This window comes from Paenibacillus sp. UMB7766-LJ446, assembly GCF_030226665.1.
In the GTDB taxonomy this organism is placed as follows: Bacteria; Bacillota; Bacilli; order Paenibacillales; family Paenibacillaceae; genus Paenibacillus; species Paenibacillus vandeheii.
Genome location: NZ_JASOYM010000003.1, coordinates 519,042 through 634,384, shown reverse-complemented (window position 1 = coordinate 634,384; position 115,343 = coordinate 519,042). Strand labels below are relative to the sequence as shown.

105 protein-coding genes, 3 pseudogenes and 1 other annotated feature (2 of these 109 cut by a window edge) are annotated in these 115,343 nt (G+C 45.9%); of the genes and pseudogenes, 76 read left to right on the top strand and 32 right to left on the bottom strand.

Annotation, left to right across the window (positions count from 1 at the left end; all coding sequences use genetic code 11):
• From dnaB to QP794_RS10860, 9 genes are all read left to right on the top strand, one after another.
• On the top strand, window positions 1–454 hold the end of the coding sequence (gene dnaB, locus QP794_RS10900; protein WP_024629551.1) for a replicative DNA helicase. Its footprint begins 908 nt before the window's first position; only the last 454 of its 1,362 coding nucleotides appear in the window; the start codon falls outside the window, past its left edge; it ends in the stop codon at window positions 452–454.
• Between the two features lie 441 nt (window positions 455–895).
• On the top strand, window positions 896–2,182 hold the full coding sequence (locus QP794_RS10895; protein ID WP_024629552.1) for an adenylosuccinate synthase: 1,287 nt from the start codon (window positions 896–898) through the stop codon (window positions 2,180–2,182).
• Between the two features lie 226 nt (window positions 2,183–2,408).
• Entirely contained in the window at window positions 2,409–3,203 is a 795-nt protein-coding gene (locus tag QP794_RS10890) for a hypothetical protein (protein WP_285076376.1), read from the top strand.
• A 592-nt stretch (window positions 3,204–3,795) separates the two neighbouring features.
• The gene (locus QP794_RS10885) at window positions 3,796–5,328 is read left to right on the top strand and encodes a peptidoglycan DD-metalloendopeptidase family protein (RefSeq protein WP_285076374.1); all 1,533 of its coding nucleotides are present in this window, start codon (window positions 3,796–3,798) and stop codon (window positions 5,326–5,328) included.
• A gap of 277 nt (window positions 5,329–5,605) precedes the next feature.
• On the top strand, window positions 5,606–6,328 hold the full coding sequence (gene yycF / locus QP794_RS10880; RefSeq protein ID WP_024629555.1) for a response regulator YycF: 723 nt from the start codon (window positions 5,606–5,608) through the stop codon (window positions 6,326–6,328).
• On the top strand, window positions 6,328–8,178 hold the full coding sequence (walK, locus tag QP794_RS10875) for a cell wall metabolism sensor histidine kinase WalK (protein ID WP_285076371.1): 1,851 nt from the start codon (window positions 6,328–6,330) through the stop codon (window positions 8,176–8,178). The genes yycF and walK overlap by 1 nt, the downstream gene beginning before the upstream one ends.
• Window positions 8,162–9,442: a YycH family regulatory protein gene (locus QP794_RS10870; RefSeq protein ID WP_285076369.1), complete on the top strand. Its 1,281-nt coding sequence runs from the start codon at window positions 8,162–8,164 to the stop codon at window positions 9,440–9,442. The genes walK and QP794_RS10870 overlap by 17 nt, the downstream gene beginning before the upstream one ends.
• Window positions 9,443–9,674: 232 nt before the next feature.
• Window positions 9,675–10,418: a two-component system regulatory protein YycI gene (yycI, locus tag QP794_RS10865; protein WP_024629558.1), complete on the top strand. Its 744-nt coding sequence runs from the start codon at window positions 9,675–9,677 to the stop codon at window positions 10,416–10,418.
• A 6-nt stretch (window positions 10,419–10,424) separates the two neighbouring features.
• The gene (locus tag QP794_RS10860) at window positions 10,425–11,231 is read left to right on the top strand and encodes an MBL fold metallo-hydrolase (RefSeq protein ID WP_053781977.1); all 807 of its coding nucleotides are present in this window, start codon (window positions 10,425–10,427) and stop codon (window positions 11,229–11,231) included.
• Here QP794_RS10860 and QP794_RS10855 read toward each other — a convergent pair.
• The gene (locus QP794_RS10855; protein ID WP_079348410.1) at window positions 11,200–11,412 is read right to left on the bottom strand and encodes a hypothetical protein; all 213 of its coding nucleotides are present in this window, start codon (window positions 11,410–11,412) and stop codon (window positions 11,200–11,202) included. The genes QP794_RS10860 and QP794_RS10855 overlap by 32 nt on opposite strands.
• 731 nt (window positions 11,413–12,143) lie before the next feature.
• On the opposite strand from QP794_RS10855, the gene QP794_RS10850 reads away from it, so the two are divergent.
• The 5 genes and pseudogenes from QP794_RS10850 to QP794_RS10830 all read left to right on the top strand — a co-directional run.
• On the top strand, window positions 12,144–13,421 hold the full coding sequence (locus QP794_RS10850; RefSeq protein WP_285076366.1) for a S1C family serine protease: 1,278 nt from the start codon (window positions 12,144–12,146) through the stop codon (window positions 13,419–13,421).
• Between the two features lie 302 nt (window positions 13,422–13,723).
• Entirely contained in the window at window positions 13,724–14,245 is a 522-nt protein-coding gene (locus QP794_RS10845) for a hypothetical protein (protein WP_285076364.1), read from the top strand.
• A 322-nt stretch (window positions 14,246–14,567) separates the two neighbouring features.
• Window positions 14,568–14,735 carry a CxxH/CxxC protein gene (locus QP794_RS10840; RefSeq protein ID WP_063870633.1) on the top strand — a complete coding sequence of 56 codons (168 nt, stop codon included), beginning with the start codon at window positions 14,568–14,570 and terminating at the stop codon, window positions 14,733–14,735.
• Between the two features lie 296 nt (window positions 14,736–15,031).
• Window positions 15,032–15,511 (top strand): 23S rRNA (pseudouridine(1915)-N(3))-methyltransferase RlmH, encoded by a 480-nt coding sequence (rlmH, locus tag QP794_RS10835; protein WP_285076356.1) that lies wholly within the window; start codon window positions 15,032–15,034, stop codon window positions 15,509–15,511.
• A pseudogene (locus tag QP794_RS10830) lies at window positions 15,512–15,691 on the top strand (aldehyde dehydrogenase family protein); the annotation flags it as partial.
• 225 nt (window positions 15,692–15,916) lie between these two features.
• Here the strand turns inward: QP794_RS10830 and QP794_RS10825 are convergent.
• A complete protein-coding gene (locus tag QP794_RS10825) occupies window positions 15,917–16,369 on the bottom strand; it encodes a HEAT repeat domain-containing protein (protein WP_285076354.1) in 453 nt (150 codons plus the stop codon).
• A gap of 412 nt (window positions 16,370–16,781) precedes the next feature.
• Between QP794_RS10825 and pyrH the strand changes: the two genes are divergently transcribed.
• Entirely contained in the window at window positions 16,782–17,519 is a 738-nt protein-coding gene (pyrH, locus tag QP794_RS10820; RefSeq protein ID WP_285076352.1) for a UMP kinase, read from the top strand.
• Between the two features lie 344 nt (window positions 17,520–17,863).
• On the opposite strand, the gene QP794_RS10815 is transcribed toward pyrH, so the two are convergent.
• Window positions 17,864–18,733 (bottom strand): helix-turn-helix transcriptional regulator, encoded by an 870-nt coding sequence (locus QP794_RS10815; RefSeq protein WP_285076350.1) that lies wholly within the window; start codon window positions 18,731–18,733, stop codon window positions 17,864–17,866.
• A gap of 83 nt (window positions 18,734–18,816) precedes the next feature.
• Between QP794_RS10815 and QP794_RS10810 the strand changes: the two genes are divergently transcribed.
• From QP794_RS10810 to QP794_RS10780, 7 genes and pseudogenes are all read left to right on the top strand, one after another.
• A complete protein-coding gene (locus tag QP794_RS10810; protein WP_285076348.1) occupies window positions 18,817–19,539 on the top strand; it encodes a DUF4386 domain-containing protein in 723 nt (240 codons plus the stop codon).
• 153 nt (window positions 19,540–19,692) lie between these two features.
• Complete coding sequence (locus QP794_RS10805) at window positions 19,693–19,971, top strand: alpha/beta-type small acid-soluble spore protein (protein ID WP_483311898.1); 279 nt, start codon at window positions 19,693–19,695, stop codon at window positions 19,969–19,971.
• Between the two features lie 362 nt (window positions 19,972–20,333).
• Window positions 20,334–20,405: pseudogene (locus QP794_RS10800) on the top strand (23S rRNA (pseudouridine(1915)-N(3))-methyltransferase RlmH); the annotation flags it as partial.
• 46 nt (window positions 20,406–20,451) lie between these two features.
• Window positions 20,452–21,147, top strand: a complete 696-nt coding sequence (locus QP794_RS10795; RefSeq protein WP_285076345.1) for a TetR/AcrR family transcriptional regulator — start codon at window positions 20,452–20,454, stop codon at window positions 21,145–21,147.
• A 214-nt stretch (window positions 21,148–21,361) separates the two neighbouring features.
• A complete protein-coding gene (locus QP794_RS10790; protein ID WP_285076343.1) occupies window positions 21,362–22,522 on the top strand; it encodes an MFS transporter in 1,161 nt (386 codons plus the stop codon).
• A gap of 168 nt (window positions 22,523–22,690) precedes the next feature.
• Window positions 22,691–23,212, top strand: coding sequence for a TetR/AcrR family transcriptional regulator (locus QP794_RS10785; RefSeq protein ID WP_285076341.1), 522 nt, complete (start codon window positions 22,691–22,693; stop codon window positions 23,210–23,212).
• Between the two features lie 112 nt (window positions 23,213–23,324).
• On the top strand, window positions 23,325–23,462 hold the full coding sequence (locus QP794_RS10780) for a hypothetical protein (RefSeq protein WP_285076339.1): 138 nt from the start codon (window positions 23,325–23,327) through the stop codon (window positions 23,460–23,462).
• A gap of 463 nt (window positions 23,463–23,925) precedes the next feature.
• Here the strand turns inward: QP794_RS10780 and QP794_RS10775 are convergent, their stop codons facing one another.
• Window positions 23,926–24,273, bottom strand: coding sequence for a DoxX family protein (locus tag QP794_RS10775; RefSeq protein ID WP_285076337.1), 348 nt, complete (start codon window positions 24,271–24,273; stop codon window positions 23,926–23,928).
• Between the two features lie 143 nt (window positions 24,274–24,416).
• Entirely contained in the window at window positions 24,417–24,863 is a 447-nt protein-coding gene (locus QP794_RS10770; RefSeq protein ID WP_285076335.1) for an RrF2 family transcriptional regulator, read from the bottom strand.
• Between the two features lie 87 nt (window positions 24,864–24,950).
• Between QP794_RS10770 and QP794_RS10765 the strand changes: the two genes are divergently transcribed.
• The 5 genes from QP794_RS10765 (at window position 24,951) to QP794_RS10745 (ending at window position 31,828) form a co-directional block, all read left to right on the top strand.
• Window positions 24,951–25,676, top strand: a complete 726-nt coding sequence (locus QP794_RS10765) for a YceI family protein (protein ID WP_285076333.1) — start codon at window positions 24,951–24,953, stop codon at window positions 25,674–25,676.
• A gap of 231 nt (window positions 25,677–25,907) precedes the next feature.
• Window positions 25,908–27,008 carry a bifunctional glycosyltransferase family 2/GtrA family protein gene (locus QP794_RS10760; RefSeq protein WP_285076331.1) on the top strand — a complete coding sequence of 367 codons (1,101 nt, stop codon included), beginning with the start codon at window positions 25,908–25,910 and terminating at the stop codon, window positions 27,006–27,008.
• Complete coding sequence (locus QP794_RS10755) at window positions 27,008–29,299, top strand: glycosyltransferase family 2 protein (protein ID WP_285076330.1); 2,292 nt, start codon at window positions 27,008–27,010, stop codon at window positions 29,297–29,299. The genes QP794_RS10760 and QP794_RS10755 overlap by 1 nt, the downstream gene beginning before the upstream one ends.
• Window positions 29,300–29,310: 11 nt before the next feature.
• Window positions 29,311–31,164: a hypothetical protein gene (locus tag QP794_RS10750; protein WP_285076328.1), complete on the top strand. Its 1,854-nt coding sequence runs from the start codon at window positions 29,311–29,313 to the stop codon at window positions 31,162–31,164.
• Window positions 31,165–31,297: 133 nt separating this feature from the next.
• Complete coding sequence (locus tag QP794_RS10745) at window positions 31,298–31,828, top strand: GNAT family N-acetyltransferase (RefSeq protein WP_285076326.1); 531 nt, start codon at window positions 31,298–31,300, stop codon at window positions 31,826–31,828.
• A gap of 147 nt (window positions 31,829–31,975) precedes the next feature.
• Here QP794_RS10745 and QP794_RS10740 read toward each other — a convergent pair whose 3' ends face one another.
• Window positions 31,976–32,737 (bottom strand): SDR family oxidoreductase, encoded by a 762-nt coding sequence (locus tag QP794_RS10740; protein WP_285076325.1) that lies wholly within the window; start codon window positions 32,735–32,737, stop codon window positions 31,976–31,978.
• A gap of 16 nt (window positions 32,738–32,753) precedes the next feature.
• Window positions 32,754–33,140: a MerR family transcriptional regulator gene (locus tag QP794_RS10735; protein WP_285076323.1), complete on the bottom strand. Its 387-nt coding sequence runs from the start codon at window positions 33,138–33,140 to the stop codon at window positions 32,754–32,756.
• A gap of 279 nt (window positions 33,141–33,419) precedes the next feature.
• Between QP794_RS10735 and QP794_RS10730 the strand changes: the two genes are divergently transcribed.
• Complete coding sequence (locus tag QP794_RS10730) at window positions 33,420–34,637, top strand: sensor histidine kinase (RefSeq protein ID WP_285076321.1); 1,218 nt, start codon at window positions 33,420–33,422, stop codon at window positions 34,635–34,637.
• Between the two features lie 159 nt (window positions 34,638–34,796).
• Window positions 34,797–35,033 (top strand) — a binding site (T-box leader).
• A 46-nt stretch (window positions 35,034–35,079) separates the two neighbouring features.
• Entirely contained in the window at window positions 35,080–35,889 is an 810-nt protein-coding gene (locus QP794_RS10725) for a GNAT family N-acetyltransferase (RefSeq protein ID WP_285076320.1), read from the top strand.
• A gap of 112 nt (window positions 35,890–36,001) precedes the next feature.
• Here QP794_RS10725 and QP794_RS10720 read toward each other — a convergent pair whose 3' ends face one another.
• Window positions 36,002–36,859, bottom strand: coding sequence for a hypothetical protein (locus tag QP794_RS10720; RefSeq protein WP_285076318.1), 858 nt, complete (start codon window positions 36,857–36,859; stop codon window positions 36,002–36,004).
• Between the two features lie 144 nt (window positions 36,860–37,003).
• A complete protein-coding gene (locus tag QP794_RS10715; RefSeq protein ID WP_285076316.1) occupies window positions 37,004–38,464 on the bottom strand; it encodes a hypothetical protein in 1,461 nt (486 codons plus the stop codon).
• A gap of 313 nt (window positions 38,465–38,777) precedes the next feature.
• Between QP794_RS10715 and QP794_RS10710 the strand changes: the two genes are divergently transcribed.
• Both QP794_RS10710 and QP794_RS10705 read left to right on the top strand, forming a co-directional pair.
• Window positions 38,778–39,227 (top strand): RrF2 family transcriptional regulator, encoded by a 450-nt coding sequence (locus QP794_RS10710; protein WP_079348341.1) that lies wholly within the window; start codon window positions 38,778–38,780, stop codon window positions 39,225–39,227.
• Window positions 39,228–39,342: 115 nt separating this feature from the next.
• Complete coding sequence (locus QP794_RS10705) at window positions 39,343–39,987, top strand: nitroreductase family protein (RefSeq protein ID WP_079348339.1); 645 nt, start codon at window positions 39,343–39,345, stop codon at window positions 39,985–39,987.
• Window positions 39,988–40,057: 70 nt separating this feature from the next.
• Here the strand turns inward: QP794_RS10705 and QP794_RS10700 are convergent, their stop codons facing one another.
• Together QP794_RS10700 and QP794_RS10695 are read right to left on the bottom strand one after the other, a co-directional pair.
• The gene (locus QP794_RS10700) at window positions 40,058–40,201 is read right to left on the bottom strand and encodes a hypothetical protein (protein WP_285076313.1); all 144 of its coding nucleotides are present in this window, start codon (window positions 40,199–40,201) and stop codon (window positions 40,058–40,060) included.
• Between the two features lie 24 nt (window positions 40,202–40,225).
• Window positions 40,226–41,317, bottom strand: coding sequence for a GntR family transcriptional regulator (locus QP794_RS10695; protein ID WP_285076502.1), 1,092 nt, complete (start codon window positions 41,315–41,317; stop codon window positions 40,226–40,228).
• A 395-nt stretch (window positions 41,318–41,712) separates the two neighbouring features.
• Here QP794_RS10695 and QP794_RS10690 point away from each other — a divergent pair, with 395 nt between their 5' ends.
• The 6 genes from QP794_RS10690 to QP794_RS10665 all read left to right on the top strand — a co-directional run bounded on the left by QP794_RS10690 (window position 41,713) and on the right by QP794_RS10665 (window position 49,979).
• Window positions 41,713–43,329 (top strand): xylulokinase, encoded by a 1,617-nt coding sequence (locus QP794_RS10690; protein ID WP_285076311.1) that lies wholly within the window; start codon window positions 41,713–41,715, stop codon window positions 43,327–43,329.
• 3 nt (window positions 43,330–43,332) lie between these two features.
• Window positions 43,333–44,028 carry an L-ribulose-5-phosphate 4-epimerase gene (locus tag QP794_RS10685; RefSeq protein WP_285076309.1) on the top strand — a complete coding sequence of 232 codons (696 nt, stop codon included), beginning with the start codon at window positions 43,333–43,335 and terminating at the stop codon, window positions 44,026–44,028.
• A gap of 215 nt (window positions 44,029–44,243) precedes the next feature.
• Window positions 44,244–45,668 (top strand): L-arabinose isomerase, encoded by a 1,425-nt coding sequence (gene araA / locus QP794_RS10680; RefSeq protein WP_285076307.1) that lies wholly within the window; start codon window positions 44,244–44,246, stop codon window positions 45,666–45,668.
• 193 nt (window positions 45,669–45,861) lie between these two features.
• A complete protein-coding gene (locus tag QP794_RS10675) occupies window positions 45,862–46,632 on the top strand; it encodes an AAC(3) family N-acetyltransferase (RefSeq protein WP_285076500.1) in 771 nt (256 codons plus the stop codon).
• Between the two features lie 340 nt (window positions 46,633–46,972).
• On the top strand, window positions 46,973–48,667 hold the full coding sequence (locus tag QP794_RS10670; RefSeq protein WP_285076305.1) for a histidine kinase N-terminal 7TM domain-containing diguanylate cyclase: 1,695 nt from the start codon (window positions 46,973–46,975) through the stop codon (window positions 48,665–48,667).
• Between the two features lie 79 nt (window positions 48,668–48,746).
• The gene (locus tag QP794_RS10665) at window positions 48,747–49,979 is read left to right on the top strand and encodes a Fic family protein (RefSeq protein ID WP_285076303.1); all 1,233 of its coding nucleotides are present in this window, start codon (window positions 48,747–48,749) and stop codon (window positions 49,977–49,979) included.
• 95 nt (window positions 49,980–50,074) lie between these two features.
• Here the strand turns inward: QP794_RS10665 and QP794_RS10660 are convergent, their stop codons facing one another.
• Window positions 50,075–50,413, bottom strand: coding sequence for a helix-turn-helix domain-containing protein (locus tag QP794_RS10660; RefSeq protein ID WP_285076301.1), 339 nt, complete (start codon window positions 50,411–50,413; stop codon window positions 50,075–50,077).
• A 210-nt stretch (window positions 50,414–50,623) separates the two neighbouring features.
• On the opposite strand from QP794_RS10660, the gene QP794_RS10655 reads away from it, so the two are divergent.
• The 7 genes from QP794_RS10655 to QP794_RS10625 all read left to right on the top strand — a co-directional run bounded on the left by QP794_RS10655 (window position 50,624) and on the right by QP794_RS10625 (window position 58,064).
• Window positions 50,624–51,427 carry a DNA-binding protein gene (locus QP794_RS10655; protein ID WP_285076299.1) on the top strand — a complete coding sequence of 268 codons (804 nt, stop codon included), beginning with the start codon at window positions 50,624–50,626 and terminating at the stop codon, window positions 51,425–51,427.
• Between the two features lie 180 nt (window positions 51,428–51,607).
• Window positions 51,608–52,003, top strand: a complete 396-nt coding sequence (locus QP794_RS10650; protein WP_285076298.1) for a WXG100 family type VII secretion target — start codon at window positions 51,608–51,610, stop codon at window positions 52,001–52,003.
• Window positions 52,000–52,794, top strand: a complete 795-nt coding sequence (locus tag QP794_RS10645; protein ID WP_285076296.1) for a hypothetical protein — start codon at window positions 52,000–52,002, stop codon at window positions 52,792–52,794. The genes QP794_RS10650 and QP794_RS10645 overlap by 4 nt, the downstream gene beginning before the upstream one ends.
• A 4-nt stretch (window positions 52,795–52,798) precedes the next feature.
• Window positions 52,799–53,203 carry a hypothetical protein gene (locus QP794_RS10640; protein WP_285076294.1) on the top strand — a complete coding sequence of 135 codons (405 nt, stop codon included), beginning with the start codon at window positions 52,799–52,801 and terminating at the stop codon, window positions 53,201–53,203.
• 129 nt (window positions 53,204–53,332) lie between these two features.
• Complete coding sequence (locus QP794_RS10635) at window positions 53,333–53,737, top strand: Imm7 family immunity protein (protein ID WP_285076292.1); 405 nt, start codon at window positions 53,333–53,335, stop codon at window positions 53,735–53,737.
• 314 nt (window positions 53,738–54,051) lie between these two features.
• The gene (locus tag QP794_RS10630) at window positions 54,052–55,557 is read left to right on the top strand and encodes a malate:quinone oxidoreductase (RefSeq protein WP_024629610.1); all 1,506 of its coding nucleotides are present in this window, start codon (window positions 54,052–54,054) and stop codon (window positions 55,555–55,557) included.
• A 407-nt stretch (window positions 55,558–55,964) separates the two neighbouring features.
• Window positions 55,965–58,064, top strand: coding sequence for a TerD family protein (locus QP794_RS10625; RefSeq protein WP_285076289.1), 2,100 nt, complete (start codon window positions 55,965–55,967; stop codon window positions 58,062–58,064).
• Between the two features lie 124 nt (window positions 58,065–58,188).
• Here the strand turns inward: QP794_RS10625 and QP794_RS10620 are convergent, their stop codons facing one another.
• A complete protein-coding gene (locus QP794_RS10620; RefSeq protein WP_285076287.1) occupies window positions 58,189–59,805 on the bottom strand; it encodes a type 2 periplasmic-binding domain-containing protein in 1,617 nt (538 codons plus the stop codon).
• A gap of 19 nt (window positions 59,806–59,824) precedes the next feature.
• Window positions 59,825–62,164, bottom strand: a complete 2,340-nt coding sequence (locus tag QP794_RS10615; protein ID WP_285076285.1) for an AraC family transcriptional regulator — start codon at window positions 62,162–62,164, stop codon at window positions 59,825–59,827.
• A 240-nt stretch (window positions 62,165–62,404) separates the two neighbouring features.
• Here QP794_RS10615 and QP794_RS10610 point away from each other — a divergent pair, with 240 nt between their 5' ends.
• The 3 genes from QP794_RS10610 (at window position 62,405) to QP794_RS10600 (ending at window position 66,805) form a co-directional block, all read left to right on the top strand.
• Window positions 62,405–64,996 (top strand): S-layer homology domain-containing protein, encoded by a 2,592-nt coding sequence (locus tag QP794_RS10610; protein WP_285076498.1) that lies wholly within the window; start codon window positions 62,405–62,407, stop codon window positions 64,994–64,996.
• Between the two features lie 215 nt (window positions 64,997–65,211).
• Window positions 65,212–65,976, top strand: coding sequence for an SDR family oxidoreductase (locus tag QP794_RS10605; protein WP_285076283.1), 765 nt, complete (start codon window positions 65,212–65,214; stop codon window positions 65,974–65,976).
• 241 nt (window positions 65,977–66,217) lie between these two features.
• Window positions 66,218–66,805, top strand: a complete 588-nt coding sequence (locus tag QP794_RS10600) for a Crp/Fnr family transcriptional regulator (RefSeq protein ID WP_285076282.1) — start codon at window positions 66,218–66,220, stop codon at window positions 66,803–66,805.
• Window positions 66,806–66,833: 28 nt separating this feature from the next.
• On the opposite strand, the pseudogene QP794_RS10595 reads toward QP794_RS10600, so the two are convergent.
• Window positions 66,834–67,545 (bottom strand): annotated as a pseudogene (locus tag QP794_RS10595) (DUF4386 domain-containing protein).
• 131 nt (window positions 67,546–67,676) lie between these two features.
• Between QP794_RS10595 and QP794_RS10590 the strand changes: the two are divergent.
• Entirely contained in the window at window positions 67,677–68,642 is a 966-nt protein-coding gene (locus tag QP794_RS10590; protein ID WP_285076281.1) for an SMI1/KNR4 family protein, read from the top strand.
• Window positions 68,643–68,787: 145 nt separating this feature from the next.
• Here the strand turns inward: QP794_RS10590 and QP794_RS10585 are convergent, their stop codons facing one another.
• On the bottom strand, window positions 68,788–69,147 hold the full coding sequence (locus QP794_RS10585) for a winged helix-turn-helix transcriptional regulator (protein WP_285076279.1): 360 nt from the start codon (window positions 69,145–69,147) through the stop codon (window positions 68,788–68,790).
• A gap of 142 nt (window positions 69,148–69,289) precedes the next feature.
• Between QP794_RS10585 and QP794_RS10580 the strand changes: the two genes are divergently transcribed.
• The 6 genes from QP794_RS10580 to QP794_RS10555 all read left to right on the top strand — a co-directional run bounded on the left by QP794_RS10580 (window position 69,290) and on the right by QP794_RS10555 (window position 74,622).
• Window positions 69,290–69,643 (top strand): DoxX family protein, encoded by a 354-nt coding sequence (locus QP794_RS10580; protein ID WP_285076278.1) that lies wholly within the window; start codon window positions 69,290–69,292, stop codon window positions 69,641–69,643.
• Between the two features lie 426 nt (window positions 69,644–70,069).
• Window positions 70,070–71,695, top strand: coding sequence for a rhamnogalacturonan lyase B N-terminal domain-containing protein (locus QP794_RS10575; RefSeq protein WP_285076276.1), 1,626 nt, complete (start codon window positions 70,070–70,072; stop codon window positions 71,693–71,695).
• 111 nt (window positions 71,696–71,806) lie between these two features.
• A complete protein-coding gene (locus QP794_RS10570; protein ID WP_285076275.1) occupies window positions 71,807–72,286 on the top strand; it encodes a hypothetical protein in 480 nt (159 codons plus the stop codon).
• Between the two features lie 258 nt (window positions 72,287–72,544).
• On the top strand, window positions 72,545–73,360 hold the full coding sequence (locus QP794_RS10565; protein WP_285076273.1) for an SDR family NAD(P)-dependent oxidoreductase: 816 nt from the start codon (window positions 72,545–72,547) through the stop codon (window positions 73,358–73,360).
• 41 nt (window positions 73,361–73,401) lie between these two features.
• Entirely contained in the window at window positions 73,402–74,136 is a 735-nt protein-coding gene (locus QP794_RS10560) for an SDR family NAD(P)-dependent oxidoreductase (RefSeq protein WP_285076271.1), read from the top strand.
• 66 nt (window positions 74,137–74,202) lie between these two features.
• Window positions 74,203–74,622 (top strand): MarR family winged helix-turn-helix transcriptional regulator, encoded by a 420-nt coding sequence (locus QP794_RS10555; RefSeq protein WP_285076269.1) that lies wholly within the window; start codon window positions 74,203–74,205, stop codon window positions 74,620–74,622.
• An 80-nt stretch (window positions 74,623–74,702) separates the two neighbouring features.
• Here the strand turns inward: QP794_RS10555 and QP794_RS10550 are convergent, their stop codons facing one another.
• The gene (locus QP794_RS10550; protein WP_285076267.1) at window positions 74,703–75,200 is read right to left on the bottom strand and encodes a DinB family protein; all 498 of its coding nucleotides are present in this window, start codon (window positions 75,198–75,200) and stop codon (window positions 74,703–74,705) included.
• Window positions 75,201–75,501: 301 nt separating this feature from the next.
• Between QP794_RS10550 and QP794_RS10545 the strand changes: the two genes are divergently transcribed.
• The 6 genes from QP794_RS10545 to QP794_RS10520 all read left to right on the top strand — a co-directional run bounded on the left by QP794_RS10545 (window position 75,502) and on the right by QP794_RS10520 (window position 83,315).
• Window positions 75,502–78,561, top strand: coding sequence for an ATP-binding response regulator (locus QP794_RS10545; RefSeq protein ID WP_285076496.1), 3,060 nt, complete (start codon window positions 75,502–75,504; stop codon window positions 78,559–78,561).
• Window positions 78,562–78,563: 2 nt separating this feature from the next.
• Entirely contained in the window at window positions 78,564–79,868 is a 1,305-nt protein-coding gene (locus QP794_RS10540) for an ATP-binding protein (protein ID WP_285076265.1), read from the top strand.
• 33 nt (window positions 79,869–79,901) lie between these two features.
• Window positions 79,902–81,101: a response regulator gene (locus QP794_RS10535; protein ID WP_285076263.1), complete on the top strand. Its 1,200-nt coding sequence runs from the start codon at window positions 79,902–79,904 to the stop codon at window positions 81,099–81,101.
• Between the two features lie 112 nt (window positions 81,102–81,213).
• A complete protein-coding gene (locus QP794_RS10530) occupies window positions 81,214–81,582 on the top strand; it encodes a DUF4180 domain-containing protein (RefSeq protein WP_285076261.1) in 369 nt (122 codons plus the stop codon).
• 53 nt (window positions 81,583–81,635) lie between these two features.
• Complete coding sequence (locus tag QP794_RS10525) at window positions 81,636–82,118, top strand: SRPBCC family protein (protein WP_285076259.1); 483 nt, start codon at window positions 81,636–81,638, stop codon at window positions 82,116–82,118.
• Window positions 82,119–82,151: 33 nt separating this feature from the next.
• The gene (locus tag QP794_RS10520) at window positions 82,152–83,315 is read left to right on the top strand and encodes an SGNH/GDSL hydrolase family protein (protein WP_483311890.1); all 1,164 of its coding nucleotides are present in this window, start codon (window positions 82,152–82,154) and stop codon (window positions 83,313–83,315) included.
• A gap of 85 nt (window positions 83,316–83,400) precedes the next feature.
• Here the strand turns inward: QP794_RS10520 and QP794_RS10515 are convergent, their stop codons facing one another.
• On the bottom strand, window positions 83,401–83,934 hold the full coding sequence (locus QP794_RS10515) for a dihydrofolate reductase family protein (protein ID WP_285076255.1): 534 nt from the start codon (window positions 83,932–83,934) through the stop codon (window positions 83,401–83,403).
• A 74-nt stretch (window positions 83,935–84,008) separates the two neighbouring features.
• On the opposite strand from QP794_RS10515, the gene QP794_RS10510 reads away from it, so the two are divergent.
• From QP794_RS10510 to QP794_RS10495, 4 genes are all read left to right on the top strand, one after another.
• Entirely contained in the window at window positions 84,009–84,917 is a 909-nt protein-coding gene (locus QP794_RS10510; protein WP_285076253.1) for a helix-turn-helix transcriptional regulator, read from the top strand.
• Between the two features lie 263 nt (window positions 84,918–85,180).
• Window positions 85,181–85,447 (top strand): CD3324 family protein, encoded by a 267-nt coding sequence (locus tag QP794_RS10505; protein ID WP_285076251.1) that lies wholly within the window; start codon window positions 85,181–85,183, stop codon window positions 85,445–85,447.
• Between the two features lie 159 nt (window positions 85,448–85,606).
• Window positions 85,607–86,152, top strand: a complete 546-nt coding sequence (locus QP794_RS10500) for a GNAT family N-acetyltransferase (RefSeq protein WP_285076249.1) — start codon at window positions 85,607–85,609, stop codon at window positions 86,150–86,152.
• 316 nt (window positions 86,153–86,468) lie between these two features.
• A complete protein-coding gene (locus QP794_RS10495) occupies window positions 86,469–87,038 on the top strand; it encodes a hypothetical protein (RefSeq protein ID WP_285076248.1) in 570 nt (189 codons plus the stop codon).
• On the opposite strand, the gene QP794_RS10490 is transcribed toward QP794_RS10495, so the two are convergent.
• From QP794_RS10490 to QP794_RS10465, 6 genes are all read right to left on the bottom strand, one after another.
• Entirely contained in the window at window positions 87,030–87,281 is a 252-nt protein-coding gene (locus tag QP794_RS10490) for a winged helix-turn-helix transcriptional regulator (protein ID WP_285076494.1), read from the bottom strand. The two genes, QP794_RS10495 and QP794_RS10490, sit on opposite strands and share 9 nt — an antisense overlap.
• Window positions 87,282–87,395: 114 nt before the next feature.
• Window positions 87,396–89,213 (bottom strand): AbfB domain-containing protein, encoded by a 1,818-nt coding sequence (locus QP794_RS10485; protein ID WP_285076491.1) that lies wholly within the window; start codon window positions 89,211–89,213, stop codon window positions 87,396–87,398.
• A gap of 396 nt (window positions 89,214–89,609) precedes the next feature.
• The gene (locus tag QP794_RS10480) at window positions 89,610–91,055 is read right to left on the bottom strand and encodes a DEAD/DEAH box helicase (RefSeq protein WP_285076246.1); all 1,446 of its coding nucleotides are present in this window, start codon (window positions 91,053–91,055) and stop codon (window positions 89,610–89,612) included.
• A gap of 123 nt (window positions 91,056–91,178) precedes the next feature.
• Window positions 91,179–92,132, bottom strand: a complete 954-nt coding sequence (locus QP794_RS10475; RefSeq protein ID WP_285076244.1) for an SDR family NAD(P)-dependent oxidoreductase — start codon at window positions 92,130–92,132, stop codon at window positions 91,179–91,181.
• 98 nt (window positions 92,133–92,230) lie between these two features.
• Window positions 92,231–92,842: a TetR/AcrR family transcriptional regulator gene (locus QP794_RS10470; RefSeq protein WP_285076242.1), complete on the bottom strand. Its 612-nt coding sequence runs from the start codon at window positions 92,840–92,842 to the stop codon at window positions 92,231–92,233.
• Between the two features lie 67 nt (window positions 92,843–92,909).
• Complete coding sequence (locus QP794_RS10465; RefSeq protein WP_285076241.1) at window positions 92,910–93,266, bottom strand: hypothetical protein; 357 nt, start codon at window positions 93,264–93,266, stop codon at window positions 92,910–92,912.
• Between the two features lie 435 nt (window positions 93,267–93,701).
• On the opposite strand from QP794_RS10465, the gene QP794_RS10460 reads away from it, so the two are divergent.
• Both QP794_RS10460 and QP794_RS10455 read left to right on the top strand, forming a co-directional pair.
• Window positions 93,702–94,640, top strand: a complete 939-nt coding sequence (locus QP794_RS10460) for a macrolide 2'-phosphotransferase (RefSeq protein ID WP_285076239.1) — start codon at window positions 93,702–93,704, stop codon at window positions 94,638–94,640.
• A 36-nt stretch (window positions 94,641–94,676) separates the two neighbouring features.
• On the top strand, window positions 94,677–95,363 hold the full coding sequence (locus QP794_RS10455) for a hypothetical protein (RefSeq protein WP_285076237.1): 687 nt from the start codon (window positions 94,677–94,679) through the stop codon (window positions 95,361–95,363).
• 112 nt (window positions 95,364–95,475) lie between these two features.
• Here the strand turns inward: QP794_RS10455 and QP794_RS10450 are convergent, their stop codons facing one another.
• The gene (locus QP794_RS10450) at window positions 95,476–97,764 is read right to left on the bottom strand and encodes a 5'-nucleotidase C-terminal domain-containing protein (RefSeq protein ID WP_285076235.1); all 2,289 of its coding nucleotides are present in this window, start codon (window positions 97,762–97,764) and stop codon (window positions 95,476–95,478) included.
• A 328-nt stretch (window positions 97,765–98,092) separates the two neighbouring features.
• Window positions 98,093–99,277: an MFS transporter gene (locus QP794_RS10445; protein ID WP_285076233.1), complete on the bottom strand. Its 1,185-nt coding sequence runs from the start codon at window positions 99,275–99,277 to the stop codon at window positions 98,093–98,095.
• Between the two features lie 321 nt (window positions 99,278–99,598).
• On the opposite strand from QP794_RS10445, the gene QP794_RS10440 reads away from it, so the two are divergent.
• Window positions 99,599–100,561, top strand: a complete 963-nt coding sequence (locus QP794_RS10440; RefSeq protein ID WP_094938252.1) for an endo-1,4-beta-xylanase — start codon at window positions 99,599–99,601, stop codon at window positions 100,559–100,561.
• Window positions 100,562–100,664: 103 nt separating this feature from the next.
• On the opposite strand, the gene QP794_RS10435 is transcribed toward QP794_RS10440, so the two are convergent.
• Window positions 100,665–102,002, bottom strand: coding sequence for a glycoside hydrolase family 30 protein (locus QP794_RS10435; RefSeq protein WP_285076229.1), 1,338 nt, complete (start codon window positions 102,000–102,002; stop codon window positions 100,665–100,667).
• 124 nt (window positions 102,003–102,126) lie between these two features.
• Here QP794_RS10435 and QP794_RS10430 point away from each other — a divergent pair, with 124 nt between their 5' ends.
• Window positions 102,127–103,041 (top strand): AraC family transcriptional regulator, encoded by a 915-nt coding sequence (locus QP794_RS10430; protein WP_285076227.1) that lies wholly within the window; start codon window positions 102,127–102,129, stop codon window positions 103,039–103,041.
• Between the two features lie 171 nt (window positions 103,042–103,212).
• Here the strand turns inward: QP794_RS10430 and QP794_RS10425 are convergent, their stop codons facing one another.
• Window positions 103,213–104,730 carry a leucine-rich repeat domain-containing protein gene (locus QP794_RS10425; RefSeq protein ID WP_285076225.1) on the bottom strand — a complete coding sequence of 506 codons (1,518 nt, stop codon included), beginning with the start codon at window positions 104,728–104,730 and terminating at the stop codon, window positions 103,213–103,215.
• Between the two features lie 494 nt (window positions 104,731–105,224).
• Here QP794_RS10425 and QP794_RS10420 point away from each other — a divergent pair, with 494 nt between their 5' ends.
• The 7 genes from QP794_RS10420 (at window position 105,225) to QP794_RS10390 (ending at window position 111,324) form a co-directional block, all read left to right on the top strand.
• On the top strand, window positions 105,225–106,115 hold the full coding sequence (locus tag QP794_RS10420; RefSeq protein ID WP_285076223.1) for a diacylglycerol/lipid kinase family protein: 891 nt from the start codon (window positions 105,225–105,227) through the stop codon (window positions 106,113–106,115).
• Window positions 106,116–106,289: 174 nt separating this feature from the next.
• Entirely contained in the window at window positions 106,290–107,207 is a 918-nt protein-coding gene (locus tag QP794_RS10415; protein WP_285076221.1) for an aldo/keto reductase, read from the top strand.
• Window positions 107,208–107,481: 274 nt separating this feature from the next.
• Window positions 107,482–108,864 carry a transcriptional regulator gene (locus tag QP794_RS10410; protein WP_285076219.1) on the top strand — a complete coding sequence of 461 codons (1,383 nt, stop codon included), beginning with the start codon at window positions 107,482–107,484 and terminating at the stop codon, window positions 108,862–108,864.
• A 240-nt stretch (window positions 108,865–109,104) separates the two neighbouring features.
• A complete protein-coding gene (locus QP794_RS10405) occupies window positions 109,105–109,275 on the top strand; it encodes an aspartyl-phosphate phosphatase Spo0E family protein (protein ID WP_076287270.1) in 171 nt (56 codons plus the stop codon).
• A 98-nt stretch (window positions 109,276–109,373) separates the two neighbouring features.
• Window positions 109,374–109,754: a GntR family transcriptional regulator gene (locus QP794_RS10400; RefSeq protein ID WP_079348227.1), complete on the top strand. Its 381-nt coding sequence runs from the start codon at window positions 109,374–109,376 to the stop codon at window positions 109,752–109,754.
• A complete protein-coding gene (locus QP794_RS10395; protein WP_285076213.1) occupies window positions 109,751–110,626 on the top strand; it encodes an ATP-binding cassette domain-containing protein in 876 nt (291 codons plus the stop codon). The genes QP794_RS10400 and QP794_RS10395 overlap by 4 nt, the downstream gene beginning before the upstream one ends.
• Window positions 110,623–111,324, top strand: a complete 702-nt coding sequence (locus tag QP794_RS10390; protein WP_285076212.1) for a hypothetical protein — start codon at window positions 110,623–110,625, stop codon at window positions 111,322–111,324. Before QP794_RS10395 ends, QP794_RS10390 begins: the two co-directional genes overlap by 4 nt.
• A 94-nt stretch (window positions 111,325–111,418) precedes the next feature.
• On the opposite strand, the gene QP794_RS10385 is transcribed toward QP794_RS10390, so the two are convergent.
• From QP794_RS10385 to QP794_RS10370, 4 genes are all read right to left on the bottom strand, one after another.
• Complete coding sequence (locus QP794_RS10385) at window positions 111,419–111,934, bottom strand: hypothetical protein (RefSeq protein ID WP_285076210.1); 516 nt, start codon at window positions 111,932–111,934, stop codon at window positions 111,419–111,421.
• A 32-nt stretch (window positions 111,935–111,966) separates the two neighbouring features.
• Window positions 111,967–112,746 (bottom strand): isocitrate lyase/PEP mutase family protein, encoded by a 780-nt coding sequence (locus QP794_RS10380; protein WP_285076208.1) that lies wholly within the window; start codon window positions 112,744–112,746, stop codon window positions 111,967–111,969.
• A gap of 83 nt (window positions 112,747–112,829) precedes the next feature.
• Window positions 112,830–113,876: a bifunctional transcriptional activator/DNA repair enzyme AdaA gene (locus tag QP794_RS10375; RefSeq protein WP_285076206.1), complete on the bottom strand. Its 1,047-nt coding sequence runs from the start codon at window positions 113,874–113,876 to the stop codon at window positions 112,830–112,832.
• Between the two features lie 114 nt (window positions 113,877–113,990).
• The gene (locus QP794_RS10370; RefSeq protein WP_285076204.1) at window positions 113,991–114,866 is read right to left on the bottom strand and encodes a DMT family transporter; all 876 of its coding nucleotides are present in this window, start codon (window positions 114,864–114,866) and stop codon (window positions 113,991–113,993) included.
• Window positions 114,867–115,100: 234 nt separating this feature from the next.
• On the opposite strand from QP794_RS10370, the gene QP794_RS10365 reads away from it, so the two are divergent.
• Window positions 115,101–115,343, top strand: partial view of a hypothetical protein gene (locus QP794_RS10365; RefSeq protein ID WP_285076202.1) — the 5' end (the start) only. It continues 339 nt past the right edge of the window; only the first 243 of its 582 coding nucleotides appear in the window; it begins with the start codon at window positions 115,101–115,103; its stop codon lies off the right edge, out of view.

Sequence of the window (115,343 nt, the reverse complement as noted above, 5' to 3'; positions counted from 1 at the left end):
TCGTGCCAAATGCCGTCGTCTCAAGAAAGAGAAAGGCCTTGGCATGATTCTGATCGACTACCTTCAACTGATTAGTGGACGCGGTAAAGCCGGGGAGAACCGTCAACAAGAGGTATCCGAGATTTCACGTACACTAAAACAGATTGGCCGGGAATTGGAAGTTCCGGTTATTGCCTTGTCTCAGCTGAGCCGGGGTGTAGAGCAACGTCAGGATAAACGTCCGATGATGAGTGACTTGCGGGAATCAGGATCGATCGAGCAAGATGCTGACATCGTAGCGTTCCTGTACCGGGATGACTACTATAACCAGGAGACCGAGAAGAAAAACATTATCGAGATTATTATCGCCAAACAGCGTAATGGTCCGGTAGGTACGGTAGAACTGGTCTTCCTGAAGAACTTTAATAAATTCGTTAACTACGAGCGGGCACATAATGATGCCTTTGCCATGTAGGGGACAGGCACAGACTGCTTCGATAGGGAAGTGAAATCGTCTGTCCCGACATCAACCATTAGATTCTATGAACTCATAAATACGTGGTGAATACGACATAAGCGTTGGATGGGAATACGTATTGTTAACCGGGGTTAGCCGTCAAGCAAGTTTTGACTGGCTTCGCCGGTTTTTTGTGGCGGAATATCGAGTCAATTCCGAACATTAGGGTGTGACTATATCTAATTGTTCGCCATTTGATTTGACTTTGAAAAAAGGGACTGGTACACTAGTACTGCTGCGTTAAAGCAGCGAAAACCTTCCCTTGGATGTAAATAGAGGGGGATTTTCACTGTCCGTTAGCACGCTTCTCCGCCGGTAATTTCACTTCAAATTCCTGCCGAGATAGAGGACGGACAGACCAATACAAAGGTGCGCAAGGCACCCACGGAGGTATGTACTATGTCAACGGTAGTTGTAGTGGGAACGCAATGGGGAGACGAAGGAAAAGGCAAGATTACGGATTATTTGGCGGAATCCGCAGATGTGGTTGCTCGTTACCAAGGCGGTAACAATGCAGGACACACGATTCTGATCGATAACAAAAAATATAAATTGACGATGATCCCATCGGGTATCTTCTACACGGATAAAGCATGTGTAATTGGTAACGGTATGGTTATCAACCCGAAAGCACTCATTGAAGAAATTAACTATATTCATGACAATGACTTTACTACGAAAAACTTGTCTATCAGCGAACGCGCACACATCATCCTGCCATATCACATGGTATTGGATGCATTGGAAGAAGAGAGCAAAGGCCCGAACAAAATCGGTACAACAGGCAAAGGAATTGGCCCATGTTACATGGACAAATCAGCTCGTATCGGTATTCGTATGGTTGATCTGCTTGATGCGGAAGAGTTCGAGCTGAAACTGCGTCATTTGGTCAAAGAAAAGAACCGCGTAATCGAGCAAGTTTATGGCGGCGAGCCTGTAGATGTAGAAGAAATTTTGAAAGATTACCTCGGATATGCCGAAATTCTGCGTCCTTATGTTCGTGATACATCAGTAGTGCTCAATGAATACATCGATGAGGACAAAAAAGTATTGTTCGAAGGTGCACAAGGCGTTATGTTGGATCTTGATCAAGGAACTTATCCATTTGTTACTTCATCCAATCCGTCTGCAGGCGGGGTATGTATCGGTTCTGGCGTTGGCCCAGCTCGTATTCAGCAAGTTATCGGTGTGGCTAAAGCCTACACAACACGTGTAGGAGATGGTCCTTTCCCTACAGAGCTGCATGATGCAATTGGTGACCAAATCCGTGAGACGGGACATGAGTACGGAACGGTAACGGGACGTCCGCGTCGTGTCGGCTGGTTCGACAGTGTCGTTGTTCGTCACGCACGTCGTGTTAGTGGCATTACAGGTCTTTCCCTGAATTCCCTGGATGTAATGACAGGTCTGGAAACGGTGAAAATCTGCACAGGATACAAATTCCGCGGCGAGGTTATCACTCACTATCCGGCAAGCCTGAAAATGCTGGCAGAATGTGAAGCAGTATACGAAGAGCTTCCAGGCTGGAGTGAAGATATCACTACGGCGAAGAAGCTGGAAGATCTGCCTGTGAACACACAGAACTATGTGAAACGTGTTTCCGAATTGACAGGTATTCCAATTGCGATCTTCTCTGTAGGCCGTAATCGTGAACAAACGAATCAGGTTCTTCCTATCTACGAATAAGCAGTTAGGCTAACCCGGCAACGCTAAGGTAGACATTTATTAATTAATTTGCCTAAACGGGCACCATAGAGCCCCAGTTATCGCTTGATTTTAGCGATGGCTGGGGTTTTTCGCGTGCCTTCCTGATATAATCCCCGAATTTCCGTCAATACTGGGTAACAGTAGACTCATAGATCCTGAATATTAAATGTGATATGGGGTCGGAAAACGGAGGGAGAGAACGGGAATGAAGTTGCTTCAATGGTTTATTAAAGTTGTACTTACCGTGATGCTGGTCAGTTCGTTGACTTTGCTGACAACCGGATTAATTGTTCAGTCTTACGTAAAATCGCTGCTGGCGAGTTTCAATATTCAGTGGGAAGGCCAGTCTATGGGGTTAACGGCTATGTTTCAGGGGGCACTGGGAGGTAAAGCTGTTGAAGAGAAGAAGCCCGGAACGGGCACGACAGACCAGCCGGCAGGAGCGGAAAAGGAACATGTTCCGGAAGATGCGATATCTGTCATGGGCAATGGGACAGGGAGCGGAGAGTCCGGCGCCAGCACAGGCAACAACAGCACAGGACAGGATACAGGCTCAGACGGGGATCAAGGGACAACTTCAGGAACAGACTCTTCCGCTACGGGGTCTAGCTCAGGGGGCGGCACTGGTACGGGAACAGACGCAGATGCAGATGCTGGCACAAACACGGGTACCGATTCAGGAACAGCAGCTGGCAATAGTACAGCATCGGGAAACGGAACAGGTACGAGTTCCGATGGTACGGCTTCTTCAGGGAATGATGAGATTGTAGTATCCCCGGATGACATTACAGGCAAGAAGGATAAGCTCCCGTTGGAGGAAAAAGAAAAGATTTTCAGTCTGCTGATGAACAAGCTGCCTCAGAAAGAAATGCAGCAGATTTCAAGTGCCATGGAAGGTGGCCTGACCGAACAGGAGCTGCGTGATATTGAGCAGGTGATTTCCAAGTATCTGACCAGTGAAGAATACGATAACCTGATGGAAGTCCTTCAGGCGGAATAAATCAAAAGGTTCTAGGAGCAGTTCGGCAATCCCTTGCTAGATATATATTCCATAGAAATCGAACAGATCGAATTCGGGGAATTGAGGCTGAAGCAAGTTTGGTTTCCAGTAATAAAATGCTAAAAAATGGTTAGCATATAATCCTACCAATTCGGGCATCCTATAGCATGACTTTCATGAAATCCCTTACCAGAGATGATCTGGCAAGGGATTTTCCACTTGTATTTTTATGAAAAAGAAAACACATTATAGTGGGTCTTAGAACCTAGTCTTAAAAAAAGATCAAAAGTACATAGTATACCTGAAAAAAGGGCAATATGGGGAGCGAAAGCCATCTTCCATCTTATGGATAATACAGGAAAACCATGCGTGGCGCGGCTTTGCGCTGTGACGAGTACAGTTGAAATGAGTGTAAAACCTGTGTTAAAGTATACGGGTGTGATAAAAGGTTAAAATTTTGACACTTTTATGTGCGCAGCTAAAGTCCTGATTTGCGGACACCCGAATCCAAATATCGACAAGCATGGGACAGACACAATGGGTGATGTCTTGACAGAAATGCGAACTAAGAAGTGCTGAAAAGGAGAGAATCATGAAAGGTTTCAGAGGCATACGCCAACCGGGCAAGAACCGGGAACACGAACAATCCGGGGAACACCGGACGGCCGAAGACAAAAACAACATGAGCATGTCCAACTTCAGTGGTAACAAAAAGCGCGTTCTGGCCTCGCGCAAATGGATCATTACAGCAGCATGCGGTTTATTCATCGCTGCATCGATCGGATTCGCAGGCAAACAATACGTTGCTGCAAACACCGTTCCATATTACAAAGTGATGGTCAAAGGCAATGAGATTGGCACCATCACGGATGAGGCGCAATTACAGAAATTATTTGCAGACAAAACTGAGGAATTCCAAAATAAATATCCAGAAGCGGAAATGGTGCTGAACACAGACGGTATCACGACCGAAACCATTAAAGCATACAAGCCCGTAGTGAACAGCGATGAGACGCTGGACAAGCTCGGTGACATGCTGACTGCCTATGCCAAGGGTGTAGAGCTCAAGGTAGACGGTGAAGTGATCGGCATTGTGAAGGATCAGGCAACAGCTGATGCGATTCTGGAACAAGTGCAGAACAAGTACATATCGGCATCGGCTGTGCGCAGTTCGCTCAAGACGAAGTCGGTATCGGCAAACTCATCGAAGAAAGCAGAAGGGCCAAGCACAACGCTGAAGTCCGTTGGCATCAAGGAAGATGTGGCAACAGATGTGGTGAAGGCTGATCCAAACAAATTATGGGATGTGTCCGAGGCGGTTAAAGCTTTAACCGTTGGTAAAGACGCGCCTGTAACCTATGTCGTGCGTGAAGGAGATACGATCTCTTCCATCGCTGCGAAATACGAAATTACACAAAGCGAGATTCGCCAACATAATCCGGGCATCAAGGAAACGTCGCTGCAAATTGGGGACGAGCTTACGCTGACGGTGCCAAAGCCAGCGGTTACCGTTAAATCGGTGGAGCAGGTTGTTGAACAGATCGAGATTAAACCACAGGTGGAAGTACGCAAAAGTGCTGAGCTCAAAGCAGGCACAACGAAAGTGGTGCGTCCAGGTCAAAGCGGTCTGAAAAGCATGCAATATCGGATAACGAAGGAAAACGGTGAAGTCGTTCAGGAAGAATGGCTTGGCCAGGAAGTCATCAAAGCAGCGGTTACTGAAGTGGTCCTGAGTGGAACCAAAGTAGTCGGTGAAGGTTCAGGCGAATTTGCCTGGCCGGTATCCAACGCTACGATGAGCAGCAGTTTTGGACAACGCTGGGGTCGTCAGCACAAAGGTGTCGATCTGGTTGGTAACCGTGATGTGAAAGCGTCTGATGAAGGCGTGATTACTTTTGCAGGACAGAAGAGTGGCTATGGCAATGTTATTATTATTAACCATCGTAATGGGTACGAAACACTTTATGGACACTTGAACAGCATCGGTGTCAAGGTTGGACAAGTCGTCGAAAAAGGCGAGAGCATCGGCGTAATGGGCAACACGGGCCGTTCGACCGGAACGCATCTGCATTTTGAGATCATCAAGAACGGAACGGTTGAAAATCCGATGACATACTTGAACTAGTTATATCGCAATCCAGAGCAAGGTTGGCAGTTGATGCTGGCCTTGTTTTTTTGCTGCTGTAAAAATTTTTCATTTTGGAGTACACATTGGCCCTGAACGGGATGTGACGGTGCTTCAGGTATGGTAAACTATAGACTATAGGCCACAAGCCATATGATATGGACAATAGTCAAAGAACGAGCTAGTAACAAGTTCAACGAGGCTTTGATACAAGCTAAATATAAGAGAGATAGACCGCTTACGCGGATCAAGCAGGATATAGGGGTGAAGACAGCCAATGCAGGGGAAGATTTTGGTGGTGGACGATGAACAGCCCATTGCGGACATTCTGAAATTTAATTTGGAAAAAGAGGGGTACGAGGTCATCTGCGCTTTTGATGGCATTCGTGCGGTTGAACTGGCGTTATCCGAGAAGCCGGATCTGATGCTGCTGGATCTGATGCTGCCAGGTAAGGACGGTATGGATGTGTGCCGCGAGGTGCGTGCCCATCTGGAGATGCCGATCATTATGCTGACCGCCAAGGATGGCGAGATCGACAAGGTGCTCGGTCTGGAGCTGGGTGCGGATGATTACGTAACAAAACCTTTCAGTACACGCGAGCTGCTCGCACGGGTGAAAGCACAGATGCGCAGACGGCAGAAGCTTGCCATCACGGCTGAGGCGCCGGAAGACGAGGAGAAGCAGGTCATGCGTTTATTTGATCTGGCATTCGATATGGATATGTATACAGCTTACAAAGGTGGAGAACCGCTGGATCTGACCCACCGTGAGTATGAGCTTCTCTATTACATGGCGAAGCATTCGGGTAAGGTCATGACCCGTGAACATCTGCTGCAGGCTGTATGGGGATATGAATATTTCGGGGATGTACGTACCGTGGATGTTACGATTCGTCGTCTGCGTGAGAAGATTGAGGAGAACCCGAGCAAACCGGAAACGATTCTGACTCGCCGCGGGCTGGGTTATCTCGTGCGCAGTCCCAAAAGCGTGGGGATATAATGGGGCGATTCTCGCGATTTTCGTTCTTTCGAACGATTCAGGCGAAACTGATTATTATCTATGTACTGCTGATTCTGATTGCGATGCAATTGATCGGCGTTTATTTTGTCAGTGCGATGAAGAACTCGCTGACCAGCAACTTCACGGAGGATTTGCAGGCGCGGGCCGAGATGCTGTCTGTGCTTGTGGGTGAGACGATGGCTGGTGGAGAAGCCGAGGCTGGCGAGGACAAAACGGAAAATCTGCGTGTGTTGGTAAACAATCTGTTCAACATTAACGGGGCCGAGATTCAGGTGCTGGATGCCAGCGGCAAAGTGCTGACCACTTCGCTAAGTTCCCATTCGGACTATGTTGGGCGCAAAAATACTCAAACCGTTGTCAGCCGTGCGCTGCAAGGCATTCGGGACAATGAGGAATATATCGTAGACGAGGATAATGTTCGCAAAAAGGTCGTTGCCAAGCCAGTGCTATCCGGCGGCAAGATTATCGGCGCGGTGTACATCGCCGCCTCGATGAATGAGTTATATGCCACAATGGAGGGCATTAACAAGATTTTTATTTCCGGCATTTTGATCGCCTTGGTATTAACCGCAGTGCTTGGTGTTATTCTGTCACATACGATTACGCAGCCCATCAAGGAAGTCACCCGAAGGGCAACGGCGGTCGCGGAAGGCAACTTCGATCAGCAGACCCCTGTATTCGGAACGGATGAGATTGGACAGCTCAGTCGGGCGTTCAACTATATGACCAGCAGGCTCCGGGATGCACTCTCCCAGAACGAAGAGGAGAAGGAGAAGCTGACGTCCATTCTGACGAATATGAGTGATGGCGTGGTCGCAACGGATGAATATGGCAAAGTCATTCTGGTGAATCGGCGTGCCAGCAGCATTCTGGGCATGCGTCCGGCGGACATTGAGGGACGACACTTTGCCGTACTGCTCGGCATTGATCCGGAAGATGCTGAAGCGTTAGCCAGTGGCTTCACGGGTTCGACGCTTCTCCAGATTGCGCCTGCTGGACAGGAAGATCCCGTTGTCATCCGTATGACGTTTACACCGGTTCATCGCCGTGAGCTGGGCATTACGGGTACAATTGCTGTGCTTCAGGACGTTACGGAGCAGGAAGAACTGGAAGCATCGCGGCGTGAATTCGTGGCGAATGTATCCCATGAGCTGCGTACACCGCTGACTACCATTAAGAGCTACGCGGAAGCGCTGGATGATGGCGCTCTGGAAGATCCGCAGCTCGCGGGACGATTCGTTGGGGTCATTCAGAATGAGACGGAGCGCATGATTCGATTGGTTACGGATCTGCTGCACTTGTCACGTCTGGATTCCAAGGAAGCTTTGCTGCGTAAACAGCCAACGGACATCATGGAGATGCTGGAAGAAGTGTCAGACCGTTTTTCATTCCAGATGCATCAGAAGGATATTCAACCAGTGCTTTCTGTGGAGAACGGGATTCCAGCGGTTCCGCTGGATCGGGACCAAATTGATCAGGTACTTGATAATGTCGTGTCCAACGCGCTGAAATACACGCTCGAAGGTGGCACGATTACCATTGCAGCCAGACGCAATGAAGATCATACTCTCGCTATATCGGTGACCGATACGGGGATGGGGATTCCACAGCGGGATCTGGATCGCATTTTTGAACGGTTTTATCGGGTAGACAAGGCACGTTCCCGCAGTATGGGCGGTACAGGACTTGGTTTGTCCATTGCCCGGGAAATTGTGAAGGCTCATGATGGTCATATCTCACTGGAGTCCGAGGTGGACGTGGGGACAACGGTAACGTTCACACTTCCGATGCGCGAGGAAGGGGGTGAGCACCTTGAAAGAGCGGATTAAATCTCTGGTGCTTGCTTCCCTCGTCGTTGCCAGCTTGGTACAAAGTTACTTCCTGATCTATCGTTTGCCCGGTGGGGGAGATTCGATTGTCACGTCAGAGACGAACTATGTGAAGACCGAGAATATGGGTCAGGAGCGCAATATTGAAGAGTTAATTTTTCCTGATCAGATGGTTATTCATCTGGGAGAGGACAAACATACGGTGTTTTATCCGGGCAATACGTTCTACCAGTTGATTTACTCACGGTTGCAGGGTCGTACGTTTGATGATTTCCAGCGTCGCAGCGTACAGTCCATCAACTGGGATCAGATTCGCAAGGAGAATCCTGGCTTTGAGCTGTCGTTCAAGGAAGGCATCCCTGTAGCGTTATTACAGCGCGTGATGCGGCTCGGGACAGACTCTCTCTTCCAGGGGGAAACGATTAACCGGATTTCGATATATACAGCAAAAAATGAGACGAAGGCTCACGCACTGTTCTTTAGCGCCAAAGGCGATGTGGTCTACGAGGCAACGCAGGCGGATTTGACGGTACAGGACGTACAGCAGCACGTCGACTTCGGAAGCAACTGGACACCTTATACGCTGATGGATGGTGGATATTATATCCCGGCGGAGGCACTGGAAACCATTGAGGCCGACGTGCCTACAGGCCAATTCACTGTCGAGCAGATGCAGCGCAGCCTGTTCTTTGATCCAAGCATGACCCGAAACATTCGGGAAAAAGACGGTTCGGAGATCTATACGGATAGCAAACGCAGTCTGCAAGTCAAACAGGAACAACGCTGGATTAGCTACACCGACCCGGCGGCACCGCCTGCGGGACAGATTGATGCAGCGAAGGATGCGTTGTCCGCGGTTGATTTTGTCAATCAGCATGGCGGCTGGAAAGGTCGATCACGCATGATGCTGGATACGACCGATACGAAGACAAAGCTCCAATTCCAGCAATATTACAGCAGCTTCCCGATTATGGACTCGATGCAGTTCCGGTTCGGCACGATCAGCATGGAAATGCAGCAGGAGACGGTATCTAGCTATGAACGTTCACTCGAATATCTGAACGAAGGTGCGGAGTCGAAGAAATCGGTCAAGCTGCCCGGTGGGGACAAGCTGAAGGCTCTCATCCAAAAGGTGGCGGGTGCCAACCGTAAGGTTGTAGACGTGTATCCAGCGTATCGTCCATCCAGCATTGAGGACGGGCTGAAGCTGATCCCGGTATGGGTAATCCGTTTCGGAAGCGGGGAGGAAACCACCGTTTCTTGATGGGTTATAGGATATGAAGCCATTTGATATTCGGGCGAGGTTTAAGATCACACGTTAACGGAGGGGGCAGAAAAAACCTGAAGAAGCGAAGCGCTCGCCTTTATCACCGGATTTCTCCCTTAGGAAAAGGGAATCAAGAAATCTGGGGATAACAGCGATCGGAAGGTTGTTCTGACTGCGGAGTGAAAAGTGTGATAATAGTCGTTTTTATCAAATGGAGGAGGTGAATGTTTTGGATTGGGGACGGGCGAAAAATGTATTGATCTATGCCTTCCTGCTGCTTAATCTGGTGCTGGGATACCAGATCTGGATGGATGCGCGGGAGACGGCCGGAGCCAATCTGGACTTCACCTCGCTGGCGGATAATACACAGCAGGCGATGGAGGAGAAGGGCATTCAGGTATTGGCTCCTATTCCAAATGAAACACCGAAGCTGCCGAAGCTGTCGTATGAGTTTATCGAAGATAACAAGGCAGGCATTGAGGTTGGGCTGGAAAAACCTGTGGACAGCAAGCTGATCTTCTCGCAAAGCGAGCTGGAGGATGCACTGCAGGACGAAATTCCCCAGATCGGTACGTACCGATGGGATCAGCTGATGGCAGAGGATGGGGCATTTGTGCTTCATCCGTTGGTGGATGGCAAATGGCCGCTCTTCAATGTCAGTCTGGAGCTATTCTACAGCGACCAGAAAATTACGGGTTACCGTCAGACTCCGGTGCGGATTACGACAGCGGAGGAGAGCGATCAGCAGGTGCTTCCGGCGTCGAAGGCGCTGGGTACGCTGATCGAGAACTTTTTGCCGAATGATGCGATTGTCAAAGATATTCAGTTGGGCTATTACGGCCAATTGTTCAATTCAGATATGCAGGTAGCGATGCCGGCATGGCGGTTCGTGCTGGAAAGTGGCGAAGTGTTGTATGTGCAGGGCATCAGCGGGGATGTATTCAGTCCCAAGACAGACAAACCAGGGGAGTAATGCGTTATGGGGATTTATTTTACCGTGTTATCCAGCGGTTCGACAGGGAATGCCACGGTTATACAGCATGGGGGCACGTCCCTCATGATTGATGCAGGTCTCAGTGCGAAGCGGCTGGAGGCCTTGTTCCTGGAACGGGAGATTTCGGGAACGGAGCTGGACGGGATTCTGGTTACACATGAACATTCCGATCACATTAAAGGACTAGGCGCGATGTCTCGGAAATATAATTTACCAATCTATGCAAATACGAGTACGTGGGCGGCACTCGAGAAGTCCGTTGGGGCGATTCCAGAGGAAAACCGAAGGGTATTTGAGACGGGTGAAAAGCATGATTTTGGCTCCCTGCGCGTGGAATCCTTCGGCATCTCCCATGATGCGGCGGAACCGGTAGGGTACACGTTCGATGATGGTAGTGAGAAGCTGTCCGTTGCGACGGATCTCGGGTATATGAGTGACAAGGTTCGCGATGCGATCTCGGATTCGGATGTTCTCGTGCTGGAGGCGAATCATGATGTCGAATTACTGCGTATGGGGCGGTATCCATGGAACACCAAGCGCCGCATTCTGAGCGACATCGGCCATTTGTCGAACGAAGCGGCGGGAGCTGCACTGAGTGAATTGATGAACGGACGCATCAAGCGCACGTATCTGGCACATTTGAGTCGGGATCATAATATGATGGATTTGGCAAAAATGACCGTGCGTGATGCGATGGAGAGCCGTGGATGCTTTTATCGGGATCATGAGTTCAAGCTCTGTGATACGTATTACGACCGGCCTACGCCATGGGATAGGGTGGGTGAGCCATAAAGCTGTCGAGTTCGGTGGCTTTGCGCTCCACTTCCTCACGAGTCAGAATGCCTTTGTCGATGAGCAGTTCAATAATCGTGCTTAGTGCAAGGGTGTTGCGGTAGTGTTCTTCCTTGAGATCGGCCAGCTTGGCCGCCATATGAACTTCATCCATGGCTGTGAGTGTACGCGTGCGATCCATAGTGTGAATCCTCCTTCTATGAAGCTTCGAATTGTCTTTTACTATTATTGTAGTCAGGCTGAGTGGAAAACATTCCTCTTTTTGCCGCTATAATTACACGTAAGGGACGTGTATGCTGAACCAGGGGCCGCATTTTGCTTGAGAAGATGAAAAAGTTCACGGAAATAGGCAAAATTGCGCTTAGCGAACCGGATTTTGTGGTGATAGATACTAGAGACCTTTATTGTTAAGCGCGTTATAGCGGAAATTTCCGTTAATCTTCGTAATTATGCAACTTTTTGGGATTTGACGTGTTTAGTATATAGGGAGCTTTATAAAAAGAGGCTGATTTGCGCGCAAAAAAGCATGTCGTAGAATGCGAGAGCATTTCTGATAGAGTCACAGACAGGATGAGATGTTCGTTCTGTTGTACATAGACGCTTCATTTCGAGTTAGCAGGGATGGCAGCGATATGCAAAAAGATTTTAAAAATTTGCAAGAAAGCATGGAAAACCGTTGGGGTCTTCACGTAACGGAGACGGCAGAAGGAACCTGAAGAAACGGAGTGCTCGCCTTTATGAACAAATTTTTACCTTATTAGAGGGTGATCAAGAAAATTTGTGAGTAACAGCGATCGGAAGGTTCGTCTGCCGGCGGAGTGGGCTATGTGAGAACACCATCGTTGGCCATGCGACAACGATTAGGCGGCAGTCAGGGTCTTGATGCGTGACAACGAAGGGGAGAGGATCACGATGGGATTGTTTGGAGACGATTTTTATTCAACCAAAGTATCAAGACGCGCCGAACCTGAACAGAAAGGCAAACTTCAGATCATTCGCCCTGGTGGCAGGGGCAGGGGACGTGACCGCTGGCAGAATCCACGCAAGTCTCGCTCGGGCTTTAGTTCCACGGTCAAGGTAGCCGTGATCAGTTCGGTAGTTAGCTCCATCGTGACCGTTACGCTGTTCAGCTTCATCATGCAGCCCTCAGCGTTACCTCTGGCGAACGCTGCAGGCAGCGGCGGAGGAGGTACACAGACAGCGCAGGCTGCAGATCCGTACGATCGGATTATTCAAGCTGCGGCGAAGGTTCGACCTTCCGTGGTGAGCATCGTGAACCATAAAACGGGCAGCAGTCTGTCGATGGAAGACTCCGCACTGGGATCAGGGGTCATTTTCAAGAAGGAAGATGGCAAAGCCTACATCATGACCAACCATCACGTCGTGGAAGGTGCGAGTGATCTGGAGATTGTGACAGTAGACGGGGAAACGCACAAGGCGAAGCTGGTGGGCAAAGACCGGGTGAGTGACATTGCCGTATTGTCCGTACAAGATGATAAGGGCATCGGTCCAGCCGCAGAGCTTGGCGATTCCAGCAAGCTTCAGCGAGGTCAAACGGTACTGGCGATCGGAAATCCGCTCGGCCTGGGCGGTACGTTGACATCCGGTATTGTCAGTTATACAGATCGGATCCTTCCGGTATCCATTAATCAGGACGGTGTGTACGACTGGGAACAAAACGTAATTCAGACGGATGCAGCGATTAATGAAGGCAACAGTGGCGGTGCACTGGCCGATCTGAACGGCAAATTGGTCGGCATCAATACGATGAAGATCTCGGATACAGGTGTTGAAGGCCTCGGCTTTGCGATTCCGATGAACGAAGTGATGAAAACAGTCGATTCCCTGCTGCTGAACGGCAAAGTGTCACGTCCATATCTGGGCGTGTATACTGTCGATCTCAGCAATCCGTATGCCCCACTGGATGATGAGCAGCGTAAGGATCTGAAGCTTCCATCCCACGTAGATAGCGGTGTGGTTGTTCTGGAAGCGTCCGGTCCGGCATCTGATGCGGGCATGAAACTGAATGACGTCATTACGGAATTTGATGGGCAAAAAATTACCTCTACGCTTGATCTGCGGAAATATCTGTACGATAAGAAGAAGATCGGCGATACAATAGAGATTACCTTTTACCGGGATGGCAACGCCGAGAAGGTGTCGGTGAAGCTGACGGATAAACCGGAATAAAGAGAATGGCTTTGATGTGCTTGGCACACATAGAAATAGGATAATAAGAGAGAGTCGATCAACTCGTTGGTCAGCTCTTTTTTATTGCACCGATTCTTGAGTTGATTATAAGCTAAATTCATGGGGTTAAATGGGAAGTTTTGTCGTTTCGCAATGACAGGCTAGGACCAGAGCCAAAGTCTCTGTTATAGAGGAATCCGGTTATGATACACTGTTGGGAATGTGTTGGTGATGTCGGGTTATGCGAGTAACATCTGTTTGTCGATCTGCTTTCTCAATCCGGAGTGGAAGGGGTTATTTTAATGAAACGTTTGACGAAAACCATGCTGGGGGGAACCGGTCTAGTATCTGCCCTTTTTGTTTTGTCTGCATGTACTTCCGAAGTGCCTCCATCAGGGTCTGTTGATGTTAATGGTTTACAGGAGAAGATTACAGGTCTGGAGAAGAAGCTTGCGGACCAGAGTGAGAAGAATAGTGAGCAGAACAAGAAGATCGCCGAACTTGAGAAAAAGTTGGAGGAACTGAATACTACCGTGATTGCGGTAAATGAGGCTGGTGGCAAAGCGCCTGCTTCCCCAGGAAGCAACGGATCGGCCGGGAAGGGCGATGGGGTGCTGATTACATTTGCCCAGTATGAAAAGCTTGAGGTTGGCATGTCGGTTGAGGAAGTTATCGAGATCCTTGGCGGAGAAGGTGAGGCATTGAGCGAAGCAGAAAATATGGTGGTCTATAACTATAAGGGCACCGGAAGCACCGGAGCCAATGCAGTCATCGCCATCCAGGGAGGCAAGCTGTTAACGAAGGCTCAGTCGGGGCTGGAGTAAGATTGATATCGGTTGAGGATGGATTCCAATGAGATGGATTTCGTATGTGCAGTAATCTGAATAGATGCAAATGAACGGAATAGGTAAGCTCGGAAATTAGTGAAGTGTTACTTTGGGATCCCCTCGGGGTGTCCGAGAAGTGACGCTTTTTTGGGTTGGATTTTGCTGAAATGAGAGGGTTGGTTGAAGTTGGACACGATAAATGCGGACTAGGGGTTTCTTTTCCGCGGCAGGTGTGATAGAACTGAGAAGTGGCTATCCTGTATGGATAAGCGGTTGTGAATCGGGAGCATAGCTGGATACAGAAAGGATGCTTGAACGGATGTACGTTGTATGCAAAGAACACGTGGACATCGCCATCGACATGTTTGTTGATGAGTATGAGGACGCTCCAGATATCGTTGATCTGAAGGAGACGGAATTTGCCGATTGGGACCCGCCTGCGAAGTGCGCCGAGTGCGAACAAAAGGCCGAGTATCTGGTCGTCTAGCGTACTGTGTAGGCATCCGCAGTTGGTGCGTCTGTCATGGATGCACTCGCTCGCCTGCCATCCGGTATGAACATCACAGGTAAGGAGCAAAGAGAGCGTGTCGGAGCGCTCTTTTTGTGTTTTTGGCGTGTTTTGGCTGTAATAGCGTGTCTCAGATTCTTTAGATTTTAAAGGAGCCGAAATGGGGCTAGCTAAGGTGTGTGGAGTTTGTTAGCTTTAATTATTGGAACAAACGATGTGTTGAAGCATCTTACTTATAGATTATCTCGCAGGACGATTAGGAGGAATGGATCTTCATGTTGATTCAGATTATTGGCGTAGGCAAACTGAAGGAAAAATATTTGACGCTGGGCATTCAGGAATATGCTAAGCGGCTCGCCCCGTACATCAAGTTTCAGATGATCGAGGTCGCAGACGAAAAGGCGCCCGACACCCTGAGCGAAGCTGAGGTGCGGGCGGTGAAGGAGCGCGAGGGCGAACGCATTCTCGCGCATGTGAAGAGCGAGGCGCATGTCGTTGCGCTCGCGTTGGATGGCCAGCTCTGGAGTTCCGAGGAGCTGGCTATGGAGATCGACAAGCTCGGCACCTATGGGACGAGCCATGTCGTATTTGTCATCGGAGGAAGCCATGGGCTCTCCGATGAGGTACTGCGCCGCGCGAAGCAGCGCTTGAGCTTCGGCCGCATGACCCAGCCGCATCAGCTCATGCGGCTGGTGCTGGTGGAGCAGATTTATCGCGCAGTGAAGATAAATAGGAATGAACCTTATCATAAGTAAGCTGGAACGACAATGAACAATACAGCTGCTTTGCAGGGTCTCGATGTTCGGTTCCCTTTCGGTGGCTTCAAGCAATGTGGTATTGGCCGTGAATATGGCGCGGAAGGTATCCGCACTTATACAGAAAAGCATGTCATCAACGTTCCGAAGACACTGGATCTTCCTTATATACCAGAATAAATCTTATAGCACACAACTTCGCATCGTACAGGGAATGTACATGTGAAATTGAATGTAGGCTCTAACTTTACGCTTTGTTTACTGATCTTTAAGAATCAGTAGACAGGGCGTTTTTTGTCAGATAAAAATAACTCATATCTGATGGAGGTGACCCTGAAGAAATAAAGAAGCCACTCCATTTTTTTGGAGTGGCTTTCTACTCAGCTATTATACGGTGAACGGCGGCTATCTTCTACCTAGTGTCTCCCAAATTCCATGGAGCCAGGAGTCGAACTCAGCATCTTTGTCGCCCTCGTAAGTATCATAAATATCCAGACGTGTCTTTTGCAGTTTTTCCTTAAATTGCTCAAATGTGTGACCTTCAGGAAGGCTTTTTTTAATCCGTAGCAAAATTTTGTTAAGACCTTTAAACAGCTCACCTTTGTTTTTGGCAGGCATTTGTACATCTTCATCCAACTGCTTGAGCTTGCGATATGCGGCTTCGCGTACCTGGAACACTTGATCACTTGTCAAAACATGCTGCAGCAACTTAATAGTAGGGGCTGTATCCCAGTTCCCCAATTCGTTCACCGCATTCAGTCTTTCTCTCCAGCTTGCCGACCGATTAGCCGCTCGTTTGAGCTCTTCAAAGTTTTCCGGTAGTTCGTTAACTGCTCCAATATCATGGTTGTTCGTCAAAGTTCAATCTCCTTAATCATCGCCATCTCGGCAGAATGATGAATGTTAATCAGGTAAACACCATTATAGCACGAACCTGGCTAAACTACTTCATTAAAGCCGATTGGTTAGCTTAAAAATCACATTGACCAATTCATGTTTTTGCAAGGGCAACAGGATGAAGGCCGCTTGTTTTTGTATGTAATCACAAGGGTGGCTTCTTTTTCATCATAATAAGCTGTAGGTTACGGTAATTGCAATTTACCTTCACGTAATGTAAAATTATTTGATGGAAAAAACATGAAGGAGTGGGAGCATGAGGTGGAAACGGAAGGCTTACATTCAGTCGACTTGCGTAATTTCATATTTCCATTCCATTAGGACACTAAAGCATTTATTGCTTTAGTGTTTTTATTTTATGGGGGTGTAATAATTGTCAAGGTACAAAAGGGTTCTCGTTAAGCTAAGTGGTGGAGCAGTAGCAGGAAACTCTGAATTTGGTTTTGAGCCAGAAAGGTTAGACCAAATTGCGGATGAAATTATGTCAGTAGTAAACTTAGGCGTTGAAGTATCATTAGTTATAGGTGGGGGTAACATTTTCAGAGGTAATATGGCGGAAAGCTGGGGGATAGAAAGGGCAGAAGCTGATAACATTGGGACGCTTGCGACTGTAGTAAATAGTTTAATGCTTCGTGGAGTTCTTAAAGCTAAGACCAAAAAGGAAGTACGAGTAATGACGGCAATACCTATTACTTCAGTTGCAGAACCATACATCCGCCTAAGAGCAATCCACCATCTAGAAAAAGGCTATATTGTAATTTTTGCAGGGGGGAACGGTCAACCTTACGTTACAACAGACTATCCTTCAGTACAAAGAGCCATCGAGGTTAATTGTGACGCTTTATTAGTTGCAAAGCAAGGTGTTGATGGTGTTCTTAATGCAGACCCCAAATTTGATAAAGATGCAAGGAAATTTCGTTCGCTTCATTACAACGACGTTTTAAAACACAACTTAAAGGTAATGGACCAATCAGCTTTCATTTTAGCAAGAGACTACAATCTGCCAATGCATGTGTTTAACTTCGATAAACCAAGCTCGATGAAAGAAATTTGTGAAGGTAAGAATAACGGTACGATAATTAGTGGCGAATCAGTTTTAGAGTTGGAATGAAATATGTTAGAAATACTACTCTCCCTTGATTTAGCGGAACGATAGTTCCATAAAAGAATAAAGTATAAACACAAACCCACTCCGCCAAAGGAGTGGGTCCGCCCAGGGTCTGAACATACAAACCATTCTGAGTTCCAACGTTTTCAAATTCGTGGCTTAATGCCGAAAGTAATAGATAAGAGCCAAAACAGGGTGCATCTCGAGAGAGATGCATTTTTTCGTTCCGAATTACAGCAAGATGTGGAAAGTCGAGCGAAACCCGTTATGTTATTTTATTTGAAGAAAAGGAATGATCACATTCGAGCAAAGAAAGGAGCAGACAGAATGACAAGTGAGCCGCGATCTTACAAATCAGAATCGGTAGGGAGTCTTTTGATTGGCGCATAGATATGGTAGGTCGAATCCAGATGATGGACGTCCTTAAAAGCTTGAATGAGTTCAATATCTATTTCGTCCGTTTCCTGCCTGGAGATTTTTAAAAAACGAGCATAGTCGCTTTTCAGTACATCCCCAATATCAAGAAGGTCACCGCTATAGTTGAATCTGGAACAAAAAATCTGCGGTACATCAACCGTGAAAAAATAAGGTTTATCAATTTCAATGCTGCTTGGAATCCCAAACAGAACCTTAAACCGAGTTGAATCGGGTTGACAGTTTGAATAAATGACATAACAGGGACCATTTATGGTTTCATCAATATGACTCAACAGCATTTCGGAATGTGCGCGAATCTTCTCCTTGTAATCATCATGGGCTAAATCCACTTCAAAGGCGATCCCACTGATTCGGTTCTCCTTGAACTCGGTCAGGGTGAAATCCGTGACGATATCACCGTTAATGTTTTTTATGGGTCTCTTCACCACTGTAGGTATGGGGACAGGAGAGATGGTTGTAAGTCCTGTTTTTAAGGAACTTGGGGCTACGCCGTATTGTCGTTTGAAAGCACGAGTGAATGAGGCTTGCGTACCGAAGCCCATCTGATAAGCAATATCGGTTAGAGAACTGTTTTTGTTTTGAATAAAGGTCAAAGATGCATTCAATCTTCGGGACAGAATGTATTGGTTTAACGAACAGCTCATCATAGCAGAAAACAGCCGATGAAAATAGTATTTAGACATGTTGAAGGTATTGGCAACGGATTCTACGGTTAAAGACTGTTGTAAATGACCCTCGATATGGATCAAAGCACGTTCAATGACTTCGTTATGGTCCATAATGACTCCTTATATCAAGTTTTGAGGCAAGTATACCATGCGTCCATCAGCAAATATATTTATTGTCTTAGGAGGCACAAAAGATGATGCGAGACCGAAGGAATGCAATGATACTGGGGATTTTTTATATCCTTGCTGCAGTGACGTCAATCATAGCAGTTGTTTTGTATGGGCCAGTTTTGTCAGAACAATGGCAGATGGCCGTGGCAAATGGATCGGAAACAAAGGTTTTAATCGGTGTATTAAATGACCTCTTGCTTATAGTAACGGCTGTTGGTACAGCAGTCATGCTGTTTCCCTACGTTCGACATTGGAATGAGCATCTTGCACTAGGGTATCTTTGTTTCCGGTTTATGGAAGCTGTTTTTATTGCGATTGGTCTTGTAAGTATATTGGGTTTGTTACAACTTAGTTCATATTATGATACAACCAACTTAGCAAGTAAAACCAATTTTGAACCCATAGGGCTGTTGATGCAGTCGATTTATCGCTGGACGGCTATGTTGGGTCCAAATTTCATGTTGGGCATTAATACGAGTCTGTATAGTTATTTGCTTTATCGAACAGGCTATGTGCCTAAACCGTTAGCGATTTTCGGAATGATTACAGCGGTTATGGTATTTTTAGCGGGTTTATTGCAAATGTTTGGGATCATCGGACCCTATTCGGCGGTAAAAGGATTGATGGCGCTTCCTGTGGGCGTTTACGAGATGAGCTTGGCAGTCTGGTTAATTGTGAAGGGATTTCATGGGGAGAACCTGGCTAAATTGAGAGCAAAAACAGATTCTTCGTCTTTAGTAAAATAATCAAAAGTTCTTTAATCGGGAGATTAAGAGGTGATGATGATTCCCATCAGGATTCTCTCCTCTGTGATCGTGAACTCTCACCGAAGAGGAATAGGGATAAAATTTTGTGCTTCCGGGCATGTTAGGGAATAACATCGAGGGGAGTGCTGTATGATGGCAAGAAGAAGGAGAAAATATGTGGTGCCAGGGGTCGAACAGGGAATGCAGGCTTTCAAAGCAGATGTAATGAAGCGCGAAGGATATACCGTAAATCCGAATCAACCAGACGACGTAAAATACGAAGTGGCGAAGGAGCTTGGTATACCTCTGTACCCAGGAAACAATGGTCAATTGACAACGGAATCAGCAGGCCATGTCGGCGGCAAAATTGGCGGTTCCATGGTTAGGGAATTGGTCCGTCTCGCTCAGGAGCAAATAGCGAACAAGGAGTAATCCTGAACTGAAACCTCCTGAGATCGTGGGTGAAAATGCTGAGCACTGACTTGGATAACATCCGGTGGTTTGTATGATAACCCCTTTCCACAAGAAGGGGTTTTTGTCTTGCCTTTTATATTACACTGTCATGGCCAAGTGGATGACTGTTGTGAATTTCGCGAGTTTCTGTTCCGGCTAGGATACGAACGGAACGGAAGGGATTAGACGTTATGAAGGAGCATGGCAGCAGCAGATATGAAAGATGTTAGAGATGTAATCTGATTTAAACTTTGTTGTTGGTGGAGGAGAAAGGGGGAATACATGTATCAAAAGCCCGTTATTACGAATATTGGAAGCTTTGCGACTGGGAAATAGGAGAGATGCGGCTAGTGCTCCTGGAGCAGATTTATCGTGCAGTGAAGATCAATCGGAATGAACCGTATCATAAGTAGGGCGAAATTTTAAGCTGAGAAGGCTACAGAATGAGGATTGGTTGCTTTGAAAGGTATATACGATATAACGATTGATTGTGGTGTCTTATATAAACTTGAGCTTAAGGATACGATTGAAAAAGTCGAATCGTTTATTGACATTGATCGATCGTTCGATTATATTTTGGGTATGAAAACTAAATCCGAAAGCAAAGTGAACCTTATTTATCAGGCTACGATCGAACTTCTCAATGAAAGCGGCCTTTCTGAAATATCCATTTCAAAAATTGCTAAAAGGGCGAAGATCTCTTCCTCGATCATTTATTTTTATTTTGAAAGCAAAGAGGATATGCTGATCAAGTTGTATTTTTTGCTCAAGGATCAAATGCACCAGCTCATGTTTCATGGTGTAACAGAGAGTACACCCGTAAAAGTGGGGTTTGAGAAAATTCTGCGAAATTATTCAAATTACATCTTGAATAATAAGGACAGCTTTTTGTTAATGGAACAGTTTATTGGCTCACCCTTTATACTTAAAAAGTGTAAGGATCAAAATGGCGGTGTGTTTAAACCGATGTACCCTTTGTTCGAAAGGGGAATTGAGGAAGGCTTGTTTAAGGATTTGGAAACGAATCTATTGGTTACATACTCCTGTTTACCTTTTGTCGAAATGGGAAAAGAGTATCTAAATGGGGCGTATGAGTTCAGTCCAACAAATATTGATAAAATGATTCAAATGAGCTGGGATGCTATCAAAGTATAATCAGCTCTTTTTTTACTCTAAATTGATCGATCGTTCAATATATTTTTTTTGAATGTTTTTGATCGATCGTTCGATAAATATACAAGAAGGGGGTGATATTCATTTTTTCCGTCGAATGTTTAAGGCATGGATTCCCATAGGTGAGAAGTGATCCAAAAGAAGAAAGGGTATTATTTCAAACAATAAAACAATAGATTAGGGGACCAATTTTTTCATGAAAAACTACAAATGGATTATTTATTTGCTGGCATTAGGCGCAACCGTGGTCGGTACGGCCGAATCAATTATTACAGGTATTCTAGACATGGTTGCCACGGATATAAATGTCTCTATTGGCTTGGCTGGACAATTGGTGTCCATGTATTCTATAGCCTACGCGGTAGGAACGCCAATACTGATTGCGATCACTTCAAAAACAGATCGAAAAAAGCTGCTGTTCATAGCACTTCTTACGTTCATTATCGGTAATATCACCGCTGTTCTGAGCCCTAACTTTACGATATTGATGATATCCCGTGTTATTTTGGGCGTGAGCGCTGGGGTATTCGCAGTAGTGGCTCTGGGAATTGCAGCACAAATTGCTCCTCCAGAGAAAAGAGGAAGTGCGATTGGCACGATCTTGATGGGTACGAGTCTTGCGCTCGTTGTCGGCCTTCCTTTAGGAACGTTAATCGGTGAATATATGGGGTGGCGCTGGATCTTCGCAATTCTTGGAATTATCACGATCATTCCTATTATTGCGATTGTAAAAGCGATACCTAAAATGTCTGGACAAGAAACGATTCCTTTATCCAAGCAATTGGCTATTCTCAAAGATTTCAAAGTAATCAGCGGTATATTAGCTTCCTTATTCTTTATTACCGGCTACTCTGTTGTTTCCACGTACATTGCGCCGTTACTACGCGAAAACGCTGGCCTCAATAGCAATACAATTAGTCTCGTCTTGCTTGGCATGGGTTTAATGGCTGTTGTTGGGGCGCGTGTTGGAGGCTACGGCGCTGATAAATGGGGGATTGCTCGAACACTGATTGTCAGTCTGTTGATTCATGCTATCGCCTTGTTCTTCCTCCCTTTGGCTGCAGTTACCTTTGGAGGTGCCATGTTTATTCTCGCACTCTGGATGCTTGGAGCTTGGACAACTGCTCCTGCACAACAGTTCTATCTGGTAACTATGGCTCCTAAATCAGCCGAAATTATATTGAGCTTGAACTCATCCGCCTTCCACCTTGGTGTTGCCCTAGGTGCAGGCTTGGGCGGAGTCGTTGTAGAGCGGTTAACCTTGTCGTCGATCGGCTGGGTTGGTGGTTTAATCGTCGTACTTGCGACTGTATTCACAGTGATTTCTATTTTAATGGGAAAGAAAAAAGAGCATTAATTCAGCGACCCGAGGATTTGATTGAAGACTATTAGACACAGCTTTTCCAGATTCCAGATTCCAAGGGAGAAGACATTGTACCGATTCTGGGTATAGGGCTTCCCCTTGCGTCGGGGATAAATGACGGATATAATGTGATTGATCAATTACTAACGAAAGAGGTTTGCTATGATTAGGTCAAAAGGACAGGATCGCAAGCAGGAAATCCTAGAAGCAGGTTTGGAGTTATTTGCCCAACGGGGATACTATAACACCACGACTGCCCACATCGCAGAAAAGGCCGGGATCTCTCAGCCTTATGTGTTTCGTTTCTTTCCGACGAAGGAGGAACTGTTCATCACCGTTTTGAATCGGGCGTTCGACCGGATACTCCAAACGTTTAAAAATGTCGAGTCGAGTCCGGATCAGTTGGACAACGACATGCTCAAAGCTTATGAAGAATTGTCGGCCCAATATCCCAATGAGATTGCTTTACTGGTGATCGGTATTGGCATCACCGAAGAAGCAATTCAGGTGGCAACCAAAGAGGGGTTATCCCGCATCAGAACTTATGTCCTGAAAGAGTTTAAAGCAGCAGGCATGCCCGATGCAGAAAGAAACGCAACGATTTTTATCGCCATGGGCATGATGTGCAACATTTCGTACTTTTTGGATCTTCCCGAGCTATTTGAGTTCAACGAAAATAAATAACCGTCCGAGGTTATTTATTTTTACATCAAAGTAATTGATTAATCAATATCTATCTGTAAGTCTTTTTTAGTCGGCCCCATACGGAGCATACCGCTCGAACGTCACCGGGCCTGTGAGCGCCCACAGTGCAGCGGCTGTGTGCAAGCCGCAAGCCGCCACCCCTCGGCATCAGCGGAGCCGCGCATCCGATACGGCGTTCTGGCAAGAGTGGCATAGTCATTGGGCCGATCGTATCCGTGGCGGAGAATAGCGGCAGCGTCTCGATATGTTCTTGCTGCCCATGCTCTGCTGACCCTCCTTAGCATTCCTCATTGGCAGAGGTCTACTGAAAAGGTAGTCGAACCCAAAGTGGCGAAGGGGATTCCCCGCGGTGTCTTCCGATTGCGCAAGCTTTGCCGAGAAACAGCAAAAACCCCTTGCCACCGCTGGGATGGAAGGGGATGATTCTAACGTCTTAGTGAAATGATCAGTTCATGCTCGCCATACACTACGATGGGGTCATTTCGTTTACAGCTGATCGCGCTATCCGCTCCCTTTTTACTGAGCTTAATTCAAGCACAGTTAACTGTACACCTGGTTTCTGGTACGAGTTGAAGGTTCTAATGAAACTGAACTCTGTACGAGCACAGTATATCGCGGAACTATGTGTATATTAGGCACACCTTAGATAGGTGTAACGCGTTGCTTAAAGACTTTAAATGCCCGATGTGTAATTAACCAATCCAATTAAGCAAAGGCACCGCCAGGGCCAAGACCAAAAAATATACGGGCAGCATCACTTCATTAACATGGCTTTTCGCGCGAATTTGGGTTACAAGAGCACCCAGCATGATGACTGCAATCCATAAACCTGCCAGCGTGCCTGCCAGTTGCGACCAAATGCCGATTAGCATACCGATCCCGCCTAGAATTTCCGAAATACCGACTAGCATGCGAAATCCATCCGAATAGCCGTATTGTTTGAATGATTCCACGGGCTCTTTAGCCCCAAACTTCATAAATCCGACGATCAAATAGCCAATACCCAAAATAATCTCAAGTATAATCGTTACGATGTGCAACAGTTTCACCTCCTTACTGAACCTAATTTAAGCACAGTTAACCTCATACTAGGGCTTCTAATGCGTGTCGCGTTAAACTCTTTTTATACTGAACCCTGTATGAGCACAGTATATCACAAAACTATGCTCTTGTTAAGCACAGTTTATTCTTCGTTTTTAAAAACTTCTGCAGCAATGCGCTCTATAGTATATTGCTTAAAAATGTGAAGTGTACTCTCTTCCACTTGAGAAGACATTTCCTGGAAAAGACCTCTTACTGACGCCCCGCGTTCACAGTCGAGTGTGGAATCAGCCATCCCGGTTCCCAAAGGATTGTGCATTTGCAGAGCCTGGTAAACGTCCGCCACTGTAATCGAGCTTGCAGGTTTGGCCAGCAAGTAGCCGCCATCTCTACCTTCTCTGGCCTCGACAAGATTTGCACGAACCAGTTGACCTATCACCCGGCGCATAAACGTCGTTCCGGAATTCATCATATTCGCAATTTCTTTGCTTGAACGCACGTTATCTGACATCGAAAGAAAGACAAGTCCTTGAATGGCCAAGCCAAATGCCGACGGAGTGACCGTATTTTTTTTTTTGTTCAGATGCAAGACAATTCACCTCAATTCTATTATGAGCAATGTTTACACAGTTTACAAGGTATTCGATCCGTTATTCATAGCGACTCAAAGACTACCTTGCTGGAATTACAAAGCAGAGAAGTGGTACACGCCGAAGAGTTGGCGGCCCTGTTTGAAACCAGTGTTCGTAACGCTACTGACATTACGTTGTCAGTAGCGTTTTTGTATATTAGGAGCATGCGAAGAGCGCAGTGCATTGGAGATAGGGAAACCTTTCTTCAAAATCTTATCATAGAGGTGGAAGTTTTCATGAGCAATGTTAAATGGGAAGTAGATCCGGATCACAGCTCCGTTGAGTTTTCGGTGACGCATTTAATGATTAATCAAATCAAAGGAGTCTTTGAGCAATTCGAAGCGATCTTAAGTTTCGACCCTAACGATGTAACAACCCTGAGTATTCAGGCTTCTATCGACACAAATAGTATCACAACTCGCCAGCGGCAACGAGATGAACATCTGAGGAGCGAAGACTTCTTTCATACTGCCCAGTATCCAGCCATTACATTTCAGAGCATCAGCTGCGCCCATACTGGCGAACGGCAGTATGAACTAATGGGCAATCTAACTCTGCATGGAGTAACAAAACCCGTCATTTTCCATACCGTTTTTGAAGGACTTAACAAAGATCCTCGTGGCCGAGAACGTGTGGGATTTCATTCAACAGCCAGTATCGAACGCAATCAATTTGGTTTGAGCTTCAACTCGCCTCTGGAAGCGGGTGGAATTGTCGTCGGAAATGAAGTAAGCATCGAGCTTTATATCGAGGCCATTAGAATAGATTAACAATCCTATAAGCTTCTTGAACACTCACTCGTCATAACTATGGCGAGTTTTTTCGTTGTGTATACCTCAGTCCTATTTCTAGTGTTTTTCACCTATATTTAGCACAAATGCGAATACAACTTTTTTACCAAAATATATACAAGTTGCTCGTTTACTGTCTACCATTTCGGTGTTATACTCACACTATTCAAAAAGAATTTGTGAAAATATGTCGAATTGAGGCTTAATAGGATGATTATGGATAAACATAAGGACGGCGAAACGATTATCCTCATTCCATCGCTTGAGCCAGATGAGAGACTTCTGTCCTATGTACGACAATTGCGAAAATATGGTTTGACCCATATTGTTATTGTGGACGACGGATCTGGCGAGGCATATCAGTCGATTTTCGATGAGCTGCGTGAGAGCGGGTGTGTCCTGCTGCGCCATACGGAAAATCGGGGGAAGGGAGCCGCACTTAAGACGGGATTTCAATATATCGGACAGCAGTTCGATGCGTCCTTTTCCTTCATTGTCACTGCTGACTCAGATGGACAGCACGCTGCAGAGGATGTATATAGGCTCGCCAAAGAAGCCAGGCGCGATCCTGATGCGTTGTTTCTTGGAGTAAGGAACTTCAGCGAGGGAGGAATACCGCCGAAGTCTTTGCTGGGTAATCGGATGACGTCCTTTATTTTTGCTATGCTTTACGGGAAAAAACTATCAGATACCCAGACCGGGCTTCGTGCCTTTGGCCCCGGGCTGCTTGCGTTTATGCAAAATGTTCGTGGCACCCGGTTCGAATACGAGCTGCAGATGCTCATCTCGTGTATTCAATCCGGTATCCCGATTCATACGGTGCCGATTCAAGTCATTTATGAAAATGGAAATGCCGGAACCCACTTCAAAGCGATTCAAGACAGTGCTCGGGTAATGGGTGTCTTGTTCTCCAACTTCCTGCGATTTATTTCCTCGTCAGTTGTGAGTTCTGTTGTCGATTTGGGAATTGCATGGTTTTTGATCGACTTTTTGCGGCCCATTTTGGGTCAGCAGGATTATCTACGAATTTTGCTCGCAACCGTGATTGCGAGAGTTATTTCCATTGTCGTCAACTATGTACTGAACAGGCACTTTGTATTCCGCAAAGAAGATAGTCAGGGCAGCCTATGGCGCTATTTGACGTTGTGCGGAGTGGTGATTGTGCTTTCCAGTACAGGGGTATATTTGTTCCATACGATTTTCTTCGTGGATGAGAAAATTGCGAAATTTGTCTGTGATGCCTTGCTGTTCCTGCTCAGTTTTCAATTGCAGCGAAGATGGGTATTTGCAGCAAGGAGGAAGCAGCTATAGTGCAAAACGAAAAAAGGCAACATATTTTCTTTGTCATCACCATGATCCTGATGTCGATTTATTTGTTATGGCGGATGTTCTTTACATTGCCATGGGGAGAAGGTGTACTGAATGTTATCTTCGGCATTCTGCTCATTGTGGCTGAGACGGTAACCGTACTAACCACCTTTGAATTGTTCTTCCAGAAGATGCAAAAGGAACGTACGCAGCTCGACTTTCCCATCGTTCCTCCAGAATATTATCCGGATGTGGATGTGTTCATTGCCACGCATAACGAGCCGGTCGATCTGTTGTATAAAACGGTAAATGCCTGTACGTTCATGGATTATCCGGACAAGCAAAAGGTCCATATCTATATATGTGACGATGGCGGAAGACCTGAGGTGGAGGAGCTTGCAAAGCAGTTTGGCGTTGGATATCTGGGGTTCGCCGGCAACAAGGATGCCAAATCAGGTAACCTGAATAATGCCCTGAGTAAAACCTCTTCCCCACTCATTGCAACCTTTGATGCAGATATGATTCCGCAACACACCTTTCTAATGAAAACCGTCCCGTATTTCCTGCTCTCCACATTTATAGAAGAGAACGGGCAATGGCGGCTTCGCCGTGAGGATGAAATGGACAAAAAGTTCAAGTTAGGGCTGGTACAGACCCCTCAGAGCTTCTACAATCCGGATCTATTTCAGTTCAACCTCTATGCAGAGCAAGGAATTCCGAATGAACAGGATTTCTTCTCCAGAGAAGTTAACATCCTGCGTAATGCCTCCAATGCGGTAGCCTATACAGGAAGCAACACGATTATTTCCCGGCAAGGTATGGAAGACATCGGCGGTTTTCCACTGAATACGATCACCGAGGACTTTGAGACAAGTATTCGTTTACAGCAGGAAGGCTATATTACCTATGCGACTCAGGAGGTTCAAGCTGCCGGACAGACAACAACAACAGTTCCGAGCATGATTAAGCAGCGAATTCGCTGGGCAAGGGGTATTATTCAGAGCCTTCAGAATACGCGTGCTCCCCTATCCGAGAAGCTTCCTTTCTGGACGAGGGTGACCTATTTAAGCAGTTTCCTATACTGGTGGTCTTTCTTTAACCGGTTGATTTTCATTTTGGCTCCAATTTTGTTTGCTTTATTCGATTTCAAGATTGTAAACACAACCTTCTGGCAGATCTTAATATTCTGGCTTCCGTCCTATTTCTTCTACAGCGTATCGATGCGTTATCTGTCCAGCAATATTCGGAATCAGCGCTGGAGTCAGGTCATAGACACCATATTTATGCCTTATCTGATCTGGCCGGTTCTCCTCGAAACCCTGGGTATTCGCGAGAAGAAATTCAAGGTTACGAACAAAAGCAGGGCGAGCGGTCGGAAATGGATGTCTGCTCTGTTATATGCACTTCCGCATATCTTCCTGCTCCTGCTGTCGATTGCGGCTGTAATTCGGTATGTTAATGGCAAGTACGGCATCGCGCTGTTCTTCAGCAGTATCATTATTTTCTGGCTCATTCATAATATGATTGCACTGTGTTATGCACTGTTCTTCATGATCGGCCGTCGTGCGTATCGGGAGACTGAGCGGATTCGGGCACAAGAGGATGTTACGATCCATGATCAGGACACGAATCTGCGTTATCAGGCCAAGACGGTAGATGTATCCGAACAAGGTATTGCCTTCTATGTCCCGTATCCCATCTATTTACCTGAAAAGAAGACGATCTCTTTGGTCGTAAAATCCGAGCGATATGAGGCGAATCTCAATGCGGTCATTGTCTATGTAAAGCAGGATGGAGAGGGCTGGCGCTATTCTGCAAAGGTTCAGCCAATCGACGAGACGGATAACCGCCAATATATGCAAATCATCTATGACCGTAAACACTCATTGCCAGAGCAGATGAATCTGTGGGATACCGCTTACGACGATATGCTGCGTAATGTGAAAAAACGTATTGTTCAGCCGAGATCAGATCAGCGAAAAATGCCGCGGCTTTCCTTGCAGCTTCCAGTCCATTTCACCAATCACGCGGGCTGTACACTGCGCAGCTTCAATTATCGTTTCTTTTCCGCCACGGGTCTCCATGGTGATATTGCGGCAGGGGCGATCGTTACTTTTTACACGAAGAGTAATATTGAAGTCATTTTGCAGCATACCGGGAAAACAACAGCCAATCGTCGCGAAGTGCTTCTCTCGGTGGAGAATATTGATGATATCGTGGAGCGCGGTTTGATAGATCAATTGCTGAGTGATTTGACCCATCCACATGCCGATCGTTTCACCAGAGAGGGTTAGGAGAGATAGAGATGCTGTATATGCTTCAACTTGTGATGGGAGTTTTATTGATATTCTCCTTTATTGGTTACATGCAGTTTGTGCGAAAGATACTATCTATACGTTGGGAGTTCATCCCTGTATTTGTGTTTTCCTCCATAGCATGTATTGTCTTTCTTAGCGGCTTGGTAGGGCAGCTCTACGTTGGCAGCCTTGTCCTGCTTCTCGTCGGATTACTATTGTATGGAAGAATGGTGTTTCTCGGAATGCGCCGAGGGGCATCCTTTCGCATTTCTTTTTCCTTATTCCAATTTTCATTTTTGGCAGGGACTTTTATTTTCTTGCTGGTACTCTTCCAGAACCAATTGACGCACTACGATAATTTTTCCCATTGGGCGATTGTCTTGAAGCAGATGCTCAGCACCGATGCTTTTCCGACACCGGATTCGAATCTGATTGATTTTAAAAATTATCCGCTAGGGACCTCGTCATTTATTTATTATGTCTGTCGCTTTATGGGACATTCCCAGTCCGTGATGCTTCTGGCACAAGGTCTGCTGATCTTTTCCTGTTTTTACGCCATGTTCGGCATCGTTTCCGAGAAGAAACGTTTTCTGCTGTACGCGTTTCTCGGACTCGGGTTATCTACACTGTCCTTCTTCAACCTTACGATTCGGATCACCAACCTACTCGTCGATTTCTTGCTCCCTATCTATGCGCTGGCCATCCTGGCAGTGGTCTACCAGTATCGTCATAATATCAAGCGAGCATGTATTGTCGTTCTTCCGCTTGCGGGTTTGCTGACAATCATCAAAAGCACCGGTATTATTTTTGCGGCCGTCGGCCTGATCTTCCTGGTGTACACATGGCTGACTCAAGGACAAAAGTCCGGTTGGAAAAATGTACTCGCTGTGGTGGGAACGATCTGCGGGGTGCTGATTCCTTACTTCGGCTGGAGCTGGCGAATGGCGACCGTATTCCAAGGGGTAGATAACAAGTTCGATGTTGCTGCTTCCGGGATTCAATCCGGCAAAACGGCAGAGCAGATGCATGAGATTCTGTGGCTGTTCATAAAATCGAGTACGGATATTACGACACGGCCGGTCATCGGTATTGTCATTTTCCAGCTTGTAGCAATTGCGGCTTCGGTATTTGCCTATGTAGTGCTTAAGAAGAAATGGAATTTGTGGAAAGCACTGATTGCGCTGGATGTCGTATTGTTGCTGTATTATGCAGGGATTCTGGCGTTGTATCTCTTCTCCATGCCGCTGGATGAGGCCATCAGGTTGGCCGGTTTTGAACGTTATGCGTCGAGTATCGTGGTACTGTTCGCGGGTGGACTGGTGCTGTGCGCTGCGATTGACCTGGAGCGTTCTTTCCACTATCGGATTGGTGAAGTGCCTGATTATCAAGCCTTCAAGACGGTCGAGACGAAGGGTCATTATCAAAAAGGAATTATCGGCTGTATGGCGATTGCGGCGACCATCCTTTTATCGGAATACAATGGGATCGTCTCGATTGCCAAAACCTACGACACGACACTCCCTTATAAGATCCATGCAGTAACCGGTGATCGCTGGTATAAAGGGGGTCAGGAGGACAACAACAGATATCTGTTCTACGCCTCGGACAGGGACCAGCAGGTCACGAATTATTACATGCAATATGTCGGGAAGTATTTCTTGTATGCTCCGCATGTGGACGGAATCGTATTGTTCTATGAGGATAATATGGACAATCTTCTGAGCGGTTACGACTATCTGGTTGTTGTGGAGACGGATCGTAACGCAAAGTGGTTGCTGAAAAAGCACTATGGCGTTGACATGCAGGAAGGGATCTACAAAATTATCCGATCCGGGGAAAAGATCGTTCTTACGCTAACTTGAGATCATTTCAGTGGACTTTGATTCGGTTCATGGCTTATGTATAATGTAACTAGCCTGGAAATGAAGGGACTGAACTATGCGCAGATATCAATATTTTAAACCTAACTATTAAATCTAATGGGAGGAAAAAGTATTGATTACAGAGTTACACACAGAACGTTTACATTTGAGAAAAATGAAGGTATCGGATTCTCCGAGCTTGTTTACGGTTTGGTCTGATCCGGATGTTACTAAATTTATGAATGTTCGTTGTTTTACTGACGTAGAGCAAGCGAAAGATATGATCAACCTTCTGGATGATCTTTCTCGGGATCGTAAGGCTATTCGTTTCACCATAATTAAAAAAGAGTCCAACGAAATTATAGGTTCATGCGGTTATAATGCTTTGGACTTTGACAACTTTAAAGCAGAAATTGGATATGATCTTGCTAAATCATCTTGGGGAAGAGGATATGCTTCAGAGGCGGTCTCTTCTTTGGTGGATCACGCATTCTCATCTTTAAAACTGAACCGAGTCAAAGCCAAGGTTGATCCCGAAAATGTGAGTTCAATAAAGCTCTTAGAAAAGCTCTTTTTCACATTTGAAGGAACACTTAGAGAATATGAACGTGTAGAAGGGACTTTTAACGATCTCCATATGTATTCAAAGTTAATATCAGATTGATGTCATGTTCCAATTGGTATAAGAAAAGGGCTAGATGAGTTTTATATAAGAACTTATTCAAAAAGGCCATTCCATAGTTGGAATGGTCTTTTTGTCAATATACAGCGATATCGATATTGATTTAGCCAGACGTGGCTCGTCAGCGAGTTAATCAATTAGATTTTTCGTTGTGTTATACATCTGCTCTGCATACTTGTCGATTTCATCCCGAGACATGCGTAAGCGATCAACAGAGGTACCGTATCCAATTTCCTTGTGCCCCTCTTCTAATCCCTTGAAAATTCCGTCTGCGAAGGCATCCAAAGGTTCTCCATGCGTATGCAGCCCTGCTCCACCCAGATCTGTACTTACTGCCGGAGGAGCAACTTCAATGACCTCTACAGACGTATCCGAAAGCTGGTGTCTCAGGCTGATTGTAAAGGAGTGAAGGGCCGCCTTGGTAGCTGAATATATCGGAGCAATCGCAAAAGGCGTAAAAGCTAAACCAGAAGTGACATTAATGATCGTGGCCTCTTCTTTGGCTGCAAGATAAGGAGCGAACAGCATGGATAGATGCAAAGGTGCCTCAATATTCGTTGTAATTTCTTTATTGAAGTAACTCCAATCGTTCTTCGAATCTGACTTGAGTACATTAAACCGCTGTTGAATTCCGGCGTTATTGACTAATACATTTACTTCCGGATAGTTCGCGGTTACCCAATCAAATAATGCCACACGCTCAGATTCAATATTCAGATCATTCACATACGTAATAAGGTCCGGGTATGTTTCTTTTGCATGTTGAAGTGCAGCTTCGCGTCGTCCAGTAACAATGACTGTATTCCCGGCTTTTAAGAAGCGCTCTGCAAACGCTAATCCAATGCCAGCACTTCCGCCGGTAATGAGTACTGTATTTCCTGAAAGTTTCATTATGGTTTCGCTCCTCTTAGGTTTCTTTTTCTTCGTTTCTTTCCTGTATCTGATGGGTATAACGATTAATTTTAAAATCAATTCCCTTTAGGGATTCCTGCATTAATGAAATTTCATCCAGCACCGCTTGCTTGTGGTTTTGCATCATTTCAAGCCTGGCCTCAAGCGTACAATTCCCTTCTATGATCCAGTCCATATATTGCTTAATTTGATTAATGGGCATATGCGTGTTTTTTAAGCGAACAAGGGTTTCCAATAAAGCCATCTGATCTTCTGAAAATAATCGTCTGCCAGCATCATCACGCTCAATCATGGGCAGAAGTCCCTTTTTCTCATAAAAACGTAATGTTGAATCTGGAATATTCAATTTGGCTGAAGCTTCACTAATGGAAAAATACTTCATGGTGGAGACCTCCAAATGGATGTTAACTCTGTCGACAGGTATAGCATACGACTTAAACCATGGTTTAAGTCAATAAGGTAAAATCATTTATTTTTTGGATTGGATCAGTCTCACGGGTAAAGGGACTCTTTTATTATCAGATTTTCATATTGTATAGCTACTTAAATGAAATACAATGCTATTATAGGTAAGGGCATCCACTTGGATGCCTTTAAATATAGCAATGAAAAGGGTACATACACACCGAAAGTGTCGACATTAATTTAAAGTGGTGAGTGGATGAAAGAATTGTACAGTCAGGTCAACCGAAAAACCTATTATATTTCCATGTTAACGCTCATTGCTCTTATGCTAGCCGGATTAATACTATCGACGACAGAATTAAACGGGATTACCTTGGGGTATGTGATCCATTTTTCATGTGTGGCCATTCTAGCGGTTTGTTTGTTGATTTACCCCAAGCATGAAACCTATTTTTTCAGAAAGGTCATCATTTTATTTGGCTTTGCTTATTTCTATACCCTGTTTTTCTTATATCCAGAGACATGGACTACCTATATCCTTATTTGTCTGATTCCTTCTCTTGCCATTCTGTTTTTTGAATTAAAATTGTTCTATTTCTCCATCATTGTGAATGGATTTTTAATATTGATTACGTTTGGTTATATCATTCTGATTGATCAAGGGAATGTATATTCATACTTACATCATGATATCTTAGGCAACGTCATTAATATTATTGCTAGCCAGGTATTATTATTTCTCATCTTCCATCTATCCTTTAGTCGTATGAAAAAGCAGCAGCTCTATCATGAGCAATTACAACAATCGGAGCGTCTAAAGATGATAGCCCATTTGACGGCAGCTGTAGCGCATGAGATTAGAAATCCAGTCACCGTTGTTCGAGGTTTTTTGCAGCTATACAGAGAAGATCCTGCATTTGATGATCCAATCAAAAACAAGTTCAAATTAATGATTGATGAGCTAAATACCGTTGAACAGATTACCTCCCAATTTCTAACCCTCTCCAAACCTAATAAAGATCAGAAGCCGGAAAAAGTGGATGTGAAAGATGCTCTACAGAGCGTAACAGGTCTGGTCCGTTCCTATGCGATGTTATCTGACAACCAGATGGATATCGAGGCAGAGGAGGATTGCTTCATTTTTATTAATCCCATTGAGTTTAAGCAGTTGCTGATGAATTTAATTAAAAATGCTTTGGAAGCTTCAAATATGGGAAAACCTGTGACTGTGATTGCCAAAAGAAATCATCATTATATCGAGATCAGGATCATTGATGAAGGGAACGGGATGTCAGAGGATGAGGTGAAGTCGCTGGGGACGCCGTTTTATTCATTAAAAAGTAATGGAACGGGACTAGGATTAATGATTTGTTTTAATATTGTAGAAAAATATGACGGGGAAATTAATTATGAGAGTGTGAAAGGTGTGGGAACAACCGTTACGATTCGCTTCCTGGCGACGGATGGGGAGTGAAGCCATTTCAGATCCGCATTGGGGCTTGCAAGGATAGCCTCCATGTAAGGATATGCTTCTTCATAACCAAGCTAATATGATGGAGAATTGCGGTATTAGGACTTGAAATAATTGACATAATATCCCTTTACCAATATAGTGTATCTAATTACTTTGTAATTAAATGCTACGAAGAGGACAAGTAGATGCGGATAAACCATTCAGAGAACTGGCGGTTGGTGCGAGGCAGTAGGTATCCGAATCCAAAATCACCTCAGAGCAGGCCTTCGAAATAATAGTAGACGGGCCCGGTATTCTACCGTTATATAGAAGCATCGTTGTTGGACGATGACAGAGAGGGTGTATTCATTCATACACCAATCAGGGTGGTAACGCGGAATAGACTCCGTCCCTAATGGGATGGAGTTTTTTGTGTTTTTTTAATGATCGAGGAGGAATGGGTATGTGGCAAAAGTTTGGTGTAAAAGATCGAGTACTGCGTCAGAATATGTTTATGGCTGACGAAGTCCAGTACAATCTTATTCATCGTATTTGCGAGTCAGAGCGTTCAACCTGCCTAAAAGCATCTAATGAAACAATGATCTTTGCCCAGTCAGAAGGGCACAACGCTTGGTTATGGATTTCCAAGGAACTTGCAGCTGAGGAAAAGAACAAGCTCCTGCAAGAACTTTTAGAAGTTATCAAGGGAACGGAGCTTCCTGGTATATCAGGTGACCGAACGACTGTTGATCACTTTGCTGACGTATATTCAGAGTCTAATGGGCTCCAATACGTTCCTTATATGATGATGGAATCCTACGTTTGTTCAGAGGTAAGGAAGCCAGTTCATGTAGAAGGTAATTTGCACCTAGCTACTAGACATCATTTGGAGACGGTTGCTGAATTTTTAGCTGGTTTCTCGGAAGGAGCTTATGGAGTCAAGGTTGAGCCATCTAGTCAAATTCAAGCAGCGGAGTCGATCATAGAGACAGGTAATTTGTATCTCTGGCTAGTAGATGGACACCCTGTATCCATGGCTAATATTGCACATCGTTCTCCAAGACATGCAAGAATTAATGCAGTGTATACGCCGTATGCCTTTCGTAAGAAAGGATATGCTAGTGCAGTTGTGGCAGAATTATGTTCTATCCTTAAATCAAAGGGGTTAGATCCGATGCTTTATGCAGATTTGAAGAATCCTGATGCGAATAAGGTTTATCAAAATATAGGTTTTATTGAAACTGGTCAAGTGGCTGACATTAAATTCAAATAGGAGAAAAGCGATTTAGAGCATGACTTCACTGAGAGTCAATTTAGGCATATATAGTATTTTTGTTTTGACTCTCAGTGGCATGCCGATCAGGAGTTTTGGTAAATCTTATCTATTACCCATTGGATTTCGGGATTGCCAAAGTTCGCTTAAATGCTTCTATATTGTCTGTCAGAAAATCGCTATTTTCTAATCCAGCATGGGCGATCATGTTCTTGATATCCTCGACAAACTCAGACAAGCTGGTAGTAGAGGCGTTTTCGAATCTGTTCTCCCGAGCGATATTTACGGTTGATTTGGCTACGTCCTCTTGGTATTCCTTCAACCAGTCCTGGTTAGTTGATACATTTTTCGCGAAGCTCTGCAGAATGCTGTTCCAGTCTTTTCCGTTCACAATCGCGTCCTGGAGCTTGTCCAGCGTTTTCGGTTCGAATTTCTTCATCATATAGGTTAGATCGATATAATCATCTGGAGCCCCCACAGGTCTCTGAGGCGGTGTCTCGTAATGGATCTCTTTCGTCTCAGGATCTACGGTTCTGGTTGTCGAGATGGCGGCGATTTGACGAATCGTATTCATGAATTCCGTCGCTTTATCCCCTTTCATATAGTTATCCGCGATATACTTTGCTTGAGTGAGACCCAATTCCAGCAATGCTGATCTGTCCTCTTCCCCGGTTACGTTAGTAATGAGATTGGATTGAATGATGCCATAGACAGCTTCCTTCACCTCCGAGGGTTGATCTGTGAGTAAGCGATTCAAGGAATCATTGATTTGAACGGTTCCAAAATATGTAGCGGAATGATTCACAATATCGGATGCTGCTAACTGTCTGGAAGCCGGACTGATTTCCACTGTGTCGTTGTTATGTGACAGTTCGGGTATCGTGCCTGTGACTAAGGACGGCTTATCCGCGCGTTGTTTCGATTGAATGTAGGCATTGAGGTCAAACGGAGTCGTACTTTGAACCTTCATAATAAAAACACCCCTATTCGTTTGATGTATTCCAAGAATTCACTTCTCTTCATACTATCGGAATATTATTCCATATTTTTAATATGATTGGACAAAAAAAGCAACAGGCATGTTGGAATCGCCCATTGCTTTTTCTCGCTCTGATTAACCTCCGTAAATACTGTAGGCAAAGTGATACACAATATCCGTATCATTTGTACTCGGACGACTCGTTACCTTCGCCAGCACACCACAAATATCATAATAATGCGTGAAGCTTATGGCTCCCGGCAAGTATTGACTTATGCTCCCGGTTGAAGGAGGCAGGGATAAGGTAGCAGTGAATTGACCGCTGCTGTTTGTCATAACCTTTGCACTCCGATATCTGTTGTTGCTGCCTTCGGTCCAATAATCATTCTCCCAAATGACTTCTACTTCTGCATTGGCTACCGCATAGTTATCTGATGTCGCGGCAACGCCAGTCACCGTAAAACTGGTTCCTGTTATACGGTAGTAGCGTCCATAAGTATATGTGGGGTAGTCATTCGGACCACCATTGGAGTTATAACCTGTGATCACGACTTTATCGGCTCTTAATACGGGCTGGAGGTGTAATGAATAGTTGTTATCCGAATAATTGCTTGTTGTATACACCCGCAAATAATATGTGCCCGTGCCTAGCGACATATTGCCATTGGTGGAGGGAACCAGTGCCATCCGATTATTGCTCAATGCACCATACAATTCCGCTTTATAGCCATTGCCTACAGAGGCTTGATCCAGATCGATATGCATGGCATCGTAATTTCTGCTTTCGGGAACCGTGATCTTATACCAATCCTGATCGACCTCTGAATTAATGGAACGGCTTGAAAGAGTAGAGCCACCAGTGGCTACCGTGAAAGGATAAGCATGAAGCGCATTCTCATCCGTCTCGTACGCATCATAGGTTGAGCTAGTTGAGACAGTTAGAGTAAATGGTTCATTGATGCTGCCTCCAACTGTGCCGTAGGCTTCAATTAAATAGGCTTTGGAACTGGCCGTGCTATTTTTCGTGCCGACATTTTCAGACAAGGTTCTGGATCCATTTCCGTAGTTATTGAGATACGTCCCATAGATGGAATAATCAATTGGAGTTGGGTTCAAATCACCAGTGGCCATGTCAAATTCGTAGAGATATAGATCGTAATCTAGCTGCGCTGATGCAGGATTATCCATTTGTACCTGTAGTATGCTTCCCGGTTGTACATAGATAGGGTATAAAAAGCTGGAGGTACCTTCTTGTTGGATGTAGCCCGTGTATGTATTAGTCTCTGCTGTGGCTGTAGCGATAACCGATTGCGGAGCCGAAATGAGTCCCTTTTGTAATTCTGAAGACGCGGTAGCCGATTCCAAATTGACAGATGCCTTTACCCGATGCTTCTTTAGTTTGGATGAATCGAGCTCAGAAGCAGCCTTGGTAAGTTCGGATATGATTTCTTCACTTGGCTGCAGTACCTGTTCTGCGACATGGGCATCAGGGTGAACTCCCGATTCGGCCATGTCATCGTCAGCAAACGCTTGAAAGCCAAAGGCAAAACTGAAAAGCAGATTTACGACGACAACCATAGACAGCGTCTTTTTCAAGGTTAAAACCTCCTCTGGATATAATAAATTTTTGCTACAATTGTATAATATACCAGTTTTGATAGTTTGTTAAGTGGTTATTATATGATGTTTTGAACTTTCTTTGAATAGAATAGCTATATAACTAGACTACCATCCAAGGATTAGAAGATATGATTGTTTTGGAAGGTTCCCTTCTTATATCTCTTCGGCGTATACCTTCTGGTTTATATAGTAGCAAGCTACAGTCTGCAAACCTCCATGCCGTGTTGAACGACTGTTTGGGGTTTGCTATAATGCACACAGGACGCAACGAAGAAGGGAGCCCGGTACGATGAAAAAGGCCAAACATACCTGTCCCTCCAATAGCAAGGCATTTGGCTTGGCATTGCAGGCCCTTGTATTCATGTCGGATAGTCCTAACCGCTATCCAAGTAACAATATCGCCGATCATTTATGCTCAGAAGCCACATTGATACGTCGAATATTAGCCAAACTCGCTCAAGAGAATATTCTGGAGGTTCGTGAAGGACGCGATGGAGGTTATCGCATGAAGCAGCCGCCGGAATTGGTGACACTGGCAGATATATATATGTCGCTTCAGACCGAGGCATCGCTGTGTGAAGGAATGTTGGATTCCACGGGTGAACACGCTTTTGGTATGCAGATGCATGATATGTTCAACGATATTACGGAAGAAATCAATGATAGCGTTTTGGAAATCCTGCGAAAATACACCATAGCCGACATGGCTAACAGGATGAGTCCGATAATGGAGAATTGACAACATCCCTATCCCACATATATACTGTGCTTATATTAGCACAGTTAGTGGTATATTTTTTTATCTTTAACTGTGTTAAATAATACACAGTATAATATATGGGAGGCAAAACGGGATGGAGAGCGTAAAACAAGAGCAAAGCTTTATGGAAGTGGTGAAGGAAAGACGTTCTGTACGGAATTACGATCCTGCATTCAAGATGTCAGAGCAGGAATTGAAAGATATTCTGACTGAAGCAGCCCTTGCTCCATCTGGCGCGAATATGCAGCCATGGAAATTCATTGTCTTTAATGATCAGGCTCTGAAAGAACAATTACTTCCCATCGCGAACAACCAACAGCAGGTGGTAGACTCCTCGGCCGTTATTGCGGTGTTGGGGGACTTGGAATACATCAAACAGGTTGACTCCGTTTATGATGCTTCTGTAGAAGCAGGTTATATGACTAAAGAAATTAAGGAATCATTGGTTACCAATATGAAGGGTATGCTGGGAAGCATGGATGCTCAATATATCAAAGATGGCGTCATATTTGACTGTGGTTTATTATCAATGCAGTTCATGCTTGCCGCCAAAGCGCGAGGTTATGATACTGTTCCAATGGCTGGATACGATAAAAATAAATTCATTGAAGCGTTCGATATTCCCGAACGTTATGTTCCAACCATTCTCATTTCCATCGGCAAAGCCTCACAACCGGGACATCCGACCACTCGACTGCCGATTGACGAGCTGACGTTCTGGAATGGCATCACAAAATAATGGAGGATTCTCCATTGGGAGAGTCACGCCTTGAGGGTGTGCGTAGTTCCCTTTTAACTAAAAAGAATGACTAAAGCAAGGCATCTGCAAAATATGAAAAGGCTGCCATTACGGCAGCCTTTTCATATTTAAGCATGAACATCGCGACCACGGTCAAATAGTGGGTGATGCAGGCAGGGATGTCCCTTTGTATGCCGCAATTCAACCAACCCACGTCAACCAAACCTCACTCCCAATACTATTCCAACTCAATCTCTTTCACTGTCTCACCCTCAACCAGCACGGGTTGGTAATAGGTGTTGGTGGGCAGATCCTTTTTGCCTTGCAGTTTCTTGATGACCCAATCCGCTGCATCACGGCCCATTTGCTCTTGGGGGTGGGTTAACGTCGTAAGTTTGATGTTGGCGTTCTTGGCGATGTACGAATTGTCCTGACCAATAATGGATAACTCGTCCGGGATCGAAATCCCCAGCTTCCTACATGCATGTACGACCTCCAGCCCCACTTCGTCGTTGTAACAGACAAGGGATGTCAGCGCATCTCTGTTTTCCTCCAGGAACACCTCCAGATTGGTGGAGAGATCCGGCTTCGATGCCGTATCGAACGAAAGTACCTGTTCGGGATGAAATCGCAGCTTGGCTTCGCCCAGCGCTTTGATGTATCCCTTCATCCGATACTTCCCTTGCAAGTCATCCATTTTCGCGATAATGCCGATCTGGCTGTGTCCTTTGGCGATCAACTCCCGGGTAGCAAGATAACTGGACTGCACGTCATCCAGACAGAAGAAAGGCACCTCCAGCTCTTCATAAAAGGCATTGATCATCGTGAACGGAACGTCCTGCTCTTTAAAGGAAAGGTAATAAGCAATGTTGGGATTGTACAGATTGCTTTTGGTCGGTTCAACAATCAGCCCATCGACGCCGTAAGCCAGCATCATTTCGAGCGCTTTTTTCTCTTGGGCAACGTCGTTATTCGTGCTGGCTAACAGCAACGAGTAATTATCTTCATTCAATCGGCCTTCAATGCCGCGGATGATGGAGGGGAAGATGTAATCGGAGATGTAAGTCGTGATGACGCCGATTGTTTTTTTCATCGTGTTCCCGCCGGTTCTGGATCGATACAGATTGCTTACATAGGTGCCGGAACCTTTCCCGCTTCTCAAAAACCCCTCGTTCGATAGTTCCAAAATGGCCTTCCGCACCGTCTGGCGACTCACGTTATAGCTGTCCTGCAATGCGGACTCGGTAGGGATTTGTTCGCCCACACTATAGGTCCCCGACAGGATATTGCTCTTAATATCATCAATGATGACCTGATACTTTGGCTTCACACAGTCCACTTCTTTCATCGTTACTTATCTATAAAAAAACATCGTCATATTCATAGTTGTACGTACATATTTTATCATGATTCGAATGCAATGGAAATGCAACAGCAGGTTTTTTGAATTAAAACGTACAACTCCTATTAAAAAACAGAGATATGTACCTTACAACAAAGCCTGTTGAGTACAGGAATTAGATCATTTAGACGGTATATTTCAATTAATGTAAGTATAACTATTATAAATTATTGACAAATGTACGTACAAAAAATATACTAAGGCTGTCAGAAAAGGAAAGCGCATTCTTTTCAATAAACCGGAATATGAATTCATTTCAATCATCCTAAGCCAAAACTATTTTTACTTTTACCTACTGTGGTCAGAGAGGGGACTACGTGATCATGAGTCATGTGGATATGAAAGAAGCGATTACCAAGGGAGCCACTTCACTAGGCATCGAATTTGGATCGACGCGGATCAAGGCGGTGCTGATCGACGAACGTTTTGAGACCATCGCGTCAGGCAGTTTTGAATGGGAAAACCTCCTGAAAGACGGATATTGGACGTACAACCAGGAGGATATTATCACAGGTCTTCAGACCGCGTATCGTGAAATGAAGCAAGACGTAGAACGGAAATACGGAATCACGTTGCAAACGGTAGGTTCCATCGGATTTTCCGCTATGATGCATGGATATATCGCATTGGATGGTGCGGGAGAACTGCTGGTACCGTTCCGGACGTGGCGTAACGCGACTACAGGGAAGGCTGCGAGAGAGCTTACGGATCTTCTTCAGTTCAATATCCCGGAACGCTGGAGCATCGCCCACTTGTACCAAGCGATCTTGGACGAAGAGGCTCATGTGCCTCGCATCGACCACCTGACAACGTTGGCTGGCTACATACATTTGCTGCTGACGGGTAATAAAGCCATCGGTATCGGCGATGCCTCGGGCATTTTCCCAATCGACGAGTCTACGCATAATTATCACCCATCCATGATCAAGCAGTTCGATGAACGAATCACAGACAAAGGCTATCCGTGGAAAGTCGAGGACCTTCTTCCCAAGGTGTATCTCGCAGGTGAGAACGCTGGTGAGTTAACCGAAGCGGGAGCCAAGCTACTGGACCCTTCGAATGATTTGCAGTCAGGCATTCCGCTCTGTCCGCCGGAAGGTGATGCCGGAACGGGCATGGTGGCAACGAATAGCGTGAGAAAGCGTACGGGGAACATCTCCGTCGGCACGTCCGTGTTCGCGATGATCGTATTGGAAAAGGAATTATCCAAAGTCTATCCTGAGATCGATATGGTTACGACGCCGGACGGTAGCCCTGTGGGCATGGTTCACGCCAATAACTGCTCCAGCGACATCAATGCCTGGCTTGGATTGTTCCGTGAATTTTCAGAGGCGATGGGCTACGAAGTGGATACCGGCAAGTTGTTCGGCGTGATGTTCAATAAGGCGTTGGAAGCTGACCCGGATGGTGGCGGTTTGCTGAGCTACGGTTATTACTCGGGTGAAAACATTACAGGCATCGAAAAAGGCCGTCCTTTGTTCGTCCGTTCCCCGGAAAGTAACTTTAATCTGGCGAATTTCATGCGCACGCATCTATTCACTGCTTTCGGTGCACTCAAGCTTGGCATGGACATTTTGACGAAGAACGAGCATGTGGCAATTGACAGCATTTTGGCTCATGGAGGTCTGTTCAAGACCCCTGTTGTCGGACAGCGGATCGTAGCTGCAGCGATGAACGTGCCGGTGTCAGTTATGTCTACAGCGGGTGAAGGCGGTGCATGGGGAATGGCGCTTCTGGCCTCGTACATGATCAACAAGGATCAGCAGGAGAGCCTGGATGTGTTCCTTGAGCAGAAGGTCTTCCATGATGTTGAGGGTGAGGAAGTTGCACCGGATGCATCGGATGTCAAAGGATTTGAAGCATTTATCGAACGTTATCGGAAGGGCCTCGCGATTGAGCAGGCGGCGGTAGATCATCTGGTAGAGAACGGGAGGGACTAACACATGTTAGAACAACTGAAAGAAGAGGTCTATGAGGCGAATCTGGAGCTTCCTAAGCACGGACTGGTGAAGTTCACATGGGGTAATGTCAGCGCGATGGATAGGGATAGCGGTCTGTTTGTCATCAAACCGAGCGGTGTCAGCTATGACAAGATGAAACCAAGCGACATGGTTGTGGTCGATCTGGACGGCAATGTGGTAGAGGGCGAAATGAGACCCTCCTCGGATACCGCAACTCACGCGGTGCTGTACAAACATTTTCCGGAAATCGGCGGTATCGTGCACACTCATTCCACTTGGGCGACTATCTGGGCGCAAGCCGGATTGGACGTACCCGTTATGGGAACGACACATGCAGACACGTTCTATGGTGCCGTACCTTGTGCCCGTTTCTTGAACCAGGGAGAGATCGATCGCGGCTACGAAGCGGAGACAGGCCATGTCATTATCGAGACGTTCGAACAGCGCGGACTGGATGTGATGGCGATCCCGGCAGTCCTGCTTCATGGTCATGCACCGTTCACATGGGGCAAAGACGCCAAGTCGGCGGTGGTGAACAGCGTCGTGCTGGAGGAAGTATGCAAAATGAACCTGTATGCACGGCAATTGAATAACTTTGCCAAAGAACTGCCACAAGGCATTTTGGATAAACACTATTTGCGGAAACACGGAAAAGACGCGTACTACGGGCAGAAGTAATTAGTCTGACCTTATGTAGTGCCTGATTTTTACACGGTAACGGAGAGTGCAGAACCAATCTGGAGAAGCGGAGCGCTCGCGTTTATCACAGGATTTTCCCTTTAAAAAAGGGTTCAAAAAATCCGGGGATAACCAGCGATCGGAAGATGGTACTGCAATCGGAGTGGCTAGTGTAAATGAGTTAGAAATACATTAAAAGAAAAGAGGATGATTACATGTCAACAACAGCAGCTAAACAGTTTTGGTTCGTCGTGGGTTCACAGCATCTGTACGGGGAAGAAGCACTGGGCGAGGTTAAAGCCAACGCACAGAAAATCACGGATGCTCTCAATGCAAGTGGCGTGCTGCCATACCCGCTCGTATTGCAGGATTTGGCGGTAAGCGCAGATAAAATCACTAGCATCATGAAAGAAGTGAACTATCGCGACGAAGTGGCGGGTGTGATCACCTGGATGCATACGTTCTCACCTGCAAAAATGTGGATTCGGGGTACGAAATTGCTGCAAAAACCGTTGCTTCATCTCGCGACACAATTTAATGAAAGCATTCCTTGGGCGACCATCGACATGGACTTCATGAACTTGAACCAAGCGGCTCACGGTGACCGAGAATATGGTTTCATCAATGCACGCCTGAGAAAACAAAACAAAATCGTTGTTGGCTACTGGGAGCGTCCTGAAGTGCAGCAGCAGGTTGCGGATTGGATGGACGTAGCGGTTGCCTACAACGAAAGCTTCAACATCAAGGTTGCCCGTTTCGGCGACAACATGCGTAATGTAGGCGTGACCGAAGGGGATAAAGTGGAAGCGCAGATTCAATTCGGATGGACAGTTGATTATTTCGGTATCGGCGACCTCGTACAATACGTGAATGCCGTAACAGAGCAAGAAATCGATGATCTGATCGCTCAGTATGCGGAACTGTATGAATTCGATTATGGCACGAACAACAAAGAAGCTTGGGAAGCTAGCGTACGTGTACAAGCAAGTTATGAAATTGCGATTAAACGTTTCCTGGACGAAGGTGGGTACAGTGCCTTCACCACTAACTTCGAAGATCTGCATGGTATGAAGCAGCTTCCGGGTCTGGCTGTACAACGCCTGATGGCCCAAGGGTATGGTTTCGCAGGTGAAGGAGATTGGAAAACGGCTGCACTCGACCGCCTGCTTAAAGTTATGGCCCATAACGAAAACACGGGCTTCATGGAGGATTACACGTACGAAATGGCGGCTGGTCAAGAGGCGATCCTTCAATCCCATATGCTTGAAGTAGACCCGACACTCGCCAGCAACAAACCTAAAATCATCGTGTCCCCACTGGGTATCGGCGATCGCGAAGATCCTGCACGTCTCGTATTCGATGGCAAAGCAGGAGAAGGTGTCGTGGTATCCATGGCAGACTTCGGAACGCATTACAAATTGTTAATCAACGAAGTATCCGCATTCGAACCGACGGTTCCAGCGCCTAATCTGCCGGTAGCCCGTGTACTGTGGAATGTGAAGCCCAACTTCCAGGATGGGGTCAGAGCTTGGATCGAGAATGGCGGCGGTCACCATACCGTAGTTTCCTTGAACCTGACAACAGACCAGATTGTTACTTATGCTAAATTGGTGAACCTGGAGTACGTTGTGATTAAATAAGTTTTGTTATTCATGAACTCATACAAATTCTTTCCTTAGGGCCGGGGGGTTCCCCGGCCCTTTATCTTGCTCAGAGACGCATGGTATTTGGTCAGAAACGGATCTTGTGCTCACGCCAAGACAAAGGATAATGTTAGTACCGTCGTCTACGTTCTATTTTGCTATAATAGCCCAAAGGAGGTTATCCATAATGATGCATACCCAAGAAAGTCTACTCCACCAACTGCGCCAGCTCGGTATCGATGACCAAGGAACGCTGCTTGTTCACTCTTCCATGAAAAGCATGGGCGAAGTCGAAGGCGGCGCGGATACAGTGTTGGATGCATTGACCGAGTATATGAAGGAAGGACTGCTGGTGCTGCCAACGCACACATGGTCCACCATCAATGCGGACAATCCGATGTTCCACGTGGAATCTTCACCCTGCTGCGTCGGTATTCTGCCTGAGCTGTTTCGCAAACGTCCTGACGTAGTACGTTCTTGGCACCCTACACATTCGGTAGCTGCTCTGGGACGGGATGCCGAAGCATTTACGAAGGACGATCATCTTTTTGATACACCGTGCGCGAGAGGCTCCGCCTGGGGTAAGCTGCTTGATCGGAAGGCCACCATCCTTTTGGTCGGCGTTGATCTGAAGAGGAACACGTTTATCCATGGTATCGAAGAATGGGTGGACATCCCAGGCAGGTTAACCGATGAGCCTGAGATGTTAAACACAGTTTTACCCGATGGAACCGAGATTTCGGTACCTTCACGTAGACATTGCGGATTGTCGTGGTCGGAGCACTTTTGGAAAGTGGATGACGTTCTTGAGCGTAAAGGAGCAATGCGTAAGGGGCAGCTTGGTGATGCAGTCGTCAGAGTATGCGATGCGGCGATGTTGACAGAAGTAATCACGGATATGCTGGAAGATAATCCGGATTTGTTCTCGGACAATTTACCTTTGGAAGCGATGTACGAATGAGGAGTGGGCCGTCCGGTGACGGAGGGCTCTATATACGCATTTCCGTACCTCCTACGACAGCTAACAAGGTCTTCTTCCCTCCCGGTTTGCATGCAAACGTTCAAATTCTTTCACGAAAACGCAAAAATAGCGCAAAATTCAATCAGAGGTTGGCTGGATTGCCATTGTATGGGCTACTCAGTCCAGTAGCGGTATGATAAGATGTGGTTAATTTAACCAATAGCAGTAGTATAGGATATCTTTTATAGGTTTATCGAAGATTCACATTAGCGTAAGCAGCGTTATGAAATACCCCAGTTCAATACTATCCTCGTTGTCGCATGCAAAAAGGAGAAGATTCGTGAGCCCATTAGTATGGTATGATCTCTTTCTATTCGTCCTATTGTTTGTTGTATACGTATATGTTTTTGCTACAGTTAGAATTACGAACTTACATAAGGTTTACTTTTTGTTTCATGGGTTGATGATGCTGTGGCCATTCTGTCAGTTTGCGAGTACGTTGACGGATGATCCCGGCTTGCAGTTGTTCTATGTAACGTTATCTTTTGTCGCGGTTTCCTTGCTCGGGGGAGGTTGGCTGCTGCTTACCATCTTTATTACTGGTGAGGCGGAGCGATTAGGCAAAATAAGATCCTTCCTGCTATTTATTCCCGCGGTTATTGGCGCTGTAGGCGTGGTCCTGAACCCGTGGAGCTGGTTTGTAACTCCGCTGGCAGGCGGTTATGTTGAGCGGGCATATGGACCCTGGTTCTGGGTTGTCATGTTTATTCTCGTGAGCTACTTTGTGACTTCCCTCTTTATTTTGTTCCGGGCACTTTATTCTTCGCGAACGTCCACCATGATTAAAAACCAGGTGAAAGTTACGCTATGGGGCATATTCGTGCTGGCTGTTTTTGCAACCATCGACGCTCTGCTCAATGTAGTTCTAAGAGCGTATTTACCATTCATTATTCCCGGACTGACTTCGCTGGGGATTTTCCTGTCTGACCTTTTCTTCGTTTATGTGATTAAAAGATACAATGTGTTCGATCTCGTTTCCATCGCCCATGAGGATGTGATCAATACCATTCCTTACGGCATCCTTGTATTGGATGAGAATGAGATGATTATTGAATTGAACAAAGCCTCGCGATCCTTCATGGATCTGCATGTGGGGGATTCTTTTGATATGGCAGCATTTCTGAATTCTGTTCGTGTAGAGGGCAGCAGTCAGACGTTTCTGGATCAGTATAAGCAAAAGGACAATATCCTGTCTCAAATTGAAATTATCACGCAGCGCGACATTATGCGTCATTATATTCTCCAATCGTCTCCGATTGTGGATTCTTCTCGTAAACCTATTGGTCATATCCTTACGTTCCAGGATGTCTCTCAAGAGCGCTTCTATGTCAAAGAAATGAATCGGCAGAATGAGACGCTTCAGGAGCGTAATCACGCCCTGGATCGTATTCGTCTGGAGTTGTCCGAGGCCAATCGCAAGCTGGAGGAACTCGCTCTAACGGACAGTCTGACGAACTGCTACAACCGCCGTTATCTGACTCAACACCTGAATCACGAGGTCATCACCAATATTCAATATAAAACGCCGTTTTCACTCATACTCCTGGATATTGATTACTTCAAAGCGATCAATGATCGCTACGGACATGTCATCGGGGATGAAGTGCTGCAACGCACGGCTCAGGCCGTCAAAGAATCCATTCGGAGTACCGATATCCTGACCCGTTATGGCGGGGAGGAGTTCATGATCTACCTTCCGCATACCGAACGACAGTTAGCTCAACAAATAGCGGAACGTGTGAGATTAGCGGTGGAGTCGAACCTCATTATGGTGGATCACGAGATCGAAGAGGTGTCCATTACGATTAGCATAGGGATTTTGTCTATTGAGGATTTTGAATGTGAGCATGTACCGGACAATCCGGAGGGGTACTTAATTCAGTTGTTCGCTGCGGTAGACAAGGCGTTGTATCAGGCGAAGCAGAATGGGCGTAATCGGATTGAGTTTGCGGAGTTTGAGCGGGTTGTTCTGTGAGAATATTTAATTGAATTGTGGATATAATGGTTATATAATTTAAAAAACGTCCAATTTTTAAAAATAGAAAGGTGATTTTATGAAGTATGAGAAGTTATCTAAGCTATATTATAAATTGGATCATGAGTCGTATCAGATTGAATTAAACAAAAGAAAAGAAAGCTACGGTAGTTACCTAACAGGATTAATGATCAGAGGGTTTAGAAAAGGACAGCAGCTACCAGAATCTTTCGAGCTGTTTTATGTAAATACTCATCAACTAATGACTCTGAATAATCAGGTCTTATTAAATAGCTCCCAAATTTCTCTGCTTATTAGTAAGCTGCCTGATTTTGTTGTAAAACCTTATTTTGATAAGCTCATTATTAATGAAGCTCAGAGTAACAACGAAATTGAAGGAATACGTAGCACAAAGAAGGAATTACAAGAGGCTTTAAATGAAGTGGGAAAGTCGGAGCCTAAAAACAAGAGATTTCAGGGACTCATGAAAACATATCGCTATATGGATCAAATCAAGCCTTTTGAACATGTTCACGATTTTAGGACATTATATGACGATCTAGTGGCAGATGAAATTAAACTCGAGGACATTCCTGATGGTGATTTGTTCCGTAAAGGTCATGTCGAAATAAATGATGGCTTTGTTACAACACATATTGGTGTAAGTTCTGAGAAAAATATTGTTGAAGCCTTGGGAGCACTCGTTAATTATCTAAAAGATGAATCACATCCTCCACTATATCGGTACATGGTTGCTCATTATTATTATGAGTACATTCATCCATTTTATGATGGTAATGGACGGACAGGGCGCTTAATAGTGGGAAGTTATATATCCCATTATTTGGATAAGTATACAGCTATAACATTTTCTTATGCCGTAAATAGGGATAAACCCAAATATTATAAGGCATTAGAGGAAATAGCTTTTCCTTTGAATCAAGGAGATATGACGTTTTTCTTAATCCATATGCTTGAATTACTCTCCAGTGGACAGAGTGGGATTATTGAAGATCTCGAAATAAACCTAATGAAACTGGAGAGAATTAAGGAATATATGAATAGCGATCGATGGGAAGAATATAAAGATGAACGAAACATATTATATTTAATCGTTAGCATTAATGTATTTGTAGCGGATAAAATGATCTTGTCTGTGCAAAATTTAATGGAATTGTCTAATATGTCCAGACATATGATTAACAAAGTCATGGATTATTTAGTTCAAGAGGGATATGTTAAATTAGTAAGTAAAAAACCAAAATCGTATCAAGTTTGTGATGGTTGTATTGAAACGATTTTATCTAGATGAATTTTTAAGCTCTTTCCTGAAAGCCTGGAAAGGGCTTATTAATTTAGGTCATTTATCTACTTGGAAAAAGAACAGCCATAAGCTAAAGCTTAGCTTCAAAAAGCATTCTTCAACTCGTTTATGATTTTTTTCATAATTTCAATTTGGCTCTTCTTAAGCTCGCTAATGACTACAGAGTATTCATCAATTGCATTACGTCGTAGTGAGATTTCTTCATCCTCATCTATAGCAATGAATACATCAGAAGTTGAGACTTTTAGAGCTGTAACAATTTTTTCCAAGGTATCAATAGAAAAATTTCTTTCCCCACGCTCCACAGAACCTATATATGCATCATCGAGTCCCGAGTGCTCTGCAAGTTGTTGTTGTGTCCAACCCTTCGCCTTTCGAATTTCTCTAATCCGTTCTCCAACTGAATTCCGTAATGTTGTCATATTAACCACCTCTCCTAAAGGTTAGGAGAGTATCGATGTAATTAGCAGAGATATAAAGGCGGTAAAATGTGTTGAAAAAGCTGCGATAAAGTACTATATTTTATTTATTGTACTACTTCTTTGGAGTTTCTAAAAGGAAAACAATAATATGATAGTTTACTACTATGGAATTCAATTCTTTATCCTATCCCAAATTAAGGAGGATTATCTTTGCGAAAATCTATCCTAAAATCACTCAAACCAGACATCATTGTTGAAATGTTGGAGATGGCTGTTGCTTTTGAGAATTGGAACAAGGTGATGGAGACAGCGGACGTTTTGTACCAGTGTGTTCAGTGCATCCTTGAAGAGCGTCAGGAGCATCGAACCAAAGGATTACCTTTACCCTATATCCGTACCGAGCGTCCGTTGATCTATTATTACGGGTTCAGTCTCCAGATGCGGGGTATGGCTTACGAAAAGATGGGACAGGTAGATCAGGCGCGGGCGTGTATCGACCAGTATGCAGAACTAGCATGGATGGAAGAGCTGGATGAGACGGGAATGCAGGTAGTTCAGGAGTTTAGGCATCGAGCACAGGTGAATCGGTATGCGCTGGAGATTGAAGCGGGGCATGCAGAGCTACTGGAGGAGTATGTGAATTTTCTGCTAGAGCACCCAGATGAATGTATAGCCGGTCTGAGAACGATTGTGGGGGCGGCGGTCCGGTATCGATGGCAGATTGATCGAGTTTTACATATGTTCGCGAGTCAGGTCCAGGGAAGTGGCAGAGAAATAGATTCTTCAAACAATGATGATATGTACCATTACTGTTTTCACCGGGCTTTATACGAACAAGGGATGGGGAGGCAAAAGAAAGCGGTGGAGTTCATTTTGCAGGCGCTCAGGTTAGCGGATGAGCTTGAGATGAATCAGTATTTCAAAAAATGCGCGGCACTATTGGAATCGTTGCGTGAAAATGCGACGGAGGAGCAGATTGGGCGGTATCGGGTGTTTTTGGAGGAGATAGGGTAATGGCGTTATCTGCTGGTGATAAGTGCTTTGAAATGGGTAAATGCATATAGGACCATAGCACCGATGATGAATACAGCTTATGTTTTTAAATATGGTCAAATCAGGATGTTAGCCGGATGGTCTGTCATACAAACTTCTGCTAACATTGGTTAATCCTATTTTAAATGAGCGGAGAAACATATGAGTACAATCAAAGTAACCCCTGAGCAACTGCATCACGTATCGAATCAGGTGGATCAGGCAAGACAACAGTTGGAGCATATACGTGGTGATCTGACGAGACAGCTCATGTTCATTCAGATGATGTGGATGGGTGCGACGCAGGAGCGGTTTTACTATGAGTTTGAGCAATCACGCCCTATACTTGATAAAGCGCTGGAGAGTATGGTGAACACATCCAAGGAGTTGAAGGACATCGCCACGCGCTTCCAGGATGCAGATGCTCAGTTGGTAAGTCTGGGTGGTGTAATTGGAGCTGTCGGTGCCGCAGTTATCATGACCAATTCAGCAGATGATACAAGCGCGGGTGATAAGGGCTATCGGATGGCTCTATGTTTGGAAGATGGATGCCTGTGAACGAGAAAGGTGTTACGGATCAGGCTGCCCTTCAGGCTTATGAGAAGGATCACGGGGATCTGGATGTAAATCGAATGCAAGCTGTGAATATTGAACCGCATGGGGAGGATATTTTTGGGTTACAGATCAAGGCGTTTGAGATGGGCATTCATCCTACAACAGGAGAGCCTGTTTCAGATAAATATGCTCAGACCATGATTGCTACTCTGAAGTTTAGTCAGATTTTCATGGCGATTCAGATGGTTCGTGGGAGTATGCCGGGCGTTAAAGGGCCTCATCGGTTGCCCGCTTCCAATCCAGCTGTGGCGAAGATTAAGAAGCATATTGAGGCTGCAAAGGCTAAATCAAGTAAAAGCCTTGCCGGAAGTTCTAATGGAAAGATAGAAGCTAATAAGAAATTCTCTGATATGAATGTAGATGAACAATTAGCTATATCGAAACGATATGCTCAAACTGCTCCAATTGAGATTCCTGAAAGTGCGAATATGAAAGCTAAATCAATGAATGATGGCTATGAACAGATAACCTATAAATGGAGTGACGAGACATATAAGTATGAAGTTAGATGGCACACTAGAACATCTGGTGCCCCTATTGACCAAGGGAACACGTGGGTAATTCAAAGAACAATTCCGGGTAATGGGGGCAACAGGCCACAGTCTTTTTACAAGATTGGAGAAAGCGAGTGGGTTGAGGGATATAAGTGGTATGATGCAATAGCTGCACGAAAAGCAGGTACTGCTACGCCGGAACAAGTCAGGATTTTAGATCAAGGACATTGGAAGGAGTAATACGATGAAAGAAGAACTAGTTAATGATTCCTTTTATGTTGGATTTGAAGGGCAACCCGAGATATTAATTCTTTTTGAGAACCCAACCGAAAAGAATATTCTGAAAATGTGGAATGGATATTTTGAGACATTATTAGATCTTATGTGTCAGTACGAGCCTTCTAATGAAGGTATCTTACATGAGTATTATGCTCATGAAGGTTGGTATGAAGAAAGTCCATGGGAAATACAGAACCTTGATGCAGCTATTCATTTATTTAAATCCTTTGATATGAGTAAATTAACTAGTGAGCAAATAGAGAATTCAGAGAATATCGTTCCTGCTCTGCCAGAAGTTGCACAACAGATATCAACGTTTTTAGAAGCAGCCAAATCGAATGAAAGTAACGTCTATATAATTTACGATTGAATGGTTTATAAAGCGAATTTTCTCTATGAACAATGAAATTAGTTTTACTTATCTGGGTAGTCTGAACTTCTTAAATGAGGGGCTCAGACTATTTGTGTTGCCCATTAATTATGAAAGGATGGACAGAATATGTACGAGTATCATGGATGGGCAACAATTAGAGAAAGTGCCTCGTTTGAAGAAGATGAGGATCAATATGAATTGGTTATTCAACAGCTTAAAGAATATGTGCAAGAGTTAGAGTGGCCTTCAGGCGTTTTGGACTTAAGAGCAGTAAATGGTGATTTTCAACTTTGGATAGCGGGTCTCAATAATCACAAGCCTGTGTCAAAGTATGATCCAGCCGAAGTATTGAAAAAGGTAGGGGAAATAGCTCCTGGTTCTTATAGGGTTCTTTATGTAAGAGATAGCGATGATTTGGAATTTTCCAATCAATTTAAGGTCTATTCATTAATTCGGAGCGAGATCGCGGAGCATCATGACACTTTTCTTTCGCCATTTATACCCAAAATAGAGGATGACTACGAAGGATAGATATAAATTTAAGACCCAAAAACCAACTTTCAGAGACAATTCAGGCTTAGCAACCAGAAATGTCTCTTTTTATTGAACAAATTAATCTTTCAGCCCTATAACCGGGTTATCTATCTGACATAAACTAGCGTATACTGATGGAATAGCAAATATCTTGAAATTGCATATTTAAATTGACCCATATTATTGATACACTAGATCAAGGTTATTCATTCAGAGAAGGGGCGGGCCTGTTCAAGAATGGGGCTTGCTGCAATGCCAAATCGATAACGCTTACATCCTTTTGGCAAATATAGGATATAAGGACGGTAGACATGAGCCAGGGACAAACGAGTACAGATGTTATCTTGATTGGTGCCGGAATTATGAGTGCAACTTTGGGAACTTTGCTTAAACAATTGGCACCAGACTGGAATATTAAGGTTTTTGAGAAGCTCGCCAGTGCGGGGGAGGAAAGCTCCAACGAATGGAATAATGCCGGAACCGGGCATTCTGCATTGTGCGAACTTAACTATACCGTTGAACGACCAGACGGATCCGTAGATATTAGCAAAGCCATTACGGTGAATGAGCATTTTCAAATCTCAAGGCAATTTTGGTCCTATCTCGTCAAAAGCAATCTGATTCGTAATCCGCGGGACTTCATTATGCCGCTTCCTCATCTGAGTTATGTACATGGAGAGCAGAATGTCCTGTTTCTAAAAAGACGCTTTGAAGCGTTAGCAAAACATCCGTTATTCGTGGGCATGGAATTCTCGGATAATAAGAAAAAACTGGCGGAATGGATTCCGCTGATGATGAAAAACCGCACGGGCAATGAACCGATTGCAGCCACCAAAATTGACTCCGGTACGGATGTTAACTTTGGTGCTTTAACGCGTATGCTAATGGAACACTTGAAGAAACAAAACGTGGATATCCACTACCAACATAGCGTGAAGAATATGAAACGCACAAGCAATGGATCTTGGGAATTAGCCGTGAAAAATCTGAAGAGCGGAACCGTTGAACGGCACACCGCGCAATTCGTCTTTATCGGTGCGGGTGGCGGAAGCTTGCACTTGCTGCAAAAATCCGGCATTCCAGAAGGCAAACATATTGGCGGCTTCCCGGTGAGCGGCATCTTCATGGTTTGCAAAAACCCGAAAGTCGTGGAGCAGCACCATGCCAAAGTGTATGGAAAAGCTTCGGTGGGTGCTCCACCGATGTCTGTTCCGCATTTGGATACCCGATTTATTGAGAATCAAAAATCACTATTATTTGGACCGTTTGCAGGATTCTCGCCAAAATTCTTAAAGACGGGCTCCAATGCCGACCTGATTACGTCCGTGAAGCTGCATAACTTACTCACGATGCTTGCGGCAGGCGTCAAAGAAATTTCATTAACAAAATACCTGATCCAACAGCTCATGTTATCGAAGGAACAACGTATGGCCGAATTGCGTGACTTTGTTCCTGACGCCAAGAGCGAGGATTGGGATATGGTGCTGGCGGGCCAGCGTGTGCAGGTGATTAAGGATACGGCCCAAGGCGGCAAAGGAACGCTTCAATTCGGCACGGAGGTAGTGACTGCGGCGGATGGCTCGATTGCAGCATTGCTTGGTGCTTCACCGGGTGCATCGACTGCTGTTCATGTCATGCTGGAGATCCTCCAGAAGTGTTTCCCGCAGCATATGGATGCGTGGGAGCCAAAGATCAAGGAAATGGTTCCTTCCTATGGTAAATCGCTTGTGGAGAACCTCGATCTTCTAAACCAAGTCCATGCTTCAACCGCTCGGGTGCTCGGGCTGACGGCTGAGAAATCAGTCGTTCGGATGTAACGAGCTGTATGCAACTTGATTACCATGCGTGTAAAAAAGAGCTAAGCCGGCTAAAAACCGCGCTTAGCTCTTTTTTTAAAATGACCTTCAGTTGTATGCTGCTCTTCTCTTCAGAACTACTCCACGCAAGTCAGAGCCTTCCCTTTAATTTAACCAGTCGTAATACTTTCGCCCTGTTGGGAGATCGTGGAATCTGAGATGATGGGTTCATCAAAGGTTCGGGTCACGAACTTCGGACCTTTGCCCTTCAGGCTATGGCGATCCTTCCTTCTAACTTCATTGGCGAACTTAGGGTTGCCGCTTTCCTGAAGATCTCAATTCAGAGAGGAGGCGTCCAGGCTATCATATTCCTTCCTTCTACAGCGACCACCAATTGTAGGGATATGGCTTTCCTGGACTCTTTTATCATGAACAATACCATCTATTTGCGCAGAGCGAACAAACTCATGATCGAGCAGGAACAAGGGGGAAAACAGCTGCCGAAGGTTTATTTGGCGACCGCCCTTAAAAATATAGAAACGCTTGGCTACACATTCTCGGATGAGTTGATTCAAGCCGTGCGAAGGTTATCCAAGGAACAGTTTGAAGCATTGGTTGCCCAGGTTGTGGCTGATCTGAGAATTATGGTCGGCTCGCATGTGGACTACAAACCGATGTATCCTGGATTTCCAACGCAGGTGATGGAGGAAGATGAGGTGGAGCTCTACCTGAACGCCATCATTCATTATGTGACCCTGGTATATCCGAATCGCAAACCCGTGGAAAGAGTGCCTTTGCTGGACAAAGTAAACCTGAAAGTCATTGGCCTCGGCAACAAGGCAGACTTTCAGACGCTCATCCGCCAACTGATCGAAGCGAAGGGCTCCATCTCGGAGACAGACAAAGCAGATATCGATACGGTGCTGGAGCATGCTGAACCGGATGAAGTGGATGCGCTGTTGCCAGCGGAGATTCCGTTCAAGGAAAATGTGGGGTTCGTGGTAGCTTCCTTATTCAAGCACGAAAAGGCCCATATCGACCGAATCGGCCCGTATTTCAGAACGGCAACCGACGTCCTCCGTCTAGCCGTGGCCTGGTCGGATGGCGATGTCAGCCTGGCTGTGGCTTCGCCTTTCCGTAAATTCAAGCGGCGTGAGCGACGCCTGCTGCTTGGTCTCCTGGAGCAATGCGGTTCAATTACGGAAGACATGCTCCGTTACAAGGATCGCTGGATTCGTCTGGGTGAAATTCTGCATCCTTCGGAATATAAGCTGCGGTACCCGCAATGTGATGAAGCTTTTGATATTTTGCGTAATAACAAGCCGTTTACGACCTTTAACGGGAGTGTGGAGCTGGCCTTTCAATACCAGAATGTGTGGAGTCTGATTGAGCTGTTGAAGCAGCGCCCGGGTGAGTTTGCGAGAAGACTGGATCACCTGTTGCGCTCTACCACGGATAAGGAATATGTATTGCTGGCGTTCAGTGAAATTCTGGAGCACGTATCAACCCCGGTATTGCTGCAGGTGAAACAGCATTTTGCCCAGCGTAATGAGCCGCAGGATCTGCGTGTATTTTTCCCGAAAGGCAATGTAGCGAAAGCTTTTGCTGTTCCGAATCAGCTTCCGAAGATAGACGAGGGCACCTGTCTCGACGTTGTGCAGATGTGTGAACTGGCGCTGGTGCAGCGTTTTACCGTCCTTCCTTCGCTTGGGAAAACGTATGTCGATCCGCAGCTCCATGATTACCTGGTTCCCTTTTCCCAAAGATCGGCGAGCAAGGCTCTTCATACGATTGTACGGGGAAGCCGGGTGCCGATGGCGGAAGGAGATACGATTCGTTTCTTCAACTGGTGGAAGGAAGGGACCGTTAATGGTCTAGCAACGGGGCGCGTGGATATCGATCTGTCTGCGGTGATGTACGATGAGAACTGGAACTATGTGGAGCATATCTCCTATACGAATCTGCGTTCATCCAAGTACCAGGCCGTTCACAGCGGGGATATCGTGACAGCGCCTCATGGGGCAAGTGAGTTCATTGACCTGCATATTCCGTCGATCGTTGCTTATGGCGGACGTTATGTGGTGGCGAGTCTGCTTTCCTTTACGAGTCATCCGTATTGCGATTTGCCGGAATGTTTTGTGGGCTGGATGATGCGGAAGAAGCCGAATTCCGGGGAGATTTTCGAGCCGTCTACAGTGGCTAACAAAATCGATATTACTGCGGATACGCAGATTGCGATTCCCGTCATTATGGATCTGGTGGAGCGTACGGTAATCTGGACCGATCTGGCGCTCACCAGAAACCCGGATTATCATAATAATGTCGAGGGCAATCAAAAAGGGATGGTCCTGATGGGCAAAGCTCTGACCACGTTGCGTAAACCGGACCTGTACGACTTGTTCACGCTTCATGCCAAGGCCCGAGGTGAACTGGTGGACACGATAGAACAGGCGGATACGATTTATTCGGTGGAGCAAGGGATTACCCCATTCGATATCGAGCAGATTATGGCGGAATATTTGGCTTGAGTCGATTACATGTGAATACGGATGCGTAGACAGAAAAGAGCAGCGGAGAGCTGCTCTTGTTTGGTTTTATGAGTGGCAATTGCCGGAATTAAACTGTCTAGAGAATGAATCACACATGTGTTCTTCACTGATTCGCTTCTTTCAACACTTCTGCTCCGCCTGAGGCCATAAATTCCTCCACGAAATCATCAAATTCGCTCAACGGTCTCTCGCCAGTGATAAAGGCGATGTAAGCCTTGTTCTTCAGCTTAATCAATTCCGGGCCGCTCTTGATCAGAGAGGGTGTCGCCACCTCAAGCTCGTTGTAGATACCGTCCTTGTCCAGCCCAAGAGTCGAGGCCCATTGTTCGCGCTGTGCGGTCTGTTTTAGCGGGATGGTCATACCTAGATTAGCGCCAATTAGATTCTGATAGCTAAACATGGTGTCATACGGAGGCAGGATGATGATGTCCTGCGAATGAGTTTTGGCTCTCGTCCAATGCTTACCCTGTATGCCGAAGGTCATTGTGGCTGCTTCATCCGGGTCAGGGTTCGCGCTAACGTAATCCAGGATCTGCAGTATGGTTTCCAGCTTGCCCGGCTCCTTGACGGCATCGGCACCGATGGCGGTGAAGCTCATTAACATATCGTAGGCTCTGGAGCCGCGTTGACCATATGGTCCGGTGAAAGGCCTGCTCAATACAACACGAGCATTAGGGTTCTTGGCTACCAGTTCCTTTACGTTAAAGTTGGATTGAACTGGAGTCTCCACGGCATGTCCATATTCATCGTAGCTCCACTCCAGATAATCAGCCTCCTGAATCCAGTGGTAGTAATTGCCCATGGAAGTCATGCCAATCCTGCCGTTAATAAAGGCGTGAGACAAGTGCTTGTAGCCACCCTTATTCTCTCCGGTGATGAACTCAGGATCAATCACGCCGTCCTGATACCATTTACGCAAATAGTGAAGAGCTTCCTTCATTTCCGGCTGCAGCGCGCCGATGACCTTCTTCCCGTTCTTATCACTGAAATAGAGCTGATCTGCGAAGACAATCTGACCGAAGGCGCCAAACACAACGTTCATCCCTTCGCTGGACAAACCGTAGGTATCCTTAATACCATTACCGTCGGGGTCATCGTTGGTAAAGGCATAGATTACTTTTTCGAAATCGGCTAACGTTTGCGGTACCGACAGGCCCAGTTTCGCCAGCCAATCCTGCCGAAAAACGACTGGGCTCCGATAGATATTGGTTGGATTAATGACAGGGATGCCATAGGATATGCCGTCGATTATCCCGGAGTTTTGATAAGCGGGTGCATTCTCTCGAATGGCTCGCATCAGGTTTGGAGCATACGTGTTAAGCGTATCCAGTGGAAGCTCGGCCAGCAGTCCTTGCTGCTGGTATTTCAGCAGGTCCTGCGGCTGACGGATGCGGAACAGATCGGGAATTTCGCCTTGGGCCAGCTTCATGTCGAGCAGTGCTTCATATTGGTTGTTCTCTAGGTTCCACACATCCAGATCGACGTTGAACTTATCCTCCACGTACTTTAGCATTTCAGCATTTTCGGGTACCGAAAGATTCTGATGCAGGGTCCATGAAATTCGGTAACGTGGAGTACTGGAGCCCGACTCGGTCTGTTGTGTTTCCGTTGAGGTCTGCTGAACGGATTGAAGATCACAACCGCTCAGAGTGCTGGCCACGATGACTGGAATCAGCATGGCGAGAAGTGAAGTAACGCGTAGCCATCCCTTTTTTTTCATCCTGTATTCCTTCCTCACCTTAAGATCCGGCTTCCGTCAGCCCGGCAGAAGCGATATTGCGCAAGTAATGGCCTGGCGTACAACCGTACATTTCCTTAAACCGTTTAATGAAATAGGCAGTGGTTCCGTAACCGACGGAGCTTGCGATCCGTTCAATGGTCATGTTGTTGTTCTCAATCAGTTCTTTGGCCCGTTCCATGCGTCGGGAGGTGACATAATCGGTATAGGTGACGCCGAGCTCTTCCTTGAAGAGCTTACTCATATATTTGGGGCTGATGAACACCTGTGCAGCTACCTTATCCAGCGATAAGTCTTCCGGAAGATGATCCTCGATATATTGCTTCGCGAGTTCAATTGTGGAGACTGCTCGTTCGCTGTTCCGCTTCTCCGTCTCTCTGATGAACACGGTAACAGACTCCACCAGCCAGTCGCGGTACGCCTGGATATTGCGGATACTGATGTATTCATGGTACAGATCAGGATGGCCCAATTGAAGAGGATGCTTATAACGAACGTTTTTCACTACATCCGAGTAAATGAATACCGTATTCGCCAGCATAAAATGGCAATAGTCAGCGGGGTACGCTCCCTCCCGCATCGTGGTAACGATCTGATCGATCGCTGCGGCGCTCTCTTCCGGCTGCCTCGCGTGCAGCTTGTCCCTGAACTTTGCGAGCATGGCCTGTGGTATCTCATCCAGGTTATGCTCCCGCAGGAGCAGGGCATGGTCTTTCAGTATGGCTAGTTCCGGTAAGAAGTAAGCATATTTCATTCGTGTCTGCGCTTCGTTGTAGCTTAGATGCACGTCTGCCAGTTCCCGCACCCAGGAGCCCAGCGATAGCTGGATATCCTGCTGGAATTGCTCCCTCGCTTTGGATAGCAGCAAATTGGAGAATTGGTCCAGCAGCGGGTCAGATGCGATATGGCTGCACAGGATAACCACCAGTTTTTTGTCCGGTAATTCTTCTGCGATGAGCTGGCTGTCAGGCAGAGGCAAGGTTTCCAGCCCGTGTATCATTCGGGATACCATGGCTGACAGGCTTTCAGAGCTGAGGCTTGCGGAGGCTTCTCCTGTATTTAGAAGCAGGCAGCAGTACTCTTTGTATTCCTGTGAAATGCCCAGAGAAGCCAACTCCTCCATCCATTGCTCCCGGGTATATCCACCTCGTAATAAATTCAGCACAGCATTGTGCTTAATAGCCGGGCTGTTCGCCAGAAGCGTCTCTTCGAGATTATTCACTTTATCACTTAATTGCATGAAGGCTCGGTCGATCAGCCGATATTCATTCGTAATATGCTTCGGCTCAGGGTCGGATAAATCCTTAATTCGGCTGACGAGGCGTTTAATCGGGCTATAGTTGGCCTTGGTCAGCAGCGCAGATAGCACAAGTCCGATTAGGATGGCGAAGAGGCAGATGCCGAGAATTAGCTTCTGGACCATAATCGATTGCTCATAGTAGAAGCTGGCCGGCATTGCGCTGTAGATGGTCCAGCCGGTAGATGGAAGTGCCTGATAAGACACAACATAGGACGTATCACCAATCGTATCGTCAAAGCTTCCCACAGTGCTTCCGGACTTTAGTGCCTTCGTAATGCTGGACTGGAAGTCTCCCTGCGTTTCGTGAATGTCTATTTTGGCATCGCTGATGGCGCTGCCTGCTGCGTTCACAACAAACGTACTCTTGTATTGGGAGGGCATCATATTCTCTATGATGCTGCTTATGGCACTTTCATTTACGTCAATTGCAACAATGACATCTCCAGTCTCGCCTGTGGACTGAAAGGGATAGCTGTGTGCATACGTGAACAGCGCATTACCGCTGCCGCTTGCAAGGCTGGAGAAAATATCCTGGGGCACCTGTCGTGTAGGCGTCCACAGGCTGTTTTGTTTATTGCTTCGCATGCCGTTAAGCCAATCGGCATAATGTGTCGCACTTTCCCCTTGATCGGCATTATACTTCAGACCGTATAGAGACGATAACATAATGTTCTGCCCTGGATAATAGAGGTGTATCGCCTGAATAAGATCACTATTGCCGGCTACCCTGGACTTGAGCAATTCCTGAAGATCGATGACGTGGTCCAGACCATTCCGATAGGATGGCTCAGCGAACAGGCGAATGTCTGCAGATTTGTCGAGCGATAGATCCAGATAGATCTGCTGTACTCTTTTCAGCACGGTATTTTCAATTGTACGGACTGTATTTTCCAGAATCAGCTGATTCTTGATCTGCAATTCTTCATTGTAACTGCGCGAAAAATAGATATAGAAGAAAGAGCATACGAGCAGGACAATGACGAGCACGATGGATACATAAGATGCCGCCAGCCCGGCCCATGCGGAGCTCCATTTTTTCATGATGCATTCCTCCCGGCGACGATTATACACTACACGATTGACCATCAGTTCATGATTTTTATTAAGGGAATGTTAAATGTCGAAAAAAGGCGATATTGATCCTAAATTGATACAATGGCGAAATTGTTTTATTGCTGGTTGAAGGGGCCTGATGCTACATTGAGACCGATTCGAGACCAACTACAAAACGATGGGAGTCGAAAAGAATTGAAAACGAAAGCCAACAAAAACAAAAAGAGAATGTTAGCCGCTGCTGTGGGTGTAGCACTTATCTCCAATTCATTCGCATCAAGCATTGCGCTTGCAGCGTCGGATGATACCACAATCCCGTTGCCGGCCGAGCCGACCTGGGGGTACTTTGTAGATACGTATAAGAGCAACAGTTCCTCCAACACAACAATAGAAACCAACTCGGCCATCGGTACACTGTCCAAGTTTCTGGACCTATGGACACCGGGTGATTCTTGGAACAATGGTACGAAGCTTAACGAGAAGGTACTGGACTACAACATTCAATATGTAGCCGATATCGCAGCAACACGTACCCAAGCGGAAGAGGATGCTGCCTACTATACAGACCGTACGAATCAAACCTACGGTGCGACCGAGGGACTGGGTTCGCTGGCTGATGTGTATCGTGAAAAATCAGGCACTTATACGACGATTACAAGCATTCCGGAAGACGCTACGACAACGAAGTACGATGATGGCAATAACACGAACAAAGCCGGAGATTCGAATTCCGAGCTGGGCAAAATGGTAGATCTGGTTGGAGCCTTGCGGGGTAACGCCGCATCTTCGAATCCATCAAAAAATTTCTTCAATTATATGCGTCCTTTCCGCTGGCTGAATACGAATGAGGTTGTCGTGCCAACGCTGAGACCGGCAATCAAAGATGAGAAAGATGCAGCCTCTGACGGCGGCTTCCCGAGCGGACACACCAATGCGTCCTACCTTGCTGCACTTGCATTAGCTTATGCTACACCTGAACGGTTCCAGGAGTTGGTAACCCGTGCATCGGAGATGGGTAACAACCGGATTGTAGCCGGAATGCACTCTCCGCTAGATGTCATGGGTGGACGTGTACTCGCAACGGCCCTGGCAGCAGGTGCTCTGAATGATCCGGAAAATGCAGACCTGAAGCAAGCGGCGTATGATCAGGCGCATAACGTATTGTTGAAGGAGACTGGTTCAGCAGAAGATCGTTTTACCGACTATGAGAAAAACAAGGCTGATTATACCCAGCGTCTGACCTACGGGTTTGAGCAGATCAGTTCCACAACGGAACCGGTAGCGGTACCTAAGGGAGCAGAAGTGCTGACTGAGACCAGACAGCCTTATCTGACAGATCAACAGCGTCGTGCTGTGTTGGCAACAACGGCAATAGAATCGGGCTACCCTTTGCTTGATGATCCGGAAGGCTGGGGACGTCTTAATCTGTTTGCGGCAGCAGACGGATACGGTGCATTCAATAGCGATGTAACGGTAACGATGGATGCCAGCAAGGGTGGTTTCAACGCCATGGACGTTTGGCGGAACAACATCTCCGGTACGGGCAAGCTGACGAAAGAAGGCAGCGGTACCTTGAAGCTGCGGGGAGCGAACACTTACTCCGGCGGTACCCAGGTTAATGCAGGTACATTGGAAGGTGATACCGCTACTGCATTCGGGAGTGGCGATGTGGTCAACAGCGGTGGTACGGTTACGGAGAGCGTAACTGGAAAATGGAACATCGAAGGCAACTTCACGCAGGCCGCTGACGGTATGCTAGAGCTGAACGTTGCTTCCGCAAATGACGTACTCGATGTTAAAGGTACGGTAAACACCTCCGGAACGCTGCACGTGAACTTTGCCAACAGCTATGTGCCGGGTCCAGGTGTTGTGACGCTTGTAAACTATGGCGCTAATCAGCAAAGTGGAAAATTTGCCTCCGTTCAGGTAGAGGGTCTGCCAAGCAAATATAGCACTCAAGTTGTGTATCTAAGCAACCAGATTGCATTGTCTATTACCGATACAACAAATCCAGGTACAACGACACCTGGTACAGGTGGCGGTTCAACTACGACACCAAGCACAGGTGGTGGTTCAACTACAACACCAACTAACCCAACAACAGATCCTGATACAGATTCAGGAACGGTTACAACGCCTCCTACAACGGAACCAACGGTACCTCCTGCAACACAAGTCAATCCGTTCAAATCCGGTGTAGTTAGCCAGGAAACGGTTCTGAAGACACTTAACGAAGCCATTGCTGCAACGAAAAATGAAACTAAAACCTTCAGTGATATCACAGGTCACTGGGCCGACAGAAACATCAGTGCTGCCATGAAGCTGCGCATGATTAACGGTTATGCCAATGGCAAGTTCCAGCCTAATGCATCCGTTACCAGAGCGGAATTTACCGCTATGATCTCTCGGGCATTCGGTCTCGGCGAAAGCGCGGCTTCGGCCAGCTTCAAGGATACTAGCTCGAACTGGGCTGCGGGTTACATCGATGCTCTGGCTGATAAGGGAGTAATCGGTGGGTATCCGGACGGCAGCTTCAAGCCAAATGCAACAATTTCCCGTGCCGAAATGGTGGCAATCATTGCTCGCATGCTCAATCTGAATGCACTGGCGACCAGCACACCAACCAGCTTCAACGATGTGGATAGCAGCAATTGGGCTGCAGATGTGATTGCGCAAGCTTCATCTGCCAACCTTGTTCAAGGATTATCATCCTCCGTTTTCTCGCCGAACGGCAAAGCGACAAGAGCTGAAGCCGTGACGTTGATCATTCGCGCACTGGAGAGCGACAGCTCAATCAAAGAGCTGATCGAAGGCTTGTAAAAGCATATATATGCGCTATTCGCTGGAGCCGAAAGCTCAGCCCCAATGAATAGCGCAACCATATAACTTCAAAGGGCGAGCTGGTTCCGGTAATACGGACCGGCTCGCCCTTTTTGATATTGTTCTCAGGGCCAGACGAAGAATTAAAGAGCAACATCTCAAAAAAGGCACCGTGATATAACTATTCTTGTCATTAGAATAGAGGAGATGAGCACATGGACGTATTAAAGGGTAAAATCGCTTTAGTCACGGGGGCAAGCCGGGGAATCGGCAGAAGCATCGCGCTGCGGTTGGCTCAGGAGGGCGCATATGTTGTGGTTCACTATGGAAACAGACAGGATGAGGCGGAAGCAGTCGTTCGCCAGATTGAGCAACATGGAGGCAATGCCTGCGCTGTGGGTGCTGACCTGAGAACGATGGACGGCGTTCATCACTTATTTGCTGAGCTGGATGAGGTTATTCAGAATCAGACGGAGGCCAGTGGATTCGATATTCTGGTGAATAATGCGGGGATCGGGCAGATTGTTGGGATTGAAGAGACGACAGAAGCATCTTACGAAGAGATCATGAATCTTAATGTAAAAGCACCACTTTTTGTGACGCAGCAGGCTTTGTCCCGAATCAATGACGGGGGGCGAATTATTAATATTTCGTCCTTTGTAACCAGGGTAGCTTCTCCAGGAGTATTTACGTACAGCATGTCCAAAGGAGCGATTGATACATTTACGCTGCTTCTCGCGAAGCAACTAGGGAGCCGTAATATTACGGTCAACGCCATCCAGCCGGGAATTATTAATACCGAGATGAATGCTGGGACGTTGCAGGATACAGAGGGGCAAAAATATGCGGCTGGCCTTTCCGCCTTTGGCCGATGGGGTGAGCCGGAGGATATTGCAGATATTGCTGCATTTCTGGCTTCACCGGATAGCCGTTGGGTAACGGGACAATTGCTTGATGCAAGCGGCGGATCGCATCTATAACCGCATGGCGGATGAGCCTTCTTAAATGAGCTTTGGCAAGATGAACGTAGTTGGATTGAATATTAGGGGCGCTTACCTTTCCGGTAGCGCTCTTATTTCTTTTTCAGCTGTGTGGAACAATCTTGCCAAGGTGTGCAAAAAGAGCTATTTTGAGAGTAAATGAAGTTAATCGTTGTAAGGTTAGCCTGGATAAAAGAGACTGGATTAAACCGTTGAACCGTGCCTGATGAAAGGGGTAAAAATGAAAAACATACTGTTCAAATACATGGGTCAGTTCACATCTCTTAACGAGCAGGAACAGCGGGCTATTGTTGAAGATATCCTCGTGAAGGATTATAAAAAAGGAACCGTACTCCTTAGACAAGGGGAGGTTCCCGCCAAATGCTACTTTGTGCTAAAGGGATGCGTACGGCAATACTCGATAGATGAAACGGGAAAAGAAGTCACCTCCAATTTCTATACCGAGGAACAAGCGGTCTCTATTTTCAATCGTCATCAGCACAATAAGCCATCGGCTTATACTTTAACCTGCCTGGAGGACTGTGTATTGGTGGTTGGTGACTTTCAAGTGGAGGACGACATGATTCTCCAATATCCCCCACTGGAAACGATGATACGCAAAATGGTAGAGGAGAACTTGGGTCAGGTTCAGGATGAATGGACATCATTTATCGGGTCTTCACCGGAAGAGCGATATCAATCGTTATTGCGAAAACGACCCCATCTCGTCGATCGTGTACCCCAACATCAATTAGCCAGTTATCTGGGAATCACCCCAGAGTCATTAAGCAGAATAAAGAAGCGTGTTCATAGCCGTGATGATGGGTAAAGAAGTGTTTCATGAATAAACAAGGGCATCATGCACTGTGGGATGGCTTTCCTCCTTTAATGAGCATCCAAATGCCTACGCCCAGTTCGCCTGCGACCATGGGTATAGCAAATACCACTTGAAGCACTGTAATCAGCGCATCATATTGAGAAAGAAACGTTTTGCTTAGGTGAATGATAATATAGCCTATACCAGCGAGCAGCACCAAGATGCTGATCGCTTTGGGAATGCAGTTTGATTTTAAAGCCACATAGCCCACGATCAGCAGATGCGCACCAAATAACCAGGCCCACCGACCAGATTCGTTCGAATGCTTCCAGACAGAGCATCATTAACGCTTGCGTCTGTTCCATTGGAAATGAGGGTTTCGAATGTCCTGAGAGCAGCATTACCATGAGCAAGTTCAGGATGGCGATGCCCAGCAGCGATGAGTAGATAAGACGCAGGCAAGCTCCAAGCAGCGAGAGGTTTTTATGAACAGGCTTCAGGAAAATATACAGCGCCCACGAGACAACAACGTCGCTAATCAGGATGATGATCCATCCCAAAATCTCGGCCTTGAACAAGCCATATGATGCTGTGATATAGTTGAATGTAGTGCTGGCATCGCCGGGTACGACAAGTTTGCCATGGATATAACTATAGGAAAAAAATGCAGCCAGGGCCATGATGATCAGCGTTATTCCTACAGTTACAGCAGCTTTCCGTTCGTAAGAATGTTCTTGTATGGATGTAGACATAGTAAGATAGCCTCCTGTGTAGTATGGTTGATGTTTATTTTAATCAGGAGTTGCATGATCGGCATTGATTTAAATCAAGGCAAGCAAAATGCTATAATTTCTACAACGAATAAGAGAGGGAGGTAAGATCAATGAACGATGAACTCTTGGAACGGCTAGAGGCCTGGCATGAACAGGATGAATACGAAGAGATTGTGGATGCGATTACACAGGTTCCGGAGGAGGAGCGGGACTATATTCTGGTCAACCATCTGGGCAGAGCGCTGAATAATATGGAGCGTTACCAGGAGGCAGTGGAGCAATTCCTGTCGGTTGAAGAAGAGGGGCAAAATGACCCGCTTTGGCATTACCGTATTGGTCTGGCGTATTATTATTTGGAGCAATATGAGAATGCGCGTGAAGCTTTCGAAGCAGCGGACCGATTGGAGCCGGGAGATGAGGATACACAGGAGTTCCTTGAATGGATTCGGAATAAAACAACTGAGGAGCCAGCAAAGGAATTGGAAGAGGAGTCTGTGGAAACACTCCACTCTGTGACTGAAATCAACATCGAAGCTGCACCTGGTATCCATCCCGATTCGACCAGCTTTTGGAATGACAGTCACGCAAACGTCGATCAATATGTGTTGTCCCCGCCTACCGATGAGCAGATTGAAGCCGTGGAGGAGCAGCTGGTATTCAAGCTGCCGACATTCTATATAAACATGATGAAACTACATAATGGTGGTGTTCCCTACTATCGTTATTTTCCGGTTAGCCAGGCCGGGAATGATGGGAAGATCTACATTGAAATTTCAAATATCCTGGGTGTTGGACGTGAGAAGGCACATTCATTGGGTGGAGAAGCAGGCAGCCGGGTGATGATCGAGCAGGGTGGTTACCCGGAAATCGGTGTCGTCCTGAGTGAGTGCCCGTCCGAGTCTGAGGTGGTGATGCTGGATTATCGTGAATCCGGTAATGCTGGCGAACCTGAGGTTGTTCATGTAAATAAAGCAGAAGGCTACAAGATCACTTGGCTCGCTCCCAATGTTGAAACCTTTATTCGTGGTCTGGTGAATGAGGAAAAACAACCTGCAAACCTTGAGGGTTCACTGTAAAGAGGGTTGTAGCTTCCTGTTATATACAATATTGAAGAAGCTGCATCCCGTAACAAAGGGTGCAGCTTTTTTAGTTGAGTATCTCCCATGTCCATGTGGTAAAAGATGCACGTAATGTTGATGGTGAGATCATCGTATGTTCTGTTTAGGTGCGTTCAGGCAGCTCCCGCGTTGATTCTTCCCCGTAAAGCTCGTTCAAATGAGCGATGTGGCTCACGCCCCAATCATTCATGGCCTGTAATAAAGGCGTCATTCGTTGACCATATTCCGTGATGGAGTACTCGACTTTGGGCGGAATCTGCTGATAGATTTCGCGATGAATGATGTCGTGATACTCCAATTCCCGTAATTGTTGGGTGAGCATTTTCTTGGTGATTTCAGGGATTGCCCTTTGGAGTTCACTAAATCTCATGGTGCCATTGGCGAAAAGCCGAAGTAAAATCACCGGTTTCCATTTTCCAACAAGGATATCCAACGCCGTTTCAAACTTGCAATAAGTACTCATACGAAGGCCTCCAATCCTTTATTTATCTAAGGTTTCTTTTTGTATACTATGTTTAGTTTAAGTGCCTACTTCTAAATAGGTACCCCATAAAATATTATATGCCTAGGTGTTGATCATATACAAGAAGAGGGGCTTGCCGGTTATGAATATGGCGTTATGGATTGTTCAAGGCATATTGGGAGTAGGATTTATTTTCTCGGGATGGATGAAGGCGTTCCAGTATGAAAAGGCAAAAAAATCGTGGCCGTGGGCAAACGAAGTTCCGAGAGGGTTGGTGTTTATTATCGGAATTGTGGAACTGGTTGGGGTCATTGGACTTATTGTACCTCAAGCAACGAATATTGCCCCTGGATTAACGTCACTGGCGGCCATTGGTCTTGCCATCGTTGTGCTGTTAGGAGCTATATTCCACATAGCCCGTAAGGAGTATAAGCAAATTGGTGTGAATATCGTCTTTCTTGCATTGGCTGTAATCGTAGCGATAGGCAGTTTTTAGTTACAAGTCAAAAGAAAGAAATTTATGAGAAGGAGTAGAGGCGATTGATTTCCGGTAGGATTACGGAGATCGGTCGCTATTTTTCATCTGAATATGCTACAAAAAATATAGAGAGATTAGGGTAGGAGGAGAGCTATTTTCATTGCAACAGCATGTAATATAATGGTATTATTTTAATGATATTACCAGTTGAATTACAGAGCATTAAGTTACGGAGGTGATGGCATAAGAGGACGACAATATGGATTAAAATGGACGCGGACAGATATGCTACACACACAAGAGTACCGAGATGAGACATAAGCTCGTTTGTCATACATTAAAATGTAAGCGCTTTACTAACGATTGTTTATAGAATTCAATATTAGAATCTGATTTTGGCCCATTACGAAAACGTTAAAAACTATTCCAGGGAGGGATTAGCTCGTGAACAGACGATTGGTGAAGAAGGGTTTTAGTTCGTTTCTAATACTGGTGATGATGGCAGCAGCGGTATTATATCCAACATCCACCGGACACGCAGCCACCATCAATGTTACGGATAACGGGTCGAGGATTGAAGTGAACACGGGAGCAGGGCTGGTATACACGGTGAATAAAACCAATGGTGATATTATATCTGCCAAAATGAACGGAACGGAGCTGAATGGTTCAAGCAAGGGGTCCCATATCGGCTCTGGTCTGGGCTCTGCCAATGTCACCTGGAACACATCTCCTTCAGGATCAACGGTATTGATCACCGTCTCAACCAGCACACTTACCCACTATTACGCATCACGGGGCGGTGAGAACATTATCTATATGGCGACGTATGTCACAGCAGAACCGTCTGTGGGCGAACTGCGCTATATTTTCCGGGGGAATGGCAGCGTATTGACGGGAGTTCCAGCTAATTCAAACAATCGGAATAACACCGGTGCAATCGAGAGCCAGGATGTTTTTGGTTACGCCAACGGGCAGACCACTTCGAAGTATTACGGTAATGACCAGGCTAAGAATTTGACCATTCGAGGTGTTACGGGCAGCGGTGTGGGTGTGTTTATGGCCTATGGAGACCGGGAGAAAAGTTCGGGAGGTCCGTTCTTCCGTGATATCCAGTTCCAGAGCGGTGGAGATACGGAGGTTTACAATTACATGAATTCAGGACATGCCCAGACCGAAAATTGGCGTATGGGCCTGCATGGACCGTATGCCTTGATTTTCACCACCGGCGTGACGCCAAGTGTACCTGATTTTAGCTGGATGTCGGGTCTGAACCTGACGGGCTGGGTATCCAGTCGAGGTAATGTCGTGCTTAACGGGCTCTCTGGCATGGATACGGACTATGCGTATACGGTCGGTTTTGCCAACAGCAACGCCCAATATTGGGTGAATGCGTCTTCGAGCGGAGCGGCTGCCAAATACAGCATGATCCCTGGTACATATACCATGACGGTGTATAAGGGGGAACTGGCGGTCTATACCGAAAGTGTGAACGTCACTGGAGGATCAACGACAACGCTGAATACGCGTACAATAAACAATGACCCAAGTAAAGCATCAAGTATCTGGCGCATTGGGAACTGGGATGGTACACCGTCGGAATTTCTGAACGGCCAGACGATTCCGATCCGTCATCCTTCCGATAGCCGTAATCCAAGCTGGGGCCCTGTCAGTTATGCGACCGGAAGTGCAACCAACAAGTTCCCGGCGATTCAGTTCAGGGGACAAAACTCACCCACAACCGTTACCTTTAGCCTCAACTCTTCCCAAGCGGCATCTTCGCATGTCCTTAACATCGGTATTACGGCAGCGTACAACAATGGCAGACCTAGCGTAACGATAAATGGTCAAACGCTAACGAATCCTGCCGCCTCTTCACAACCGAACTCTCGCAGCTTTACGATTGGCACCTATCGGGGCAACAATACTACCTTTTCCTGGAATATCCCGGCCTCCTATTTCGTTAATGGGTCCAACACAGTGACTATTACGCCAATCAGCGGCTCTAGCGATTTAGGCAATTGGTTAAGTGCAGGGTGGGTATATGACTGTGTTGAATTGTTGAATTAATTTTTTAATAGGAGTGCTGAGGGAGGTTTATCTTCGTACGATTCATATATTTCAAATAAAGCCGGTGATTATATGTTTGGCATCAAACATTGTTCAGGAATATTGCACGTAGTGAATATTCTGGCTCTGGTTCTTTTCTTGACGGCATGTACTTCTTACACCAAAGTCTCTTCAGAAGAAGTCAAATCTTTTCGGCAGGATATCGAGCAAGATTTTCCTGCTATTCACAAGACCGAGATTCGTTATTCCACACCTCGGGTCGAAGTCGCTTATACGGTCAAGACAGAACCGGATGAAGAAGAGATTCATCGACTTTTCACTCAAACCGCAGCATTTATGACTAGCCCTTCTTTTCAAAGTGAAATTATTGATGCACAGTACCGTAGGAAATATCCAAGCTGGGGAGATCCAGAGCTTGCCGTGACTATAACCTTGCGCGGAAAGGATATATCTGCTTACCAGTTTACTTGTAAGCCAGAGAAATCCGAATCCGATTCTGGTAAAGCGACATATGCTCAGTGGTACGTTCAGACACGGGATGACATTGTGGGCAAGCCTTATCCCGACTCTGGGATGGAGAATGAAAAGTGACATTATCAAAATTTCTCAGGAAACATGGAACAAATACTGATTAAGAGAATTGATTCTATACAGTCCTCAGATCCATGAGGGCTGTATTTTTTTAAACACTTCATTTACGTCGCCACAGACATCCAAAATAAGGATACAGGGCCGGATGCGTTGCAGAAAGACCATTCCTCTGTTATTATTTAGACATCTAATATTTAGTCATCTAAATAATAGATAAGTTATATATTTTCGGTTTCTTTACGAAAGGAGCTTGAGATTATGTTAAGAATGAAAGACAAAGTAGCCCTTGTTACTGGAGGCGCTTCTGGAATAGGATTGTCCGCAGCCCAATTGATGGCGAAAGAAGGAGCAAAAGTCGTTATTGCTGATTTCAATGTTGATGGGGCAAAGGAAGCAGCAGCGAATATTCAGGCTCAAGGCGGAGATGCTGTGGCCGTTTTTCTTGATGCCGGAGATGAAGCTTCGATTAAGGAAGCTGTGGAATTTGCGGTTCAACAATATGGTAAACTCACATGCCTGTTCAACAACGTTGGCCTGACCAATCTGAAGAAGGATTTGGACGTCGTCAACGTAGATCTGGATGAGTGGGATCGGCTGATGAACGTCAATTTAAAAAGTGTGCTACTCGGTTGCAGATTCGCTATCCCTCATATGATTCAAGCGGGTGAAGGCTCCATCATTAATACAGCTTCGATGGCTGGTTTTACGGGAGATGCAGTTCGGGTTGCCTATGGTGCTTCAAAGGCAGGCGTTGTGAATCTGACAAGGTATATTGCCACTCAATACGGCAAACATAACATTCGTTGCAATGCTGTCGCACCTGGCTTGATCTTGACCCCGGCAGCCCAGAATAATATGCCTCCAGAGGTATTGGATATGTTCGCAAAATATAACGCGCTGCCCTATCACGGGGAGCCCGATGATGTTGGATACACCGTCATGTTCCTCGCTTCGGATGAGTCCAAGTTCATTACCGGACAGACCATTCAGGTTGAAGGCGGCCATTATATTGCCAATCCAACCGTTCCGGATTTTGAGCAGTTTATGAACATGCACAATACGCTGAACAACTAAATTGAATTCGTCCAAATAAAATATAGTTAGGAGTGTTTCATATGGGAAGATTAGATCATAAAGTAGCCATCATCACTGGCGGGGCATCGGGCATTGGAGAGGGCATGGTTGACCTTTTTGCCAAGGAAGGCGCCATCGTTATTGCCGCAGACATTAATGAGGAAGCACTGGAGAAAGCAAGCCAAAAAGCAAATGTGTACGGAATGAAGTTGAACGTCTCATCAGATGAAGATTGGCAGGCACTGGCCAAAGAAGTCAACGACCGTTTTGGCAAAATCGATATTCTGGTCAACAATGCGGGCATTTCTTCAGAGAAGCCGTTTGAGGAAATCGATGCACAGGATTGGCAAAAAATGCTCTCCATCAATGGTTTTGGTCCATTTGCTGGCATGAAACACGTCGCTCCTTATATGGCAGCGCAGAAGAAAGGTTCTATCGTCAATATTTCTTCCTACACCGCTTTGATTGGACAAGGCTTTAACCACTACTCGGCATCCAAAGGCGCAGTACGCGCATTATCCAAAGCGGCGGCAACAACCTTTGGTCGTCAAGGTGTTCGGGTGAATGCTTTGTTCCCTGGGATCATCGAAACACCAATGACTCAATCCTTGAACACGTCAAAGGAACTGCTTGAACGACTAATTCAGGCAACGCCTTTACAACGTCTGGGTCAGGCTATCGATATTGCCAACGCCGCATTGTTCCTGGCTTCGGATGATTCCTCGTACATTACAGGATCTGAGCTGGTTATCGATGGTGGATACTCAGCCCAATAGCGTGTAGAATGATGACAGCCCTTAAGTTGAATGAGGGCTGTTGTTTATTTTTACGAGGAGGATCACATGGAAGAGAAAAATATTTTTGAACTCATACACAATATGGATAATTTCACCAATAAATTGATTATACAGTGGAACAAATCGTTCAATGAAGACCTCGGCGTTTCTCATGTGCTTGTACTCAGTCATCTTAATCAAAATGGAAAAAGCCGACCTTCGGATATTGCAAAACTGTTGGGCCTGACCCCGCCTACGCTCAGCTATTTAGCCGATAAGCTGGTAGCCAAGAAATTAGCCGTCAGGATCGTAGATGAAGCGGACCGCCGTATTATCTATTTGAACATTACCGACAAAGGGACCGAAGTCCTTGAAAGAGCCATCCTGGAGGGACAGAAGCTGCGCAAGGAGTTATTCGAGAAATTGACCAAAGAGGATCGGGCACAATTAGTAAATATTTTTGAGAAGATGAATCGGGAAGATTGAATAATAGCCTGACCTTTGACATAAAGGAACCAGGCTATTTTTGTGTGATAACATAAACTATTCAGGAAAAATTCCGTTCATTAGGCAGGGAATCCGCCTCCTGGTGGCGGCCATGCACCGTAGAAGCGACGCAGCAGCACAATCTCGCCCAGATGGTACGAGTTATGAGATGCGATGTTGCGCAGAAGTCCGGCTTTGGTTTCGCCTGGGAAATACGGCAGGGGGTCATCCAGCTGAACCGTTTCGGCAATCGTTACCGCTCGATCCACCCCATTCAGGAATGCCTGAATATCCTTCTCCCATGCGGCTTCATCCTGAGGGCCTGTCTCTTCAGGCCAGCTCTCCATCACACTAGCCGGAAGTTGTGGCTTTCTTCCTTCCAAGTGCTCCAGCATGAATTGCTGCCAGTAATGCATATGTTTCACCAGTTGATAGATACTGTAGGGCATATGTTCATGTTTGCGATTAGCTAATTCTACGCTAATGTCCGGTAGAGCGCGTTTGATACGAATATGTCCGCGTTCTCCCACTAGTGATTTCACCAGGGCTTGTCCGAATAATTGGTTGGCCTCCGACATGCGGAATCATCCTCTCTTTGTATACCTGTTAAAAGCAGTCGATGACAGTAAAATGACTTCAGAACCATAAGAATCCCTATGATATAATGCTGTTATATAGAGAGAGGGATTATGATCTTTGGTGTGTAGAAGCAGTATAGGCAGTATAGGCTTTTTTCTGCCAGAATGGAGAGAGACTCAAGCAAGCGGAGAGTCAGAAAAAATACATATGCAATCTTTACATAACTCTTTACAACATAAACCCAGCTCACGTTACAAACACATGGCCATCCTTATTATTTTTTTGGGTGTCTTATTGACAATGCGATGGGCCTGGTCTGTCATTTTTTACGTTTCCAATGACCATATGGCTGTGCAAGGCGTTCTCGACCTGCGCGGAGCGGACCTGGATAACTCTCCCGCGATGTTCGCCAATGGAGAATGGGATTTCTATCCCGGAGAGCTGCTGACACTCAGGGACATTAAGGAAAGAGAGGAACAAGCGAGTACTATCGTTGTTCCTGGTTCATGGCGAGATTCCCTCCATCAAGAGGAAGGAAGTTCATTCGGATATGGGACGTATCGACTTCGTATTTTGACTGAGCCGCTTCAGACACCTCTAGAGTTCTGGTTTAAGGGTATTCAGAGTTCATCCGAGATTGAACTTAACGGAGACACGATTGGTGGGGCAGGACGGGTGGCGACGAATGAGGAAGACTACACGCCAGATAGAACCTCATACATTTCCACCTATGAGCAGGCTGGAGCTACGTCAATGGATTTGGTCATTCGTGTCGCCAACTATGATCACCCCTACAAAGGTGGAGTCGTTAAACCTGTGCGTTTTGGTTCTCAAGCTGCCGTGGAATTCGTACATGGACATTCTGTCGCCTTCCAGCTGGCTATTTTTATTATTCTCATTTTTCATACGGTTTACGCTGCTATTCTGTATGCATTACATCCCCAGGAAAAGGCTCTTTTTGTTGCTGCGATGCTAACCCTGACAGTAGCCATCACGATTATAGTTGGTCATGATAATATACTGCTGCATTGGCTTCCCATTAATTTTACCTGGAGTATTAAAATAAGAGTGATTTCTGTATTGTGGCAAAATGTGTGCATTCTCTTATTATTCCAAAGGTTATCGGCGGTCAATCTGCATAAAACATGGCTCCGCTTTTATTTGATTATAACGATCATCTATAGTGTTACCTTGGCCGTTTTGCCTGTCACGACAGTCTATACCCTCATTCACTACAATCTTATTAATGCACTTATGCTGGCATCCATTGTGTGGTTTGGGTATCTCGTGATTCAGATGATGATCCGAAGTCAGAAGGACCATGACCTTATATTTCTGCTGCTTACTGCTGCAGGCATTCTGTCCAACGTTTTATGGAGTGCTCTAGAGAGCAATCAAAGTCGCAGTACTGTATATTATCCGATTGATCTTGTTCTGGCGATTATTGGTTTCTCTTCTTACTGGTTCAAGAAGTATTTCCGGAATGCCAGGGAAATAATTGATTTGTATACAGAGTTGAAGAAGGCAGACAAAATTAAAGACCAGTTTCTTGCCAATACTTCACATGAGCTTCAAACGCCACTGCATGGCATAATGAGTATTGCGCAAAATCTGGTCACCCAACAGAAGGATCGACTCGATCAGCGTAGTCTGAAGGATATGGAATTATTGATTACCATCAGCCGGCGGATGTCTAATCTGCTGGGAGACCTGCTTGATGTGGTCCGTTTGAAGGAACAGCACATTGTGCTCAAGCAGGAGCCACTTTCCATTCAGTCTGTTGTACCTGGAGTTATTTCAATGCTGCAATTCATGGTGGATCGAAAACCCGTCAGTCTCAGGATGGAGGTGCCGGAGTCCTTTCCTTTCATTTGGGCAGATGAGAAGAGACTTGTTCAAATTTTATATAATCTGCTGCATAATGCGATGAAGTATACAGAGGCAGGAACCGTTTCCGTACGTGCGGAAATCCATGAGGGACGTGCGTTTATACACATTGCAGATACAGGGATTGGCATGGATGAGTCCACCTGTCTACGGATATTCCTTCCTTACGAGCAAGGGGCTTATGGAATCAATGATGGACAGGGAATTGGTCTTGGATTGAGCATCTGCAAGCAGCTTGTGGAACTACATGGTGGAGTACTGACCGTTAAGTCTCAGCCCGGGAAGGGTTCCGAGTTCAGCTTTGATGTGCCAATAGCACAGGGGGTTAGTGTCTCACATCCACAGTTTGTTCGGACAGAGGAAGAAGCAGCGAATACGAATCACGGCACCATGGATCAATGGGGCATTCGTGCTTCCGATGAACAGATGGAAGTGGCCACCGGGTTGGAGCATCTGCCGCCTTCACATGAGACTACAGCTTCCATTCTTGTGGTTGATGATGATCCAGTTAATTTGGATGTCCTCGCAAGTATGCTATCCACCGAAGCCTATACCATTGTTACTGCCCACTCGGGACAGGAGGCTATGGAGCTGCTTGGAACACGACAATGGGATCTGCTTATCGCGGATGTGATGATGCCACAAATGTCAGGGTATGAGTTAACACAGAAGGTCAGGGAACTATTTTCAATGTCAGAATTACCTGTGTTACTGTTGACCGCACGGAGCCAGCAGCCCGATATTTATACGGGCTTTGCTTCCGGGGCCAATGATTATGTAACGAAGCCTGTAGATGCACTTGAATTAAAATATCGAATCCGGGCACTGATCACATTAAATCATTCCATTAAGGAACGATTACGCATGGAAGCTGCGTATTTACAAGCTCAAATCCAGCCTCATTTTCTGTTCAATACACTCAACTCCCTAATGGTATTAAGTGATATCGATACCGAACATATGAGGAAGTTGGGCGAAGCCTTCTCATCCTATTTGCGAATCAGCTTCAATTATCTGAATACCGGTGAATTGGTGAAGTTGTCCCACGAGTTGGAACTGGTACAAGCTTACCTGTTTATTGAACAGACACGCTTTGAAGATCGGTTGACGATTGAATGGAATGTGGAGCCGAATCTGCAATTGACCCTACCTCCGCTGTCTATTCAGCCATTGATCGAAAATGCCGTTAGACACGGACTGTTAAATAAGAAAAAAGGCGGTACGGTGTATCTGACTATTGCTCAACAAGAAGGGTATACCCGTATTGAAGTAAGGGATAATGGCATAGGTATGGCGCCGGATAAGGTTGCCCGGTTGCAAGATGCCAGGCTGAATGGAACTGGTGGAATCGGTATTGCCAATACCCATCGCAGGTTAACCCAATTGTACGGCGGCAAGGGATTAGTGATTGTGAGCAAGCTGGGTGAAGGGACGATAGTTTCGTTTGATATTCCGATGGTAGGTGGATTATGAGCATGCGCAATTGGGTTCGAAACGAAAATGTGCAAATGTTTGCTGTTGCTCTTGCTACAGCTGTAGGAGCGCTTTTTAAAATAAATCCTTTTCGGGAGGATTACTTCCGGATTGGTCTGGGTGTAAGTATCCTTTTATTTTTGCTGATGATTATGCCACATCTGTCTTATGTGAAGACTGGGATTTTGGCGGGGATTGCGAACTTGATATTTCAATCGGCTGATTTACTGAATCATGTCCATTCGATCTCAATCATCGAAAGCATGCAGGATAGTCTGGGCGCAGGAATATATTATGTCGTGTTCACCTATGGCCTCAGCAAGTTCAAGAACAGATTCCATGAGATACCGCCTCTTCTGCTGGGTGGATTAATTACGTGCATTGATTTTTCATCTAATCTTGTGGAGCTGTTCATTCGCGGTGTGTTGAGTGGGACAAATATCTTTTATATGAAAGAATGGCTTTATCTGCTGGTGGTCGGTGGTTTACGAAGCTACTTTATCATCGGGTTGTATAACAGTTTTGCGGTGAGGCAGATGCGATTGCTGCATGCTGAGCAGGAGAAGCGGATGGAGCAGATGCTGAGCGTTAACTCAGGTCTGTACGGTGAAGTCTTTTATCTGAAGAAAGCCATGAATACGATTGAAGGCATAGCCGTAGACAGCTACGACCTGTATCAGGATCTCAGAGAGCAGGACTTGAACCAATATAGTCAGCGGACGCTCGGCATTGCTCAGCAGATTCATGAGGTCAAAAAGGATTCCCAACGTATCCTGGCAGGTCTGTTGAAATTGTATGATAGCGAAAAATCAGTGAATATGAGTCTTGCCGAGGTACTGAATTTTGCGACCAAAGGAAACCGGAAATATAGCGAAATGCTGAGCAAAAAAATTGAGTTCCACATGGAGCAGCAATATGATTGCGACTCCCCTTACTACATTCCTCTCTTGACGGTGATGAACAATCTGATTGCTAATGCCGTGGAAGCCATTGAGAACGAAGGAACGATCCGGATTCGAGTTTTACAGCAGGATGGAAATGTGCATTTTGAAGTCATCGATTCTGGAAAAGGTGTACCAGAGGCGAAGCGAGACGTGATCTTCGAGCCAGGGTATACGACCAAATTCAATGAAGTGGGCATTGCAGCGACCGGAATCGGCCTGTCCCATGTACGTGATATCGTTCAGTCCCTGGAAGGACGAATCAGTGTGGAACCGGCTCCGCAAGGCGATAAGGGCTCCGCATTTGTCGTATCCATTCCCAAAGCGAATTTAATTAAGGATGCCCATGGTCAAACTCACATGTAGGCCATGGGTTTTTAAGTATACTGCTGTGCTATAATGATGATTAAATTTGATGACAGCTGGGTCGAGGAGGAAGCTCCTGTGAAAGTCATATTGGTTGACGATGAACGATTGGCACTGATTGGGCTTAGAAAATCGTTAGAGCGTGAAGTAAACGAAATTGAAGTTGTTGCTACATATTCGGACCCAACAGAGGTGATGACAGGTGTACTTATTCATCGGCCTGATGTTGTATTTCTGGATATTCATATGCCGGAAATCGATGGGTTGGATCTGGGTCGGCAGATTCAGGCAGCTGCACCGGGAGTCGAAATTATTTTTGTGACCAGTTATGATCAATATGCTGTACGTGCGTTTGAGTTGTATGCGTTGGATTATATCATGAAGCCGATCCAACAAGGGCGTCTGCATCAAACCTTATTACGGGTAAAAGAAAAATTGAAATTAAAGCGTGCGAATATAACGCGGGATTCCAAGTTGCCGTTAATTTGCTGTTTTAATCAGCTGCAATTTAAGCTGCCGGGAATGGACGCACAGACTGTCAAATGGCGTACCAGCAAAGCACAGGAATTGTTCGTCTATTTACTTCATCATCGCAATCAGATCGTTTATCGCAGCACGTTACTTGAACTTCTCTGGCCGGAACTTGAAGAGTCCAAGACGTTACATCAGTTGTACACGGCAATCTATCATGTACGCCAAACGCTAAAAGCCAACAATATGGATATGATCACGATTCAGAGCGGACACCTGGAAGCGGGATACAAGCTTGAAACCGGGGATGCGCAAGTGGATACCGAGCTATGGGAAAGCGAGATGCGACAATGGAAGGTCGTGGACGCTAATACGGCTGACGCTTATGAACATGTGCTAAGTCTGTACAAAGGCACATATCTCGGGAATTATGAATATATCTGGGCCGAACATGAACGGGAAAGACTTCGCTATTTATGGTTGTATCATATGAGACAGCTATCTGAATTCTACGAGCAGCAGGGGATGCAGAGAAAAGCGATCGAGATTACTGAATGCATTCAGGACATGCTTCCTAACGAAGAGGAGAGCTGCTTTACACTCATGAAACTTTATGATTCGATGAATGAGGTTCTCGGTGTGGAAGAACAGTATCGTCTTCTAACTACCAGAATGCAACAGGATTTGGATATGCCCGTCAGTGAACATATCAACGAATGGTATCAAAGCTGGAAATCCGGTGCCCATATCATTGGAAAGTAGTAGCCTAGGAACCCATATCGAACAGAACATATCATTCGTTATAAATATATACTGATCATGCTGCTTATTTTGGTGCATTAATTGGGATTATCGAGGGGAAAGGTGAAATTAAATGAATATAACCATTGATCAACAGGGCAGCTCCAAGGTTGCCATCATCGAAAGCAGCGATATCATCATTAACGATGTTCAAGATGCACTGGATTTGATGGCTTCTGTGAATTACACGGATGACGCTCATAAAATTCTGATTAATAAATCCAACCTCAACGAAGATTTTTTCGAACTGAAGACCAAACTTGCAGGTGATATTTTGCAGAAATATGTGAATTACCAGGTGAAACTTGCTATAGTCGGAGAGTTTGATGGATACAATAGCAAAAGTCTCAGAGACTTCATCTATGAGTGCAACCATGGCAAGCATGTTTTCTTTTTGAACAACAAAGAGGAAGCGCTTCAGGCCTTGCATAACACCGGTTAACCCACATATTCACATTCTGTAGTCCATCTATCGTAATGGAGGAGGTACATGATATGATTGCTGATCTGAAGCAAACCCCAACTGGAAGCATTGCCCGTTTCGAGCGTCATTGGAAGCATTCTGTAGAAGAGGTATGGTCTTATTTAACGGATAACGACAAGCTGGCAAAATGGTTCACCGAATTGCAGGTGGAGGAACTGCGGGAAGGCGGAGTGATTAGGTTTAATATGCCGGATGGTACGTTCCTGACTCTTCAAATTCTGGACTTTGTACCGCATTCTATTCTCGAATTTACATGGGCAGAGGATCAGGTTCGATTTGAATTACAACCGGAATCGGATGGGTGTCGGTTGCTGCTGATCGAGAAGATAACTAAGATCACAAGCCATACCCCCAAAGATCTTGCCGGATGGCATGTGTGCCTGGACGTAATTGAAGCGTTGTTGGATGACCGCACACTGGAGTCGCGTGAAGTTGAATGGAAAGCCTGGTTCGATAAATACCAGAAGCATGTTGAAGAGTTCCAGTCAATATAGTCACAGGATACTGCCCCTCTGTGGGGAATGATCATGAGGGAGGAATGGTTCGTGAAGCCGAATGCCAAGTTACGAACTTATGCGCTATCTGATGTGGAGAATCTCAAAGTACACGGAAGAACAACCGGAAATCGGGCACCTTTAACGTTGTTTTGGACAGGAAGTGCAGTTGAGCTTAATGTACAGGGTGCAGAGCTTTGGGTAGAGATCGAATCCAATTACGACATGTACGAACCATGGATTAGCATCCTGATCAACGGTGTTCCGGTGAGCAGACAGATGTTAACGGAGGGGAGGTACTGGGTCTGCGTATTCCGTGGCATGAACGAAAATGTGGTGAAAAATGTACGTATCGTCAAAGATGTACAAGCCATGAATGGAGATCAGGGCTGTTCCTTGCAGATTCATGCGTTGAGATCGGACGGAGTGTTCATGCCTGTAGAGCAAAAGCCTTATAAGATCGAGTTCATTGGAGACAGTATTACCTCAGGAGAAGGCGCGATTGGAGCCAAAACGGAAGAGGATTGGATTCCAATGTGGTTCAGTGCCATACATAATTATACGGCCATGACGGCAGACGCGTTGAATGCAGAATATCGTGTGATTTCGCAGAGCGGCTGGGGTGTGCTAACGAGTTGGGATAACAATCCGAATGCGAACATCCCTGATTATTACGAGCAAGTCTGTGGATTGGTGACTGGAGATCAAAACAAAGCACTCGGCGCAGGGGACAAGCATGATTTTAATTCCTGGCAGCCGGATGTAGTGGTGGTTAACCTGGGAAGCAATGATGGAGGAGCCTTTCAGACACCTGAATGGAAAGATCCCGTTACCGGAAAGGTATACAAGCAACGCTTGAATGAAGATGGCATTTATCATGAAGAGGATCTTGCTGCCTTCGAGAATGCCGTGACCCGATTCCTGACCCTACTTCGAAAAAACAATCCAGAAGCGCAGCTCGTATGGGCATACGGCATGCTTGGATTCCCGATGATGCCAGCGATCTATCATGCTGTTGACGTTTATACGAAACAGGCTGGAGATACGAAGGTCTCGGTTATACAGCTACCCAATACGACCGAGGAGACGGTAGGCGCCAGAAGTCATCCGGGTGAGTTGTCTCATCGAAGGACTGCTGATGTGTTAGCGGCATATCTGAAGGAAATTCAAAAATTTAATTATATTTTAAATAAGTAGAGCCAGACCTCTCTTGAACAAGAAAGGACTGGCTCTGTTTTTTTGCTTCTTGTATATCTGAGGAGATGATTAAACCAAACTACTCTTATTTTCCTTCTACCTGATAGCGGATCGATACGATCTGCCCCAGCGTCTGCGTAAGAATCATTTTGAAATGGGAGGGTACCGTTCCTATTGGAAATAGGGGAATGCCCTCGCCAAGGATTATCGGAATAATGGCGATCTCAACCTCATCGAGCAGTTGTTGTTCCAGAACGGCTTGGACCAGCTGGCCACCACCTACAATCCAGATATCACCGTTGGAGTCTTGTTTCAGTTGGGGAATCAGGTTCTCCACTGCCTCGTCCGTAAATTGTACATGTGGCGCAGGGGCTTGTTTGGAACGGGAAAGTACATACGTCGGGCGGTCCGCATAGGGGAATTCATCCGACAGCTTGAGCACCTCTTCATACGTAAGCCGTCCCATCACTACCGATCCAATCGTTGAATAAAACTTGCCATACCCGTTATCGCCACCATCGCCTTCCACATCGAACAGCCAATCCACCGAACCATCCGGTCTTGCAATGTACCCATCCAGACTCATTGCAATATATAACACGACTTTATTGTTAGACATATTAACCGCTCCCTTCTAAAATATATGATACACTCTAACTATGACAAATGTTGACGTAGTTAGGTGGGGTGAATATGAATAATCGAAAACTCGCATTGATGCGACTCATGGATTCGAGAAAGAAGTTTACGGCCCGAGAATTGGCGGAGCGTTTTCAGGTGTCGATCCGTACGATCCAGCGTGATCTGAATGATCTGCAGGAACTTGGATTTCCTTTGTATACAGAGGTTGGGGTGAACGGGGGTTACCGAGTGCTTCCTAATCGGATATTGCCACCCCTTCAACTTACACAGCATGAGGCGTTGGGTCTTTTTATGATGATTGAATATTTGGAGAATGTACCGGATTTTCCGTATGGATCGATTCGTGAGCATCTGGCCGAGGAATATTATTCAACTTTACCTCAGGATGTACAGGATCTGATTACACGTATGAGACAGCACATTACGTTTCTTCAACATCATGCTGTGCAGGCCGAGGCGTTAACAACAGAGATATTAGGCGCAGCAGTAGATAAAAAAGAGATCGAATTTATATATCATTCCCGGCAGGGACATAAAAAAGTACAGGCTGTTCCCATCGGCATCTATTATGATCACGGATATTGGTATATGCCGGCCCAGAGGAAGGATCGGGTACTGTTGTATCGGGCAGATCGCATGCAGGAACTGGTTATACTGAATGCAATCGACGAGTCGGTTCCAAGCCTGCAAGAGTGGTTGAATTTCAAGGAAAACAGAGAAAGCGTGGAAGTTGTGCTGCAATTCACGGATTTTGGCGCGAGACTGGCAGGATCAGATGTACTGTTCAAGTCGGTTGAGGGTAATGAATGGCGAGGATTGGTTCCGCCTGAGGAGTTTCCTTTTACAGCGCGGAAGCTGCTCTCCTATGGGCCTGAAGTAAAGGTGATCGAGCCGCTGGAGCTGCAACAACAAGTGAGAGAGATGCTGGAACGGAGTTTGAAGCAGTACAATATATTATAAAAGGATATCGCGTTCTCATATGGAACATATAAGAGTATCATGAAAGTACTTATTATAGGATTCACCGAATGGGGGGCTACCATGATTCAATTCATAAGAAGTTTCGCGATCCGCTCTATGCAGAGTCCATGCGATGAACAACGGCGGTTGTTTGCATAGAGCTTGAAATCCTTTTCCGCCACACCAGTATTGTGGGTTTAAGAATTGTTCATCGGTTGACTCTGCTGCCTTAAAGATTTTAACTTTTAAGGAGCGGAGCAAATATGAAATATATTAACGCAGACACCATCTTTCCGGAAGAGTTGTTGAAGGAAATCCAGCGCCATATCCCTGGCGGATTGGTGTATATCCCCAAACCTAAAGAAATTCATCAAAAGTGGGGCGAGGGTTCTGGAAGCAGAATGCTATTGAAGCAAAGGAACGATGAGATCCGCCAGCTATTCGCTGCGGGGATGTCCATTGACCAGCTTATAGAACGATTCTGTTTATCGATCGACAGTATCAAGAAAATTGTCTATTCCAAAAAGTGATTAAACGGTTAGAGCCGCATTCGAGAAATCGAATGTGGCTTTTTGTGTAGGGATTGATTTAAATGATTTGTTGCCTATATTGTGCAGAAGAAGAGCAATACAATGTGTTTATAGGACTGTTACTAACAACACATTACGTCAGCCGTAGGGGGAGCCAAATTGAAAATTGACGTACAATTAACGCATAACAATGAGGCATACATCATCAAAAACATGTACCCTCTATACCTTCATGATTTATCCGGACATTATGGTCTAAATGCAGGGCACATTCCAAATCACCATGGGATTTTCGAAGAAAGCAATGATTACAAAACGTTGCAAGATCAATATGATGTCCAGAACATATGGTGGGAAAAACCGAACGTTCTCTATGCATTTTTAATTAGAGTAGATGGTGTACCAGCAGGTTTTGTATTTGTAGCTACCCCGCCTCATTGTTCGGCAGATACGGATTTCTTTATAAACGAATTCTTTCTGATGCAGCCATTCAGAGGTGTGGGGATTGCAGAGTATGCTGCAAAGGAGGTATTCCAGAGATATCGGGGACGATGGGAGTTGTTCACGAATCCTTCAGAGAACAATAAAGTAGGTCAACACTTTTGGCGAAAGACCGTATCGAATTATACGCAAGGAAACTATACGGAGCTGCAGGATCAAACCTATGATGGCGAAAAGTTAATCTTTAGATTTTCAAATTATTAAAGTTCTCTATTAATTTATATGAAAGGGGCCAGAGGAGTAATCCAGAAGCCTTCTTTTTTGCATTTGCATTTCTGTGTACTTAGCCCGTAACAATCCCAAGCTTTATTCATCCGGAATACGATGTAGCCAGCAAGTTTTTAAACAGGGTCCAGTTGTAATTTTGATAATTATTCGATGGTCCGGCCTTGTGTAATTGACTGTTTATTCTAATCTGGTGTGCCACATAAGCTGGACATTTTATCCATATTAAGGTGATAATTTAAAGTGATAAAGATACGAAAGGGTTTGATCAACAATGCGCAAGTTAGCTTATGTTATGAGCGGATTATTTCTCTCATCCGTCTTGATCATGGGGTGCACCTCATCCGAAACGACAGAAATTTTACAAGAGACGCCACCTGCTTCAGAACAGCTGAGTATCGTGACTAATCAGAAGGCATCCGCGGAAGATGAGCAGCAGGCTCTCGAAATGGCATTGGAATACAAAGAAACAGAACTCACCGTTGATTATAAAGACTATGAGGATACTCTGACTATGGAAGGGCTATTGGCCAAAGGAGAGACCATGAAGCCGTTCCTGACTACAAAGAATTATGAGGCTTACATGGCTAATCGTTATATTACACTGCCCCTGCTGGTTGCAGACAAAGAAAAGGCTCTATTGCGTCCGGAAGACATACAGGCCAAGATCAAAGAGAGTAAGAGCGATTGGATACTGGTGGAATACACACTTGATTTGATATTTACAGATGAGGATGGAAAAGAAATGAAAACCATTCCGTTATCAGGTGAAATCACCTTTTTACAGGAACAAGGGGAATGGCGCATTCAGGACGACACATACAATATGAAGGCATTCTTAGAGATCATCAATAAGTCATTGTAATTCATTTAGAGTCTGTGAGTCTGGTACGTTGTGTACTCCCCATTTGCATATTTCCTCAAGAATCGGCATCAGACTCTTGCCTCTTAGTGTTAAGGAATACTCGACCTTCGGTGGTGTCTGGTCATATTCCACTCTCTTCACAACATCATCGCGTTCCAGATCATTCAGTTGGGAGGTTAATACCTTGTACGTAATTCCAGGGACACGTCTCTTGAGTTCTCCGTAACGTGTAACCCAATCCAGCCCCTACTAGAAATTTTGGACAGATAAAAGGGGCCGTGCCTCCAATTATGAAACTGAAGAAGGGACCCCTTTCCTGAAATGCAGAACGCTCAGCGCTCATCCCCAATGTTTAAACTAAAAATCAGTTCGCCCAAATGTAGCATCGCCCTTCACCGATGCACTGCTGGAGGCATTGATGGCGTCCAGCTGCAATACATAGTCGTAATGCCGGATGTAATATCCAGGCTGGCTGTATGACTGAAGCGAGACTTTGGCGCTATCTGTCCAGCCTGGACTGCTCAGAAACGTGGCATCTCCTTTATAGGCGGTTGAATCCGCGTAAGCCTCAAGTACGATTTTGTTGCTGGCGTTGCGCTTCAGGAAGTAGCCAGGAAAGTTGATGGACTCCAGTGAGATGCCTGTAGAGCTGGCCAAGCCGGGTACGACGTGGAAATGGGAATCCAGTACAGGTGAGACATTGGCGTCGATCCGTGCAGTGAAGTTGGAATGACGGATGTACCGATCCGGATAATTGAAGGAGCTGAAACGGCTGTAATTTGTCGCATCAGGTGCTGCTGGCCCTAACATTTTGACCTCATGCAGGGTTGGGGTGTACCAGTTGCCCGGGTTGTTCCACAGGACAGCGTTGACCATATTAATGCGTACATAACGGGCGGTGAAATGAACAGCGTCGGTTGTAAACCCATAGGTAGTGTTGCTGGTTCGATCCAGCGTGGAGTAGTTGACGCCGTCGTTGCTGATTTCAATTTTGTATTTATAATAGCCTTCTGAACCTTTATACATAAACCAAGAGATATCGATCTCCGTAATGGTCTTCGGTGCGCCAAAATCGACCTGCCACCAGGCGGGCCAAGTATTGGACGAAGCGGCCCATGAGGTCTGATAATTGCCATCATTGACATTGGATGCAGATGAGCCGGAGGCTGTGGAGATGGCGGTAGCTGTTTTGCCTTGGGCGTGGTTCACAAGAGAAGGTGGCGTTACCGTGCCTGTTACAGCATCGATATTCCACTCTTTGTACCATTCCATTGAGGCACTGCCGTTTGAATCATTCAGGGTCAGTGGCAGCCAGATGTGCTTATGCTCACCAAGATTGAGTGGATTCCAGCGGTCGCCCATATAAATATAGGATGTGGTGTTGCTGCCTGTAATCGTGGCAATATCATGGATTTGAGAGCCGAAGGCCGATGGATTGCCATAAGGTGTAAGAGCGGACCACGTGCCTGTCATGGACGATGCGGTTGCATACGCGCCCTGATTCGGATACCAGCCAGCAGCTTGGGAGGTGAAGAGGTAGTAGCGATTGCCTTTTTTCACAACGGCAGGAGCTTCACGATAGGCATTCTCAAATTGCCAGCCCACAAAGGATTCCACACCGGTATAGCTGGCGTTCATTTTGAAAATAGCCATCGTATCATTGGCCCCGCCATTCTTGCGGGAGGCTGTAATCAAATAGCCTGTACCATCCGTATCTACGAAAACAGTCATGTCACGTGACTCATAATCCAATGGTCGGAAGCTGCCCTCATACGTGAATTTACCGTTGGGTGTGCTGCTGGTCGCCACCGCGACCCGCCCTAGATTGTAGTCCGTGCCGTTCTCGTAATGAGCCCATAACACATATTGCTTCGTGGAGGCATTGTAGATGACCTTGGGACGTTCGATTTTGCTGGAGGCCAGCTCAGTTGCAGAATCCTTGGTCAGGATGGCATTGCTGAACGTCCAGTTCTTCAGATCGGTTGAAGTATAGACGTTAACGCTGTCAAACTTGCCGCTGACCGCATGCTCGCCGTACCAATAATATGTGCTGCCGACTTTCAGAATGTTTCCGCTATTGGCCTGAATCGGGTTGCCAGCGGTATCCAGCCAATCGGAACCATTGGTGATGGTCACGCTTGCGGCGCTAGTTCGTTCGGGGTGAAGGCCAAACATGGTTAGCGTGAGCGCGAAGACTAGAAACCAGACTGCTTTCCTGTTACCCATTGGATATACCTCCTAAGTTCGAACTAATATAGAGCGCTTACAATTTGATTGTAATAAAAATCAATTCTAGTACAAGTGAACAATGTATACTCCAATGAACAAATGGGGCTTTTACCAGTGTAGAGCGGCAATAGCGAGTCATTTATCCACCGAGAATTGTATCAATCGGGAATTGTCGCTTTGGCCTTGTACTGTAACCGTCCAACATTCAGGCTGTAAAGACAAAAAGACCGGGAGTCCCAAGACTCGCCAGTCTATTTCATATATGGTTTTACCAAAGAACCTTTCCTAGAAAAACTTCAGTTATACTTCCAATAAGATGGAATTAACCTTAGGTGACGGGAGTTATTTATGACCTTTGCGAACCTTGAGCTGCATGCGTTTTATCGTTGTCGTTTGCATAACCTCAAGCACGAGAGGGCCTTTGCCGTTCAGAATCTCCACATCGGTTACATTATCCAGAATGGTAATAATCCCGATGTCGTCTGCAGTAACGCCTTCAATCTTGGCGATGGTACCCACGAAGTCTACTGCACGGAGCTTCTTCTTCTTGCCACCGTTGAAGTTCAGCTTCATGATCTGCTGGTTCAGCTGTTCACGCTTGTCCTTTTTGCGTTCAGGCACAATCTTCAATCGCTTCTCGAACTCTTCCCGGCGACGGTCAACAGCTTCCTCGGAAGGAGCTTTAACGACAGGGATCTCAAATCCGATATAGGATTCGATCTCAGCCAGACGTCTGCCATCCTTCGGTGTAACCAAAGTAAAGGCTTTACCTGTTTTCCCTGCGCGACCCGTACGGCCTGTACGGTGCACATATCCTTCTTTTTCCAAAGGAATATCGTAGTTGATGACATGGGTAATATTCGTGATATCAATACCTCGTGCGGCTACATCAGTCGCAATCAGGTAACGGAATTGTCCTCTTCTGAATGCATTCATCACTTCGATGCGCTCATCTTGTTCCATACCTCCATGGATGCGATCCGCTGGATAATCGAGGTCAGCCATGACACGGAACAGCTTATCCACGTTCTCCTGCGTACGACAGAACACGATACAGCTATCCGGATTCTCGACAATGAACAAGTCCTGAAGCAGCGCCGTTTTGTTCACCTCTGGAACGTGAATCACAGCATGTTCAATCGTGGCTGTGGTAAGACCACTTGCCTTGATCTCAATCTCCACCGGATTGTTCATGTATTTGCGTGATAGCTTGGCTACATCTTCCGGGAACGTAGCGGAAAATAACATCGTCACTCGCTCGCTAGGCAGTGCCTGAATAATGGCTTGCACCGTCTCGATAAAGCCCATATTCAGCATCTCATCGGCCTCGTCAATGACAAGGTAGGAGATGCGATCCAGCGGCAGGGTGCCGCGTTCGATGTGGTCCAGTACCCGTCCAGGTGTGCCTACAGCGACATGCGTTCTTTGTTTTAACTCCGCTTTTTGAACATGAAAAGGGGACTGACCGTATAGTGCGGTTGCTTTAATACGCTTAAAGCGACCGATATTGGTAATATCTTCGTTAACTTGCAAAGCCAGCTCGCGGGTTGGTGTGAGAATCAAAGCCTGAGGCTTATTTTCGTTCCAATCCACCAGCTCACAGAGCGGAATGCCGTAGGCGGCTGTTTTTCCGCTGCCTGTTTGGGATTTGACCACAAGATCTTTATTATCAAGGGCTACTGGAATCACTTTGGTTTGAACCTCCGTCGGGGTTTCATAACCCAGGCTATCCAGCGCTTTTACGATTTCTTCGCCAAGTCCATAATCTTTAAATTGTTGCTTACTCATCGTTAACCTCTTTTACGTTAGTTTTGAATACTCTACATACAAGCATTGCACCGTACACTTATCATATACCTCTTCATTATACTCTATATATAGGTGGGTTAACGGAGTAATTCACAATGATGTTTAAATCGTATGATGCAAACCAAGTCTTTCTGAACTCCAGTCCCATAATTCTAAGGCACGTTCGGGGCTGTAGGATTCCTCGGAAGAAGGGATTTTCTGCGGTCCATCCCAGTACGTTCCCTTCAATTCGCTTATAGGTTGATGTAATACGAGACTTGCAAGGTCAATTCCTGATTGTCTGGTGGTGCGTATGCCAGCATTAAAGAAACGCATCAGAGGCATTACATAATTCCACATGAAACGAAGGAGCGGGCGATACTCTCTGGCGAGAGCGGAACCTTTGCCAGGCATCATCCCAGGATTAAATGCAGCGACGGCAACAGTTCTTCCAGATTGTTGGACTTGGCGGGCGAGTTCATATGTGAAATACAAATTGCATAACTTCGATGTTGTATAACGTAGTTGTCCCCGGGCAGAAGGAGAGAGGTCTGAAAGTAATTGATCGGACTGGGCTGGATCAGACATGATATTGGGATGAGCATAGCGAGGAGCGGGCATACCGGTTTTGGCTCCGGGATCATGCGTGTCACTGGATACAACGATTATTCGCCCCTGTTCCTGAAGCGACTCAAGCAGCAAGCGGACGAGCAGGAAATGCCCCAGATGGTTCACTCCAAAGGTTGCCTCGACACCATCCGTAGTGGATTGTGTATTTTGCACAAATTGAGACCCGGCATTGCAAACGATGGCATAGAGGGGTGGAAGATCGGTTTGTATATATTGCGCTGCAAGTTTCCTTATGGATGCCGTTGAAGCCAAGTCTAGCTCCATAGCCGAAATATTGGGGTTACTCGTAGATTGGATCAACGTCTGCACTGCAGCGTTTCCTCTACTTAGGCTGCGAGAAGCAATAACGACATGCCACTTTTGAGATGAAGCGATCACTTTGGCACATTCATATCCAAGACCGGTATTACCGCCTGTAATAATCACTGTTTTATTGGGTTTACTCATGGATTACACTCCCTTGAATGAATTTATATTAGATACGATACTGTATCGTATCGTTAATTGTCAATAAAAAAAGGTCCTGCTAATTAGCGGGACCTCAATCATTTGGGTTGTATTCCGTTTAAAATCATATCAATACCGCGTTTCAGTTCGTTATCCAGATCGGAAGAAGTTGGTTTGAGCAAGAGCTGGTACATAATAAAACCGATTATAAAATCAGACACCAGATCCAGATCTGTATCTTGACGGAGTTTTTCTTTCGGGATATAACGTTCAAGTAGACTGGAGATTTCCTTGGTCTTCGGCAGTGAATGGTTTTCCCAATACGACTCTGAAATCTGTGAACTGCCAGATAGGGTAGAAATCAGCAAAGAGAGCATCTGCTTCCCAAGCGGATTGTTCATCTGATGGGCAAAACTTAGGGCCATTTTGTACAACACTTCATGTAGTTCGCCTTGTACAGCTGTGCTGAACTCTGGCTTGACACGTTCCAGTGCATCCACGACCAGCGCTTCCTTGCTGCTCCAACGCCGATAAATTGAGCTTTTGCCTACGCCTGCGAGCTGTGCGACAGACTCCATACTCAGTTTCTCCACACCTACTTCGCCAAGTAAGGTTAGCGTGGCATCCAGTATGCGTTTGTGAACTTCTGTACTCCTTGGTCGACCGCGAGAAATGGGATTCTCCTGATCTGGGGGTTGCTTAGCGTCCATGCGAATCCTTCCCCGTTCCTTATAAGATTATTTCGTTATTATAACATATCATCTGTTCAATCTTGTGTTAATGGATGACCATCCTCATAGCGCCAGCCTGGGGAGGGAGTGATGTTGCAATGGAGTTACCTATCCATACATCAGCACTTCGACCAACTAGTGTTGCATCCAAAGGTACAGTGACGGTCTCTCCTTCAATGATGAGTTCGGCATTTGGATGAAGTGAAATCAAGATGGGTCCTGATTCAATACCGCTATCTACTTCATTATTGATGAGGACTTGTCCCTTTTCTTCATAAAAATCCGTAATTACCCCACTTACAGCTGGCTTCCCCTCCCTCTTTTCCGCATCTTCTTCAGAACATCCTAACGTTAGGAGAAGCAAAATAAGCGGTAATAAAGATAATCTTCGTAAAATGGACATTTGTTGCTCACCTCATTTTTTGTAGTGTAGCTATACGTATGACGATTTCTAAGCCATCAAAGTTCCTGCACATCGCTGAAAAAAGAACGGAAATTCTTCGATTTGATCTGGAACTAGAAAATGGAATATGTTAACATATAGGTAACTTACAGAACGGAGGGATACGTGTGGCAAATTTTATCCGAGTGAGATAGTATGGCGAAACGTTTGTTTACGCTTGCTGTATTTTTGCCTGTGTGCAGCTCATCGGGATCGGTTTGCCTATTTACACGTATGCCGCTAGTCGTGAAAGAATCGCTCTTCTAGAGTGGTTCTTTTATGTACTACTATTTTTCCGCGAGCATTCAGGTATACCCAATTTTCGAAATGGACTGCACAGGCATGAATGAATGTCTGTGTTTTTTAATTTTATGGAGGAAAAGGGGATTACCCGATATGACAAAATCGAACGTGAATGAGCATTTGGAATTTCAAAAGAAATTAACATCTTTAGCTAAGCAGAATGGGCTTTGGATTGCTGAGGAATCCATGAAAATCAATGAGTCAGGTATGGACTTTCGCGTAGCGTTTGCCACCGATGAACAGGGACAACAGTGGATACTGCGCCAGCCACGGCGCGAGGATGTATGGGAGCGGGCCGAGAATGAGCGCAAGGTGCTCGAGGTTATAAAAAGCCATTTGCCAGTAGAGGTACCGGAATGGCGGATTTGTACGCCGGAACTGATCGCTTATCCTTTACTTGATGGAGAACCGATTGCGGTCGTTGATCCGGCAGGGGGAGGATATGCATGGCGATTTCCGCAGGAAAGCTTATCCGATGATTTTTTCGATTCGCTCGCTGCAACACTCGCGGCATTGCACAACATTGATCCTGATGAGGCGGTAAAGGGCGGAGTGCGAAGCAAGACGCCTACGGAAGCTCGTGAAGCTTTTGCAGCCAATATGGAGGAGATAAAACAGAGTTTTGAGGTGCCAGATCTACTGGCTAAGCGGTGGGAAGCGTGGTTGACAACGGACAGCTATTGGCCTGAGCACTCAACGTTCAATCACGGTGATCTGCATCCGCCGCATATTATCGTCGACGATACCCAACGGGTAACCGGGCTGATTGATTGGACTGAGGCGGAGATTGCCGATCCGGGAAAGGATTTTGTCATCTATTATGCGCTCTTTGAAGAGGAAGGGTTGCGGGATTTACTCAATCGCTATGAGAAAGCAGGGGGAAGGACATGGCCCCGGATGCTGGAGCATATTCGGGAGCAGTGGGCGGCATACCCGGCAATCGTTGCACAGTTTGCACTAATCACTGGGGAAGAGTCCAATATGGAAATGGCAAGAGGTATGCTTGCAAGCTGGGATGTGAAGCGGGATTAATAGAAGGCGAGAAAACGCCAGTAAGGAGAAGGGCGCGTGACACAACTTCGTGTAGTGTGTTTGTTGTTTGCAATCACGTTAACAATCGGTCTATTGGGTTGCTCGGCCCCTTTTTCCAGCTCGGAAGATGATGAATTAGATGTTCTCTCCCAAGATCGGATACAGGAACTGAGGGAGGAGTATCCACTATCGCCACAGTCTCTTGTGACTCCATGGATGAAGAAAGTGACCTTTAAAGAGATCATGGACTTTGCAGATGCAGTTGTGGTGGCAGAGGTTGTGAGTGTTCTGCCAAATTTCAGTATGGTGTTGACCACCGAACCAGATACACCCGAACGCAAAATGACAGAAAAGCAGGAGAGTATGGGGATGACTCCCTACGAAGCTGAGTTCATCTCTTACGAAATAGAGGTGCAGGAAGTCATTACAGGAGGAGATGTAGCCAAGGAGACGTTTCTGTTCTATAACGCAGCGTTTGCAGGGATTGAGCCAACACTTAAACCTGGACAGAGAATAGTCACAGCGATCAAAAAGGGAGTAGAGGCCGAGCAACGAGGAGGTTATTCCTTCTCTCGTTATGGTACGTACTATATCGTTGATGGCGATTATGTCCTTTCTGCCTATGGGGGGTTCTCGAACAAGGCACTTGAATTCACCAAACAAACGAATGGAATCAGGCTGGAGCAGTTTGTAAAAATGGTTCGAAGCTTGGTGCAGGAGTAAAGGTATACGCATGACCCATAGAATCAAAAAAAAGAAAAGGCCTCTCCACATGAATTGTGGAGAGGCCTTTCTTATCAAATTGATTCATTATCTGGAGTCGTAAACTGTCATTCTATTTCAGCATACTTACATATTTTCCGTATACATAAGCTGCGCGGCCATCCAGTTTCACTTTTACCCAACCATACTTGTCTGTACTGATCACCTCAAGGACAGTGCCTTTTGGTACGGCAGTAACCACTTTGGCTTTGGATGAAGCGCTGGAGCGTACGTTCAGGTAGGCAGCAGTAACCTTGGCTTGTTTGCCTTTTACGACTGTACCCGGTTTACCTGTGCTTGGTGAAGTGGATGGTTTGCCGGGTTTCGATGTGTCTGGTGTCGGTTTTGGTACCGTTGGTGTCGTTGGTTTCTCAGGTGTAGTCTCTTCCTCACCGCTACCAGTGGACGCCTTGCGAGCTTTATTCAGCTCTTGATAGAACTCTCCCTTGGTTTTCACGCCAGAGAATTTCGCGATACTTACGTTCGCTTTGGCGGCAAGAGCAGTCATTTCTTCTTCAGTCACCGCATCCAAAATGTTAATGGACGCAATGTTGGTATACTTGCCATCCTCCGTTGTCGGAACAGACATGATGCCATCATTAATCAACTCTACAATATCAGCACGTGCAGGTGCTGTCAGGTCTACGCCGGTGATCTTCCAGTTGTGCTGGATTTTCGGCTCGTAGACGCCTTTCATAACATCTTTCAAGTAAGCAATGGACAGATTACGGATCGTACCTTGAATCTCGCCAAATGCGGAAGCATCCTTGGAGGACCACAGCTGCTTGAACTTACGGCCTTCCAATGCGCCACCCTTGGCAATTAGTGCTTCCATCCGATAGGCGTTCATGCCAAGCTTCAGCGTATCGTCTTCTTTAATCACTGTCCCATTGCTGTATTTGAGGTTCGTAATCCGACTGCCGTAAGGCTTGGTCAGGTCAATCTCATACGTCACTCCACCGAAGAAGTCGTCGGTACTATATTTGGAAGCGCGCCGTTTCGGATCAAAGCTGATCGTCACATCGCCAGGGCGTGTGGAGTTAAAATAACCCGCAGACCATTCCATGTAGTCCTTCAGATCATGTCCGGTCACTTCATATACCGTTACTTCTCCGAAGGCATATTGATAGTTGAATGCAATGTCCTTCTTTTTGATCGGTCCGACATCCAACTTGGCCTTATCGTTATCGATCTGGTGAGCAACAACGTCGGCATCGCTAAAATGCAGCATAACTTCGGTGAAGAAGTCGGAGAGGGGTGTCTCCTGAATCTGCACGGCAGGAATGCCTTTGATCTCATCCGCTGGCACCAGGTTGGTTCCTTTCAGTTCAGCCACTTCAATGTTGGCATCGGCACGAGCGAACTCGTGGAACGGATGCAGTGTATCTTCCAGTCCGGGATCGGACACTTCATAGGAGCCGTCGGCTGCTTTTACAGCGAGTGCTTGAGCTTCCTTGCTTTTCAGTACAACTTTGTCGCCTTCTTTGGCAAACGTCAGATCGATTCGCGAAATGTGTGAACCGTATTTGTTCGGCTCGGAGATCAGTACACCGTTAACCGTCTGGGATTCAATCAGCGTATGCATATGTCCGGCAAAAATGGCAGCCAGCTCGGGGTTGGCGTTGGCGATATCGGTCACCCCGGTGCCCGGGTTTCCGTTCTCGTTGTCCAGTCCCATATGCATGAGTCCAACCATGACATCCACTTTGCCTTTCAGCTCGGCGATGGCCTTCTTGGTCTCTTCCACCGGATCTTTGACAATGATGCCGTCCAGGTGATCCGTACCTTTCTCGAACTCGGTAATCATAGGTGTGTTCATTCCGATGACACCAACTTTGATACCGTCTTTCTCAATAATCGTATAGGCTGGCATGTAGCGGTCGCCGTTTTCTTTGAAAATGTTACCTACCAAGGGTTGTCCCTTGAACTGTGAGGAAATCTTCTCTAATACGTCCAGTCCAAAGTTGAATTCATGATTTCCCATCACCCATGCGTCATATTTCATTTCGTTCATTGCGACCATCATGGGAGATTGCGGTTGATCGTTAAACAGTTCAGCCGAGTTGTCCTGAATCATGTCGCCTGCATCCAGCAGGATTGTATTCGGATTCTCAGCACGTACTTTTTTCACGATCGTATACAACTGCGTCATGCTGCCCGTCGGATTCGGACCGTCCAGAGCGTAGTCCCATGGCATAAATCGGCCATGAATATCCGATGTGCCGAGCAACGTAATCTTGGTTTCCTTGGCTGCTTCGGCAGCTTGAACCGGAGTGGCAGCGAAGGGTGCAAAGAGGATGGAGGCACATAAAAGGAACGATAAGGGCCACCCGGCATAACGTTTCGGTGAAAATTTGCGCATGTTGTAATCTCCCTTGTTATCTAGTGTTATGTAAAGATATGTGTCATTGGAGTTAATACTAGATAAACATTTGGTAAATGTAAACCACAAAATGACAAATGAAAGAGACTGCTCTTAATCATTTCATGGAAACACTTCAAGGAATGATCGGAGCAGTCCCTACACGTTTCTTCTATATGTTTAAACTTCTTCCTCAGCAACACCCAAATCATATTTATTTGTATATGAAGCTTGGCACTTCAGTATGAAAATGTTACTGATGAAGAAGGGTTTTCTCGTTATGGAGGAGAGATAGCGCTCTGCTCCAGACCAACTGTGCCCTTAACTCTTATACCGTTTCAATTGAACTACGACTACGAGAGGTGGAACATTTTATTTTGACAACGATGGATACCAAAGCAAGCAAACCAAAGATGATTCCACTCCAGATGACCTGATGGATTCCGAGTTGGGCAATGAACCAGCCGCCAATGGAGGTACCAAGGGTAATTCCCAGATTAGAGAAAGAGACAAAGAGGCTATTTCCGAATTCCGGTGCTTCCTGAGATTCCGTCGTAAGCCAGGTTTGGCTGACAATCAGACCACCAGAGTGAATCGCACCCCAGACGAATACCATGATAATCATAGGAATGAAATAGGAGCCTGCATAGAAAACGAGTAAATAAGCGGCCATGTATAACACCGGGAAGAAGAGAACGGTTCTCGGAATATTCCGATGCAGAAGCTGTCCGAATACCAAGTTTCCGGCGATCATAATAACACCAAAAGCCAAGAGCATCGCACTAATCCATGAACCGTCCATACGGGTGACTTGCCCAAGGTATTCGGCGAAATAACTGTATACAGAGAACATCGCTGCAAAAATAAAAATGACAGCGGCAATATTAAGCCACAGCGCAGGTTTACGCAAAACGCTGATCTGTTTGCCATAAGACATCTTCTCCTGCACAGGCATGGATGGCAGCCAAATCAATATACCGATGAAAGCAATGATACTGACAGCCGCTCCGAACCAGAACGCAGCTTCCAGCGAGAATCGATCGGCAAGATAGGAAGTTAGGGGCACCCCAAACGCAAAGCCGGCAGTGATTCCGGTAAACACTTTGGCAACCGCCTGACTGCTTTTTTCCGGTGGGACCAGCTTGGCACCCGTGACGAGAGCGACGGAGAAGAAGACCGGATGAAAAATGGCCGGGATAATCCGAAAGATTAACATCATGTCGAAGCGGGTTGTGTAGGCATATACTACATTCGAAATGGCGAACAACAGCACAGCAATTAACAAAATGGTTTTACGATTGATACCAGATACGAGTAAAGTCAGGAAAGGGCCAGACACGGCAACGACTAGCGCGAAAATACTTACCAGCCATCCAGCTTGTGCAGCGGTGATATTGAATTTCTGCGTGATCAAGGGCAGCACTCCAATAATGCCTACTTCTGTAGTGATGATGGCGAATACACCCAATGCGAGAATGAGGATGAGCAGCGGGTTAACCTGTTGTGATTTCATGGTAAAGTGTGGACCTCCAAATTCATTTTTATATATATAGATAAGTAGATATATTGAAGTGAAAAATTACCTCCTTGCCTCTGTATAAAATTATGGCCGATATAATAAGTTCTCAGAATTACATTATATCTATATTTATAGATTTGTAAATATAATAAAGTGTAACGTCTTTGTTTAGGTTATTATGCTAGTACCCAATATCTATACTTTCTTAGGGACAAGCTATACTTTCTACATGGATAATTACAAATATATCCAGTAAAATGATGAATGTAAACGCTTACTAGATTTTCAACTATTAAAAACTAAAGGAGGAAGATCATGTTCAAGTCCAAATGGTTTAAGACCGTGGGTGCGTTAGCGTTAGTGGGTGTGCTTGCCACATCAGTAGCCGTCGGAAGTGTAAGTGCAGGTTTGGCGAAAGGCAGCAAGTTTCTGGGCAATATTATTGCAAGCAGTGTTCCCTCGAATTTTAGTCCATATTGGAATCAGGTGACGCCGGAGAATTCAACCAAATGGGATGCAGTGGAAGGCACGCGCAATAACATGAACTGGTCTCAGGCCGACATGGCGTATAACTATGCGGTTAACAATGGATTTCCATTCAAATTTCATACCCTTGTATGGGGAAGCCAGCAGCCGTCGTGGATTAACAGCCTCTCCGCTGCCGATCAGAAAGCTGAAGTGACACAGTGGATTCAGGCTGCTGGCCAGCGTTATTCCAAAGCGGCTTTTGTCGATGTGGTTAATGAACCGCTGCATGCCAAGCCTTCCTATCGCAATGCCATTGGAGGGGATGGAGCAACAGGCTGGGATTGGGTGATTTGGTCTTTCCAACAAGCAAGACAAGCTTTTCCTAATTCCAAGCTACTGCTGAACGAATATGGTATTATCGGTGACCCGAACGCGGCGGATCAATATGTACAGATAATTAATATTTTGAAGAGTAGAGGGCTGATTGACGGCATCGGTATTCAGGCGCATCACTTTAATATGGATAACGTCTCCGTAAGCACGATGAACACCGTGCTGAACAAGCTGGCTGCAACAGGTCTGCCGATCTATGTATCCGAACTGGACATAACGGGAGACGATAACACGCAGTTACAGCGCTATCAGCAGAAGTTCCCTGTGCTGTGGCAGCATTCTGCTGTCAAAGGTGTGACACTGTGGGGTTACAATCAGGGTCAAACCTGGGTTAACGGTTCCCATCTGGTGAACAGCAATGGTACAGAGCGTCCAGCAATGCAATGGCTAAGAAATTATCTTGCCAATAATCCTTAAGTTCTCATAATCATGCTCTGACGTTATCAGCTGCATCCCAGAATAGCGCCTGTTCCGCAGTCAAGCCGCGGAGCAAGGCGCTAATTCTGTTTATATCTTCTTTCTAGCCTTCCGAGATAACAATACTATTGAAGGAGTCAGCCTCCAACTCAAATTTAAGTGTCTGCCCCTCGTATGACAAACACAAGTCACGAGGATCCTTGAACGGATTGTTGATGACGATCACGAGACTGTTGTCAGGATTGCGGAATGCTACCGATTTGCCACTCCAGGCTCCAGACAGACCCACTCTTCGTGCACCAGGAACAATATGATGGGCAAAATGCTTCATCACATAATACTCGGGATTTCGAATGGCCTCACTCGTATCCGGGTCTACTGTAATCATCGAGTTTTGCTCCCAACCCCACGTGCTTCGGCCTTTTGGCTCCAAAACCATGTTCCAGTAGATATATGCATTCACTCCATTGCTGAAATAGTGCTGGTACAGGTTGAATACATACTTGGCGTAGTTCCACGAGTTGTTGCCATCGCCGCACTCATTCTCGGTCTGCATGTATCGAAGCTCCGGGTAGCTTGCCGCTGTGCGTTGAATAGCATTTTTGCCTGCCCACTGATAACCTACTCCCTTGATATAGGCGTACGCTTTGGGATCACTAAGCACCAGTCCGGCGTATTCGTCAAAATCATTCGTTTTTTTCTTGATCAGTTCCTCCCATGGGTCAGGCGCGTTGATCGTACCCAGCCAGATTTCCGTCTCCAGACCATGCTGGTCAAAAGCAGGGCCCAGATAATCGGCGATAAACTCACGCAGCTGCTCGCCAGTCCACATGCAGGAAGGAAATTTCTGATCCGCGATGACTTCGTTCTGCACATGAACCTGATGGATGGTGATGCCTGCCTCACGGTAAGCCTGTACGAATTTGACGAAATACAGTGCATACGCCTCCAATATCTCCTTCTCCCAGCGCAGCGTACCGTAGTTATAGGCTTTCGGCGATTTCATCCAGGTTGGCGGACTCCAAGGCGAGGCGAAGAATTGCAGATTTGGATTATAGGTCAGGGCCTCTTTGATGTAGGGAATTAGGTATTTGAAGTCACGTTCAATCGAAAAATGTTCCATGGCCACGTCGCCGTCCACCTCATTGTGGCTGTACCATTGTTCTGCATAATCACTCGCGCCGATTGGCAGGCGGCAGATGTTGAATTTGTGTTCGCCTTCCGGGTGAAAGAGGGAATGAAAGACTTCATGTCGCTGCTCCTCATTCAAGTGGGACAGGGCCATATAGCCAAGCTCATTGAAGCAGCCGCCAAATCCTTCTACAAGCTGATGCTGTTCACCTGTGAGCTTTAGATTAGCGCTTTCATTTGTGATTGTATAAGAAATCTCTTTCCACGAAAGATTGGGTGTAGTGGAATAGCCGTGTAACGTAAGAGACATAGGAATTTCCTCCTCGCTTGAACCTCAGGTATGTTGTACAGTACAGTCAGTATATCAAGTCCCGCTTCAAAAGCAGATACGCTGAACCGTGTAAAATTTGCCCTAAACCAAGGTGGTGTAATTCATGATCATCCCTGAACCATTTCGTTCCTATCTATCTCCCGAGAGCCGGTGGTTGCCTGCGACGGATTGGAACGTCAAGCTGTTTGGTGCTCACATGCAGAAGGTGAACCAAGGCTGGCATGTGCCGCAGGAATCCCATTTGGCCTTTGAATTAATTCTGATTCTGGAAGGCACACAAACGACAATACTGGAGAACATCCGTTATGACCTTCATCACGGAGATATATTACTTATCCCACCCGGGTGCAAGCATACCAATGAATGCAATCAGGAGAAGGGGCTGACCTACTTTATTGCCCATTTCAATGTGGACGAGGTTTTGTTTCGGCAAGGGATGAGTCGACAAGTTCAGCTGTTGTTCCCGAATGGCAGCGAGGATAATCAGCGATTGACGGAAGTGATGATGAAATGGGTGAACCTTCTTCAGCAAAAAGAAGAATATACAACGGCAGATCTGTTCCGCATGCAGGCTGGTTTGCTGGAGATTCTGGCGATCTTGGCAGAGCAAAGCTCCTCCCGTTCTCAAGAATCCGTATCGCCTACTGTGGCGCACTATGCAACACTGATTGCCGAGGCAATCAAAAGCCGCTTCAGTGCCAGTAACATTCAGCGGGAAGGGCTGGGGGATAAGGAGATTCGGATTGAAGAGATCGCTGCTTCACTGCAAATCAGCCCTGGATATGCACTGGAGACGTTCCAGAAAGTATATGGCATCTCCCCGCGCAGATATTTGTCCGAGCTGAAGCTCCACGAGGCCAAGCAGCTGATCCATCAACCTGATTTGAACCTTACCCGGGTTGCCGCCATGCTCGGATATTCCAGTCTTGCTCACTTCAGCCGGCAATTCAGAAGATGGACTGGCATGAGTCCCAGTGAATACAGACAGACGATGGGCAGCATCCGTTTTTTTGAATAAACCGAATTCCCGCGTGCCCACATCCAATTTAATGCGCACCAAAAATCCCCGCTGACGATTCAGGCGGGGACTTCGCTGTGCATGCAAGAAGCTGCATGGATGGCATATGAATGGATTGTGCATTGAGATAAGTAGAGATAAGCGCGTGGTGCTTGATTATACTTTTGTTAATTAAGGTTGTGGTACACTCTCGTCCTGTGCTTTGTTTTCAAAGATCAGGATCGTTTTGCTGCTTCCGATATACCCAACCGTCGTATGGAATTGCTCCGAAATAAATCGTACCGGGACAAACGCCTTGCCATCTCTCATCAACAGAGGCGCGTCGTTTACCGCAAGAGTATCATCTATACTCACCTGTTTGTTGCCCACCGTCCACTTAAGTACCGTGTCATTTTGCGCAATCTGTACCTCCTGTGTATCCGGATTCCAGTTCACGCTGGCATTCAATTGCTCCGAGACAAAGCGAAGCGGCACATAGGTCCGTCCATCCTCGATAAAAGGCGCAGCCTCCAGCGCGTATGCCTGATCACCCACATAGGCGGTTGTAGACCCTTCAACCAGTCGCTGGAATCTGCCTTGCGGGGTGCGCTTCTGCTCGCGTACGTTCATTTGATTTAGAAGGCGCATCGTGTTGCTGCCGCTAGCGACGTCCAGGTAGTTGTTTTGCACCGTTAATCCGGCAGGTTCCGGCTCGGAGACCGAAGTCTGAGTACCCGAGGACAAGGAGGTGGAGGTCGAGATATCCGTTATGGCATTAGCAGAGCTGTTTCTTGTAAAAGTAAATCCGGCAATGGGTGTCAGATCCCACACTCGGTTGTTGGACAGCTTCAGCACTTCCAGCTTGGACAGCTGCCGTAACGGCACCAGGTCATAGATCTGATTGGACTCCGCATTCAGTTCTTTAAGCCCAATCAGGCTCTCCAGGGGCGCCAGATGCTGGACCTGATTCCCGGAGACGTCCAGCGTCTGTAGACGTGTCATATGCTCCAGTGGCATCAGATCGGAAATCTCGTTGCCTGCCACATTCAACTTCTGAAGTGTATTCGGCAGATCAGCCAGTACATCCAGTGTCTGAATATGGTTGTTGGCCACATTGAGCTGTTTAAGCTTTCTTTTATCCGCCAGTGGTGTCAGGTCCGTGATCTCATTGTTCGAGATTTCAAGCCATTGAAGATCATCTGCATCAGCCAGTGCGGAGAGACTCGTAATCTGGTTACCGCTGGCGTGAAACGTATGTAGTCGGTTGAATCCACGTACAACTTCTATGGAAGAAATGGAATTGTTGCTGATATACAGCCGTCCCAGGTCTTTCAGATCAGCCAGTGCATCAATGGATGTAATGTAATTGTTGCGAACGTCAACCTCGCGAAGCTGAGTCAGATGCTCCAGCGGTGTTAAATCGTCAATCTCATTGCCATATAACCGGAGGTGAGTCAGATTCGTGGCGTATTGCAGACCGGCCAGGCTTTGAATGCCTGCATTGCTCAGATCCACAACGTTCAGCTGCTCCAGATCGGATGAGGTTAGAGGGGAATCTACCGGTTTGTTCAAGATCAGTTTCAGTCCGTTCTCCAGTGCAGGGTCTTCGATGATTCCTTCGCCCAAGTCTGCAGTAGTATAGGCCATCGCTTGCCCAGCCGCCCCGAGACTCAGGATGAATACTAGAAATAGTAGAGTCATTCTTCTCATTGCATGATTTCCCTCCGATTCCGATTTTGAGATTATAAAATACTCCGAACAGATTGAGTTCTTTGATGATATATAAGGTAAGTACAATATTTACACGATAACGGAGAGGGCAGAAAAAACCAGAAGAAGCGAAGCGGTCACCTTTATCACGGGATTTCTCCCTTTAGTAAAGGGAATCAAAGAAATCCGGGGATAACAGGGATCTGAAGGTTGTTCTGCCCTCGGAGTGGTAAGTGTAAATGGATCAGTTTAACTTATGCAGGCACGAATAAAAACACATCTATAGTTATTAACCAGTCATTAGGCAAAAGGAACATGAAATTCATGACAGGCAGAACATCTACTTCTATTCTATATGATACCAGCCCCATACTGCACTCTTCCGATCATCTTTTTCAAAAAAAATTGTACAACTCCCCCAGATCGTATTCAACTCCATGGCAGATAGGGTATAGATGAAGTAAAGAATGCCATTTGGAGGAGAAGATGCAGGTATGCGCCAAGCCATGATCATTAGCAATCCATCGTCCGGTAAAGAAGAAGCTAAGCAGTATGTGTCCCAAGTCAAAGAAATTCTTGAATCACAGCAGTATGAAGTGGTGATTAATGAAACGGCCGGGGAGGGCGATGCGACCAACTACTGCCTGAGTGCCTGCCAAGACGGCAGTGATCTCGTCATTTCCATCGGAGGAGATGGGACACTGCATGAGACGATTAACGGCATGATGGATCAGGAACATCGTCCCAGACTGGGTGTGGTGCCGCTGGGTACGGTGAATGATTTTGCGCGTGCGCTGAATATCTCACTTGACCCGGAAGAAGCCATTCGACAGTTACGATCGGAGCAGGTTCATAGGGTAGACCTCGGTAAAATTAATGATCGTCTGTTTGCCAACGTGGTGGCAGCCGGTTCATTGGCAGAGGCGCTGTTCTCAGTATCGTCGGAAGAAAAGTCGAAGCTGGGTTCATTTGCTTATTTGAAAGAAGGATTGAAAGACCTGATGAACACACCCGCCAAGCAGCTAACCATTGAGTATGACGGGCAGTTTTGGGAGGGGGAATCTCCTCTTTTTCTCGCGGCGCTGACGAATTCGGTTGGAGGTTTTGAGAAATTGTCCCCGGATGCAGCGGTAGATGATGGGTTAATTCATTGTTTTGTGATCCGTAGCATGAACGTCTTCAATACAGTTACACTCGGAACGTCCCTGCTGTTTGGCAATCTGAAGAACCATAAGGATGTTGACTATTTTACGGCAAAAGAAGTTCATGTCCGTTCCACGGATGCCATCCGCACGAATGTAGATGGAGAGGAAGGGCCTTCCCTGCCCATTCGAATCCGTGTATTGCCTCAGCATATTGAAGTGATCGTCCCGGAAGAAGTGTAAGCAGATGAATGATGCAGAAAAAAACCTCCATTATTCCATATAAGAATTCTATAATTCCATTGAAACCGATTGCAGTTCTGTGTCACAATCATAGACGGAAGACAAGTATATACCAGTTGGCAATGATTATGGGCATTAGAGTACGATACTATTCGAATATGGAGGGAAATCATCTTGAGAACAATTAAACTTGGCAGCAGCGCACTCGAAATACCGGTTGTAGCCGTTGGCTGCATGCGAATTAATTCATTAAGCAGCAAAGAAGCAGAACAGTTTGTTCATTCCGCCATGGAAGCAGGCGCGAACTTCTTCGATCATGCTGATATTTATGGAAACGGAGCATGTGAGGAGATCTTTGCAGAGGCTGTGCAGATGAATCCCCAGATTCGTGAAAATATGATTCTTCAGTCCAAATGCGGTATCCGCAAAGGCATGTTTGATTTCTCAAAAGAGCATATCTTGAATTCGGTGGATGGCATTCTGCAACGCTTGAAAACCGAGTATCTGGATGTTCTGTTGCTGCATCGCCCGGATACATTGGTTGAACCGGAAGAAGTGGCTGAAGCCTTTGACCAGCTGGAGCGCGAAGGCAAAGTGCGTCACTTCGGGGTATCCAACCAGAATCCGAACCAGATCGAACTGTTGAAAAAATACGTTAAACAGCCACTGGTAGCGAACCAGTTGCAATTGAGTATTACCAACACCACGATGATTGACAGCGGAATCAACGTGAATATGGAGAATGATGCCGCGGTTAACCGTGATGGTGGTATTCTTGATTATTGCCGCCTGCATGATATTACAATTCAACCATGGTCCCCGTTCCAATACGGATTCTTCGAAGGCGTATTCCTGGGAAGCGACAAGTTCCCGGAACTGAATGCGAAGATCGATGAGATTGCTGCAAAATATGAAGTGAGCAACACGACCATGGCGATTGCCTGGTTGCTGCGTCACCCTGCTCATATGCAGCCAGTGACAGGCACAACGAACATCCAGCGTTTGCAAGATTGTATCAAAGCTGGCGATGTTCACCTTACGCGCCAGGAGTGGTACGAAATCTATCGTGCAGCTGGCAATGTGCTGCCTTAAACCAAGAGTAATATATAGCAGATCGTTCTGCTATATTGCATGTAAAACACGAGCGCATATGCTGCTCGTGTTTTTATTTTATCCTTTATTTGATGCTTGTCCTTTCCCGGTATAAAATAAGGGTAGGGCCTTTATTTTAACAAAAGGATTTTTTTGTAATTAATACAAATTAGTTGAATTTATCTTATTGACCCTTGCTTAATTATTACATATAATTACTTTTGCATACCGTTAATCCTGTTTATGGTTTTTTATTTTGGAGGGTGGTGTTAGTTTGGAGCCGACAACCACGATACGCGATCACTTAGAAAGTTATCTGAAGCGTGAGCAGATGTCCATTAGTCTTTTTTCGGAAACGTCAGGAATTAACTCCGGTACGCTGAGCAATATTTTGAACAAGAATCGTCCGATTGCGATGCAGCAGCTGGATCGAATCACTTCAGCTATGAGACTTGAAGAAGGTTACTTCTATGAATTGTACATAGATGAGTGTTTTGTCCATGCTGCCCCTGACTGGCGAAGACTGGGACCATTCCTTCATCGATGTGCTGAGTTGAATAAATTGAACTGTATTGAAGAGGTTATCCGCTTGATGATGGATAATCTATCTTATATTCCTTTGCTATTTGATCTGGCTGAAGAATTCTACCATGCCGGTAATTTCGAACCGGCCGTTCTACTATATGAAACGATAGCCGAAAGTGAGAAAATGCAACACTCCGAACGGCTTGCACTATGTCAGTATCGACTCTTCAGGCTGGGACTGACCAATGATCAGCAACGAAATCTGATTATCGCGGCTCAATTCGAATACTATGTTGACCGGCTTGATGAACGTTATCAGCTGGATGCGCTCAACGAATTGATTAATGCCTTTGGGGCCTTGCATAGATGGAATAAAGTGCAGGAGCTGTCCGAGAAGTTAAAGGTGAAAGCAACCATCCATTATGAGTTGAATGGGAGAAGGAAACAGGAAGAAACAAAGAGACCTATTGTGTTCTACATTTTGTATTCCTATTTGGCTTCAGGAAGTGCGTGTTATCAACTTAAGGACTATCAAGGCGCCCTTAAATATGTTTCTTTATATACGGATAACAGCTGGGTGAAGAACCCTGATCAGGACGAAATGGTAGTCATGAATCAGTTTCAGGAATGGGCTGAGGGCAACCGTTATATATATCAATTAATGAGCGGACAGTTTGAGGTGTTACCTGAATATTTGAATTACATCTCAACAAAAGAAAATGAGATTTTCCCTGCGCTTTGTGATATTGTGACTGCTGCAAACCGCTATGATAAAAATATTGATGATGTACTCGAACAGTATGAATCTTACTTTACGTACCAGGAACAAAGCAACCGAATCGGAAAAGTCAGCAGACAGGTTACAGATGATCGATATCTACGTCTATTAGCGGATCTGGGTGCGTATTATCTAAAGAAAGATGAGTATTTCACAGGGATACAATTTGTTCTGGATAGTTTGCGATTCTCTATTGAAATTAGCAGTGGACGAGGTATGCTTAGAGGTGTCGGACTGTTTGAACAATATAGGGAGTTTGCAACTGAGACGGCGAAACAGCAATACAAATTGATCATTAGTGAGGTGCAGAAACTCAATGAAGAGAAAGTTGGCTTTGCTGATAGCTACATGTAGTATTATTATTTACATTGTAGCTCCTGCTACGGATCCTGTCTCAAGCAACGAAGTTCCAGATCCCACAATTATGAGAACTGCTGACCACGGATTCGGAACTTAAAAATGGGTAATGGACGCTTCTGAATATTCATTCAGAGGCGTCTTTTTTTGCGTCTGGTGGAAGAATAAGTATGTCGTACCCCTTGCGGCCTATCGATTGGCATAATAAACTAAAATATGACAAAAAGGAGGGGTACTATGGATTGCCTGGAGTTAATGTCACAGATCGAAGAAGCCAGACAACAGCTTCACCGCTTGCAGTCGGAATACGGCAGTCTGCTTCATCCTGAAGTCATCCAGCAATCTGTAGTTTTGGACGGTCTTATTAATCAATACAATCGAGCCAAAATGAAAAAATTGATCAATTAGGGGTTCGCCTATTTACATATTGGTTTCTGTGTACTATAGTTAGTCACATGAGTAACTAACCGACTAACTAATTAACGATGGATGAAAGTTGGAATCGCATGAAATCGAATTTGGATGAATCTCAGCCTATTTTTCATCAGATATCCATGATGATTATGGATGACATTGTAGACGGCAGATTGAGGGTGGAGGAACAGGTCCCTTCAACCAATGAGCTCTCTCGCTTTTACAATATTAATCCAGCCACGGCACGAAAAGGGCTTCAAACGCTCGTGGACAAAGGTATCATTTATAAACAGCGGGGTGTTGGCATGTTTGTTGCGAAAGGAGCTAGGGAAGCGCTGCTTGTTGAGCGAAAACAGCATTTCTACGAAGAATATATCAAGCCTTTACTTGAAGAGGCCAGACGGATTCACATGAATGAGGACATGATTATTGATTTGATCCGAGGCAAGAAGGATAAGGAGAGTGAGTTATGATTCAGATCGAGCAGGTAACCTACAGCTATCAAGAGACGCCCGTGCTTAACAATGTGACTTTACATGAGAGTGAGCCGACCATTAGTGCAATGTGGGGAAGAAACGGTGCCGGTAAAACAACCCTGATGAGTCTGCTCGCAGGCCATAACCGACCTGATGCTGGGACCATCCAAGTGATGGGCCAGGACCCATACAACAACTTGGCTGCGCAGGAGAACCTGTGTTATATCCAGGAGAATCATCCCCTGGGTAGAAATTGGACGATCAACGACATGGTTCGATTCGGTCAATACTTCCATCCTCAGTGGGATCAGACCTTTGCGGAGCGATTAATTGATATGTTCGAATTACCCGTGAAGAAGAAGATCACCAAATTCTCAAAAGGCATGAAGACCGCTGCCCAGATGATATTGGGTCTTTCCAGTAATGCAAGAGTAACGATTCTTGATGAGCCCACCAATGGACTTGATGCTGAGAAACGTAAATACTTCTACAATGCTTTACTGGAGACTTATGAAGATAACCCGCGTCTAATTCTAATATCAAGCCATCATATTGAGGAGATTCAGCCTCTATGTGAGTCCCTCATCGTTCTACAAGCGGGAAAAGTGTTACTTAATCAGCCCATGGAAGAGATGCGTGAAAAAGGAGTTCTTCTGACAGGGGGAATGGATGATATCAAACGTGTCACAGCTGACGTGGAGGTTATAGAATCTTCCCAGATGGGATCGACCATGAGAGTGATGATTGATGAGCCGTACTCCAAAGTGTGGAAGGACATTGCTCATGAACAAGGGTTTTCCATTGAGAAGGCGACACTACAAGATTATTTGATTAACAGGACCCGTAATCAAGAGGGGGTTAAGCGATGAACGCAACGAAAGGTACGAACCGGCTGATTCTGGATGATATGCGCTGGTATTTAATGATTTTCTCGTCGATTACACTCATGCTTACAGTCGTCTATTTAGCTATTGGATTCATATTTGATGTGTCGTATACGACGCAATTATTTGGTCCAATGTACGGAGGGATCTGTGCTTTTGCAATCGCGGGGATCATCACTTTGTTTCCGGTTGCGATAGGTATGGGCAGTACACGAATTCAGTTCATGAAATCCTTCTATAACATTTCGGTATGGATGGTCGTAGGAACAATTACGATACTGAATGTCATCTATTTCATCATGCATCTTCTCCATGAATATGGAACGCTTGGAGTAACTTTTTATCAACCAGGCATGCTGTATTCAAGTGAGTATCATTTTTTTTCCTATCTATGGCTTGATCTGATGATTGGTTTCCTGGTGTTGGGATTATCCATCTTTTCAACTGTCTGTTGGATTCGATTGGGGATGCGTAATTTTTTCGTCCTGTTCTTTGGGGTTAGCTTAATCGTCACGCTGGTAATTGTTCTATCAGATCTGAGCGTGTGGTTCCAGTGGTTTACGAATGTCAATCTCATCGCATTGTTCACTGCTCTGGGGGCCATTGGAGGTGCTTTGCTTCTGAGCACATACCCCATGATGAAGAATGCGCCGCTTACAATGAAAGGCAGAAAAGATGGATAAGAGACGCTTTTGATGAAGGAGATCCAGGCTAACTATCCATTGAAATCAAAGAAACACGAGTGAGTATAACACGCCTCGTGTTTTTTTGTATAAGTTAAGCTTGAGCTTGTGGTTTAAATCCTTCGTCTTTGAGATACTCGCCAGCTTCGCTGCGAGATTCGAAAGCCATATCCAGATTAAGACCGGAATACACATACCACATGTCATCTTCATATTTTAAGGTAAGTGTATGTCCATCTTCATCGACCCATGTTCCGCCACCAACAGAGGTTGTAGCCAATGTAGGAGCAGCTTTTACTTGTTCTGGCTCTTTGGATTCTGCTGCGTTGGGATTGTAAGACATCGCTTTGATCGTTTCATCTAACAATGTCCGTAGGTCTGCTTCGGAGTAATCCCGAATATTGACGAATCCTTTATCATCGGTCTCATAGTTGGGCAGCAGCCCTGCATAGATATAACCGTTACCGTTAGGATGAATATGGAAAGCAACAATCTTTTTATCATACGCGCTATCTTCGTAGTGAAAATTAACACGACCGAGAGAAACATCTTTTCGTTGCAGTTGGGGATACGATTGTAGCACTTCAAGCTTTTGTTCAACGTTAAGCATATTTTCCTCCTGTTAGTGTTGGGTAGTGGTGATTATAACATAGTTCCTGATAGAATACTTTGCCCCAGTTCTTTCAGGTGTTCCATCGCTTGCAGATAAGGATAAGGACCATAGCTTACGCGCGCCACACCCAGCACGCCAAGTTGTTTTGGTGAAGGCTCATGTGATGTAACCATCACGTTGACCGGAAGCGACGAACGCTTACATAATTCCTGAATCAGTAGTTGATTCTGTAAGCCTGGAACGAACAGGCCACTGGCCCCTGCTTTTGCATAAGCCTTGGAACGAATAAGCGCTTCTTCCAGGAGAGCATGATTGTGTCGTTCAGGTGCATTTTGCAAAAAGATATCTGTGCGGGCGTTAATGAACAGTGGAATGCCTGCCTGCTCCGCTGCCTCCCGGGCGGCCGATAGTCTTAGACATTGCTCCTCTACATCGTACAGTCCTGCGCCATCCGGAAGTTGATCTTCGATATTGATTCCTACCGCACCGTGATGGATCACGTGGCTCACATTTTCCTTCACTGCTGACGCAGACCTGCCATACCCTCCCTCAATATCGAGCGTTACAGGCAGTTCGACGCTCTTGGTGATCCGCGCCAGATTGGCGAGTACCAGTTGGAAGGGCATTGCTTCTCCATCTGGTTCACCATGCGCGGCAGCTACAGACCAGCTTCCGGTAGCAATTGCTGTGGCGCCGGTGGACTGGATGGCTTGTGCGCTTCCGGCATCCCACACATTGACCAGCACCAAGGGATTGCCTTTCACATGGGCTTCGTGGAATATCGCTGCTTTTTCTTGTAGGGTATTCATATGGTTTCGCTCCTCGTTATATTGCTGTAAGCCGCTTCACAATACTTGCTTTCGTTCTTTCTTGCTTCTTGGGTACTAGATGCTCAAGTCTCTTGCTTCTCATGAGTTAAAAGCCAGTTTTTGCGCGTCAGCCCACCGCCGTATCCGCCGAGTTCACCACTGGCATTAATTACACGGTGACAGGGAATAACGATAGCCAGCTGATTGGCTCCGTTAGCCTGTGCTACCGCTCGACATGCTGTTGGTTTACCCAGTGCATTCGCGATATCCTGATATGACCTCGTCTCTCCCGCCGGAATTGCAATCAATTGCTCCCATACACTCTTTTGGAATGGTGTTCCTAACCAGAACAACGGGGTGTGGAATACAGTTAATGTGCCTTCGAAATACTGCGTAAGTTCCTGTTCGATTGCACGAATGGGTTCTGTTATTCCAGGTACAATGGCTGACTTCGTGCGTTTGCGCAATCGTTCCACTTCACGCTCCAGACCTCTGCGATCCACGAATTCGAGCAGATATAATGCTTTCTCATCGGCTACAGCCATCATGGGTCCTAGACGTGTATCGATCCAGGACGCCTTCAATACATGCTCTTCATCCACTTGTGTGGGCGCTGCGCCCATGATTCGCGAGAAGGCATCCCGGAACCCGCTGCCGGATTCATAACCGGTGGATAGCTGGGCATCAATAACCGTACGACCGGAGCGAATATTTTTCAGGGCCAGCCCCATGCGCCGGGCGCGGGCATACTCCACGAAAGTCATGCCAAATCGCTTTTTGAACTGACGTCTGGCCGTGGATTCGTCGATGGATAATGCCTTGAAGTCCTGACCTTTCCATCGTTTCTCCGGATGGTTCTCTACGGCTTCCACCAAAACACGAACGACATCCGACACCTGATTGGGATGGGATAACGGACGGCAGCGCTGGCAAGGGCGATACGCAGCAAGCAATGCCTGCTGCGCCGTCTCATAGAATTCACAGTTTTCGAACTTCGGCTTTCGAGCAGGACACGTAGGGCGACAGAAGACACCCGTGGTCTTGACCCCGACATAGAATAATCCTTCGTATTCCGAATCCTTGGCAACCAGAGCCTGATAGTATTGTTCTTTCAGTTCAGCAGAAATCATTGGGCGCACGTCCTTACTTCAGTAGAGTTAACCTTACGGATATTATAAAAAAACGATGCACAGGGCATCGCCGAAAATCAGGCATGAATATTTTTATTTCAGCATGAAGCATGCTCATATGGATGATGTTTTCTTTTGACTTGTCCGTCCACTCCAGTTTACCAAAAAGATCCCCAGGAATATGCATAATCCACCGATATATACGTACTTCTGAATGACTTCGCCTAGAAGCAGCCAGCCGGATAAGACACCGAAGAATGGAGCGAGAAACAGGAAGGCACTGGTTTTGCCCGGATCGCCTTTGCTTAACAGGTAATACCACGTAGCGAACTGCACCATGGAACCGAGGATCGCCAGATACAGAATCACCCCTATGGACGTGGCATTCAGGATGAGTTTTGTTGATTCCATGGTGAAACTGAGCAATAACAGCGTCACCCCGCCGAATAACATCTGATATGCCGTTAACACCCAGGTGCTGAAGCGTGATCCCCATTGTTTCACCAAGAGGGTAGCGATGGCCCAGGACAAGGCGGAGCCTATACCCAGCAGCGTTCCTTCCGAGAATTGAAGATGTAATCCAAGCGTGATGAAGACCCCCGTTATTCCGATAAGTACCCCAAGCCACTGATATGCCCGATATCGTAGACCCACAAAGACACTTCCAAGAAGAACTACCAATAGCGGATTCGTAAACGTGAGAATGGATGTCTGCCCGGAAGGAATGGTGCGCATGCTCAGGAAAATACAGGCCATCACGCCAGTCGTCTGGAACAGACCGATGACGAATAACCGGAGCCAGTCAGGCACAGTGGTCGGAAGGTTTTTATTTCGCACCCATAGCGCCATTAGTCCTCCAGCCAGAGTAAATCGAATGCCGACCAGCAGAATGGGAGAAAGATAAGCCAGCCCAATTTTGCCCACAGCAAAGGATGAACCCATAAGCGAGGTGGCGAGTATAACGAGCATCATAAAAGCAAAACGATTCAACTTTTTTTCCTCCCCGAATATAGCGTATTTTTTGACCCTTTCAGGGTATCACGCCAACGTTTCAGGGTTCATCGAAGTGTAATAACGAATAGGATTTATAACTGATTTACATAATATGGAGCTTAATGTGAGACGATATGGTGTAGTAATTACTATAGAAGATGCTGATTGGAAAGATCTCTTGGGGTGAATGCATCATGCTTGTTAATTTAGATGAACGTGGAGGGAGTTCCAATGATGAATATCAATAAAAATAAATCTATACTCTGGGTGTCTGCTCTGTGTATTCTGCTGCTGACCAGCGCATGTGGGGCCAAAAATAACAATGAATCCGTACAGGAACACGCCTATCCGCAATCGAAGCAGCCCATAGAAGAAGCGGGAAAGAGTTCCGTTCCTAATATAGAGGCGAAGAATAACAACGGTCAAGCGAACGAGAGTGGGAATGAGGGCAATCCTACCGCCCAATCGGAATCC

What these genes read in the sequence shown, in the direction of transcription:
- QP794_RS10895 (WP_024629552.1), top strand. Translation starts at nt 896, where the DNA reads ATGTCAACGGTAGTTGTAGTGGGAACGCAATGGGGAGACGAAGGAAAA.
- QP794_RS10890 (WP_285076376.1), top strand. Translation starts at nt 2,409, where the DNA reads ATGAAGTTGCTTCAATGGTTTATTAAAGTTGTACTTACCGTGATGCTG.
- QP794_RS10885 (WP_285076374.1), top strand. Translation starts at nt 3,796, where the DNA reads ATGAAAGGTTTCAGAGGCATACGCCAACCGGGCAAGAACCGGGAACAC.
- yycF (WP_024629555.1), top strand. Translation starts at nt 5,606, where the DNA reads ATGCAGGGGAAGATTTTGGTGGTGGACGATGAACAGCCCATTGCGGAC.
- walK (WP_285076371.1), top strand. Translation starts at nt 6,328, where the DNA reads ATGGGGCGATTCTCGCGATTTTCGTTCTTTCGAACGATTCAGGCGAAA.
- QP794_RS10860 (WP_053781977.1), top strand. Translation starts at nt 10,425, where the DNA reads ATGGGGATTTATTTTACCGTGTTATCCAGCGGTTCGACAGGGAATGCC.
- QP794_RS10855 (WP_079348410.1), bottom strand. Translation starts at nt 11,412, where the DNA reads ATGGATCGCACGCGTACACTCACAGCCATGGATGAAGTTCATATGGCG.
- QP794_RS10850 (WP_285076366.1), top strand. Translation starts at nt 12,144, where the DNA reads ATGGGATTGTTTGGAGACGATTTTTATTCAACCAAAGTATCAAGACGC.
- QP794_RS10845 (WP_285076364.1), top strand. Translation starts at nt 13,724, where the DNA reads ATGAAACGTTTGACGAAAACCATGCTGGGGGGAACCGGTCTAGTATCT.
- QP794_RS10840 (WP_063870633.1), top strand. Translation starts at nt 14,568, where the DNA reads ATGTACGTTGTATGCAAAGAACACGTGGACATCGCCATCGACATGTTT.
- rlmH (WP_285076356.1), top strand. Translation starts at nt 15,032, where the DNA reads ATGTTGATTCAGATTATTGGCGTAGGCAAACTGAAGGAAAAATATTTG.
- QP794_RS10815 (WP_285076350.1), bottom strand. Translation starts at nt 18,733, where the DNA reads ATGGACCATAACGAAGTCATTGAACGTGCTTTGATCCATATCGAGGGT.
- QP794_RS10810 (WP_285076348.1), top strand. Translation starts at nt 18,817, where the DNA reads ATGATGCGAGACCGAAGGAATGCAATGATACTGGGGATTTTTTATATC.
- QP794_RS10805 (WP_483311898.1), top strand. Translation starts at nt 19,693, where the DNA reads ATGGCAAGAAGAAGGAGAAAATATGTGGTGCCAGGGGTCGAACAGGGA.
- QP794_RS10790 (WP_285076343.1), top strand. Translation starts at nt 21,362, where the DNA reads ATGAAAAACTACAAATGGATTATTTATTTGCTGGCATTAGGCGCAACC.
- QP794_RS10785 (WP_285076341.1), top strand. Translation starts at nt 22,691, where the DNA reads ATGATTAGGTCAAAAGGACAGGATCGCAAGCAGGAAATCCTAGAAGCA.
- QP794_RS10760 (WP_285076331.1), top strand. Translation starts at nt 25,908, where the DNA reads ATGATTATGGATAAACATAAGGACGGCGAAACGATTATCCTCATTCCA.
- QP794_RS10750 (WP_285076328.1), top strand. Translation starts at nt 29,311, where the DNA reads ATGCTGTATATGCTTCAACTTGTGATGGGAGTTTTATTGATATTCTCC.
- QP794_RS10740 (WP_285076325.1), bottom strand. Translation starts at nt 32,737, where the DNA reads ATGAAACTTTCAGGAAATACAGTACTCATTACCGGCGGAAGTGCTGGC.
- QP794_RS10735 (WP_285076323.1), bottom strand. Translation starts at nt 33,140, where the DNA reads ATGAAGTATTTTTCCATTAGTGAAGCTTCAGCCAAATTGAATATTCCA.
- QP794_RS10730 (WP_285076321.1), top strand. Translation starts at nt 33,420, where the DNA reads ATGAAAGAATTGTACAGTCAGGTCAACCGAAAAACCTATTATATTTCC.
- QP794_RS10725 (WP_285076320.1), top strand. Translation starts at nt 35,080, where the DNA reads ATGTGGCAAAAGTTTGGTGTAAAAGATCGAGTACTGCGTCAGAATATG.
- QP794_RS10720 (WP_285076318.1), bottom strand. Translation starts at nt 36,859, where the DNA reads ATGAAGGTTCAAAGTACGACTCCGTTTGACCTCAATGCCTACATTCAA.
- QP794_RS10710 (WP_079348341.1), top strand. Translation starts at nt 38,778, where the DNA reads ATGAAAAAGGCCAAACATACCTGTCCCTCCAATAGCAAGGCATTTGGC.
- QP794_RS10705 (WP_079348339.1), top strand. Translation starts at nt 39,343, where the DNA reads ATGGAGAGCGTAAAACAAGAGCAAAGCTTTATGGAAGTGGTGAAGGAA.
- QP794_RS10690 (WP_285076311.1), top strand. Translation starts at nt 41,713, where the DNA reads ATGAGTCATGTGGATATGAAAGAAGCGATTACCAAGGGAGCCACTTCA.
- QP794_RS10685 (WP_285076309.1), top strand. Translation starts at nt 43,333, where the DNA reads ATGTTAGAACAACTGAAAGAAGAGGTCTATGAGGCGAATCTGGAGCTT.
- araA (WP_285076307.1), top strand. Translation starts at nt 44,244, where the DNA reads ATGTCAACAACAGCAGCTAAACAGTTTTGGTTCGTCGTGGGTTCACAG.
- QP794_RS10675 (WP_285076500.1), top strand. Translation starts at nt 45,862, where the DNA reads ATGCATACCCAAGAAAGTCTACTCCACCAACTGCGCCAGCTCGGTATC.
- QP794_RS10665 (WP_285076303.1), top strand. Translation starts at nt 48,747, where the DNA reads ATGAAGTATGAGAAGTTATCTAAGCTATATTATAAATTGGATCATGAG.
- QP794_RS10660 (WP_285076301.1), bottom strand. Translation starts at nt 50,413, where the DNA reads ATGACAACATTACGGAATTCAGTTGGAGAACGGATTAGAGAAATTCGA.
- QP794_RS10650 (WP_285076298.1), top strand. Translation starts at nt 51,608, where the DNA reads ATGAGTACAATCAAAGTAACCCCTGAGCAACTGCATCACGTATCGAAT.
- QP794_RS10640 (WP_285076294.1), top strand. Translation starts at nt 52,799, where the DNA reads ATGAAAGAAGAACTAGTTAATGATTCCTTTTATGTTGGATTTGAAGGG.
- QP794_RS10635 (WP_285076292.1), top strand. Translation starts at nt 53,333, where the DNA reads ATGTACGAGTATCATGGATGGGCAACAATTAGAGAAAGTGCCTCGTTT.
- QP794_RS10630 (WP_024629610.1), top strand. Translation starts at nt 54,052, where the DNA reads ATGAGCCAGGGACAAACGAGTACAGATGTTATCTTGATTGGTGCCGGA.
- QP794_RS10625 (WP_285076289.1), top strand. Translation starts at nt 55,965, where the DNA reads ATGAACAATACCATCTATTTGCGCAGAGCGAACAAACTCATGATCGAG.
- QP794_RS10620 (WP_285076287.1), bottom strand. Translation starts at nt 59,805, where the DNA reads ATGAAAAAAAAGGGATGGCTACGCGTTACTTCACTTCTCGCCATGCTG.
- QP794_RS10615 (WP_285076285.1), bottom strand. Translation starts at nt 62,164, where the DNA reads ATGAAAAAATGGAGCTCCGCATGGGCCGGGCTGGCGGCATCTTATGTA.
- QP794_RS10610 (WP_285076498.1), top strand. Translation starts at nt 62,405, where the DNA reads ATGTTAGCCGCTGCTGTGGGTGTAGCACTTATCTCCAATTCATTCGCA.
- QP794_RS10605 (WP_285076283.1), top strand. Translation starts at nt 65,212, where the DNA reads ATGGACGTATTAAAGGGTAAAATCGCTTTAGTCACGGGGGCAAGCCGG.
- QP794_RS10600 (WP_285076282.1), top strand. Translation starts at nt 66,218, where the DNA reads ATGAAAAACATACTGTTCAAATACATGGGTCAGTTCACATCTCTTAAC.
- QP794_RS10590 (WP_285076281.1), top strand. Translation starts at nt 67,677, where the DNA reads ATGAACGATGAACTCTTGGAACGGCTAGAGGCCTGGCATGAACAGGAT.
- QP794_RS10585 (WP_285076279.1), bottom strand. Translation starts at nt 69,147, where the DNA reads ATGAGTACTTATTGCAAGTTTGAAACGGCGTTGGATATCCTTGTTGGA.
- QP794_RS10580 (WP_285076278.1), top strand. Translation starts at nt 69,290, where the DNA reads ATGAATATGGCGTTATGGATTGTTCAAGGCATATTGGGAGTAGGATTT.
- QP794_RS10565 (WP_285076273.1), top strand. Translation starts at nt 72,545, where the DNA reads ATGTTAAGAATGAAAGACAAAGTAGCCCTTGTTACTGGAGGCGCTTCT.
- QP794_RS10560 (WP_285076271.1), top strand. Translation starts at nt 73,402, where the DNA reads ATGGGAAGATTAGATCATAAAGTAGCCATCATCACTGGCGGGGCATCG.
- QP794_RS10555 (WP_285076269.1), top strand. Translation starts at nt 74,203, where the DNA reads ATGGAAGAGAAAAATATTTTTGAACTCATACACAATATGGATAATTTC.
- QP794_RS10550 (WP_285076267.1), bottom strand. Translation starts at nt 75,200, where the DNA reads ATGTCGGAGGCCAACCAATTATTCGGACAAGCCCTGGTGAAATCACTA.
- QP794_RS10545 (WP_285076496.1), top strand. Translation starts at nt 75,502, where the DNA reads ATGCGATGGGCCTGGTCTGTCATTTTTTACGTTTCCAATGACCATATG.
- QP794_RS10540 (WP_285076265.1), top strand. Translation starts at nt 78,564, where the DNA reads ATGCGCAATTGGGTTCGAAACGAAAATGTGCAAATGTTTGCTGTTGCT.
- QP794_RS10535 (WP_285076263.1), top strand. Translation starts at nt 79,902, where the DNA reads ATGATGATTAAATTTGATGACAGCTGGGTCGAGGAGGAAGCTCCTGTG.
- QP794_RS10530 (WP_285076261.1), top strand. Translation starts at nt 81,214, where the DNA reads ATGAATATAACCATTGATCAACAGGGCAGCTCCAAGGTTGCCATCATC.
- QP794_RS10525 (WP_285076259.1), top strand. Translation starts at nt 81,636, where the DNA reads ATGATTGCTGATCTGAAGCAAACCCCAACTGGAAGCATTGCCCGTTTC.
- QP794_RS10520 (WP_483311890.1), top strand. Translation starts at nt 82,152, where the DNA reads ATGAGGGAGGAATGGTTCGTGAAGCCGAATGCCAAGTTACGAACTTAT.
- QP794_RS10515 (WP_285076255.1), bottom strand. Translation starts at nt 83,934, where the DNA reads ATGTCTAACAATAAAGTCGTGTTATATATTGCAATGAGTCTGGATGGG.
- QP794_RS10510 (WP_285076253.1), top strand. Translation starts at nt 84,009, where the DNA reads ATGAATAATCGAAAACTCGCATTGATGCGACTCATGGATTCGAGAAAG.
- QP794_RS10505 (WP_285076251.1), top strand. Translation starts at nt 85,181, where the DNA reads ATGAAATATATTAACGCAGACACCATCTTTCCGGAAGAGTTGTTGAAG.
- QP794_RS10495 (WP_285076248.1), top strand. Translation starts at nt 86,469, where the DNA reads ATGAGCGGATTATTTCTCTCATCCGTCTTGATCATGGGGTGCACCTCA.
- QP794_RS10485 (WP_285076491.1), bottom strand. Translation starts at nt 89,213, where the DNA reads ATGTTTGGCCTTCACCCCGAACGAACTAGCGCCGCAAGCGTGACCATC.
- QP794_RS10480 (WP_285076246.1), bottom strand. Translation starts at nt 91,055, where the DNA reads ATGAGTAAGCAACAATTTAAAGATTATGGACTTGGCGAAGAAATCGTA.
- QP794_RS10475 (WP_285076244.1), bottom strand. Translation starts at nt 92,132, where the DNA reads ATGAGTAAACCCAATAAAACAGTGATTATTACAGGCGGTAATACCGGT.
- QP794_RS10470 (WP_285076242.1), bottom strand. Translation starts at nt 92,842, where the DNA reads ATGGACGCTAAGCAACCCCCAGATCAGGAGAATCCCATTTCTCGCGGT.
- QP794_RS10465 (WP_285076241.1), bottom strand. Translation starts at nt 93,266, where the DNA reads ATGTCCATTTTACGAAGATTATCTTTATTACCGCTTATTTTGCTTCTC.
- QP794_RS10460 (WP_285076239.1), top strand. Translation starts at nt 93,702, where the DNA reads ATGACAAAATCGAACGTGAATGAGCATTTGGAATTTCAAAAGAAATTA.
- QP794_RS10450 (WP_285076235.1), bottom strand. Translation starts at nt 97,764, where the DNA reads ATGCGCAAATTTTCACCGAAACGTTATGCCGGGTGGCCCTTATCGTTC.
- QP794_RS10445 (WP_285076233.1), bottom strand. Translation starts at nt 99,277, where the DNA reads ATGAAATCACAACAGGTTAACCCGCTGCTCATCCTCATTCTCGCATTG.
- QP794_RS10440 (WP_094938252.1), top strand. Translation starts at nt 99,599, where the DNA reads ATGTTCAAGTCCAAATGGTTTAAGACCGTGGGTGCGTTAGCGTTAGTG.
- QP794_RS10435 (WP_285076229.1), bottom strand. Translation starts at nt 102,002, where the DNA reads ATGTCTCTTACGTTACACGGCTATTCCACTACACCCAATCTTTCGTGG.
- QP794_RS10430 (WP_285076227.1), top strand. Translation starts at nt 102,127, where the DNA reads ATGATCATCCCTGAACCATTTCGTTCCTATCTATCTCCCGAGAGCCGG.
- QP794_RS10425 (WP_285076225.1), bottom strand. Translation starts at nt 104,730, where the DNA reads ATGAGAAGAATGACTCTACTATTTCTAGTATTCATCCTGAGTCTCGGG.
- QP794_RS10420 (WP_285076223.1), top strand. Translation starts at nt 105,225, where the DNA reads ATGCGCCAAGCCATGATCATTAGCAATCCATCGTCCGGTAAAGAAGAA.
- QP794_RS10405 (WP_076287270.1), top strand. Translation starts at nt 109,105, where the DNA reads ATGGATTGCCTGGAGTTAATGTCACAGATCGAAGAAGCCAGACAACAG.
- QP794_RS10400 (WP_079348227.1), top strand. Translation starts at nt 109,374, where the DNA reads ATGAAATCGAATTTGGATGAATCTCAGCCTATTTTTCATCAGATATCC.
- QP794_RS10395 (WP_285076213.1), top strand. Translation starts at nt 109,751, where the DNA reads ATGATTCAGATCGAGCAGGTAACCTACAGCTATCAAGAGACGCCCGTG.
- QP794_RS10390 (WP_285076212.1), top strand. Translation starts at nt 110,623, where the DNA reads ATGAACGCAACGAAAGGTACGAACCGGCTGATTCTGGATGATATGCGC.
- QP794_RS10385 (WP_285076210.1), bottom strand. Translation starts at nt 111,934, where the DNA reads ATGCTTAACGTTGAACAAAAGCTTGAAGTGCTACAATCGTATCCCCAA.
- QP794_RS10380 (WP_285076208.1), bottom strand. Translation starts at nt 112,746, where the DNA reads ATGAATACCCTACAAGAAAAAGCAGCGATATTCCACGAAGCCCATGTG.
- QP794_RS10375 (WP_285076206.1), bottom strand. Translation starts at nt 113,876, where the DNA reads ATGATTTCTGCTGAACTGAAAGAACAATACTATCAGGCTCTGGTTGCC.